At 70.5% G+C, this 115,343-nt stretch carries 100 protein-coding genes, 4 tRNA genes and 1 riboswitch (2 of these 105 cut by a window edge); of the genes, 38 read left to right on the top strand and 66 right to left on the bottom strand.

Annotation, left to right across the window (positions count from 1 at the left end; translation table 11 throughout):
• From ASD48_RS19160 to ASD48_RS19110, 11 genes are all read right to left on the bottom strand, one after another.
• Positions 1–2,700, bottom strand: the 5' portion of a protein-coding gene (locus ASD48_RS19160; RefSeq protein WP_020132668.1) for a DNA-directed RNA polymerase subunit beta'. It extends 1,200 nt beyond the left edge of the window; only the first 2,700 of its 3,900 coding nucleotides appear in the window; its start codon is at positions 2,698–2,700; its stop codon lies beyond the left edge, outside the window.
• Positions 2,701–2,797: 97 nt separating this feature from the next.
• Positions 2,798–6,283, bottom strand: coding sequence for a DNA-directed RNA polymerase subunit beta (gene rpoB / locus ASD48_RS19155; protein WP_020132669.1), 3,486 nt, complete (start codon positions 6,281–6,283; stop codon positions 2,798–2,800).
• A gap of 556 nt (positions 6,284–6,839) precedes the next feature.
• Entirely contained in the window at positions 6,840–7,223 is a 384-nt protein-coding gene (gene rplL / locus ASD48_RS19150; protein WP_057602856.1) for a 50S ribosomal protein L7/L12, read from the bottom strand.
• Positions 7,224–7,334: 111 nt separating this feature from the next.
• On the bottom strand, positions 7,335–7,865 hold the full coding sequence (gene rplJ / locus ASD48_RS19145; RefSeq protein WP_020132671.1) for a 50S ribosomal protein L10: 531 nt from the start codon (positions 7,863–7,865) through the stop codon (positions 7,335–7,337).
• Between the two features lie 295 nt (positions 7,866–8,160).
• The gene (locus tag ASD48_RS19140) at positions 8,161–8,982 is read right to left on the bottom strand and encodes a hypothetical protein (protein WP_057602855.1); all 822 of its coding nucleotides are present in this window, start codon (positions 8,980–8,982) and stop codon (positions 8,161–8,163) included.
• Positions 8,983–9,075: 93 nt separating this feature from the next.
• Positions 9,076–9,999, bottom strand: coding sequence for a hypothetical protein (locus ASD48_RS19135; protein WP_057602854.1), 924 nt, complete (start codon positions 9,997–9,999; stop codon positions 9,076–9,078).
• Between the two features lie 146 nt (positions 10,000–10,145).
• A complete protein-coding gene (gene rplA, locus ASD48_RS19130) occupies positions 10,146–10,871 on the bottom strand; it encodes a 50S ribosomal protein L1 (RefSeq protein ID WP_020132674.1) in 726 nt (241 codons plus the stop codon).
• Positions 10,872–10,956: 85 nt separating this feature from the next.
• Entirely contained in the window at positions 10,957–11,391 is a 435-nt protein-coding gene (rplK, locus tag ASD48_RS19125; protein WP_020132675.1) for a 50S ribosomal protein L11, read from the bottom strand.
• A gap of 194 nt (positions 11,392–11,585) precedes the next feature.
• Positions 11,586–12,431 (bottom strand): transcription termination/antitermination protein NusG, encoded by an 846-nt coding sequence (gene nusG / locus ASD48_RS19120; RefSeq protein ID WP_020132676.1) that lies wholly within the window; start codon positions 12,429–12,431, stop codon positions 11,586–11,588.
• Between the two features lie 80 nt (positions 12,432–12,511).
• Entirely contained in the window at positions 12,512–12,799 is a 288-nt protein-coding gene (gene secE / locus ASD48_RS19115) for a preprotein translocase subunit SecE (RefSeq protein ID WP_020132677.1), read from the bottom strand.
• Between the two features lie 113 nt (positions 12,800–12,912).
• Positions 12,913–12,985, bottom strand: a tRNA-Trp gene (locus ASD48_RS19110).
• 215 nt (positions 12,986–13,200) lie between these two features.
• Between ASD48_RS19110 and ASD48_RS19105 the strand changes: the two genes are divergently transcribed.
• Positions 13,201–14,427, top strand: a complete 1,227-nt coding sequence (locus ASD48_RS19105; RefSeq protein ID WP_057603526.1) for a pyridoxal phosphate-dependent aminotransferase — start codon at positions 13,201–13,203, stop codon at positions 14,425–14,427.
• 130 nt (positions 14,428–14,557) lie between these two features.
• The gene (locus tag ASD48_RS19100) at positions 14,558–15,586 is read left to right on the top strand and encodes an adenosine deaminase (protein ID WP_057602853.1); all 1,029 of its coding nucleotides are present in this window, start codon (positions 14,558–14,560) and stop codon (positions 15,584–15,586) included.
• Positions 15,587–15,636: 50 nt separating this feature from the next.
• Here the strand turns inward: ASD48_RS19100 and ASD48_RS19095 are convergent, their stop codons facing one another.
• The 8 genes from ASD48_RS19095 to ASD48_RS19060 all read right to left on the bottom strand — a co-directional run bounded on the left by ASD48_RS19095 (position 15,637) and on the right by ASD48_RS19060 (position 20,694).
• Positions 15,637–16,692 (bottom strand): UDP-N-acetylmuramate dehydrogenase, encoded by a 1,056-nt coding sequence (locus ASD48_RS19095; RefSeq protein ID WP_057602852.1) that lies wholly within the window; start codon positions 16,690–16,692, stop codon positions 15,637–15,639.
• A 198-nt stretch (positions 16,693–16,890) separates the two neighbouring features.
• Positions 16,891–18,363, bottom strand: a complete 1,473-nt coding sequence (locus tag ASD48_RS19090) for a DHA2 family efflux MFS transporter permease subunit (RefSeq protein WP_057602851.1) — start codon at positions 18,361–18,363, stop codon at positions 16,891–16,893.
• Between the two features lie 103 nt (positions 18,364–18,466).
• Positions 18,467–19,036, bottom strand: coding sequence for a TetR/AcrR family transcriptional regulator (locus tag ASD48_RS19085; RefSeq protein WP_020132682.1), 570 nt, complete (start codon positions 19,034–19,036; stop codon positions 18,467–18,469).
• 125 nt (positions 19,037–19,161) lie between these two features.
• The gene (locus tag ASD48_RS19080) at positions 19,162–19,590 is read right to left on the bottom strand and encodes a MaoC family dehydratase (RefSeq protein ID WP_057602850.1); all 429 of its coding nucleotides are present in this window, start codon (positions 19,588–19,590) and stop codon (positions 19,162–19,164) included.
• A gap of 7 nt (positions 19,591–19,597) precedes the next feature.
• Positions 19,598–20,089, bottom strand: a complete 492-nt coding sequence (locus tag ASD48_RS19075; protein WP_057602849.1) for a MaoC family dehydratase N-terminal domain-containing protein — start codon at positions 20,087–20,089, stop codon at positions 19,598–19,600.
• Positions 20,090–20,249: 160 nt separating this feature from the next.
• Positions 20,250–20,414: a 50S ribosomal protein L33 gene (gene rpmG, locus ASD48_RS19070; protein ID WP_003948671.1), complete on the bottom strand. Its 165-nt coding sequence runs from the start codon at positions 20,412–20,414 to the stop codon at positions 20,250–20,252.
• An 88-nt stretch (positions 20,415–20,502) separates the two neighbouring features.
• Positions 20,503–20,575: transfer RNA gene (locus ASD48_RS19065), tRNA-Met, on the bottom strand.
• Positions 20,576–20,621: 46 nt separating this feature from the next.
• Positions 20,622–20,694, bottom strand: a tRNA-Thr gene (locus ASD48_RS19060).
• Positions 20,695–20,965: 271 nt separating this feature from the next.
• On the opposite strand from ASD48_RS19060, the gene ASD48_RS19055 reads away from it, so the two are divergent.
• Both ASD48_RS19055 and ASD48_RS19050 read left to right on the top strand, forming a co-directional pair.
• Entirely contained in the window at positions 20,966–22,234 is a 1,269-nt protein-coding gene (locus ASD48_RS19055; protein WP_057602848.1) for a hydrolase, read from the top strand.
• 87 nt (positions 22,235–22,321) lie between these two features.
• Positions 22,322–22,978, top strand: coding sequence for an SDR family oxidoreductase (locus tag ASD48_RS19050; protein ID WP_057602847.1), 657 nt, complete (start codon positions 22,322–22,324; stop codon positions 22,976–22,978).
• 79 nt (positions 22,979–23,057) lie between these two features.
• On the opposite strand, the gene ASD48_RS45325 is transcribed toward ASD48_RS19050, so the two are convergent.
• Positions 23,058–23,279: a hypothetical protein gene (locus tag ASD48_RS45325; protein WP_079073915.1), complete on the bottom strand. Its 222-nt coding sequence runs from the start codon at positions 23,277–23,279 to the stop codon at positions 23,058–23,060.
• 98 nt (positions 23,280–23,377) lie between these two features.
• Here ASD48_RS45325 and ASD48_RS19045 point away from each other — a divergent pair, with 98 nt between their 5' ends.
• Positions 23,378–23,689 (top strand): hypothetical protein, encoded by a 312-nt coding sequence (locus tag ASD48_RS19045; RefSeq protein ID WP_057602846.1) that lies wholly within the window; start codon positions 23,378–23,380, stop codon positions 23,687–23,689.
• A 600-nt stretch (positions 23,690–24,289) separates the two neighbouring features.
• Here ASD48_RS19045 and ASD48_RS19040 read toward each other — a convergent pair.
• Positions 24,290–24,371 (bottom strand) — tRNA-Tyr (locus tag ASD48_RS19040).
• Between the two features lie 225 nt (positions 24,372–24,596).
• On the opposite strand from ASD48_RS19040, the gene ASD48_RS19035 reads away from it, so the two are divergent.
• The gene (locus tag ASD48_RS19035; protein WP_020132689.1) at positions 24,597–25,085 is read left to right on the top strand and encodes a YajQ family cyclic di-GMP-binding protein; all 489 of its coding nucleotides are present in this window, start codon (positions 24,597–24,599) and stop codon (positions 25,083–25,085) included.
• A 149-nt stretch (positions 25,086–25,234) separates the two neighbouring features.
• On the opposite strand, the gene ASD48_RS19030 is transcribed toward ASD48_RS19035, so the two are convergent.
• A complete protein-coding gene (locus ASD48_RS19030) occupies positions 25,235–25,501 on the bottom strand; it encodes a GlsB/YeaQ/YmgE family stress response membrane protein (RefSeq protein ID WP_020132690.1) in 267 nt (88 codons plus the stop codon).
• Between the two features lie 188 nt (positions 25,502–25,689).
• On the opposite strand from ASD48_RS19030, the gene ASD48_RS19025 reads away from it, so the two are divergent.
• Complete coding sequence (locus ASD48_RS19025; protein WP_057602845.1) at positions 25,690–26,943, top strand: APC family permease; 1,254 nt, start codon at positions 25,690–25,692, stop codon at positions 26,941–26,943.
• Between the two features lie 141 nt (positions 26,944–27,084).
• Here the strand turns inward: ASD48_RS19025 and ASD48_RS19020 are convergent, their stop codons facing one another.
• The 13 genes from ASD48_RS19020 to ASD48_RS18960 form a co-directional block, all read right to left on the bottom strand.
• Positions 27,085–27,657, bottom strand: a complete 573-nt coding sequence (locus tag ASD48_RS19020; protein WP_057602844.1) for an SMI1/KNR4 family protein — start codon at positions 27,655–27,657, stop codon at positions 27,085–27,087.
• Between the two features lie 126 nt (positions 27,658–27,783).
• Entirely contained in the window at positions 27,784–28,176 is a 393-nt protein-coding gene (locus ASD48_RS19015) for a YccF domain-containing protein (protein ID WP_057602843.1), read from the bottom strand.
• Positions 28,173–29,036: a zinc metalloprotease HtpX gene (gene htpX / locus ASD48_RS19010; RefSeq protein WP_020130197.1), complete on the bottom strand. Its 864-nt coding sequence runs from the start codon at positions 29,034–29,036 to the stop codon at positions 28,173–28,175. Before htpX ends, ASD48_RS19015 begins: the two co-directional genes overlap by 4 nt.
• A 203-nt stretch (positions 29,037–29,239) precedes the next feature.
• Positions 29,240–30,775 carry an NADH-quinone oxidoreductase subunit N gene (locus ASD48_RS19005; RefSeq protein ID WP_199875869.1) on the bottom strand — a complete coding sequence of 512 codons (1,536 nt, stop codon included), beginning with the start codon at positions 30,773–30,775 and terminating at the stop codon, positions 29,240–29,242.
• The gene (locus tag ASD48_RS19000) at positions 30,772–32,370 is read right to left on the bottom strand and encodes an NADH-quinone oxidoreductase subunit M (protein ID WP_057602842.1); all 1,599 of its coding nucleotides are present in this window, start codon (positions 32,368–32,370) and stop codon (positions 30,772–30,774) included. The genes ASD48_RS19005 and ASD48_RS19000 overlap by 4 nt, the downstream gene beginning before the upstream one ends.
• 6 nt (positions 32,371–32,376) lie before the next feature.
• Positions 32,377–34,371, bottom strand: a complete 1,995-nt coding sequence (locus tag ASD48_RS18995) for an NADH-quinone oxidoreductase subunit L (protein ID WP_057602841.1) — start codon at positions 34,369–34,371, stop codon at positions 32,377–32,379.
• Complete coding sequence (gene nuoK, locus ASD48_RS18990) at positions 34,368–34,769, bottom strand: NADH-quinone oxidoreductase subunit NuoK (RefSeq protein ID WP_057602840.1); 402 nt, start codon at positions 34,767–34,769, stop codon at positions 34,368–34,370. The genes ASD48_RS18995 and nuoK (ASD48_RS18990) overlap by 4 nt, the downstream gene beginning before the upstream one ends.
• Positions 34,769–35,428 (bottom strand): NADH-quinone oxidoreductase subunit J, encoded by a 660-nt coding sequence (locus ASD48_RS18985; RefSeq protein WP_057602839.1) that lies wholly within the window; start codon positions 35,426–35,428, stop codon positions 34,769–34,771. Before ASD48_RS18985 ends, nuoK (ASD48_RS18990) begins: the two co-directional genes overlap by 1 nt.
• Positions 35,425–36,009 (bottom strand): NADH-quinone oxidoreductase subunit I, encoded by a 585-nt coding sequence (locus tag ASD48_RS18980; RefSeq protein ID WP_057602838.1) that lies wholly within the window; start codon positions 36,007–36,009, stop codon positions 35,425–35,427. The genes ASD48_RS18985 and ASD48_RS18980 overlap by 4 nt, the downstream gene beginning before the upstream one ends.
• The gene (locus ASD48_RS18975) at positions 36,009–36,977 is read right to left on the bottom strand and encodes a complex I subunit 1 family protein (protein ID WP_057602837.1); all 969 of its coding nucleotides are present in this window, start codon (positions 36,975–36,977) and stop codon (positions 36,009–36,011) included. The genes ASD48_RS18980 and ASD48_RS18975 overlap by 1 nt, the downstream gene beginning before the upstream one ends.
• On the bottom strand, positions 36,974–38,554 hold the full coding sequence (locus ASD48_RS18970) for an NADH-quinone oxidoreductase subunit C (protein WP_057602836.1): 1,581 nt from the start codon (positions 38,552–38,554) through the stop codon (positions 36,974–36,976). Before ASD48_RS18970 ends, ASD48_RS18975 begins: the two co-directional genes overlap by 4 nt.
• On the bottom strand, positions 38,551–39,300 hold the full coding sequence (locus ASD48_RS18965; protein ID WP_242432655.1) for an NADH-quinone oxidoreductase subunit B: 750 nt from the start codon (positions 39,298–39,300) through the stop codon (positions 38,551–38,553). The genes ASD48_RS18970 and ASD48_RS18965 overlap by 4 nt, the downstream gene beginning before the upstream one ends.
• A complete protein-coding gene (locus ASD48_RS18960) occupies positions 39,291–39,698 on the bottom strand; it encodes an NADH-quinone oxidoreductase subunit A (protein WP_020130187.1) in 408 nt (135 codons plus the stop codon). Before ASD48_RS18960 ends, ASD48_RS18965 begins: the two co-directional genes overlap by 10 nt.
• A gap of 325 nt (positions 39,699–40,023) precedes the next feature.
• Between ASD48_RS18960 and ASD48_RS18955 the strand changes: the two genes are divergently transcribed.
• The 5 genes from ASD48_RS18955 to ASD48_RS18935 all read left to right on the top strand — a co-directional run bounded on the left by ASD48_RS18955 (position 40,024) and on the right by ASD48_RS18935 (position 47,241).
• Positions 40,024–41,202 (top strand): sensor domain-containing protein, encoded by a 1,179-nt coding sequence (locus ASD48_RS18955; RefSeq protein ID WP_057602835.1) that lies wholly within the window; start codon positions 40,024–40,026, stop codon positions 41,200–41,202.
• Between the two features lie 236 nt (positions 41,203–41,438).
• Positions 41,439–42,842 (top strand): sensor histidine kinase, encoded by a 1,404-nt coding sequence (locus tag ASD48_RS18950; protein WP_057602834.1) that lies wholly within the window; start codon positions 41,439–41,441, stop codon positions 42,840–42,842.
• 442 nt (positions 42,843–43,284) lie between these two features.
• The gene (locus tag ASD48_RS18945; RefSeq protein WP_028806907.1) at positions 43,285–43,956 is read left to right on the top strand and encodes a response regulator transcription factor; all 672 of its coding nucleotides are present in this window, start codon (positions 43,285–43,287) and stop codon (positions 43,954–43,956) included.
• Positions 43,957–44,222: 266 nt separating this feature from the next.
• Positions 44,223–46,169: a 2-oxoacid:acceptor oxidoreductase subunit alpha gene (locus ASD48_RS18940; RefSeq protein WP_057602833.1), complete on the top strand. Its 1,947-nt coding sequence runs from the start codon at positions 44,223–44,225 to the stop codon at positions 46,167–46,169.
• Positions 46,162–47,241 carry a 2-oxoacid:ferredoxin oxidoreductase subunit beta gene (locus ASD48_RS18935; protein WP_057602832.1) on the top strand — a complete coding sequence of 360 codons (1,080 nt, stop codon included), beginning with the start codon at positions 46,162–46,164 and terminating at the stop codon, positions 47,239–47,241. The genes ASD48_RS18940 and ASD48_RS18935 overlap by 8 nt, the downstream gene beginning before the upstream one ends.
• A gap of 19 nt (positions 47,242–47,260) precedes the next feature.
• Here the strand turns inward: ASD48_RS18935 and ASD48_RS18930 are convergent, their stop codons facing one another.
• On the bottom strand, positions 47,261–47,668 hold the full coding sequence (locus ASD48_RS18930) for a helix-turn-helix domain-containing protein (RefSeq protein WP_242432654.1): 408 nt from the start codon (positions 47,666–47,668) through the stop codon (positions 47,261–47,263).
• A 95-nt stretch (positions 47,669–47,763) separates the two neighbouring features.
• On the opposite strand from ASD48_RS18930, the gene ASD48_RS18925 reads away from it, so the two are divergent.
• From ASD48_RS18925 to ASD48_RS18910, 4 genes are all read left to right on the top strand, one after another.
• Positions 47,764–48,618 carry an SDR family oxidoreductase gene (locus ASD48_RS18925; protein ID WP_057602830.1) on the top strand — a complete coding sequence of 285 codons (855 nt, stop codon included), beginning with the start codon at positions 47,764–47,766 and terminating at the stop codon, positions 48,616–48,618.
• A gap of 152 nt (positions 48,619–48,770) precedes the next feature.
• Positions 48,771–49,889, top strand: coding sequence for an EamA family transporter RarD (gene rarD, locus ASD48_RS18920; RefSeq protein ID WP_242432653.1), 1,119 nt, complete (start codon positions 48,771–48,773; stop codon positions 49,887–49,889).
• 110 nt (positions 49,890–49,999) lie between these two features.
• Complete coding sequence (locus ASD48_RS18915) at positions 50,000–50,485, top strand: VOC family protein (RefSeq protein WP_057602829.1); 486 nt, start codon at positions 50,000–50,002, stop codon at positions 50,483–50,485.
• Between the two features lie 170 nt (positions 50,486–50,655).
• The gene (locus ASD48_RS18910) at positions 50,656–51,609 is read left to right on the top strand and encodes a M28 family metallopeptidase (RefSeq protein ID WP_057602828.1); all 954 of its coding nucleotides are present in this window, start codon (positions 50,656–50,658) and stop codon (positions 51,607–51,609) included.
• 15 nt (positions 51,610–51,624) lie between these two features.
• Here the strand turns inward: ASD48_RS18910 and ASD48_RS43430 are convergent, their stop codons facing one another.
• Positions 51,625–53,325: a tetratricopeptide repeat protein gene (locus ASD48_RS43430; protein ID WP_063887481.1), complete on the bottom strand. Its 1,701-nt coding sequence runs from the start codon at positions 53,323–53,325 to the stop codon at positions 51,625–51,627.
• 215 nt (positions 53,326–53,540) lie between these two features.
• On the opposite strand from ASD48_RS43430, the gene ASD48_RS18900 reads away from it, so the two are divergent.
• The 3 genes from ASD48_RS18900 (at position 53,541) to ASD48_RS18890 (ending at position 56,023) form a co-directional block, all read left to right on the top strand.
• On the top strand, positions 53,541–54,044 hold the full coding sequence (locus ASD48_RS18900; RefSeq protein WP_057602826.1) for a hypothetical protein: 504 nt from the start codon (positions 53,541–53,543) through the stop codon (positions 54,042–54,044).
• 20 nt (positions 54,045–54,064) lie between these two features.
• On the top strand, positions 54,065–55,291 hold the full coding sequence (locus tag ASD48_RS18895) for an amidase (protein ID WP_079073845.1): 1,227 nt from the start codon (positions 54,065–54,067) through the stop codon (positions 55,289–55,291).
• A 144-nt stretch (positions 55,292–55,435) separates the two neighbouring features.
• On the top strand, positions 55,436–56,023 hold the full coding sequence (locus tag ASD48_RS18890; protein ID WP_057602824.1) for an NAD(P)H-dependent oxidoreductase: 588 nt from the start codon (positions 55,436–55,438) through the stop codon (positions 56,021–56,023).
• A gap of 17 nt (positions 56,024–56,040) precedes the next feature.
• Here ASD48_RS18890 and ASD48_RS18885 read toward each other — a convergent pair whose 3' ends face one another.
• The 4 genes from ASD48_RS18885 to ASD48_RS18870 all read right to left on the bottom strand — a co-directional run bounded on the left by ASD48_RS18885 (position 56,041) and on the right by ASD48_RS18870 (position 60,712).
• Positions 56,041–57,015: an ABC transporter permease gene (locus ASD48_RS18885; protein ID WP_079073844.1), complete on the bottom strand. Its 975-nt coding sequence runs from the start codon at positions 57,013–57,015 to the stop codon at positions 56,041–56,043.
• Complete coding sequence (locus tag ASD48_RS18880; protein WP_242432652.1) at positions 57,002–58,066, bottom strand: ABC transporter ATP-binding protein; 1,065 nt, start codon at positions 58,064–58,066, stop codon at positions 57,002–57,004. Before ASD48_RS18880 ends, ASD48_RS18885 begins: the two co-directional genes overlap by 14 nt.
• A 128-nt stretch (positions 58,067–58,194) precedes the next feature.
• Positions 58,195–59,475, bottom strand: a complete 1,281-nt coding sequence (locus ASD48_RS18875; protein WP_057602822.1) for a DUF2092 domain-containing protein — start codon at positions 59,473–59,475, stop codon at positions 58,195–58,197.
• Between the two features lie 226 nt (positions 59,476–59,701).
• Positions 59,702–60,712, bottom strand: a complete 1,011-nt coding sequence (locus ASD48_RS18870; RefSeq protein ID WP_057602821.1) for a polyprenyl synthetase family protein — start codon at positions 60,710–60,712, stop codon at positions 59,702–59,704.
• 643 nt (positions 60,713–61,355) lie between these two features.
• A riboswitch (cyclic di-AMP (ydaO/yuaA leader) is annotated at positions 61,356–61,582 on the top strand.
• Positions 61,583–61,585: 3 nt separating this feature from the next.
• Here ASD48_RS18870 and ASD48_RS18865 point away from each other — a divergent pair.
• A complete protein-coding gene (locus ASD48_RS18865) occupies positions 61,586–62,059 on the top strand; it encodes a transglycosylase SLT domain-containing protein (RefSeq protein ID WP_057602820.1) in 474 nt (157 codons plus the stop codon).
• A gap of 184 nt (positions 62,060–62,243) precedes the next feature.
• On the opposite strand, the gene ASD48_RS18860 is transcribed toward ASD48_RS18865, so the two are convergent.
• Positions 62,244–63,068, bottom strand: coding sequence for an HAD family hydrolase (locus tag ASD48_RS18860; protein ID WP_057602819.1), 825 nt, complete (start codon positions 63,066–63,068; stop codon positions 62,244–62,246).
• Between the two features lie 291 nt (positions 63,069–63,359).
• On the opposite strand from ASD48_RS18860, the gene ASD48_RS18855 reads away from it, so the two are divergent.
• The 6 genes from ASD48_RS18855 (at position 63,360) to ASD48_RS18830 (ending at position 71,127) form a co-directional block, all read left to right on the top strand.
• Complete coding sequence (locus ASD48_RS18855) at positions 63,360–64,424, top strand: GNAT family N-acetyltransferase (protein ID WP_242432651.1); 1,065 nt, start codon at positions 63,360–63,362, stop codon at positions 64,422–64,424.
• Positions 64,425–64,472: 48 nt separating this feature from the next.
• On the top strand, positions 64,473–65,978 hold the full coding sequence (locus ASD48_RS18850) for a glycosyltransferase (protein ID WP_057602817.1): 1,506 nt from the start codon (positions 64,473–64,475) through the stop codon (positions 65,976–65,978).
• A gap of 104 nt (positions 65,979–66,082) precedes the next feature.
• Positions 66,083–66,838, top strand: coding sequence for a polysaccharide deacetylase family protein (locus ASD48_RS18845; RefSeq protein ID WP_199875907.1), 756 nt, complete (start codon positions 66,083–66,085; stop codon positions 66,836–66,838).
• A 73-nt stretch (positions 66,839–66,911) separates the two neighbouring features.
• On the top strand, positions 66,912–68,915 hold the full coding sequence (locus ASD48_RS18840) for a hypothetical protein (RefSeq protein WP_242432650.1): 2,004 nt from the start codon (positions 66,912–66,914) through the stop codon (positions 68,913–68,915).
• Positions 68,916–69,274: 359 nt separating this feature from the next.
• Positions 69,275–69,748, top strand: coding sequence for a DUF1616 domain-containing protein (locus ASD48_RS18835; protein ID WP_242432649.1), 474 nt, complete (start codon positions 69,275–69,277; stop codon positions 69,746–69,748).
• A gap of 284 nt (positions 69,749–70,032) precedes the next feature.
• Complete coding sequence (locus ASD48_RS18830; RefSeq protein WP_242432648.1) at positions 70,033–71,127, top strand: glycosyl hydrolase; 1,095 nt, start codon at positions 70,033–70,035, stop codon at positions 71,125–71,127.
• On the opposite strand, the gene ASD48_RS18825 is transcribed toward ASD48_RS18830, so the two are convergent.
• Both ASD48_RS18825 and ASD48_RS18820 read right to left on the bottom strand, forming a co-directional pair.
• Positions 71,097–73,238: a lipopolysaccharide biosynthesis protein gene (locus ASD48_RS18825; RefSeq protein ID WP_242432685.1), complete on the bottom strand. Its 2,142-nt coding sequence runs from the start codon at positions 73,236–73,238 to the stop codon at positions 71,097–71,099. The two genes, ASD48_RS18830 and ASD48_RS18825, sit on opposite strands and share 31 nt — an antisense overlap.
• 124 nt (positions 73,239–73,362) lie before the next feature.
• The gene (locus ASD48_RS18820; RefSeq protein ID WP_079073843.1) at positions 73,363–74,598 is read right to left on the bottom strand and encodes a DegT/DnrJ/EryC1/StrS family aminotransferase; all 1,236 of its coding nucleotides are present in this window, start codon (positions 74,596–74,598) and stop codon (positions 73,363–73,365) included.
• A 301-nt stretch (positions 74,599–74,899) separates the two neighbouring features.
• Here ASD48_RS18820 and fahA point away from each other — a divergent pair, with 301 nt between their 5' ends.
• The 8 genes from fahA to ASD48_RS18780 all read left to right on the top strand — a co-directional run bounded on the left by fahA (position 74,900) and on the right by ASD48_RS18780 (position 84,951).
• Positions 74,900–76,111: a fumarylacetoacetase gene (fahA, locus tag ASD48_RS18815; RefSeq protein ID WP_057603519.1), complete on the top strand. Its 1,212-nt coding sequence runs from the start codon at positions 74,900–74,902 to the stop codon at positions 76,109–76,111.
• A gap of 448 nt (positions 76,112–76,559) precedes the next feature.
• Positions 76,560–77,498 carry a M56 family metallopeptidase gene (locus tag ASD48_RS18810; RefSeq protein WP_057602813.1) on the top strand — a complete coding sequence of 313 codons (939 nt, stop codon included), beginning with the start codon at positions 76,560–76,562 and terminating at the stop codon, positions 77,496–77,498.
• Positions 77,499–77,743: 245 nt separating this feature from the next.
• Positions 77,744–78,532: a GntR family transcriptional regulator gene (locus tag ASD48_RS18805; protein ID WP_057602812.1), complete on the top strand. Its 789-nt coding sequence runs from the start codon at positions 77,744–77,746 to the stop codon at positions 78,530–78,532.
• A 210-nt stretch (positions 78,533–78,742) separates the two neighbouring features.
• The gene (locus ASD48_RS18800) at positions 78,743–78,970 is read left to right on the top strand and encodes a ferredoxin family protein (protein WP_020130156.1); all 228 of its coding nucleotides are present in this window, start codon (positions 78,743–78,745) and stop codon (positions 78,968–78,970) included.
• Positions 78,971–78,985: 15 nt separating this feature from the next.
• Positions 78,986–80,341 carry an ABC transporter substrate-binding protein gene (locus ASD48_RS18795; protein ID WP_057602811.1) on the top strand — a complete coding sequence of 452 codons (1,356 nt, stop codon included), beginning with the start codon at positions 78,986–78,988 and terminating at the stop codon, positions 80,339–80,341.
• A complete protein-coding gene (locus ASD48_RS18790; RefSeq protein WP_057602810.1) occupies positions 80,338–81,219 on the top strand; it encodes an ABC transporter permease in 882 nt (293 codons plus the stop codon). The genes ASD48_RS18795 and ASD48_RS18790 overlap by 4 nt, the downstream gene beginning before the upstream one ends.
• A complete protein-coding gene (locus tag ASD48_RS18785) occupies positions 81,203–82,030 on the top strand; it encodes an ATP-binding cassette domain-containing protein (protein ID WP_107104350.1) in 828 nt (275 codons plus the stop codon). Before ASD48_RS18790 ends, ASD48_RS18785 begins: the two co-directional genes overlap by 17 nt.
• A gap of 29 nt (positions 82,031–82,059) precedes the next feature.
• Positions 82,060–84,951, top strand: a complete 2,892-nt coding sequence (locus ASD48_RS18780) for a fumarate reductase/succinate dehydrogenase flavoprotein subunit (RefSeq protein ID WP_282438257.1) — start codon at positions 82,060–82,062, stop codon at positions 84,949–84,951.
• Between the two features lie 124 nt (positions 84,952–85,075).
• On the opposite strand, the gene recQ is transcribed toward ASD48_RS18780, so the two are convergent.
• From recQ to ASD48_RS18705, 15 genes are all read right to left on the bottom strand, one after another.
• Positions 85,076–87,082, bottom strand: a complete 2,007-nt coding sequence (gene recQ, locus ASD48_RS18775; protein WP_242432647.1) for a DNA helicase RecQ — start codon at positions 87,080–87,082, stop codon at positions 85,076–85,078.
• Between the two features lie 273 nt (positions 87,083–87,355).
• Positions 87,356–89,014, bottom strand: a complete 1,659-nt coding sequence (gene nuoN / locus ASD48_RS18770) for an NADH-quinone oxidoreductase subunit NuoN (protein WP_057602807.1) — start codon at positions 89,012–89,014, stop codon at positions 87,356–87,358.
• Positions 89,011–90,606, bottom strand: coding sequence for an NADH-quinone oxidoreductase subunit M (locus ASD48_RS18765; protein ID WP_057602806.1), 1,596 nt, complete (start codon positions 90,604–90,606; stop codon positions 89,011–89,013). Before ASD48_RS18765 ends, nuoN begins: the two co-directional genes overlap by 4 nt.
• A gap of 5 nt (positions 90,607–90,611) precedes the next feature.
• Complete coding sequence (gene nuoL / locus ASD48_RS18760) at positions 90,612–92,525, bottom strand: NADH-quinone oxidoreductase subunit L (protein WP_057602805.1); 1,914 nt, start codon at positions 92,523–92,525, stop codon at positions 90,612–90,614.
• 15 nt (positions 92,526–92,540) lie between these two features.
• Positions 92,541–92,840 carry an NADH-quinone oxidoreductase subunit NuoK gene (nuoK, locus tag ASD48_RS18755; protein WP_020130147.1) on the bottom strand — a complete coding sequence of 100 codons (300 nt, stop codon included), beginning with the start codon at positions 92,838–92,840 and terminating at the stop codon, positions 92,541–92,543.
• The gene (locus ASD48_RS18750; RefSeq protein ID WP_057602804.1) at positions 92,837–93,679 is read right to left on the bottom strand and encodes an NADH-quinone oxidoreductase subunit J; all 843 of its coding nucleotides are present in this window, start codon (positions 93,677–93,679) and stop codon (positions 92,837–92,839) included. The genes nuoK (ASD48_RS18755) and ASD48_RS18750 overlap by 4 nt, the downstream gene beginning before the upstream one ends.
• Complete coding sequence (nuoI, locus tag ASD48_RS18745; protein ID WP_057602803.1) at positions 93,676–94,326, bottom strand: NADH-quinone oxidoreductase subunit NuoI; 651 nt, start codon at positions 94,324–94,326, stop codon at positions 93,676–93,678. Before nuoI ends, ASD48_RS18750 begins: the two co-directional genes overlap by 4 nt.
• Positions 94,319–95,680 (bottom strand): NADH-quinone oxidoreductase subunit NuoH, encoded by a 1,362-nt coding sequence (gene nuoH / locus ASD48_RS18740; protein WP_057602802.1) that lies wholly within the window; start codon positions 95,678–95,680, stop codon positions 94,319–94,321. Before nuoH ends, nuoI begins: the two co-directional genes overlap by 8 nt.
• The gene (locus ASD48_RS18735; RefSeq protein WP_057602801.1) at positions 95,677–98,181 is read right to left on the bottom strand and encodes an NADH-quinone oxidoreductase subunit G; all 2,505 of its coding nucleotides are present in this window, start codon (positions 98,179–98,181) and stop codon (positions 95,677–95,679) included. The genes nuoH and ASD48_RS18735 overlap by 4 nt, the downstream gene beginning before the upstream one ends.
• Positions 98,178–99,530 carry an NADH-quinone oxidoreductase subunit NuoF gene (gene nuoF / locus ASD48_RS18730; RefSeq protein WP_199875867.1) on the bottom strand — a complete coding sequence of 451 codons (1,353 nt, stop codon included), beginning with the start codon at positions 99,528–99,530 and terminating at the stop codon, positions 98,178–98,180. The genes ASD48_RS18735 and nuoF overlap by 4 nt, the downstream gene beginning before the upstream one ends.
• On the bottom strand, positions 99,527–100,399 hold the full coding sequence (nuoE, locus tag ASD48_RS18725) for an NADH-quinone oxidoreductase subunit NuoE (RefSeq protein ID WP_057602799.1): 873 nt from the start codon (positions 100,397–100,399) through the stop codon (positions 99,527–99,529). The genes nuoF and nuoE overlap by 4 nt, the downstream gene beginning before the upstream one ends.
• Positions 100,396–101,718, bottom strand: coding sequence for an NADH-quinone oxidoreductase subunit D (locus ASD48_RS18720; RefSeq protein WP_057602798.1), 1,323 nt, complete (start codon positions 101,716–101,718; stop codon positions 100,396–100,398). Before ASD48_RS18720 ends, nuoE begins: the two co-directional genes overlap by 4 nt.
• The gene (locus tag ASD48_RS18715) at positions 101,715–102,497 is read right to left on the bottom strand and encodes an NADH-quinone oxidoreductase subunit C (protein WP_057602797.1); all 783 of its coding nucleotides are present in this window, start codon (positions 102,495–102,497) and stop codon (positions 101,715–101,717) included. The genes ASD48_RS18720 and ASD48_RS18715 overlap by 4 nt, the downstream gene beginning before the upstream one ends.
• Positions 102,494–103,048 (bottom strand): NADH-quinone oxidoreductase subunit B, encoded by a 555-nt coding sequence (locus ASD48_RS18710; protein ID WP_057602796.1) that lies wholly within the window; start codon positions 103,046–103,048, stop codon positions 102,494–102,496. The genes ASD48_RS18715 and ASD48_RS18710 overlap by 4 nt, the downstream gene beginning before the upstream one ends.
• A gap of 13 nt (positions 103,049–103,061) precedes the next feature.
• A complete protein-coding gene (locus ASD48_RS18705; RefSeq protein WP_007383963.1) occupies positions 103,062–103,421 on the bottom strand; it encodes an NADH-quinone oxidoreductase subunit A in 360 nt (119 codons plus the stop codon).
• Positions 103,422–104,158: 737 nt separating this feature from the next.
• On the opposite strand from ASD48_RS18705, the gene ASD48_RS18700 reads away from it, so the two are divergent.
• Positions 104,159–104,959 carry a C40 family peptidase gene (locus ASD48_RS18700; protein ID WP_057602795.1) on the top strand — a complete coding sequence of 267 codons (801 nt, stop codon included), beginning with the start codon at positions 104,159–104,161 and terminating at the stop codon, positions 104,957–104,959.
• 614 nt (positions 104,960–105,573) lie between these two features.
• Here ASD48_RS18700 and ASD48_RS18695 read toward each other — a convergent pair.
• Positions 105,574–106,860, bottom strand: coding sequence for a geranylgeranyl reductase family protein (locus tag ASD48_RS18695; protein WP_057603517.1), 1,287 nt, complete (start codon positions 106,858–106,860; stop codon positions 105,574–105,576).
• A 106-nt stretch (positions 106,861–106,966) separates the two neighbouring features.
• On the opposite strand from ASD48_RS18695, the gene ASD48_RS18690 reads away from it, so the two are divergent.
• Both ASD48_RS18690 and ASD48_RS18685 read left to right on the top strand, forming a co-directional pair.
• A complete protein-coding gene (locus ASD48_RS18690) occupies positions 106,967–107,473 on the top strand; it encodes a GNAT family N-acetyltransferase (RefSeq protein WP_054238885.1) in 507 nt (168 codons plus the stop codon).
• Between the two features lie 118 nt (positions 107,474–107,591).
• Positions 107,592–107,933 carry a PASTA domain-containing protein gene (locus tag ASD48_RS18685; RefSeq protein WP_057602794.1) on the top strand — a complete coding sequence of 114 codons (342 nt, stop codon included), beginning with the start codon at positions 107,592–107,594 and terminating at the stop codon, positions 107,931–107,933.
• A gap of 206 nt (positions 107,934–108,139) precedes the next feature.
• Here ASD48_RS18685 and ASD48_RS18680 read toward each other — a convergent pair whose 3' ends face one another.
• Genes ASD48_RS18680 through ASD48_RS18665 form a run of 4 tightly spaced genes read right to left on the bottom strand, consistent with a single transcriptional unit; the run spans position 108,140 to position 113,169 of the window.
• Complete coding sequence (locus tag ASD48_RS18680) at positions 108,140–108,835, bottom strand: demethylmenaquinone methyltransferase (RefSeq protein WP_057602793.1); 696 nt, start codon at positions 108,833–108,835, stop codon at positions 108,140–108,142.
• Between the two features lie 32 nt (positions 108,836–108,867).
• Positions 108,868–110,325, bottom strand: a complete 1,458-nt coding sequence (locus tag ASD48_RS18675; protein WP_057602792.1) for an acyltransferase — start codon at positions 110,323–110,325, stop codon at positions 108,868–108,870.
• Positions 110,325–112,739 (bottom strand): bifunctional polysaccharide deacetylase/glycosyltransferase family 2 protein, encoded by a 2,415-nt coding sequence (locus ASD48_RS42075; protein ID WP_057602791.1) that lies wholly within the window; start codon positions 112,737–112,739, stop codon positions 110,325–110,327. The genes ASD48_RS18675 and ASD48_RS42075 overlap by 1 nt, the downstream gene beginning before the upstream one ends.
• A gap of 19 nt (positions 112,740–112,758) precedes the next feature.
• Positions 112,759–113,169 (bottom strand): hypothetical protein, encoded by a 411-nt coding sequence (locus tag ASD48_RS18665; protein ID WP_079073842.1) that lies wholly within the window; start codon positions 113,167–113,169, stop codon positions 112,759–112,761.
• Positions 113,170–113,476: 307 nt separating this feature from the next.
• Here ASD48_RS18665 and ASD48_RS18660 point away from each other — a divergent pair, with 307 nt between their 5' ends.
• On the top strand, positions 113,477–114,517 hold the full coding sequence (locus ASD48_RS18660; protein WP_199875865.1) for a chitinase: 1,041 nt from the start codon (positions 113,477–113,479) through the stop codon (positions 114,515–114,517).
• 44 nt (positions 114,518–114,561) lie between these two features.
• Here ASD48_RS18660 and ASD48_RS18655 read toward each other — a convergent pair whose 3' ends face one another.
• Positions 114,562–115,170 carry a hypothetical protein gene (locus tag ASD48_RS18655; protein WP_057602789.1) on the bottom strand — a complete coding sequence of 203 codons (609 nt, stop codon included), beginning with the start codon at positions 115,168–115,170 and terminating at the stop codon, positions 114,562–114,564.
• A gap of 7 nt (positions 115,171–115,177) precedes the next feature.
• Positions 115,178–115,343, bottom strand: the final stretch of a protein-coding gene (gene mqnC / locus ASD48_RS18650) for a cyclic dehypoxanthinyl futalosine synthase (RefSeq protein ID WP_020130127.1). The gene runs 1,034 nt beyond the window's last position; only the last 166 of its 1,200 coding nucleotides appear in the window; its start codon lies off the right edge, out of view; it ends in the stop codon at positions 115,178–115,180.

Raw genomic sequence — 115,343 nt, 5'->3', positions numbered from 1 at the left:
GTCGTGCGAGGCGATCCGCAGCTTCAGACCGCGCTCGGTGCCACAGTCCTCCTCGCGGATGATGACGTCCTGCGAGACGTCCACCAGACGACGGGTGAGGTAACCCGAGTCGGCGGTACGCAGGGCGGTGTCGGCCAGACCCTTACGGGCACCGTGCGTCGAGATGAAGTACTCGAGGACGGACAGGCCCTCACGGAACGAGGCCTTGATCGGACGCGGGATGGTCTCGTTCTTCGCGTTCGACACCAGACCACGCATACCGGCGATCTGCCGCATCTGCATCATGTTTCCTCGGGCACCCGAGTCAACCATCATGAAGATGGGGTTCGTCTTGGGGAAGTTCGCGTTCATCGCCTCGGCGACCTCGTTGGTCGCCTTGGTCCAGATCGCGATGAGCTCCTGCGTGCGCTCTTCCTTGGTGATCAGACCGCGCTCGTACTGCTTCTGGACCTTCTCGTCCAGCGCCTCGTAGCCCGCGACGATGGCCTTCTTCGCCTCGGGGACGACGACGTCGGAGATGGCCACGGTGACACCGGAGCGGGTGCCCCAGTAGAAGCCGGCCGCCTTCAGGTTGTCGAGCGTCGCCGCCACGATGACCTTGGGGTAGCGCTCCGCGAGGTCGTTGACGATCTCGCCGAGCTGCTTCTTGCCCACCGAGTAGTCGACGAACGGGTAGTCCTCGGGCAGCAGCTCGTTGAAGAGCGCGCGGCCCAGGGTCGTCCGCAGGCGGAAGGTGTCACCCTGCTGCCACTCCGGCTCGCCCTCTTCGCGGGCCGGCGGGGTCCAGCCGCGCGGCGGGATGGTGCCCACCGGGAAGCGGATGTCGATCGCCGACTGCAGCGCGAGCTCACCGGCGTCGAACGCCATGATCGCCTCGGCCGTGGAGCCGAACGCGCGGCCCTCACCCTTGGTGTCCCGCAGCTCGCCGTCGGTGGTGAGGAAGAACAGACCGAGGACCATGTCCTGGGTCGGCATCGTCACCGGACGGCCGTCGGCGGGCTTCAGGATGTTGTTCGAGGACAGCATCAGGATGCGGGCCTCGGCCTGCGCCTCCGCGGAGAGCGGCAGGTGGACGGCCATCTGGTCACCGTCGAAGTCCGCGTTGAACGCGGTGCAGACGAGCGGGTGGATCTGGATGGCCTTGCCCTCGACCAGCTGCGGCTCGAAGGCCTGGATGCCGAGGCGGTGCAGGGTGGGCGCACGGTTCAGCAGAACGGGGTGCTCGGCGATGACCTCTTCGAGGACGTCGTACACGACCGTGCGGCCGCGCTCCACCATGCGCTTGGCGCTCTTGATGTTCTGCGCGTGGTTCAGGTCGACCAGGCGCTTCATCACGAACGGCTTGAAGAGCTCCAGCGCCATCGCCTTCGGCAGACCGCACTGGTGCAGCTTCAGCTGCGGACCGACGACGATCACGGAACGCGCGGAGTAGTCCACACGCTTGCCGAGCAGGTTCTGACGGAATCGACCCTGCTTGCCCTTCAGCATGTCGCTGAGGGACTTCAGCGGGCGGTTACCGGGACCGGTGACCGGGCGACCACGACGACCGTTGTCGAAGAGGGCGTCGACGGCCTCCTGGAGCATGCGCTTCTCGTTGTTCACGATGATCTCGGGCGCACCGAGGTCGAGAAGGCGCTTCAGGCGGTTGTTCCGGTTGATCACACGGCGGTACAGGTCGTTCAGGTCGGAGGTCGCGAAGCGGCCACCGTCCAGCTGCACCATCGGGCGAAGGTCCGGCGGGATGACCGGCACGCAGTCCAGCACCATGCCCTTGGGGCTGTTGCTGGTCTGCAGGAACGCGGAGACGACCTTCAGGCGCTTGAGCGCACGGGTCTTCTTCTGGCCCTTGCCGGTACGGATGATCTCGCGGAGGCGCTCGGCCTCCTCGTCGAGGTCGAAGGACTCCAGGCGCTTCTGCAGCGCCGCGGCACCCATCGAACCGTCGAAGTACGTGCCGAAGCGGTCACGCAGCTCGCGGTAGAGCAGCTCGTCGCCCTCGAGGTCCTGGACCTTGAGGTTCTTGAAGCGGGCCCACACCTCGTCGAGACGGTCGATCTCGCGCTGGGCGCGGTCGCGCAGCTGCTTCATCTCCCGCTCGGCGCCTTCGCGCACCTTGCGGCGCACGTCGGCCTTGGCACCCTCGGCCTCGAGCTCGGCCAGGTCGGTCTCGAGCTTCTTGGCGCGGGCCTCGAGGTCGGCGTCGCGACGGTTCTCGATCTGCTGACGCTCGACGGAGACGTGCGCCTCCAGCGAGGGCAGGTCACGCGTACGGCGCTCGTCGTCGACGTACGTGATCATGTACGCCGCGAAGTAGATGACCTTCTCGAGGTCCTTGGGAGCCAGGTCGAGCAGGTAGCCCAGACGGCTCGGGACACCCTTGAAGTACCAGATGTGCGTCACGGGAGCGGCGAGCTCGATGTGGCCCATCCGCTCACGACGCACCTTGGCGCGGGTCACCTCGACGCCGCAGCGCTCACAGATGATGCCCTTGAAGCGGACACGCTTGTACTTGCCGCAGTAGCACTCCCAGTCCCGGGTCGGACCGAAGATCTTCTCGCAGAAGAGTCCGTCCTTTTCGGGCTTGAGCGTGCGGTAGTTGATGGTCTCGGGCTTCTTGACCTCGCCGTGGCTCCACTGACGGATGTCGTCAGCGGTAGCCAGACCGATCCGGAGCTCGTCGAAGAAGTTGACGTCGAGCACTATGCGTCAATCCCTCTCAGGGTTGTAAGTCTTAGGGTCTGATACGGGGGTCCCGGGGCCGGCAGGGCTCAACGTCGTGAGCCCTGCCGAACTCCCGTCAGACCTCTTCGACGCTGCTCGGCTCACGCCGGGACAGGTCGATGCCGAGCTCCTCCGCAGCGCGGAAGACATCCTCGTCGGTGTCGCGCATCTCGATGGACATACCGTCACTGGACAGCACCTCCACGTTCAGGCAGAGAGACTGCATCTCCTTGATGAGCACCTTGAAGGACTCGGGGATGCCAGGCTCGGGGATGTTCTCGCCCTTGACGATGGCCTCGTAGACCTTCACGCGGCCGGTGACGTCGTCGGACTTGATCGTCAGCAGCTCCTGGAGGGCGTACGCGGCGCCATAAGCCTCCAGCGCCCACACCTCCATCTCACCGAAGCGCTGACCGCCGAACTGCGCCTTACCACCCAGCGGCTGCTGGGTGATCATCGAGTACGGACCGGTCGAGCGGGCGTGCAGCTTGTCGTCGACCAGGTGGTGCAGCTTCAGGATGTACATGTAGCCGACCGAGATCGGGTCCGGGAACGGCTCACCGCTACGGCCGTCGAACATCCGCGCCTTACCGGTCGGGAGCACCATGCGCTCGCCGTCGCGGTTCGGAATGGTGTGGTTCAGCAGACCCGCGAGCTCGTCCTCACGCGCACCGTCGAAGACCGGGGTGGCCACGTTGGTACCCGGGGCGACCTGGTCCGCGCCGATGCCCTGAAGGCGCTGCGCCCAGTCCTCGCCGAGACCGGAGACGTCCCAGCCGCGGCTGGCGAGCCAGCCGAGGTGGATCTCCAGCACCTGTCCCGGGTTCATTCGGGACGGCACACCCAGCGGGTTGAGGATGATGTCGACCGGGGTCCCGTCCTCGAGGAACGGCATGTCCTCGATGGGCAGGATCTTGGAGATGACACCCTTGTTGCCGTGACGGCCGGCGAGCTTGTCACCGTCCGTGATCTTGCGCTTCTGCGCCACGTAGACCCGAACCAGCTGGTTCACGCCCGGCGGCAGCTCGTCGCCCTCTTCACGGTCGAAGACGCGGACGCCGATGACCTTGCCGATCTCGCCGTGCGGCACCTTCAGCGAGGTGTCACGGACCTCACGGGCCTTCTCACCGAAGATGGCGCGCAGCAGGCGCTCCTCCGGGGTCAGCTCGGTCTCACCCTTGGGCGTGACCTTGCCGACGAGGATGTCACCGGCGACGACCTCGGCACCGATACGGATGATGCCGCGCTCGTCGAGGTCGGCGAGGACCTCCTCGGAGACGTTCGGGATGTCCCGGGTGATCTCCTCCGGGCCGAGCTTGGTGTCACGGGCGTCGACCTCGTGCTCCTCGATGTGGATCGAGGAGAGGACGTCGTCCTGCACGAGGCGCTGCGACAGGATGATCGCGTCCTCGTAGTTGTGACCCTCCCACGGCATGAACGCCACGAGCAGGTTCTTGCCCAGGGCCATCTCGCCGTTCTCGGTGGCCGGGCCGTCGGCGAGGACCTGACCGGTGATGATCCGGTCGCCCTCGTTGACGATGACCTTCTGGTTGACCGAGGTGCCCTGGTTGGACCGGGAGAACTTGGCCAGGCGGTACGTGATGTACGTGCCGTCGTCGTTGGTCGTGGTGATGTAGTCCGCGGAGACCTCCTGGACCACACCGTCCTTCTCGGCCTTGACCACGTCACCGGCGTCGACGGCGGAGCGGTACTCCATGCCGGTGCCGACGAGCGGGGCCTCGCTCTTGATGAGCGGCACGGCCTGACGCATCATGTTCGCGCCCATGAGGGCACGGTTGGCGTCGTCGTGCTCGAGGAACGGGATCATGGCGGTCGCGACCGACACCATCTGGCGCGGCGAGACGTCCATGTAGTCCACGTCGTCACCGGGGACGTAGTCGACCTCACCGCCACGGCGGCGGACCAGGACGCGGTTCTCGGTGAAGCGCAGGTCGTCGTCGAGCGTGGCGTTGGCCTGCGCGATGACGAACCGGTCCTCTTCGTCGGCCGTCAGGTAGTCGACCTCGTCGGTGACGACACCGTCGGTGACCCGGCGGTACGGCGTCTCCACGAAACCGAACGCGTTGACGCGGCCGTAGGAGGCGAGCGAACCGATCAGACCGATGTTCGGGCCTTCGGGGGTCTCGATCGGGCACATGCGTCCGTAGTGGGACGGGTGCACGTCACGGACCTCGAAGCCGGCCCGCTCACGGGACAGACCACCCGGGCCGAGGGCGTTGAGACGACGCTTGTGCGTCAGGCCCGACAGCGGGTTGTTCTGGTCCATGAACTGCGACAGCTGGCTGGTGCCGAAGAACTCCTTGATGGAGGCGACGACCGGCCGGATGTTGATCAGGGTCTGCGGCGTGATCGCCTCGACGTCCTGGGTCGTCATGCGCTCGCGCACGACGCGCTCCATACGAGCCAGACCCGTGCGGACCTGGTTCTGGATGAGCTCGCCGACGCTGCGGATACGACGGTTGCCGAAGTGGTCGATGTCGTCGGTCTCGACCATGATCGAGCGACCGGACTCGCCGACCGTCTCGGTCTCCCCGGCGTGCAGCTTCACCAGGTACTTGATCGTCGCGATGACGTCCTCGACGGTCAGGACACCCGCGTTGAGCGGGGCCTCGCCACCGAGCTTCTTGTTGACCTTGTAGCGGCCGACCTTGGCCAGGTCGTAGCGCTTGGGGTTGAAGTAGAGGTTCTCGAGCAGCGTCTGCGCGGCCTCACGCGTGGGCGGCTCGCCCGGACGCAGCTTGCGGTAGATGTCCAGCAGCGCGTCGTCCTGGCCCTGGGTGTGGTCCTTCTCCAGGGTGGCGCGCATGGACTCGTACTCGCCGAACTCCTCGAGGATCTGCTCGGTGGTCCAGCCGAGAGCCTTCAGAAGGACGGTGACGGACTGCTTGCGCTTGCGGTCGATGCGGACACCGACCATGTCGCGCTTGTCGATCTCGAGCTCCAGCCAGGCACCCCGGGACGGGATGACCTTGGCGGAGAAGATGTCCTTGTCGGACGTCTTGTCGATCGAGGAGTCGAAGTAGACGCCCGGCGAACGGACCAGCTGCGACACCACGACACGCTCGGTGCCGTTGATGACGAAGGTGCCCTTGTTGGTCATGAGCGGGAAGTCGCCCATGAAGACCGTCTGGGACTTGATCTCGCCGGTCTCGTTGTTGGTGAACTCGGCCGTCACGAAGAGCGGGGCCGCGTACGTGAAGTCGCGGTCCTTGCACTCGTCGATGCTGTTCTTCGGAGGCTCGAAACGGTGGTCGCGGAAGGTCAGCGACATCGACCCGGAGAAGTCCTCGATCGGAGAGATCTCCTCGAAGATCTCCTCCAGACCGGACTTGGTGGGGACGTCCTGACCGGACTCCAGGGCGGCCTCGACGCGACCCTTCCAGGCGTCGTTGCCGAGCAGCCAGTCAAAGCTCTCGGTTTGCAGCGCGAGAAGGTTCGGAACCTCGAGGGGCTCCCTGATCTTTGCAAAGGAGATGCGCAGCGGGGCGGTGCTGGCGGCGTTGTTCGTATTCGCGATCGAGGCGTTGCGCGAGGCGGCCAAGAGGGGGTCCTTCCGAGGGCTCGGACTCACTACGCGCGTACCGGCTCCTCTCCTGCGCACAGAGACAGAAATCCCAGGTGGGGGATTGTCTGGTCGTCCGGCTCAAGTGAGGGCATGCCCCTGGTGACGGGCAGGGAACAGCTAACAGGCAGCGCAAAGGGTCAGTGTAGCCACTTGGCACACTGATGTCCAGTGCGGGTTTCTGGAGACCCTCGTAGTTCTCAACGCCCTCGGTCTGCTAGCCCTCAACGCACGGTGATACTGCCCTCTTCGCCGTCGATCCATGCCTCGGATTCGGATCCTTGTGACGACGCGTCCTGAGAATTGCGCGCTGCGTGCGGTTCGTCAAGGCCCCCCTGCGCGAACTCGGGCGCTGGAGACACGATGAAGATCACCATACCCCCCGGTCAAGCAGGTGCAAGGCAACCGTGGCCACGCTCCCAGGAACGCCGAAGAGCGACCACCCAGATGGATGATCGCTCTTCGGTGCGTCAGCGTTACAGCCCCGGAGGGACTGATTCAGCCTTCGCGTCCGGTCGTCGCCGACCGGGAGGTGTTACTTGACCTCGACCGAGGCGCCGGCGGCCTTGAGGGACTCGGCGGCCTTCTCAGCGGCCTCCTTGGCGACCTTCTCGAGGACGGGCTTCGGAGCGCCGTCGACGAGGTCCTTGGCCTCCTTCAGACCCAGGGAGGTCAGCTCACGCACGACCTTGATGACCTGGATCTTCTTCTCGCCGGCACCGGTGAGGATGACGTCGAACTCGTCCTGCTCCTCGGCGACCTCAGCGGCGGCGGCGGGGCCGGCCGGGGCAGCGGCGACCGCGGCGGCGGCGGTGACGTCGAACTTCTCCTCGAACGCCTTCACGAACTCGGAGAGCTCGATGAGGGTGAGGGACTCGAACTGCGCGAGCAGCTCTTCCTGGGACAGCTTCGTCGCCATGGTGGGCGATCCTTCCATTCAATTCGGCAGGTGCCGGATGTACATGTCGGCGGGCGTACGTTCGGCCCGCGTCGACCGCCACGTCATGCGGCGGTCAGAGTGCGAGCCGAGTTACTCGGCACCGCCCTGCTCGGCCAGCTTGACGCGAAGCGCCTCCGCGGTGCGGACGAACTTCGACGGAAGCGCCTGGAAGAGCGAGGCAGCCTGGGACTGCTTGCCCTTCATGGCGCCCGCCAGCTTGGCGAGCAGAACCTCGCGGGACTCGAGGTCCGCAAGCTTCTTGATCTCGTCGGCGGACAGCGCCTTACCGTCAAGGACACCGCCCTTGATGACGAGGTTCGGGTTGTCCTTGGCGAAGTCACGAAGACCCTTCGCCGACGTCACCGGGTCACCAGTGATGAAGGCAACCGCCGTCGGACCGTTGAACAGGTCGTCGAGCGTCGAGATCCCGGCCTCGTTGGCCGCGATCTTGGTCAGCGTGTTCTTCACCACGGCGTACTGGGCGTCTTCACCGAGCGAACGACGCAGCGTCTTGAGCTGCGCCACGGTGAGACCCCGGTACTCGGTCAGCACAGCGGCGTTCGAGCTGCGGAACTGGTCCGCGAGCTCGGCTACCGCGGCAGCCTTGTCGGGCCTTGCCATAGAGCGTCGGCCTCCTTCCGGGTGATGAGGACCGCTCAGAAGGGGCTGGGACAAACGAAACGCCCCGGCGCAGGCGCACGGGGCGTAGCTCGACCGAACGAATTCCGTGGAAGGATTTCGATCCGGGAGCGTATCCACTGACACCTGCGCGGGTCGTCCGCATTGCAGCGGATCCTTCGGCCACCGCCCCCTCTTGCGAGAGCACGGCAACGACCAGCGGTCTTTGGCTTCTCGAGGAGAGTACGTGAACGGGGCGCCGTCAAGCAAATCCGCCCGTACGGGTCCGGTACGGACCTCAGTCGCGGCCCTTCTTCAGCTCCTCGGCCATGTCCAGCGTGTCCGAGGCGGGCGGCGCCTTCACGGTCACGGGCTTGCCGAAGTCGAGGAACGTGAGGGTGAGGTCGAGCTCGCCGTGCCGCCCGAAGCCCTGCACCCGCAGCCGGCGCGTCCGGTCCTCGGCGTCGACCCACAGGTCCATGGTGAGTTCGTCCACGCCCTGCTTCTCGTACTGGGCGAGGCTCTTCTCGGTCCGCTGCCGGACGCCCTTGTCCTCGTCCCGGTAGGAGGCGCGGATGTCGTCGACGGTGGCCGTGCCCGTGTAGTGGGTGGTGCGGACGCCGTCGACGGTCTCGGATCCGGCCTTCCTCAGGTCGTCGGCCGCCGCGAGGAAGCCGCCCTCGTGGGAGGGGTTGTCCCGGACCCGGTCCACCATCGTGCCGGTGTCGACCTTGATGCCGCTGGGGGTGTCGGAGCTGCCGGGCGCCCCGAACCTGATCCAGTGCTTGCCGTTCTCGCCGACTTCGTCGGTGCCGACGTACAGCACCCCGCCGACCAGCCGGAACTCCCCCGTGCCCTGGTCGGGCCCGCTGAGCACGGTGGACTTCAGGCTCATGGCCGGCGGCTCGACGCCGATCGCCGCCTCGGCCTTGATCCGGCCCTCCTCCGGCGTCCGGCCGGTCATGCGGTAGCGCAGGGACACGGTCTCCTCCGCCTTCTCCGCGGCCCGGGCGACGGCGGCCGCGGCGGCGGAGTCGCCCCCGCTCTCCGTGCCGCCCGCCGCCGCACACCCCGCGACGAGCAGCGCGGACAGCCCGAGGACACCCACGGAAGACCTCATCCAACTTCCCCCAGAAGCAGATACAGCGAACGCACGGTCGATTCACAGCAAGACCGTGAACGTATCCCAGGGGATCGGGAGAGGTCCCGTGAATTACGAGCCGGAACCCGCCCCCTGCTGCTTCACCAGCTCCGAGAAGTCCGCGGTGTCGCTCGCCGGGGGCACCTCGGCGGAGACCTCGGTGCCGTAGTCGGTGTAGTACGCGGTCTGGGCGTAGGCGCCCGCGGTGGTCTCGCCCTTCTCGACCTTCTTGACCAGCAGATCCCGGTCGTCGACCCAGATGTCGACCGTCTCGGTGGTGACGCCCGCCTGCTCCAGCGTCTTCCTCAGGTCGTCGAGCTGGCTCTGGCTGAGGTTGGAGTTCTTCTCGGCGAGGTCCGCCACCTCGACCGTCCCCGAGTAGTGCGTGGTCCGCTGCCCCCGCACCTTCTCCTCGCCGACCTCCCGCACGTCCCCGGAGGCCAGCAGCAGCTTCACCGACTGGTTGGGGGTGGTGTTCTGCATCTGGTCCTTCAGATACGCGCCGGAGCTGCCGCCGAGGCTCTCCAGGTCGTCGTACGCGTATCTGATCCAGTGCCTGCCGCCCGCCTGCTCCGCGAAGGTGTCGCCCATCCTCGCGTAGTAGGCGTCGGGCAGATAGCGGGCCTCCATCGACGTGGTGCCCATCTGCCGCATGGTGTCGGCCATGGTGCCGCCGGTGTACGTGATGGTGAGCGTGCCGGTGAGGCCGTCCCCCCAGCCGAGCGCGCCGTCCGCGGTCATCGACATCACGGAGCCCATGGTCGTGGTCGACTCGACCTTCGCGGAGTCGGCGCCGTCGGTGGACTTCTCGGCGGTGAGCAGGGCCGCGACGGGGCTGAGCCGGGGGCTGCCGTCCCCGCCCTTCCCGGAGCCGCCGGAGCCGCCCGAACCGTCGGAGTCACCGGAGCCACCGGAGCCGCCGCAGGCCGTCACCCCCGTCAGCAGAGCCGCCGCGACGATCGAGAGGCCCGCGCGGCGCAGGTTCGTGCGCTTCATTCGTCCCACCCCCATGGATTCCTGTCACTGAACGCTAACGCACAGCACTGACAGTCGTACGAAAAAGATACGTACGGCAAAAGGGACGAGCCCCGCACCTCGAAAGGTTGCGGGGCTCGTCACCGACTGAGGGTGAGCTGTCAGGCTCAGACCGCGGCCGGGTCCTCCTCGACGAGAAGGTTGCGGGTGCGGTTCGGGTCGACCAGGATGCCGGGGCCGATCGTGGTGCTGATCGCGGCCTTCTTGATGTAACGACCCTTGGCGGCGGACGGCTTCAGACGGAGGATCTCCTCCAGGGCCGCGCCGTAGTTCTCCACCAGCTGGGTGTCGTCGAAGGACGACTTGCCGATGATGAAGTGCAGGTTCGAGTGCTTGTCGACGCGGAACTCGATCTTGCCGCCCTTGATCTCCGTGACGGCCTTGGCCACGTCGGGGGTGACGGTGCCGGTCTTCGGGTTCGGCATCAGACCACGCGGACCGAGCACGCGGCCGAGGCGGCCGACCTTGCCCATGAGGTCCGGGGTGGCGACGACGGCGTCGAAGTCCAGACGACCCTTCGCGACCTCGTCGATCAGTTCGTCGGAGCCGACGATGTCGGCGCCCGCGGCCTCCGCGGCCGCAGCACGGTCACCGGTCGCGAAGACCAGGACCCGGGCGGTCTTGCCGGTGCCGTGCGGCAGGTTCACGGTGCCACGGACCATCTGGTCGGCCTTGCGCGGGTCGACACCCAGGCGGAAGGCGACCTCGACGGTGCCGTCGAACTTGCTCGTGGAGGTCTCCTTGGCGAGACGGACGGCCTCGAGCGGGGCGTAGAGCTTCTCCCGGTCGATCTTGGCGTCCGCAGCGCGGAGGGACTTGCTGCGCTTGCTCACTACTGCTCCTGTGTGTCTTGAGGAGTCGTGGTATGGGCCGAGCAGGCCCTGCCACGGTGCTACGAAGGTGCTACGGGGCTGGGGATCAGCCTTCGACCGTGATGCCCATGGAGCGGGCGGTGCCGGCGATGATCTTCGACGCGGCGTCCAGGTCGTTGGCGTTCAGGTCGGGAAGCTTGGTCGTGGCGATCTCGCGGACCTGCGCCTCGGTGATCTTGGCGACCTTGGTCTTGTGCGGCTCGCCAGAGCCCTTCTCGACACCCGCGGCCTTGAGGATCATCTTCGCGGCCGGCGGCGTCTTGGTGATGAAGGTGAAGGAGCGGTCCTCGTAGACCGTGATCTCCACCGGGATCACCCAGCCACGCTGCGACTCGGTCGCGGCGTTGTAGGCCTTGCAGAACTCCATGATGTTGACGCCGTGCTGGCCGAGCGCGGGGCCGACCGGCGGGGCCGGGTTGGCCGCACCAGCGTTGATCTGGAGCTTGATGAGCCCCGTGACCTTCTTCTTCTTGGGAGGCATTGCTCTCTCCGGGTCCTAGTGAGAGTTTTCAGCCGTCCGGTCCGGATGATCCGGATGGAGGCATACCGCACAACGATAACGGGTATCCATGCGCGGCCAAAAACCGAGCAGGTCAGACCGTCCCCCGCAAGCGGGAGCTGCCCTCAGCGAGAGCGTGGTCTGACCTGATCGGAGGCTTGTGCTCCAGAGGAGGATCAGTTCTTCTGGATCTGGTCGAAGCTGAGCTCGACCGGGGTCTCGCGACCGAAGATCTCGACGAGGCCCTTGACCTTCTTCGAGTCGGCGTTGATCTCGTTGATCGTGGCCTGGAGCGTCGCGAACGGGCCGTCGGTGACGGTGACCGAGTCGCCCACCTCGAAGTCCAGCACCTGGACCTCGACCTTGCGGGACGGAGCCGGCTTGCCCTCGGCCTCGGCGGCCTCACGCGCGGCCTTCTCCTCGGCCTCCGGGGCGAGCATCTTGACGATCTCGTCCAGGGTCAGCGGGTACGGGTCGTACGCGTTGCCCACGAAGCCGGTGACGCCGGGAGTGTTGCGGACGACGCCCCAGGACTCGTTCGTCAGGTCCATGCGCACCAGCACGTAGCCGGGGAGCTTGTTCTGACGGATGGTCTTGCGGTCGCCGTTCTTGATCTGGACGACCTCTTCCTGCGGCACCTCGGCCGCGAAGATGTAGTCCTCGACGTTGAGCGAGACGGCGCGCTGCTCCAGGTTGGTCTTCACGCGGTTCTCGTAGCCGGCGTACGTGTGGATGACGTACCACTCGCCGGGGAGGGTGCGCAGCTCCTCGCGCAGGGCGACAACGGGGTCGACGGGCTCGGCCGGCTCTTCTTCCTCGGCCTCGTCGACGACGTCCTCGGTCTCGACGTCCTCGTCGGCTTCCTCGTCCTCGACGTGGAGTGCGGCTTCCTCCGCGGGTTCGCCCGCTTCGGCCTCGGCAGCCTCGAACTCGTCCACCTCGTCCGCGCCCTCGACGATGTCGAGCTCGTCGTCCACGGACTCTTCCGGCTCGATGGCGTCGTTCAGGTTCTGGTCAGACACGGTGGCTGCTTCTTCCTGGATACATAGGGGTGGAACATGCGAAAGGGGCGCCGGATACCTCGGCGCCCTTCGCTCTAGGCTCAGCCAAAAACGTACTTGGCGGCGTGGCTGAGTCCATAGTCAATCACGGTCACCAGGCCGATCATGATGACGACAAAGACAATCACCACGGTCGTGTAGGTCGTCAGCTGGTTCCGCGTGGGCCATACGACCTTGCGGAGCTCTGCGACGATCTGCCGATAGAAGAGCGCGAGACGCTTCAGCGGGCCCTTCTTGGCGCGCTTGCCGCCCTTGCGGGTCTTCTTCTGCGCCTCAGGCACCTCGTCCTGGGCATCAGGCGTGTCGATGGAGCCCACGGCATCCGCCATTCGTCCTCACCTGTTCCCGGGTCGTGGCCGTGCCGCGCCCGGTCTGAGCCGCACGGCGATGCATTGCTGGACGTTCATGCGCTGCGCACACATCCTGGTGACGGAGTGTGTAGCAGGGCCGGAGGGACTTGAACCCCCAACCGCTGGTTTTGGAGACCAGTGCTCTACCAATTGAGCTACGACCCTTTGTGTGTTCCCCAACGTACCGCATCCGACCGGGTGCTCGGTGTGCACCTGTTGGGGCGGGCTGTCGAAGGCCAACGACGTGTGAGTGTACGTGGTCTTGAGCGCCTCGTCGAACGGAAAGCGGCCTTGATCGTAATCACTCTGATGTTCAGTCGGCTGACCAGTCCGTGAAACCCGTGTACCGGGGCGGTTTCCGGTCTGAAACCATGGGTGCCATGAGCGCTGCAATCCCTCCCACCGAGCGCCGGGTCTCCGCCCGCGTCGGCGCGATCTCCGAGTCCGCCACCCTTGCCGTGGACGCCAAGGCCAAGGCCCTGAAGGCCGCCGGACGTCCGGTGATCGGCTTCGGCGCGGGCGAGCCCGACTTCCCGACCCCGGACTATGTCGTCGAGGCGGCCGTCGAGGCCTGCAAGAACCCCAAGTACCACCGCTACACGCCGGCCGGTGGTCTCCCCGAACTGAAGGCCGCGATCGCCGCGAAGACGCTGCGTGATTCGGGCTACGAGGTGGACGCCTCGCAGATCCTGGTCACCAACGGCGGCAAGCAGGCGATCTACAACGCCTTCGCCGCGATCCTCGACCCGGGCGACGAGGTCATCGTCCCGGCTCCGTACTGGACGACCTACCCCGAGTCCATCCGGCTGGCCGGCGGTGTCCCGGTGGAGGTCGTGGCCGACGAGACGACCGGCTACCGGGTCTCGGTCGAGCAGCTGGAGGCGGCCCGTACGGAGAACACGAAGGTCGTCCTCTTCGTCTCCCCGTCCAACCCGACCGGCGCCGTCTACAACGCCGAGGACGCCGAGGCGATCGGCCGCTGGGCCGTCGAGCACGGCCTGTGGGTGATGACGGACGAGATCTACGAGCACCTCGTCTACGGCGACGCGAAGTTCACCTCGCTGCCGGGGATCCTCCCCGAGCTGCGCGACAAGTGCATCGTGGTCAACGGCGTGGCGAAGACGTACGCGATGACCGGCTGGCGGGTGGGCTGGATCATCGGTCCGAAGGATGTCGTCAAGGCCGCCACGAACCTCCAGTCGCACGCCACCTCGAACGTCTCCAACGTGGCGCAGATCGCCGCGCTGGCCGCCGTCTCCGGCGACCTGTCGGCGGTCGAGAAGATGCGCGAGGCCTTCGACCGGCGCCGCAAGACGATCGTGCGGATGCTGAACGAGATCGACGGCGTCCTGTGCCCGGAGCCCGAGGGCGCGTTCTACGCGTACCCCTCGGTGAAGGCGCTGCTCGGCAAGGAGATCCGCGGCAAGCGTCCGCAGGACTCCGTCGAGCTGGCCGCGCTCATCCTGGAGGAGGCCGAGGTCGCGGTGGTCCCGGGTGAGGCCTTCGGCACGCCGGGCTACCTGCGGCTGTCGTACGCGCTGGGCGACGAGGACCTCGTCGAGGGCGTGAGCCGCATCCAGAAGCTCCTGGCGGAGGCCAGGGACTGAGTTCGGACCACTCACGTGAGCAGTCTGCGGGCCGTCTCCCCCCGGGAGGCGGCCCGTTGCTTTGTGCGAGCAAGACCACGATCGGGGAAAGCGCTACCGGGACGACCGGAAGGTACGGCAGGATCCTGGAATGGAGCGTGTACGTGATGTCTCTGAGCTGCCGAAAGCCCATCTGCACCTGCACTTCACCGGGTCGATGCGGGCCACCACCGTGCTGGAACTGGCCGACAAGTACGGCGTGCACCTGCCGGACGCGCTGAACGAGGCGCTGACCAGCGGGGAGCCACCCAGGCTGCGGGCCACGGACGAACGGGGCTGGTTCCGCTTCCAGCGTCTGTACGACGCGGCGCGCAGTTGCGTCCGCGAGCCGGAGGACATCCAGCGGCTGGTGCGGGAAGCCGCGGAGGAGGACCTGAAGGACGGCTCGGGCTGGCTGGAGATCCAGGTGGACCCGACGTCGTACGCGCCCCGGCTGGGCGGGCTGATCCCGGCGCTGGAGATCATCCTGGACGCGGTGGAGACGGCCTCGCGTGACACCGGGCTCGGCATGCGGGTGCTGGTCGCGGCGAACCGGATGAAGCACCCGCTGGACGCCCGCACCCTGGCCCGGCTGGCCGTGCGGTACGCGGACCGGGGCGTGGTCGGTTTCGGGCTGTCGAACGACGAACGCCGGGGCATGGCCAGGGACTTCGACCGGGCCTTCGCGATCGCCCGGGAGGGCGGGCTGCTGTCCGCCCCGCACGGCGGCGAGTTGACCGGCCCCTCGTCCGTCCGCGACTGCCTGGACGACCTGGACGCGAACCGGCTGGGGCACGGGGTGCGGGCGGCCGAGGATCCGCGGCTGCTGAAGAGGCTCGCCGACCGGGGCGTGACCTGCGAGGTGTGCCCGGCGTCGAACGTGGCGCTGGGCGTGTACGAGAAGCCGGAGGACGTTCCGCTGCGGACGCTCTTCGAGGCCGGGGTGCCGATGGCCCTGGGCGCCGACGACCCGCTGCTGTTCGGCTCACGTCTGGCGGCGCAGTACGACATCGCCCGCCGGCACCACGCCTTCACGGACGAGGAGTTGGCGGAACTGGCCCGCCAGTCCGTACGAGCCTCGGCGGCGCCGGAGGACGTCAGGGCGAAGCTGCTGGCGGGCGTGGACGACTGGCTGGCATAGCGCGGCGCACGGGCGCGCGGCGCGCAGGGGGTGTGGCGAGCGGGGGCGCGCTAGAGCCCGGCGCCCACCATCACCGGCTCGTTGACCAGCGTGACCCCGAAGGCCTCGCGCACCCCGGCCACGACCTCACGGGCCAGCGCCAGCAGGTCCTCCGTGGTGGCCGCGCCGCGGTTGGTGAGGGCGAGGGTGTGCTTGGTGGAGATCCGGGCGGGCCCGCTGCCGTACCCCTTGGTGAAGCCCGCCTTGTCGATCAGCCAGGCCGCGGAGGTCTTGGTGTGTCCCGCCCCCGCCGGGTAGGCGGGCGGCTCCGCGCCGTCGCCCAGCCGCTCCTTCACGCGCGCGTGGAACGCGGCGAAGTCGGCGTCGGTGAGGATCGGGTTGGTGAAGAAGGAGCCGGCCGACCAGGTGTCGTGATCCTCCGGGTCGAGGACCATGCCCTTCCCGGCGCGCAGCTTCAGCACGGTCTCGCGGGCCTCGGCGAGCGGCACCCGGTCGCCGGGCTCGACGCCCAGCGCGCGTGCCGTCTCGGCGTATTTCAGGGGCGCCGACAGCCCGTCCGCGTCCTCGAGCGCGAAGCGGACGCGCAGGACGACATACCGCTCGGGATCGGCCTTGAAGCGGCTGTGCCGGTAGGAGAAGGCGCACTCCTCGTTGGTGAGCGTCACCGTCCCGCCCGCCCGGCGGTCGTACGCGATCACCTCGGTGATCGTCGTGGAGACCTCCTGGCCGTACGCCCCGACGTTCTGGATGGGGGTCGCGCCCGCCGAGCCGGGGATGCCGGCCAGGCACTCGACGCCGGCCAGCCCGGCCTCCACCGTGCGGGCGACCGCGTCGGTCCAGATCTCGCCCGCGGCCAGCTCCAGTCGTGTCCCGACGAGTTCGCAGCCGCGCGTGGCGATGCGCAGGGCGGTGCCCTCGAAGCCCTTGTCGCCGATGACGAGGTTCGAGCCACCGCCGACGATCAGCAGCGGCGTACCGTCGGCGTCGGCCTCGCGGACGGCCGCGATCACCTCGGCGTCGGTCGTCGCGGTCACCAGCCTGGTGGCGGGACCGCCCAGCCGGAAGGTGGTCAGCGGGGCGAGCGGGGCATCGTGGAGTTCCAGCACGCGCCCCAGCCTACGAGACACCACCGACAGCCCCGCCTGCCCCGGCCCCCGGCAGCCCGATCCGGCCGACAGCCCTCGCGGGTCACGGCACGCGCGCGTACGGCCCCGCCGAGGTGGACGGGGCCGTACGCACGCGTGCCGGACGTGTCCGGGCACTCATGTGCCGTGTGTCTCTGCCGTGTGTCTCCGCCGTGTGTCTCAGCGGGCGGCGGGCTCCGGCACGGGCGCCGCCTCGGAGGCCGCCTCGGGACCCGCCGCAGGACCCGCCTGGGAGTCCGTCACCGCGAGGTCCGCTCGCCGCCGGGCCGGTATCAGCAGGGCGGCGAACCCGGCGAGGGCCACCACCGCGGAGCCCGTGACCAGCGCGGGCCGCAGCCCGTCGACGAAGGCCGAGCCGGACTCGTAGCCGCCCTGCGCCGCGAAGATCGACGACATGATCGCGATGCCGAGGGCCCCGCCGACCTCCCGCAGCGCGTTGTTGGCGCCGGAGGCCATCCCCTGCTCCTGCGGTCGGACGCTGGACATGACCAGGGCGGAGGCGGGGGCGAAGAACAGCGCCATGCCGATGCCGCTGACGATCAGACCGGGCAGCTGGACGGCGTAGGAGGCGTCGACGGTCGCCACGGCGGCCATCCAGCCGAGCCCGGCGGCCTGGAGGAAGAGCCCGGTGGCGACGACCGGCCGGCCGCCGACGCGGTCGGAGAGGATGCCGGCGATCGGCGCGACGAGCATCGGCATGCCGGTCCACGGCAGCATCCTGAGGCCGGCCTCGGTGGGCGAGTAGCCGAGGACGCCCTGCATGTACTGGCTGAGCAGGAAGATCGAGCCGAACATCCCGAGGAACATCAGCAGGCTCGCGGCGTTGATCCCGGCGAAGGCGCGGGACCGGAAGAGACGCATCGGCAGCATGGGGTTCTTGGCCCGCAGCCCGTGCAGGACGAACCCGACGAGCAGGACGCCGCCCGCGAACAGGCCGGTCAGCACGAGCGGGCTGGTCCAGCCGTCGGCCGGCCCGCGCACCAGGCCGTAGACGAGGCCGAAGAGGCCGCCGCTGGCGAGCAGGGTGCCGGGGAAGTCGAGCGGGGCACCGGTGCCGTAGGACTCGGCGAGGCGCAGCCGGGCGAGCGGCAGCAGGGCGAGGCCCAGCGGAACGTTCAGCCAGAAGATCCAGTGCCAGGACACGTGTTCGGTGAGGCTGCCGCCGATGAGCGGCCCGGAGGCGACCGCGAGTCCGTTGACCGCGCCCCAGATGCCGTAGGCCATTCCGCGCTTGGCGGCGGGCACGGCGGCCGTGAGGAGGGTGAGCGTCAGCGGCATCATGACGGCCGCGCCGACACCCTGGACCGCGCGGGCGGCGATGAGGGAGTCGATGCCGGGGGCCATGGCCGCGGCGGCGGAGGCGGCGGTGAAGACGGTGAGTCCGGCGAGGAACATCCGCCGGCGGCCGAAGCGGTCGCCGAGCGCCGCGCCGAACATCAGCAGCACGGCGAAGGTGAGCGTGTAGGCGCTCACGGTCCATTCGAGGTCGCCGAGCCCGCCGCCGAGATCCTCGCGGATGGACGGCAGGGCGGTGGTGACGACGAGGTTGTCGAGGGCCGCCATGAACCCGGCGACACTGGTGATGACGAGGGCCCAGACGGCTCCCCCGCGACGTGCGGTCTGCTCTGACATCGCTCCCCCAGCGGGTGATCGAACTCCGGTTAGTAATTGATGACTAACTTTTGCGCCCAAAAAAAGGCGCCCTTCGCGGCGGCGACCAACCCCGCCGCCCGCGCTACTTCTCCAGTCGGCCCTTGATCCGGGCCGAGGGGTACATCCCTTCCCAGACCCGGTCCCCGGGCGCGAACCCCATGGCCACCAGGCAGTTGACGAGCATGCCGTACGCCATGAAGGTCGTCGTCTCGTTCACGTCGGCGCCGAGGGGCACATGGACGGTGTCCCAGAGCCGCATCCACCCGGCACGCACGGCCTCCCCGAAGCCGTGGTCGCCCTCCGCCTCCGCGGCGGCCACCGCGACATACGTCTGCATCTGCATCATCAGCCGTTCGGGCTGCTCCGCGATGACCCTGGTGTACGCGTTCGCCATGGCGTGCAGGGCCTCTTCGCCCTCCAGCCCCCTGGCGGCCTCCTCGAACGTGCGGACGGTGTCGTCCATGCAGCGCTCGGACGCCGCGAGGAAGATCGCCTTCTTGCCTGCGAAGAGCCGGAAGAGATACGGCTGCGAGACACCCACCCGCCGGGCGATCGCCTCGGTGGAGGTGCCGTGATAGCCACCCCGGGCGAACTCGCTCGTCGCCGCGCGGATGACGCTCTCGCGCCTCTCGTCTGCGCTCATCCTGACCATGCGGCTAAGTTAGTGCTCAATCACTAACCAAGTCAAGGCCTGCCCCGCGCAAGGTGCGCCTCCTCTCACGTGTAAGGGGCGCCCCTTCAGGAGAGCGCCCCTTATGTCGTGTGTGCCGCCCGGGATCAGGCCAGCCGTACGACCGCCCGGGACATCCCGAGGACCTTCTGCCCGCCGCTGGTCACCGTCAGATCGACCCGCACGGTGTTGTCGTCGAGCTTGGCGCCCACCTTGCCGGTGACCTCGATCACGGCGCCCTGGTCGTCGTTCGGGACGACGACGGGCTTGATGAAGCGAACGCCGTAGTCGACGACCGCGCCCGGGTCGCCGATCCAGTCGGTGACGACGCGGACCGCCTCGGCCATGGTGAACATGCCGTGCGCGATGACGTCCGGCAGACCCACCTCCTTGGCGAACTTCTCGTTCCAGTGGATGGGGTTGAAGTCCCCGGAGGCACCCGCGTACTGCACCAGCGTCGCGCGGTTCACGGGGAAGGACCGGGCCGGCAGCTCGGTGCCGACCTCGACATCGTCGTAAGCGATCTTCGCCGTCATCGGTTCCTCACGCCTTCCCGTCCGTGGCGTCCACGGATCCCGCGGATTCCGCCGGCTCCGCCGCGCGGGCGACGAGCTTGGTCCAGGCGGTCACGACGTGCTCGCCGCTCTCGTCGTGGACCTCGCCACGGATGTCCAGGATGTCGTTGCCGGCCATGGACTTGACCGCCTCGATGGTCGAGGTGACCGTGAGCCGGTCACCGGCGCGCACCGGGCGCCGGTAGGCGAACTTCTGGTCACCGTGCACCACCCGGCTGTAGTCGAGACCCAGCCGAGGGTCCTGGACGACCTGCCCCGCCGCCTTGAAGGTGATCGAGAACACGAAGGTCGGCGGCGCGATCACATCGGCGTACCCGAGCGCCTTGGCGGCCTCCGGGTCGATGTACGCCGGGTTGGCATCGCCCACGGCCTCGGCGAACTCGCGGATCTTCTCCCGACCGACCTCGTAGGGATCGGTGGGCGGGTAGCTCCGCCCGACGAAGGACTGGTCGAGCGCCATGGCCTCGGCACCTCCTGGTTGCTCTGCTGCTCCGCTGCTCTGTAGCTCTGTAGCTCTGGTGCTTGTACCGCTCAGCCTTGCTCTACCGACCGGTACGGGTCGCTCAACGACACGAGGCCGCCCCCGATCACTCGGGGACGGCCTCGCATACGAGCCTGATTTATCGCGTTTCGCGGTGCGCGGTGTGCGCATTGCAACGCGGGCAGTGCTTCTTCATCTCCAGTCGGTCCGGGTTGTTACGCCGGTTCTTCTTGGTGATGTAGTTCCGCTCCTTGCACTCCACGCAGGCCAGCGTGATCTTCGGGCGGACGTCGGTGGCAGCCACAGGAGTGCTCCTTGACGAACGGATGGGACATATAACGCATGAAAGAGTAGCCGATCGAAGGACCGACCCCAAAATCGGCTACTGTCAGTAGCGGTGACCGGACTTGAACCGGTGACACAGCGATTATGAGCCGCTTGCTCTACCGACTGAGCTACACCGCTTTGATGGGATCAGGTCCCGCCTTACGACGGGAACCTCACCCACCAGAGCCCCAATACGGAATCGAACCGTAGACCTTCTCCTTACCATGGAGACGCTCTACCGACTGAGCTATTGGGGCGAGCGATGAAGACATTACACGGTCCGCAGCCGTTCACCCAAATCCGTTTCGCGAGGCCCTCCGGGACCGCCCGGAGGGCCGTTTCCGCAGGGTCCCGGCGGCCTCCCGGGCCCCTCCCGCACGTCGGACCACACCGGTACGACTATTGCGCTCCTCCCCGCCGGCGCCGAAACGCCGTCCTAGGCTCGACTCACTCTGCGTGATCTTGCGTCCACGCGACCGCGCGTCACCCGCGTCCCCGCGCAGCCCCGAGCCGAGCCCCTGGAGCGCGATGCCCGACAGCCAGCCGCAACCGCCCCCTTGGCCGTCGTCCTCGTCCGGCGCCTTCGGAGGTTCACCGGACCCGGCCGCCCTCCTGCTGAGCGGGGCGCGCCTGACGGACGGCCGGACCGTGGACGTACGGCTGGGCCGCGGCCGTATCGAGGCGGTCGGCACGGCGGGCAGCCTGACGGCCGGCCCCGCCCGCGGCGGCACGCGCGTGGACCTCGGCGGCTACCTCCTGCTCCCCGCCCCCGCCGAGCCGCACGCGCACGCCGACACCGCGCTCACGGCCGACGCCGACGGCCCGGTCTCGTACACCGCCGAGGACGTCCAGCGCCGTGCCACGGAGGCCGCGTTGCTGCAACTGGGCCACGGCGCGACGGCGCTGCGCGCCCATGTGCACGTGGGCGACGTCCAGGGCCTCGGCGCGCTGGCCGCCGTACTGCGGGCCCGGCGTTCGCTGCGCGGACTCGCCGAACTGACGACGGTGGCGATGCCGCGCGTACTGACCGGGGCCGCCGGGGCGGACGGGCTCGCGATGCTGCGGGACGCGGTGAAGATGGGCGCCTCGGTGGTGGGCGGCTGCCCGGACCTGGACCCCGATCCGACGGGCTACGTGGAGACCGTCCTGGAGGTCGCCTCCGAGCACGGCTGCCCCGTCGACCTGCACACCGACGCCGCCGACCCGGCCCGCCTCGCCCGCCTCGCCGCGATGGCCGGCGGTCTGCGCCCCGGCGTCACCCTGAGCCCCTGCGGCGGCCTCGACGACCTCCCCGCCGAAACCGCCACCCGCACCGCCGACCAACTCGCCGCCGCCGGCGTGACGGTGGTCTGCCTCCCCCAGGGCGGCTGCGGCACCGTCGACCACCGGGACGCTGCGCCCGTACGGCTGTTGCGCGCGGCCGGCGTCCGGATCGCGGCGGGCAGCGGGGCGTTGCGCGACGTCTCCAACCCGGTCGGCCGCGGCGACCCCCTGGAGGCGGCCTACCTCCTCGCCTCCCGTCACGGCCTGCGCGCCGAGGACGCCTACGACGCCGTGAGCACGTCCGCGCGGGCCGCGCTGGGCCTCCCCGAGGTCCGCGTGGAGGCGGGCTTCCCGGCCGACCTCCTGGCCGTTCGCGGCGACCGGCTGGCGGGCGCCCTGTCCCTGGCGTACAGCAGGATCGTGATCCACCAGGGCCGCGTGGTGGCCCGCACCAGCGCCGTCCGCGAGTACCGCAGCTCGACGGCCGCCCCGGAGTGGGGCCTGCCGAGGCAGGGGCGTGGACAGCTGTCGTAGGACGGCTGGGGCGGGCCGGGGAGTTGAGCCGCCGCCCCGGGTGAGGTCATGCGGCGGATGCGGTTGTCCGGGCGTACGGTCGGAACCATGCGCATTGTCATCGCTGGTGGTCATGGTCAGATCGCGCTGCGGCTGGAGCGTCTGCTCGCCGCGCGCGGGGACGAGGTCGCGGGGATCATCCGCAAGGCGGAACAGGGCGACGACCTCCGGGCGGCCGGCGCCGAACCGGTCGTCCTGGACCTGGAGTCGGCGTCCGTCGAAGCGGTCGCGGAGCGGCTGCGGGGCGCGGACGCGGCGGTGTTCGCGGCGGGCGCCGGTCCGGGTAGCGGGGTGAACCGCAAGGACACCGTGGACAAGGGCGCGGCGGTGCTGTTCGCGGACGCGGCGGTCCGGGCGGGCGTACGGCGCTTCCTGGTCGTGTCGTCCATGGGCGCGGACCCCGGCCACCGGGGTGACGAGGTCTTCGACGTCTACCTGCGCGCCAAGGGCGAGGCGGACGCGCACGTGCAGGGCCTCGACTCCCTCGACTGGACGATCCTGCGCCCCGGCGCGCTCACGAACGATCCCGGAACCGGCCTGGTCCGCCTGGAGGCCCGCACGGGCCGCGGCTCCGTCCCGCGCGACGACGTGGCCGCCGTACTGGCCGAACTGCTGGACACCCCGGCGACGTCCGGCCTCACCCTGGAGCTCATCAGCGGCTCGGCACCGGTTCCGGTGGCGGTCAAGGCGGTGGCGGGGAACTGAGAATCGCCGGGCACCGCAGGACGCCCGGGGACGCGCACACGCGAACACCACAACGCTGGGCCGCAGGACCGCAGGACCGCTAGAAGAGGGGCAGCTGTCCCGGAAACTCCGGGACCGCATATCCGTCCAACGACGGCTGTGCCGCGCCCAGTTGTGCCGTACTGCGCGAGCCGGGGCAGGAGACGAGGTCCCCGGTCCCGCGTGCCCCCGGAGGGTCGTGCCGGGCGAACCGTCCGGCGACGACGGCGATCTCACGACGGCAAACGGGGCAGGTTCTACGACGGCTGGACGCGCTGGACATGTCGTCAGTCTGCCCCAGTGGGCCACGCGGGTACCCCACGGCGGGACGCGCCCCGCTCGCCGCGCGGAAGTGCGATCCCCTCCCTAGCATCCGTACACGTGGCACATACCTTCGAGGAACTCGTGGAGAAGCAACGCGCGGCCGACGAGGCACACGCGAGGGTCGAAGCGCTGCGGGACACGTACGGCGCACCCACGGCCACCCCCTGGCCGGAGATCCAGACCGACACCTACGAAACCGCCTGGCGCGCCTGGCGCGACCTCGCCCGCGACGTACAGGCCGCGGTGACCGAGCACGCCAAGGACGTGAACAGACCACGCAACGACATCGAGGCAGAGGTGAAGCGAGCGGCGAAGACGCCTTCACCGGAGGTCTCCGGACCCCCGGAAGACCCCACCGAAGGGAAGTGAAGCGGGCCGCCGCACAGCGGCACAGCATGTTCCGGCCCGCACGGATTGCCACGGCATGCCGCACGGGTTCGGTGACGCAGCGAATGAGAGCACCCTCATCGCGCCGACGCGCCAGGCGGGTGGACGGGCCAGGCGAGTGGACGGGCCACCAACCGTTCACGTCTGCCCGCTTGGGCCCCAGGGCGACAGCGAGCGCGCACTCCGCCACTCGCATGGACGTCGGCCGAGCATCCGTATGATCTTCGCCACGCCACGGCATCCGCCCGCCGGGTCCAGGAGTGGAACGGCGGCTCCTTGCGGATGCGGCGCGCACCGGCCACGGGCCCGCCGTGGCCGCCGCGCTCTTCCGGGTGCAAGCCCACTTCCTCGCGACGACGGTGACGACTGTGACGACGCAGCCGACGCAAGCGACGCCGAATCCCGCACGACTGGAGCAACGCCGCTGACGTGCCGGAAATCCCGTCCACGCCCGGTCCGCACACGTGAGGACAGGACGTTCGCATGCGAGACGGCGTAAGACGGTGCGCCCACCACCAGCGAGCATGACGAAGGGCCCGTGACCTGCTGTGCAAGCAGGTCACGGGCCCTTCGTTCTCAGCGTGGCGGCGCCAGGATTCGAACCTGGGAAGGCTGAGCCGGCAGATTTACAGTCTGCTCCCTTTGGCCGCTCGGGCACACCGCCGGGTTTGCCGCCTGTTCGAACCGCTTTTCGGCGGTGCTCCCTGGCAACGACGTAAACGATACCCGATGCCCAGGGGTGCTTCGCCACCTGATTCCTCGCCGCCCGGAGCGAGCGGGATGACTAGGCTTGTGCGGATGCGGCCCGGGATCACGCCGGGCTCGGCGGTCGCCCCCACGCACGCCGATACGCACCCGACAAGCACCCCGATACAAGGAGCCACAGGACATGGCCGACTCCAGTTTCGACATCGTCTCGAAGGTCGAGCGGCAGGAGGTCGACAACGCCCTCAACCAGGCCGGCAAGGAAATCTCGCAGCGCTACGACTTCAAAGGCGTCGGCGCCTCGATCTCGTGGTCCGGTGACAAGATCCTGATGGAGGCGAACTCCGAGGACCGGGTCAACGCCGTCCTCGACGTCTTCCAGTCCAAGCTGATCAAGCGCGGGATCTCACTCAAGGCGCTGGAGGCGGGCGAGCCCCAGCTCTCCGGCAAGGAGTACAAGCTCTTCGCGGAGATCAAGGAGGGCATCTCCCAGGACAACGCGAAGAAGGTCGCCAAGCTCATCCGCGACGAGGGCCCCAAGGGCGTGAAGGCCCAGGTGCAGGGCGAGGAACTGCGCGTCAGCTCCAAGAGCCGCGACGACTTGCAGACCGTCATCACCCTGCTCAAGGGCCAGGACTTCGACTTCGCTCTGCAGTTCGTGAACTACCGGTAGCCGACCGGACGGACACCAGCCGGACAGCCGCCGGCCGGACCGCTGCGAGGCGGACAGCCGCCAAGCGGACCGCTGCGCGGCGGACGGCTACGAGCAGGGTGGGCGCCCATGGGGTGACCACCCTGCTCGTTCGGTCGCCGCGGAGGCGGTCAGTCGCGTGAGTTGCCGAACAGCAGGCGGTAGACGATCAGCAGCACCAGCGAACCGCCGATCGCCGCGGCCCAGGTCGCGCCGTCGTAGAAGTCCTTGGTGATGGGGTGGTCCAGCCAGCGGGCCGATATCCAGCCGCCGATGAACGCGCCCGCGACGCCGATGAGGGTCGTGCCGATGAAGCCGCCCGGGTCGCGGCCCGGCAGCAGGACCTTGGCAATGACTCCGGCCAACAACCCCAGGATGATCCAGCTGATGATGCTCATGTCCTGAACCTGCCCTTCCGTGCTGTGCCCGCGCTGTCCCGACACTGTGATGTCGCTCGCTCCGGACGGGCCGTGCTCGTTGTTCCGTCCCGCCCCGCGTCCTGCGTCGCACGCGGGTTCGGGTCGTGTCGATGAGGACGACGTCACCACGGCACACGGCGGTTCCGTCGATCAGTAGGGTGCGGCCCATGACACAGTCCGGATCGCGCGCCGAACTGCGGCGAACGCTCGGCCTCGGTGACGCCGTGGTCATCGGGCTCGGCTCGATGATCGGTGCCGGCGTCTTCGCGGCGCTCGCTCCCGCCGCGCAGGCCGCGGGCTCCGGGCTGCTGCTCGGACTCGGGATCGCCGCACTGGTCGCCTACTGCAACGCCATGTCGTCGGCGCGACTCGCCGCCCTGTATCCGGCCTCGGGCGGCACGTACGTCTACGGGCGCGAGCGGCTCGGCGCGTTCTGGGGGTATCTGGCGGGCTGGTCGTTCGTGGTCGGCAAGACGGCCTCCTGTGCGGCGATGGCTCTGACGGTCGGTGCGTACGTCTGGCCGGCGCAGGCGCACGCGGTGGCGGTCGCGGCCGTGGTGGCGCTGACCGCGGTGAACTACGGCGGCATCCAGAAGTCGGCGTGGCTGACGCGGGCGATCGTGGCGGTGGTCCTGGCGGTCCTCGCTTCCGTGGTGGTCGTGTGCCTGGGGTCCGGCGCGTCCGACGTCGGGCGGCTGGACGCCGGGGTCTCCGGGGGTGTCGGCGGGGTGCTGACGGCCGCCGGGCTGCTGTTCTTCGCCTTCGCCGGGTACGCCCGCATCGCGACCCTGGGCGAGGAGGTGCGTGACCCGGCACGCACCATCCCCCGCGCGATCCCCCTGGCCCTGGGGATCACTCTGGTCGTCTACGCGTGCGTGACGGTCGCTGTCCTCTCCGTGCTGGGGCCGGACGGTCTCGGACGGGCGGGGGCCCCGCTGGCCGACGCGGTGCGGGCGGCGGGGGTGCCCGCTCTGGTGCCGGTGGTACGGGTCGGGGCGGCGGTGGCGGCGCTGGGCTCGCTCCTAGCCCTCATCCTGGGCGTCTCGCGCACGACGCTGGCCATGGCCAGGGACCGGCATCTGCCGGGCGCCCTGGCCGCCGTCCACCCTCGCTTCCGGGTACCGCACCGGGCCGAGCTCGTCGTGGGCGCGGTGGTCGCGGTCCTGGCCGCCACGGTGGACGTCCGGGGCGCGATCGGGTTCTCCTCCTTCGGTGTGCTGACGTACTACGCGGTGGCCAACGCATCGGCCTGGACGCTCGATCCGGCCCCGGCGAAGCGGCTGCTGCCCGCGGTGGGGCTCCTGGGCTGTGTGGTGCTCGCGTTCGCGCTGCCGAGGACCTCGGTGGTCGTGGGGGCGGGGGTGCTGGCGCTGGGCGGGCTCGCTTACGGGGTACGGCGGCGCTGGGCGGGCGCGCGATAGCCGGACGACGGCGACGACGGGCGGCAGGAGACGGCGGGCAGGCGACGACGGGCCGGGGAACGAGAGCGGGTCCCTGGGGGAGAGAGACGGCTGGCCCGGGGCGGGCGGCTGCTCGGGGAACGGGTGCGCGGCAGTGCACCGCTAAGGCGTCGTCACCCCGGTCGCCGCCGTGCGTATGCGGAACTCGCTCCAGGGGGTCGGGTCCAGGTCGTCGTTCATGGTGTCGTACCAGCCCGTGCCGTCGAGCCAGGCGTGCAGCCAGGCGGTGAGACTGGGGGCGTCGACGAACCAGGCGTGGTCGGGGTCGCCGGCGTTCGGTTCGAAGAGCAGGACCGTCGCCTGCGGGGAGCGGCAGTCCACGCACGCGTACATCGCGCAGCCCCAGTGGGATATGGGCAGGACACCCTCGGGCCAGGGCCAGTCGGGGTCTTCGCGACCGCTTGCGCGGTTCGCGAGGTACTGGGCGACGGCGGCGGGTTCACCGGCCGGAGAGCTGTCGAGCAGGGGCAGCAGGCCGTACTCCGGGCCGAATCCGCCGTCGCCTATACGCAGGTAGAGGTCGGCGAGCAGGGGTGGCAGGCGAAAGCCGAGCGCGGCCTCGGCACGGGCCACGGTGGCCGCGTCCACGGGGTCGGGGAGCGAAGGCCAACCCCAGGGGCGGGTGGTGGCCGCTCCGGCCGCCACCCTTGCCCACAACTGCTCGTTCTCGGTCATGCGTTCATGATGCAGCCCGCCACCGACAACCGGGCCGGCCTGTGGACAACCCACCGCCTGTGGACAACCGGCGGGCGGCGTGCGCCGCTGACGGGCTGTGGACACAAGCCGCTGGGGCCCGGACCGTCAGCGCGACGCGAACGGCTGGTCCGAGGGCACGATTTCGCGGCCCAGCGGGAACAGCGAGACCGGAATCAGTTTGAAGTTCGCGATGCCGAACGGGATGCCGATGATGGTCAGGCACAGGAGCAGGCCGGTGACGATGTGCCCGATGGCCAGCCACCAGCCGGCGAGGACCAGCCAGAGCACGTTGCCGACACAGGAGGGCGCTCCCGCGTCACGGCGCTCGATCGTCGTGTAGCCGAAGGGCCAGAGGGCGTAGACGCCGATGCGGAAGGCGGCGATGCCGAAGGGAATGCCGATGATCGTGATGCAGAGCAGTGCTCCAGCGGCCAGGTAGGCGAGGAACAGCCAGAATCCGCTCAGGATCAGCCAGATGACGTTCAGGATGGTCTTCACTGGTGGCGACCTGCCATTTTCTCGAGCCGGGCGATACGGTCCGCCATCGGCGGGTGCGTCGAGAACATCTTGGAGAGTCCCTGGCCCGGGCGGAAGGGATTCGCGATCATCATGTGGCTCGCGGTCTCGATGCGGGGCTCCGGAGGCAGTGGAAGCTGCTTGGTGCCCGTCTCCAGTTTGCGCAGCGCGCTCGCGAGGGCCAGCGGGTCGCCGGTGAGCTGCGCACCCGAGGCGTCCGCCTCGTACTCACGGGAGCGGCTGATGGCGAGTTGGATGACGCTGGCGGCGAGCGGGCCGAGAATCATGATCAGGAGCATGCCGAGGATGCCGGGCCCGTCGTCGTCGTCCGAGCGGCCGATCGGGATCAGCCAGGCGAAGTTGACCAGGAACATGATCACGGAGGCGAGCGCGCCGGCGACCGAGGAGATGAGGATGTCCCGGTTGTAGACGTGGCTGAGCTCGTGGCCGATGACGCCGCGCAGTTCGCGCTCGTCGAGGAGGCGCAGGATGCCGTCCGTGCAGCACACGGCGGCGTTGCGCGGGTTGCGGCCGGTGGCGAAGGCGTTGGGTGCCTCGGTCGGGGAGATGTACAGGCGGGGCATGGGCTGACGGGCCTGGGTGGAGAGCTCGCGGACCATCCGGTACAGCGCCGGAGCCTCGAACTCGCTCACCGGGCGGGCACGCATCGCGCGTAGCGCCAGTTTGTCGCTGTTCCAGTACGCGTACGCGTTGGTGCCGAGCGCGATCAGGACCGCGATGACCAGCCCCATGCGGCCGAAGAAGCTGCCGATGACGATGATGAGTGCGGACAGTCCCCCGAGGAGTACTGCGGTCCTGAGCCCGTTGTGCCGGCGGTGCACGGTACGCCCTCCAAGTCGTGCAGCAGGGGAACCCTTTGCTTGCGAATCTTGCTCGTGTTCGGTGGCACTGTGCCGTGGTGTCACATCCAGTGCACCTTCCCGTACTGGTCAACGCCAGGCGGGAGGCACTAGTTCCCTTGCGCCTGCGGGCAGGGGTGTGGGCCGTCCGGGTGAGGACGGGGGGCACGCGCGTGCGTGCGGGCTCAGAAGAGGCCGGTGTCGGTGAAGCGCAGCACCAGCTGGGGTGCTCCGGAGAGAGCGATGCCGAGGGCCGCTGTGAGGGTGATCGCGACGGTGAGCGGGGCGGGGACGCGGTGCTTCTCGGGCTCGCCTTCGGGGGCGCGGAAGAGCAGCGCCGTCCACTGGAGGTAGTAGTACAGGGCGATCACCACGTTGACGGCCATCACGACCGCGAGCCAGCCGAGGCCCGCGTCGACTGCTGCCGAGAAGACGGTGACCTTCGCGAAGAGACCGATGATGCCCGGCGGCAGTCCGGCGAGGCAGAGCAGGAAGAAGGCGAGGAGGAGGGCCGCCGCCGGATTCTTCGCGTAGAGGCCCCGGTAGTCCGTGATCCGGTTCGTCTCGCTGGTACGGCCCACCAGGGCGGCCACGGCGAAGGCGCCCAGGTTCACGGCGGCGTACATGAGGGCGTAGGCGACGGTGGAGCCGATGGCGTGCTCGGCGTCGTCGGAGTACGCGGCGGCGGCGATCGGCACGAGGAGGTAGCCGGCCTGGCCCACGGAGGACCAGGCGAGCAGGCGTACGGCGCTGTACGCGCGCGTGGCCTGCTGGCGGAGGGCGCCGACGTTGCCGACGGTCATGGTGAGGGCGGCCAGCACGGCCAGTGCGGGGCCCCAGACGTCGGCGTACGAGGGGAAGCCGATGACGGTGACGAGGATGAGGCCGGAGAAGCCGACCGCCTTGCCGACGACCGACAGATAGGCGGCGATGGGCAGCGGGGCGCCGACGTAGGTGTCGGGGACCCAGAAGTGGAAGGGGACGGCGGCCGTCTTGAAGGCGAAGCCGATCAGGGTGAGGACCACGCCGGTCTGGGCCAGGGTGTCCAGCCGGCCGTCGACGTGCTGGATGCGGTCGGCGACCTGGGTGAGGTAGAGGGTTCCGGTCGTCGCGTAGACGAAGCTGATGCCCAGGAGGCTGACGGTGGTCGCGGTGACGGACGACAGGAAGAACTTCAGGGCCGCCTCGGAGGACCTGCGGTCGCCGTGCCGGATACCGACCAGGGCGAAGGCGGGCAGGGAGGCGACCTCCAGGGCGACGACGAGGGTGGCGAGGTCGCGGGAGGCGGGCAGCAGGGCGGCACCGGCGGCGGAGGACAGCAGCAGGAACCAGAACTCGCCTTCGGGCAGTCGCCCGCGCGCGTCCTTCAGGGCGGTGACCGACAGCAGGGCCGCCAGCAGCGCTCCCCCGAGCACCAGGAACTGGATGACGAGGGTGAAGCGGTCTGCGGTGTAGCTGCACACGCGTGTGTCGCCGGTCAGGCAGAAGGTGGAGCGGTCGCCGTCCAGGAGGGGCAGGAGGAGGGCCGTGGCGGCGGCGAGTCCCGCGACCGACAGCCAGCCGAGGAGCGGCTTGCGGGCGTCGCCGACGAAGAGGTCGGCGACGAGGACGACGAGGGCGACGACGGCCGCGAGGGTGGGCGGCGCGATGGCCAACCAGTCGACGGACTGAACCACCGACTCGGCCAGGGGCTGGAACACAGGCTGGGCCAGGGCGCTCATCGGGTGCCTCCTGCGAGGAGCTGTTGCACGGCCGGGTCGGTCAGCCCGAGGAGGGCCTTCGGCCACAGGCCGGCGACGACGGTGAGGGCGACGAGCGGGGCCCAGGCCGCGAACTCGTAGGTCTGTACGTCGGCGAGGCGCGGAGCGTCCTGCGGGACGACGCCCATGCAGACGCGGCGGACCACGACGAGCAGGTACGCGGCCGTCAGCAGGGTGCCGAACGCGGCGATCGCCATGAAGGTGAGGAAAGCGGGCCGGCTGAGGTCGTCGGCCGGGTCGAAGGCGCCGAACAGGGCCAGCATCTCGCCCCAGAATCCGGCGAGGCCCGGCAGGCCGAGGGAGGCGACGGCGGCGAAGGCGAGGAGGCCGCCGAGACGGGGCGTCCTGCCGTACAGCGCGGCGCCGGTCTGCTCGGCGAGGGTGTCCAGATCGGTCGTGCCGGTGCGGTCCTTCAGCGCTCCGACCAGGAAGAAGAGGAGGCCGGTGATGAGTCCGTGGGCGATGTTGGCGAACAGGGCGCCGTTCACGCCGGTGGGGGTCATGCTCGCGATGCCGAGCAGGACGAAACCCATGTGGCCGACGGAGGAGTAGGCGATGAGACGCTTGAGGTCGCCCTTCGCGCCCCGCTTGGCGAGGGCCAGGCAGGCCAGGGATCCGTAGATGATCCCGACGACGGCGAAGGCCGCGAGGTAGGGCGCGAAGGTGCGGAAGCCGTCCGGTGCGACGGGCAGCAGGATCCGGACGAACCCGTACGTGCCCATTTTCAGCAGCACTCCGGCCAGCAGGACCGAGCCGACGGTCGGGGCGGCGGTGTGGGCGTCGGGCAGCCAGCTGTGCAGCGGCCACATCGGGGTCTTGACGGCGAGCCCGATCCCGATCGCGAGAACGGCGATGACCTGTACGGATGTGGTGAGCGACCGGCCGTTGTCAGTGGCGAGTGCCACCATGTCGAAGGTGCCCGCCTTGATTCCGATCAGGAGCAGGCCGAGCAGCATGACCACGGATCCGAGCAGCGTGAACAGGATGAACTTCCAGGCGGCCTGGGTCCGGCCCGCGCCGCCCCAGCGGGCGATGAGGAAGTACATCGGGACCAGGACCATCTCGAAGGCGAGGAAGAACAGCAGCAGGTCGAGGACGGCGAAGGCCGCGAGGGTGCCGGACTCCAGGACGAGCACGAGTGCGACGAAGGCTTTCGGGGACGGGTCCGCGGTCTGCTGCGCCGGCGACTGCTGCTGCCGCTTGAAGTAGGAGTACACCGCGCACAGGAAGGTCAGCAGCGCGGTCAGGACCAGCAGGGGGAGGGAGATGCCGTCGATGCCGAGGTGGATGCGCACGTCGAGTGCGGGGATCCAGCTGATGTCCGTGGTGGCCTGCATCTTCGACGGATGGTCGTGGTCGAAGCCGAGCGCGAGGACGATCGCGGCGATGAGGATCGCGCCGGTCACGGTCATGCCGTGGCGCAGCACGGCCTGCTCGGGTGACTTCCCCTTCAGCCCGGGCGGAGCCGGCAGAAGAGCGGCGGCGGCACCGAGGAGCGGGCCGGCCACGATGAATGCCAGAAGGAACTGCATCACGGACTCGTTGATATCGATCACGCCCGCTCACGCTCCCGAAGCGACGAGAAGGGCGGCGACCGCCAGGACGACGGTGCCGGCGAGCAGCGCGCTCACATAAGCCTGGACGTTGCCGGTCTGGGCGCGTCGTACGGCGGCCCCCAGCCAGCGGGGCAGGGCGCCCGCGCCGCGCACGTAGGTGTCGACGACCTCACGGTCGAGGAACCGGACGAGACTGGCGCCGCCCTGGACCGGGCGGACGAACAGCGCCCGGTACACGGCGTCGAGGTGGAAGCCGACGGCCGCGTGGCGGTGCAGCGGGCCGAGCAGGAGCCGCCCGGGGTCTGCCGGGTCGGGGGCGGAGGCCACGTCTCCGTAGGCCGGCGCGTGCGTCGCGATCGCCTCGGCCTCGACGAGTCCCGCGTCGCCCTCGGGGTGGGCGGCGACCGCGCCCAGCGGTACGCGGGCGGCGAGCCCCGCGAGATGGCGCCAGGCGGCGTAGGTGACGAGCCCGCCGGCGAGGGCCACGCCCGTGCCCAGGACGGACGTGGTGAGGGTCGGGGCGAGGTCGTTGCCGTCGAACCAGTCGGGGAGGGTGCGGTAGACGAGCCCGCCGAGGGCGAGGGACGGGACGGCCAGGACCCACAGCACCGCGGTCATGGTCAGTGGCTGGCGGCCGTGGTCGGGGGCCTCGGCGCCCCGGCCGTGGAAGGTCAGCAGCCACAGGCGGGTCGCGTAGGCCGCCGTGAGGAGGGCGGTGAGCAGGCCGGCGACCAGGACGATCCAGCCCGCGCCGCCGGGCGCGTGCTCGGTGTGACCCGCGGTGATGTGCTCGGCGGCGCCGAGCACCGACTCCTTGGAGAAGAAGCCGCTGAACGGCGGGATCGCGGCGAGCGCGAGAAGCGCCACGGTCATCGTCCAGTAGGCGTCGGGGACGCGGTCGCGCAGGTGGCTCATGCGGGACATGGCGGCCAGCGAGTTGGTGCCGGCGGCGTGGATGATCACGCCTGCCGCGAGGAAGAGCAGCGCCTTGAACGCGCCGTGCGAGAGGAGGTGGAAGACGGCGGCGCCGCGGTCGCCGACGGCGAGGGCCCCGGTCATGTAGCCGAGCTGGCCGATCGTCGAATAGGCGAGGACGCGCTTGATGTCGTCCTGGGCGAGGGCGGCCAGGCCCGAGCCGACCATCGTGATGGCGGCCATCACGGCGAGGGTCACCATCGCGGCCGAGGACGCCTCGAAGACCGGGAGGAGACGGGCGATGAAGTAGACGCCGGCGGCGACCATCGTCGCGGCGTGGATCAGCGCGGAGACGGGGGTGGGGCCCGCCATCGCGTCCGGGAGCCAGGTGTGCAGGGGGAACTGGGCGGACTTGCCGGCCACGCCCGCGAGGAGCAGCAGGGCGACGAGCGTCGGGTGGTCGAGGCCGCCGTGGGCGACGGTGGCGAGGACCTTCGTGATCCGGAAGGACCCGGCGTCGGTGGCGAGGGCGAACAGGCCGATGAGGAAGGGGACGTCGCCGAGTTTGGTGACGAGGAACGCCTTGATGGAGGCGGCGCGGGCTTCCGGGGTCTCCCAGTAGTGGCCGACCAGGAAGTAGGAGCAGATGCCCATGACCTCCCAGCCGACCAGCAGCACGATCAGGTCGCCGGAGTAGACGACCAGGAACATCGCGGAGGTGAAGAGGGAGACGAGCGCGGCGTACGAGGGGTAGCGCGGGTCCTCGCGCAGGTAGCCGGTCGAGTAGATCTGCACGCAGGTGGCGACGAGGCCGACCACGAGGGCGACGAGGGCGGCGAAGCCGTCGATGTACAGCGCCAGTTCGATCGGGATCGAGCCGGTGGGGGTCAGTTCGGTCGCCGCGGTGACGGGGGTGTCTCCGCCCTGGCGTACGGCGACGATCGCGGCCAGTACGAGCGCGGCGAGGGTCGGCAGGACGGCGAGGGGGCGCACGAAGCCGGGAGCGGTGCGGCCCAGGAGCAGTCCGGCGGCCGCGCCCAGGAACGGGAGGAGGGGGACGAGGACGGCGAGGGTGGTCGTGGTCACGCGGTGGCCTCAGCCTTCTCGGCGGCCGTTCCGGTCGCGGGCGTGTCGCTGTCGGGTCCGTCGGTCGCCGGGCTCTCGTGGCCTTCGGCGGTGTCGCGGAGACGGTCGATGTCCGCGGTGCCCCGGTTGCGGTGGACGGCGAGGACGATCGCCAGGCCGATGCCGATCTCGGCGGCGGCGATGGCGATGGTGAACAGGGTGAGGGCCTGACCTGAGTGCAGGGTCTCCTCGGTGGTCCTGCTGAGCCAGACGTCGAAGGCGACCAGGTTGAGGTTGACGGCGTTGAGCATGAGCTCGACGGACATCAGGACGAGGATCGCGTTGCGGCGGGCGAGGACGCCGTACAGGCCGGTGCAGAAGAGAAGGGCCGACAGGACGGCGGGATAGGCGAGGTGCATCAGCGGGTGCCTTCCTGCTCGGCCGGGTTTTCCCGGGCGTCCGGCACGGAAGGAGAACTCTCCGTGACGGATCGGGAACTCTTGGTGACGGCTCGGGAGTTCATAGGGGGAGAGCTCGAATCCGCCTTCGCCCTGCGGGACAGGACGATCGCGCCGACCAGTGCCGCGAGGAGAAGGACGGAGAGGGCCTCGAAAGGCAGAACCCAGTTCTGGAACAGGCTCGCGCCGGTGACCTCGGTGGAGCCGGCGGCCGGACCGTCCAGATCGATCCAGGTGGCGCGGAAGGCGTCGACGACCACCCAGACGAGCGCGGCGGCCGCGGCGACGGCCACCGTGAGAGCGGCCCAGCGGTTGCCGGAGTCGGCGTCCGGGGAGCGGCCGATGGGGGCCTTGGTGAGCATCAGACCGAAGAGGAGGAGCACGACGACGGAACCGACGTAGATGAGGACCTGCACCCAGGCGATGAACTCGGCGGTGAGCAGGAGGTACTCGACGGCGAGGCCGCCGAGGGCGACCACGAGCCACAGGGCGGCGTGCACCAGTTGCCTGGTGGTCACGGTGACGAGGGCGGCGCCGAAGGTGACCAGCCCGACGAGCAGGAAGGCGATCTCGACACCGGTCGGGGAGAGAAAGCCGTGGTGTGCCTGAGCGAGGGTCACGATTCTCCTCCCTGGGGTGCGTTCGGCTCGGGTGGCTGGGGGGCGTTCGACGCGGCCTGGGCCGCCGCCAGCTTCTCGGCCGCCTTGCGGGCGGCCGCGATCTCCTTCGGCTCCTCGGCGGCGGGGTCGAGGGCGGGTGGGGCCGGGACGGTCCACATCCACTCGCGGAGCTTGTCGCGTTCGTGGGTGAGTTCGTGGATGTCCGTCTCGGCGTATTCGAACTCCGGAGACCAGAACAGGGCGTCGAAAGGACAGACCTCGATGCAGATACCGCAGTACATGCACAGGGAGAAGTCGATGGCGAAGCGGTCGAGGACGTTGCGGCTGCGCTCGCGGCCACCCGGGGCGGCGGGCGGGACCGTCTCCTTGTGGGAGTCGATGTAGATGCACCAGTCGGGGCACTCACGGGCGCAGAGCATGCAGACCGTGCAGTTCTCCTCGAACAGGCCGATGACACCACGGGTGCGGGGCGGGAGTTCGGGCTGGGCGTCCGGGTACTGCTCGGTGACGGTCTTCCGCGTCATCGTGCGGAGGGTGACGGCCAGGCCCTTGGCGAGGCCGCTGCCGGGGATGGGGGCCATTACCGGATCACCACCTTGACGATGCCGGTGAGGGCGATCTGGGCGAGGGAGAGAGGGACGAGGAGGGTCCAGGAGAGCTTCTGGAGCTGGTCCTCGCGCAGGCGGGGGTAGGTGACGCGGAGCCAGATCACGACGAACGCGAGGACTGCGGCCTTGAGGAGGGTCCAGACCCAGCCGAGGCCGTCGGCGCCCCAGGGTCCGTGCCAGCCTCCCAGGAAGAGGACGGTGGTCAGACCGCACAGGACGACGATTCCGGCGTACTCGGCGAGGAGGAAGAGGGCGAAGCGCAGGCCGGTGTACTCGGTGTACGCACCGAAGATGATCTCCGAGTCGGCGACGGGCATGTCGAAGGGGGGCCGCTGCAGTTCGGCGAGACCGGCGACGAAGAAGACGATCGCGCCGGTGATCTGCCAGGGCAGCCACCACCACTCGAAGGCGTCGACGATGCCGGGCAGGGACACCGTGCCGGCCGCCATCGCCACCGAGGCGGCGGTGAGCAGCATCGGGAGTTCGTAGGCGAGGAGCTGGGCGGCGGTGCGCAGGCCGCCGAGGAGGGAGAACTTGTTGGCACTGGCCCAGCCGGCCATGAGGGAGCCGAGCACGCCGACGCCCATCACCGCGAGCACGAAGAAGATGCCCGCGTCCACGACCTGGCCGACGGCGCCTTCGCCCGGGCCGATGGGGATGGCGAGGAGGACCAGGAGATACGGGAGGAGGGCCACGGCCGGCGCGAGCTGGAAGATACGGCGGTCCGCGCCCGCGGGGACGATGTCCTCCTTCTGCACGAACTTGACGCCGTCCGCGACGAGCTGGGCCCAGCCGTGGAAGCCGCCCGCGTACATCGGCCCCAGGCGGCCCTGCATATGGGCCATCACCTTGTGCTCGGTCTGACCGACGATCAAGGGGAAGGTGAGGAAGACGACGAAGACGACCAGGAGTCGCAGGGCGACGTCGAGAGCGTCGTTCACTGCGGGCCTCCTGTGGGGTCCTCGGGGGCGGGGGGTTCCGTGCCGTCGGGACGGGCGGGCGTGCCGCGGGCTGGGGTAGCGCGGGTGGACGAGGGCTTCTCCTCGACGTGATCCGGCTGCTTGGGCGTGGCCGTCCCAGGGGCTGCCTGCTCAGGGTCGGCCGACTCCGAGTCCACGGCTTCCGGGTCCGGGACTGCTTCCGGGTCCGGGACTGCTTCCGGGTCCTGAGCCGGCTCCGGCTGCTGATCGGGCTCCGGGTCCGGCGTCGGGTCTGGTTCCCGCTCATGGCCAGACCCCGACTCACGGCCTGCCTTCGGCTCCTGGCCCACCTCCGGCGCGCGGCCCGACTCGGGCTCAAGCGCCCGGTCCGGTGCCGGCGTCTGGTCCGATGCCTGGTCCAGGTCGGGGGCCTGCTCGTCCTTCGGGTTCTGTTGCTCGCTCGGCTCCGGTGCCTGCTGGGGCTCGTCGAACGCCGGGCGGGCGTGGTGCCAGGGGGCGTCGGAGCTGCGGGGGGCCGTGGAGGGGCGGGCGGGGGCGTCGGAGGGCGCCGTCGGGGGCTGCGTGTGCTGGGAGGCCGAGCCTTGGGAGGCGCTGCGTGTGCGGCGCGGTCCTGCCGGGGGTCGCGGGGGCGACTCGGGGGCCGTCGGTGCCGTCGGCGCGGCGGGCTCGGTTCCTGCGGCGCCCGGGGACTCCGGGGACTCCGGGGCACCTGCCCTTTGTGACGCCGAGCCCGCGCTCGCGCTTCGGGCGCGGCGAGGTCCGGAAGGCGTCGCCGGAGCCACCGGGCCCGCGGAAGTCGCCGGGCCCGCGGGAGCCGCGGGAGTCGGGGAAGCCGGGGAAGCCGGAGAGGCTGGTGGGGTATCTGGGGTTGGAGGGGTCGTGGGGGTCGGCTGGGTCGCCGAGCCCTCCGATGCCGTGCGGGCGCGGCGGACCGGGCGGTCGCCTGCCGCTCGTCCCGCTGCCGCACGCCCCGTCGCCGCTCGGGCCGGGCGGGCTGGGGCGGGCGGGAGCTGGCCCTTCAGCGGGCCCCACTCGTTGGGGTCGGGGACGCCCGGGGGGAGCATCTGGCGCCGCTTGGGGCCGCCGTGCTCGGACTCGCCGGGCTCCTTCGCGCCGGGCCAGGCCTTGGCGACGCGGGCGGCGAGGACGAAGTCCTTGCGCAGGGGGTGGCCTTCGAAGGTCTCCGGGAGGAGGAGGTGGTTCAGGGCGGGGTGGCCCGCGAAGGTGACGCCGAACATCTCGTGCGTCTCGCGTTCGTGCCAGGCCGCGCCGGCGTAGACGTCGACGGCGGAGGCGAGGGTCGGGGACTCGTGCGGGATCGTCGTGCGCAGCAGCAGGCGGCGCACCGGGGACAGGGCCACCACGTGCGCCGAGACGCGGAAGCCCGTGCCCGGTTCGTCGACCGCGCTCAGCCAGTCGAAGTAGGTGCAGTTCAGGCGGTCGCGGGCCACGCGCAGGGCGTCGGTCCAGGACGTCGGCGGGACGTCGACCGTCAGGACGTCGTACGACTCCTCGGCCGTGGCCTGCGGGCCGAAGAGCTCGTCGGCGGGTGCGGGGAGCCAGCCGATCGTGGTCATCGGTCCTCCCCCGACGGCGCGGCGGGGGACTCGGCGGCCGGGGGCCGCACCAAGCCGCTCTGCAGGGCGGCCGGCGAGGGGCGGGAGACGGCCGGGCCGGAGGGGCCGGCCGGGCTCGGGCCGTAGCGCTCGTGCAGGGACTCCCGGGCGATCTTCTCCTGGAGCTTGAGGATGCCCTGGAGAAGCGCCTCCGGGCGCGGCGGGCAGCCCGGCACGTACACGTCCACCGGGATGATCTGGTCGACGCCCTTCGTCACCGAGTACGAGTCCCAGTAGGGGCCACCGCAGTTGCTGCACGCGCCGAAGGAGATGACGTACTTCGGCTCGGGCATCTGCTCGTAGAGACGCTTCACGGCCGGGGCCATCTTGTCCGTGACCGTGCCGGAGACGACCATCAGGTCGGCCTGGCGGGGGCCCGGCGCGAAGGGGATGACGCCGAGGCGGATGAAGTCGTGGCGGGCCATCGACGCGGCGATGAACTCGATGGCGCAGCAGGCCAGGCCGAAGTTGAAGACCCAGAGCGAGTAGCGGCGGCCCCAGTTCAGGATCACCTTCATCGGCTCCGGGGCCAGGCGGGCCAGGGTGCCCAGGCGCTTCGGTTCCGGCAGCGGAACGGGTTCCGAGAGCACCTGTTCCGACTGCCCTGACAGCTTCGACTGCCCTGACAGCTTCGACTGCTCTGACAGTTCCGGATGCTCCGGCTGGTCCGGATGCTCCGGCGCATTTGCTTTCGGCGTCACGTCCATGTCAGGACGCCCTTCTTGTAGGCGTACAGCAGGCCCACGGCCAGGAAGCCGAGGAAGATGAACATCTCCACGAGCGTGGCCGCGCCGTAGCCGGGGGCGGCGAAGACCGTCGCCCAGGGGAAGAGGAAGATCGAGTCGACCGCGAAGATCACGTACAGGAAGGCGTAGACGTAGTAGCGGACCTGGGTGTGGGCCCAGCCCTCGCCCACGGGGTCGACGCCGCACTCGTACGTCAGAAGCTTCTCCGGGGTGGGGACCACCGGACGCAACAGGCGCCCGGCGCCGAAGGCCACGGCGACGAACAGCACGCCGACGACGGCGAGCAGCCCGACGACGGAATAGGACTGGAAGTAGTCCGCCGCGAATTCCGCCGCGACATCGACGGTCCGTTCCCGCACGCCCGTCCCTCGCTCCCTGACCTCAGTCTCTTCGACGACAGGCCCGTTCGACGATCTGTACGCACGGGAGTCTAGGCCCTGATAAAGGGACGGTAAGCAGCCCGTCACACCTCGTCTTGCGGGGCGGGGGTTTTCCCCCGGTCGAGGAAGGCAGCAGACCTCATGGCGCGGCGCCGTGCGGCGCGGCAGGCTAGCCCATATGACCGCTTCCGCCAGCCGATCCGCCTCCGACCCGAACAACCCGAACAACTTTGACGAGGAGGGTTGTCCGGGCGGCTCTCCGCCGGGCGACTCCCACCCGAGAGCCGCTCCCCTCACGACCGCTGTGCCGGGCACGGCGGGGCGGGACGAGGACCGTCTTCCTCCGGCACGTCTCGCCTACGACTCGCAGACGTGGAAGGAGATCGCGCACCTTCTGACGAACCTGCCGATGTCGTTGATCGGGTTCACCTATGTGATGACGGTGATCGTGACCGGCGCCGCGATGACGGTCACGGTGATCGGGTTCCCGCTGCTCGCGCTCGGGCTGGCCGGTGCGCGGCTGCTGGGCCGGTTCGAACGGGGTCGCGCGCGTCTGCTGCTCGGGGTGCGCATCGACGAGCCGAGTCCGCTGCCGCTGCGCAGGGCGGGCGGGCTCTTCCAGCAGTTGTGGCTGATGCTGAAGGACCCGGTGGCCTGGCGCACGGTGCTGTACGACCTCATCCGGCTGCCCTGGGGAGTCCTGACGTTCAGCGTGGTCGTTCCCTCGCTGTTCGTGCTGTGGCCGGTGCTGCCGTTCCTGGCGCGCGGGCTGACCAACGCGGACCGGGCGATGGTGCGGGCCCTGCTGTCCCCCTCCGACGAGCTGGAGCGGCGGATCGCGGAGCTGGAGTCGGACCGGGGGGTCGTGGTCGACACGGCGGCCGCCGATCTGCGGCGCATCGAGCGCGATCTGCACGACGGGGCGCAGGCCCGGCTGGTCAATCTGGCGATGGGGCTGGGCCTGGCGAAGGAGAAGCTGCTGGAGGGGCAGGCCGACGACGTCGTTGCGGCGATGGTGGAGGAGGCACACGGCGAGGTGAAGCTCGCGCTCCAGGAGCTGCGCGACCTGGCACGCGGGATCCATCCGGCCGTCCTCACCGACCGGGGGCTGGACGCGGCGCTGTCCTCCGTGGCCTCGCGCTGCACGGTGCCGGTGAAGGTGACCGCCGACCTGCCGTCCCGACCGGCACAGGCCATCGAGGGCATCGCCTACTTCACCGTCTCCGAGCTGCTCCAGAACGTCAGCAAGCACAGCGCGGCCCGGTCGGCCTCGGTCGACGTGTGGCGGACCGACGACCGGCTGCTCATCCAGGTGTGGGACGACGGCCGGGGCGGGGCACGGCTCGACGGCGGTTCGGGGATGCGCGGACTGGCGGAGCGGCTGGACGCCGTCGACGGACTGTTCGTCGTGGAGTCGCCGGTGGGAGGTCCCACGACGGTGACCGCGGAGTTGCCCTGGCGGAATCGCGGACAGAGCGGGTAGCGGGGCGGGTGCAGTCGGCGGCGGCCGCGGGGAGATGGCGGACCTGAGAAACGGCGGACATGAGGGACCGCGGACATGAGAGGCGGACATGGGGGACGGCGGCCATGGGAGGTAGGGAAAACCCCCCTTCCAAGACGCCGACGGACTCCATGGTCCACGCCCTCGCCACCGAGCAGGGTGGGAGGTACGGATCGACAGCTGCGCGACGAGCAGGACGAGTAGAACGGACGACGCCGATGGCCACGCAGTACGGGCAGTACGGGGAGCCTGACCAGTACGGGCAGTACGGGCAGTACGGGCGCCACGACCGGTACGACCCGGGGTACGGGCGTCGCGACGGCGAGCGCCGTCACCTGTTGCCGACCTGGCTGCGTGAGCCGCTCACGGCGCGCCACTGGCAGGAACTCCTCTATGTCCTGCTCGGCCTGCCGATCGGCATCGTGCTGTTCACCTTCACGATCACGATGCTGTCGCTGGGGGCCGGCCTGCTGGTGACGTTCCTCGGCATTCCGGTGCTGGCGGCGGGACTGGCCGCGGGCCGGGGCTTCGGAGCGCTGGAGCGGGCCCGGGCGCGGGGGCTGCTCGGCCTGGAGGTCGCCGATCCCGAGCCGCTGCGGCCACGGGGCAAGGGCGCGCTGGCCTGGATGGCCGCCGTTCTCAAGAGCGGAACGTCGTGGCGGCAGGCGCTGTACGCGGTGGTGCAGTTTCCGTGGGCGGTGTTCTCCTTCTCCGTCGCACTGACCGTGTGGTCGTTCGGCTGGACCATGCTGACGTATCCGCTGTGGTTCTGGGTCTTCCCGATGTACGGCGGTCAGGGCGGGCTGCAGCTGTACGGCGACGAGCAGCACAGCGTCTACCTCGACAACCCCTTCGAGATCACCGTGACCGCGCTGGTGGGGCTGTTGATCACGTTGGCCGCTCCGTGGATCGTGCGGGCGCTGACGACGGTGGACCGGCTGATGGTGCACGGGCTGCTCGGACCGTCGTCGCTGGGGGCGCGGGTGGTGGAGCTGGAGTCCGACCGGGGGGTCGTCGTGGACACGGCGTCCGCCGATCTGCGGCGCATCGAGCGCGATCTGCACGACGGGGCGCAGGCCCGGCTGGTGGCGCTGGCGATGGACCTGGGGCTGGCGAAGGAGAAGCTGCGGGAGGATCCGCGGGAGGCGGCGCGGATGGTGGACGAGGCGCACGGCGAGGTGAAGACGGCCTTGCAGGAACTGCGGGACCTGGCGCGCGGGATCCATCCGGCGGTGCTGACGGACCGGGGGCTGGACGCGGCGCTGTCGGCGGTGGCGTCGCGGTGCACGGTGCCGGTGCGGGTGGATGTGGACCTGGCGGAGCGGCCGGCGCCGGCGATCGAGGGGATCGCGTACTTCACCGTCTCGGAGTTGCTGCAGAACATCAGCAAGCACAGTGGGGCGCGGTCGGCCTCGGTCGATGTGTGGCGGGTGGAGGATCGGTTGATGCTGCAGGTGGTGGACGACGGGGTGGGCGGAGCGGATGCCTCCGGCGGGGGGTCGGGGCTGGCCGGGCTCGCGGGACGGCTGGACGCGGTGGACGGGATCCTGGTGGTCGACTCTCCGACGGGCGGGCCCACCCGGGTGACCGCGGAGTTGCCCTGGCGCGGGAACGGGGTCTGAGCGGCGACTCTCCTCGCCCCCGCCCCTACCCGTCCCACCCCCTGGGGGCTACCGCCCCCAGGCCCCCGACGGCCCCGCGGCCCCCGGCCTCACGCCCGCGGATCCTCCCGGCCGCTCCGGCCCCGGCCCCGTCTCCCGCCCGCGCGGGCTTCCGGCCCCCGGCGGGTCTACGACCGCGCCGGATCACGGGCCGCCCCGGGCTCCCGGGGGCGGCCCGTGAGGCCTCCTCTTCGCGCTCGCCCGGCCGGGGGCTGTCCGGGCGGGCTGGTTGTCGTCGCGCTGTTTCGCCCGTGGCTGCTTCCGAGGCCGAAACCGGGTGGGTCAAGGCCTGATTCGCGCCGTCCTCGCGGTGGTCGGGCTCCTCGGCGGGTACAGACGGGCCCGTTGCTGGAATGCTTGACTGGTTCTACCAACGGGGTGGACGGCTGGGGGGCCGAGGATCGTGGAGGACAGGGTGCGGGTGGTCATCGCCGAGGATTCGGTGCTGTTGAGGGAGGGGCTGACCCGGTTGCTGACCGACCGGGGGCACGAGGTGGTGGCCGGGGTCGGGGATGCGGACGCTCTGGTCAAGACCATTACGGAGCTCGGCGACGAGGGCGCGCTGCCCGACGTCGTCGTCGCGGACGTGCGGATGCCGCCGACCCACACGGACGAGGGGGTGCGGGCCGCCGTACAGCTGCGCAAGGCGCATCCGGGGCTCGGGGTGCTGGTGCTGTCGCAGTACGTGGAGGAGAGGTACGCCACCGAACTGTTGGCCGGTTCCAGTCGCGGGGTCGGGTATCTGCTCAAGGATCGCGTGGCCGAGGTGCGGGAGTTCGTGGACGCCGTGGTGCGGGTCGCGCAGGGCGGTACCGCCCTCGATCCGGAGGTCGTCGCCCAGCTGCTCGGGCGGAGCCGGAAGCAGGATGTGCTGGCCGGGCTCACCCCGCGGGAGCGGGAGGTCCTGGGGCTGATGGCCGAGGGGCGGACGAACTCCGCGATCGCCCGGCAGCTGGTCGTCAGCGACGGGGCCGTGGAGAAGCATGTCAGCAACATCTTCCTGAAGCTCGGCCTGTCGCCGAGTGACGGGGATCACCGCCGCGTACTGGCGGTTCTCACCTATCTCAATTCGTAGCGAGATGGCACTGTGCCTTTCGTCGAGCGGGGAACTCGGTGGAGGTGGCGCACAGGCGGTGGAGAACCCTGGTGTGATCCGGAGCGTCTACCGGATTCGCGCCGGGCGGCGGGAAATCATGAAAAGCGGGGGTGCCGGGCCGTCTCGGGACAACGACCGTCATACGAATGGCCGAGGTAAGGCGACCCTTACAGACGTAGGGTTGATCCGTGGACGGCCTTTGGGAAGGCCTTCCGGGACAGCCACCTCGAGGGAGGTCCAGTTCAGTGACCAGTCAGGTCAGCAGTCCAGCGGAACAGGACGACGGAACCGACGGAGCCGACGGGACCGTCGTGGGAGAGCAGCGCAAACCGGGTGGGACGAAGGACGTCCGTCGTCTCGACCGGGTGATCATCAGGTTCGCGGGCGACTCGGGTGACGGTATGCAGCTCACCGGGGACCGCTTCACCTCGGAGACCGCGTCGTTCGGCAACGACCTCTCCACCCTGCCGAACTTCCCCGCCGAGATCCGCGCGCCCGCCGGCACCCTCCCCGGCGTCTCCTCGTTCCAGCTGCACTTCGCCGACCACGACATCCTCACTCCGGGTGATGCGCCCAATGTGCTGGTCGCCATGAACCCGGCGGCGCTGAAGGCCAACATCGGCGATGTGCCGCGCGGTGCGGAGATCATCGTCAACACGGACGAGTTCACCAAGCGGGCGATGCAGAAGGTGGGGTACGCGGCCTCGCCGCTGGAGGATGGCTCCCTCGACGGTTACCAGCTCCACCCGGTCCCGCTGACCACCCTGACCGTCGAGGCACTCAAGGAATTCGACCTCACCCGCAAAGAGGCCGAGCGCAGCAAGAACATGTTCGCGCTCGGCCTCTTGTCGTGGATGTACCACCGGCCCACCGAGGGCACCGAGAAGTTCCTGAAGTCGAAGTTCGCGAAGAAGCCCGACATCGCGGCCGCCAACCTCACCGCCTTCCGTGCGGGGTGGAACTTCGGCGAGACGACCGAGGACTTCGCGGTCAGTTATGAGGTCGCCCCGGCGGCGAAAGCGTTTCCCGTCGGCACCTACCGGAACATCTCCGGGAATCTCGCTCTGTCGTACGGGCTGATCAGCGCCTCCCGGCAGGCCGATCTGCCGTTGTTCCTGGGGTCGTATCCGATCACGCCGGCCTCCGACATCCTGCACGAGCTGAGCAAGCACAAGAACTTCGGTGTGCGGACGTTCCAGGCCGAGGACGAGATCGCGGGGATCGGCGCGGCGCTGGGGGCGGCCTTCGGCGGGTCCCTGGCCGTCACCACCACCTCGGGGCCCGGGGTGGCGCTGAAGAGCGAGACCATCGGGCTCGCGGTCTCGATGGAGCTGCCGCTGCTGATCGTGGACATCCAGCGGGGCGGGCCGTCGACCGGCCTGCCGACCAAGACCGAGCAGGCCGACCTGTTGCAGGCCATGTTCGGGCGCAACGGCGAGGCGCCGGTGCCGATCGTCGCGCCCCGCACCCCCGCCGACTGTTTCGACGCGGCCCTGGAGGCGGCCCGGATCGCGCTCACCTACCGCACGCCGGTGATGCTCCTGTCGGACGGCTACCTGGCCAACGGCTCCGAGCCCTGGCGGATCCCGGAGCTGGACGAGCTCCCGGACCTGGCCGTGCAGTTCGCGCAGGGGCCCAACCACACCCTGGACGACGGCAGCGAGGTCTTCTGGCCGTACAAGCGCGACCCGCAGACCCTGGCGCGGCCGTGGGCGGTCCCCGGCACTCCGGGGCTGGAGCACCGCATCGGCGGGATCGAGAAGGAGGACGGGACCGGGAACATCTCCTACGCCCCGGCCAACCACGAGTTCATGGTCCGCGTCCGGCAGGCCAAGATCGACGGCATCGACGTCCCCGACCTCGAGGTCGACGACCCGCACGGGGCGAGCACCCTGGTGCTGGGCTGGGGGTCCACCTACGGGCCGATCACCGCCGCGGTACGGCGGCTGCGCACCGCGGGTGAGGCCGTCGCGCAGGCTCATCTGCGGCATCTGAACCCGTTCCCGCGCAACCTGGGGGCGGTGCTGGAGCGCTACGACAAGGTCGTCATCCCCGAGATGAACCTCGGCCAGCTCGCCACTCTCGTCAGAGCGAAGTATCTGGTCGACGCCCGTTCGTACAACCAGGTCAACGGCATGCCGTTCAAGGCGGAGCAGCTTGCCGCGACGCTGAAGGAGGCCATCGATGACTGAGACCTCGACGGAAGGCACGGGCACGATCGAGGCGCTCTCGCTCGTCCCCAAGGCCGTGGCCCGGCAGTCCATGAAGGACTTCAAGTCCGATCAGGAAGTGCGCTGGTGCCCCGGCTGCGGTGACTACGCGATCCTGGCGGCCGTCCAGGGCTTCATGCCGGAGCTGGGGCTGGCCAAGGAGAACATCGTCTTCGTGTCGGGCATCGGCTGCTCGTCGCGCTTCCCGTACTACATGAACACGTACGGCATGCACTCCATCCACGGGCGGGCGCCGGCCATCGCGACCGGTCTCGCCGCGTCCCGGCGGGACCTGAGCGTATGGGTGGTCACGGGTGACGGTGACGCGCTGTCCATCGGCGGCAACCATCTGATCCACGCCCTGCGGCGGAACGTGAACCTGAAGATCCTGCTGTTCAACAACCGGATCTACGGGCTCACCAAGGGCCAGTACTCGCCCACCTCGGAGATCGGCAAGATCACCAAGTCGACGCCGATGGGCTCGCTGGACGCGCCCTTCAACCCGGTGTCGCTGGCGCTCGGCGCGGAGGCGTCGTTCGTGGCGCGGACCATCGACTCCGACCGCAAGCATCTGACGGAGGTGCTGCGCCAGGCCGCCGCCCACCCCGGCACGGCGCTGGTCGAGATCTACCAGAACTGCAACATCTTCAACGACGGCGCGTTCGAGGCGTTGAAGGACCGGCAGTCGGCCGAGGAGGCGGTGATCCGGCTCGAGCACGGACAGCCGATCCGGTTCGGGGCGGACCGCGCGCGGGGTGTGGTGCGCGACCCGGCGAGCGGTGATCTGCGGGTGGTCACGGTGACGCCGGAGAACGAGGCGGACGTCCTGGTCCACGACGCGCGCGCCGCGTCCCCGACCACCGCCTTCGCGCTGTCCCGGCTGGCCGACCCGGACACCCTGCACCACACGCCGATCGGCGTGCTGCGCTCGGTCGAACGGCAGGTCTACGACACCCAGCTGGCGGACCAGCTGGACGCGGCGATCGAGCAGCACGGCAAGGGCGACCTGGGGGCGCTGCTGGCGGGCGGCGACACCTGGACGGTCGTCGGCTGAGGCGCGGAGCCCGCGCGGTTCACGAGGCCCGGGAGCGGAGTTCCCGGGCCTCGTCGTATGCCCGGCGGGCCTGCTCCACGTCCGGCATCCGGGTGTGCGTCCACAGGGCGAGCGCGCGCACCTGCTCGGCGGCCTCCCGGCCGAGGTCGGTCAGGGAGTAGTCGACGCGCGGCGGTATGACCGGCTTGGCGTCGCGGTGCACCAGGCCGTCGCGTTCGAGGGTCTGGAGGGTCTGGGTGAGCATCTTCTCGCTGACCGGCCGGCCCACCCCGCCGATCGCCCGGCGCAGCTCGCTGAACCGGTGCGAGCGGTCGAGCAGCTCGATCAGGGCCAGGACACCCCAGCGGCTGGTGACGTGTTCGAGGACGAGTCGGTGCGGACACATGCCCTCCGCTTCGGCGGCTCCCACCTGCATACTTACTGCCATGCCAGTACCTTACTTCAAAGTGGGTACTTTCGCTTGGTTAGTGCTTCTCCTAGGGTCGGTGGCAGACCCGCAGCCCCCACTAGGAGTTCTGAGCCATGAGCATCGTCGTCACCGGAGCCACCGGACACCTCGGCCGTCACGTCGTGGAGCAGTTGCTGGAGAAGGTTCCGGCGGAGCAGATCACGGCCGTCGTGCGCGACGAGGCCAAGGCCGCCGACTTCGCGGCCCGCGGCGTACGCATCGCCGTCGCCGACTACAACGCCCCCGAGACCTTCGGCAGCCTGTTCGCCTCCGGCGACAAGGTGCTGCTGATCTCGGGCAACGAGTTCGACAAGGGCCGCCCGGCACAGCACCAGGTCGTGATCGACGCCGCGAAGGCGGCCGGGGTCGCGCTCCTCGCCTACACCAGCGCGCCGGGCAGCCTGAGCGCGGCACTGGCGGACGACCACCGTGCCACCGAGGAGGCACTGCTCGCCTCCGGCCTGCCGTACACGCTGCTGCGCAACGGCTGGTACCACGAGAACTACACCGAGCAGCTCGCCCCGGTGCTGGAGCACAACGCCGTCGTCGCCGCCGCCGGTGAGGGCCGGGTCTCCTCCGCCTCCCGCGCCGACTACGCGGCCGCCGCCGTCGCCGTGCTGACCGGCGAGGGTCACGAGAACCGGACGTACGAGCTGGGCGGCGACGAGGCGTGGAGCTTCGCCGAGTACGCGGCCGAGCTGAGCCGCCAGACCGGCAAGGAGATCGTCTACAACTCCGTGCCCGGCGAGGTGCTCGCCGGCATCCTGACCGGCGCCGGCCTGCCCGAGGCGTTCGCCACGATCCTGGTCGGCGTGGACGCGTCGATCGACAAGGGTGAGCTGGTCGTCTCCAGCGGCGACCTGTCCCGGCTGGCCGGCCGCCCGACCACTCCGCTCGCCGAGGCGATCACGGCTGCGCTCAAGGGCTGACCTCGCGGGCCGATCTCGCGGGCCGATCTCAAGGGCGGCCCCTCCCCCGAGGGCCCTCCGACCGCCCGGCACCGCGCCACCCCTGCCTGTCATGACCGTATGGCGATACGGGCATGACAGACGGGGGTGCTCGGCGTTACCTTCGTGCACGCATGCCTGTACGTGAGAAGGAGGGCCCCGTGGCCGGGACGTCGAAGAGCGAAGGCCGGACAGGCCTGCTGAACGGCCTCGCGGCGTACGGGATGTGGGGGCTGGTCCCCCTCTTCTGGCCCTTGCTCAAGCCGGCCGGGGCGACCGAGATCCTCGCCCACCGCATGGTGTGGTCCCTCGCCTTCGTCGCCGTCGCACTGCTCGTCGTACGGCGTTGGGCGTGGGCCGGTGAGCTGCTGCGGCAGCCGCGCCGGCTCGGGCTCGTCGTGATCGCCGCGGCGGTCATCACCGTGAACTGGGGCGTCTACATCTGGGCCGTGAACAGCGGCCACGTCGTCGAGGCGTCCCTCGGGTACTTCATCAACCCGCTGGTCACCATCGCCATGGGCGTGCTGATCCTCAAGGAACGGCTGCGCCCCGTGCAGTGGGCGGCGGTCGGTGTCGGCTTCGCGGCGGTGCTGGTCCTGACCATCGGCTACGGCCGCCCGCCGTGGATCTCCCTCACCCTCGCCTTCTCCTTCGCCACCTACGGGCTGGTGAAGAAGAAGGTCAACCTCGGCGGGGTCGAGTCGCTGGCCGCCGAGACCGCCGTCCAGTTCCTGCCCGCGCTGGGCTACCTGCTGTGGCTGTCCGCGCACGGCGGCCTCACCTTCGCGACCGAGGGCCTCGGACACGCGGCCCTGCTCGCCTCCACCGGTCTCGTGACCGCGCTCCCCCTCGTCTGCTTCGGCGCGGCGGCGATCCGCGTGCCGCTGTCCACGCTGGGGCTGCTGCAGTACCTGGCGCCGGTCTTCCAGTTCCTGCTCGGTGTCCTCTACTTCGGCGAGGCCATGCCGCCCGAGCGCTGGGCCGGGTTCGCGCTGGTGTGGCTGGCGCTGGTGCTGCTCACCGGGGACGCGTTGCGCACCTCGCGCCGGGCGGCCCGGGCGCTCGGCCCCGCGATCACCGAGAACAAGGCCGCGGTCAGGGCCGGTGCCGCCACGGTGTCTGACGCGACCGACCCGATCGCCGCCGTCTCTGTTGTCCCTGCTGCCCCTGCCGCCTCTGCCACCCCTGCTGTCCCTGCTGTCCCTGCCGCCTCTGCTCCGGAGGCGGGAGTCTCTCCCCTCGCCAAGCCGTAGACGGCGGCGACGGCAGCGACGGGATCAGAACGCGACGGTCCGGCCGTCCGCCGCGGCGGAGTTCGGCGCGTGGGAGGCCGACCCGGTGCGGGCCTGCTAGAAGTGGCTGCATGACCGAGACATCTGGAGTACCCGAGGCCGGGCCCACGCCCGTGCACTGGAAGCTCGTCGTCGACTCAGCCGACCCGCACGCGCAGGCCGACTTCTGGGCCGGAGCGCTGCACTACGAGGTCGAGGACAACAGCGCGCTCATCGAGCGGCTGCTGGAGCTCGGCGCGCTGCCGGGGGCGGCGACGCTGGAGTTCCACGGCCGCCCGGCCTTCCGGGACCTGATCGCCGTACGCCACCCCGACGACCCGTTCGACGCCGACAGCGGGACCGGGCTCGGACGGCGGCTGCTGTTCCAGCGGGTCCCGGAGGCGAAGACCGTGAAGAACCGGCTCCACCTCGATCTGCATCCCGGTACGGAGCTGCGCGCCGGAGAGGTCGAGCGCCTGACGGCACTGGGGGCGAGCGTGCTGCGGGAGGTGAAGGAGCCGTCCGGGCAGTGGGTGGTCATGGCGGATCCGGAGGGCAACGAGTTCTGCGTGCACTGAGGAACACCAGGGGCTTCGCTATGTGAACCCGTTGTCCGGATAGCGCTCTTGACGGAGTGTTGGCCTCGGCTTCACCATCCAGTCACCCCATTCACTGTGGATTACCTGTGGGCGTCCAGGTGCTCGACGGTCGCCCACGGGTGTCCCGCTGGAATTCGGAGCCCCCCACCATGAAGCTCCCCGTTTCCGGGCGGGCGACGGTCACCGCCGTCGTCGCAGCCGCCACACTGCTCGCCACCGGATCCATAGCCGGGGCGGCACCCGCCCCCGAGTCCGGGACGATAGCCGCCGCGCCCGACATCCCGGTGGCCAACGTCAAGGCCCACCTGACCCAGCTCCAGTCCATCGCCACCGCCAACGGCGGCAACCGTGCGCACGGCCGCACCGGCTACAAGGCGTCGCTCGACTACGTGAAGGCCAAGCTGGACGCCGCCGGATACACCACCACCATCCAGCAGTTCACCTCCTCCGGCCGCACCGGCTACAACCTCGTCGCCGACTGGCCCGGCGGCGACACCGGTCAGGTGCTGATGGCCGGGTCTCATCTGGACTCCGTGACAGCGGGAGCCGGGATCAACGACAACGGCTCCGGCTCGGCGGCCGTCCTGGAGACGGCGCTCGCCGTGTCCAGAGCCGGCTACCACCCCACCAAACACCTGCGGTTCGCCTGGTGGGGCGCGGAGGAGCTGGGCATGGTCGGGTCCCGGTACTACGTCAACAACCTCTCCTCGGCGAACCGGGCCCGCATCAGCGGCTACCTGAACTTCGACATGATCGGCTCGCCGAACCCCGGCTACTTCGTCTACGACGACGACCCGGCCATCGAGAAGACCTTCAAGGACTACTTCACCGGCCTCGGCGTCCCGACGGAGATCGAGACCGAGGGCGACGGCCGCTCCGACCACGCCCCCTTCAAGAACGCGGGCGTGCCGGTGGGCGGCCTGTTCAGCGGCGCCGACTACCTCAAGACGGCGGCGCAGGCGGCCAAGTGGGGCGGCACGGCCGGGCGGGCCTTCGACCGCTGCTACCACTCCTCCTGCGACACCACGGCCAACATCAACGACACGGCCCTGGACCGCAACGCGGACGCGCTGGCGTACGCGGTCTGGACCCTGTCCTCCTGACCGGCCGGATGGCCGCTACGCGCCCGCCTTCCGGGCGCGTTCGGCCAGCCGGAGCATGCGCGCGCGGGCCGACTCCAGTTCCTCGACGTCGTCGGCGGCCGGGCCCTCGTCGGTGGTGAGCTCCGCCCACAGGCCCAGGAGTTCGGTTCCCAGGTTCAGTCCCTGCAAGGGGTCGCGTACGGCACGCCAGGCCGTCGCCGCGCTCTGCACGTTGCCGTACGCGGCCTCCGCGTCCCGGGTCCGGCGGTGGATGCGGGCCAGGTCGAGGGAGGTGTGGAAGGAGCGCAGCGGGTCGCCTGCCAAGTAGGCGATGTACGCGGTGAGTTCGCGCAGCCGGAGCACCTCGGGGTGCTCCGGCCCCAGCGTTGCGGACGCCTCCAGCACGGTCCGCTCGGCGAGTGCGGCCGCGGTGTCCGTGCGGCCCGCCCGCACGGCCTCGTTGATCCGCGCGAGCGGTTCGGCGAGGAGGGCCGGGGGGCCGCCGTCGCCGTGGAGGGTACGGGGGTCGTCCCCGAGCACGGCCTCCGCGACGGCGTCGAAGCCCCTGGCGGGTGTGGGCTTGGGACCCGGGTCAGGTTCGAGCGCCGAGTCGGAGATGAGCCCGTCGGGGAGGAACGGGGTGGGCGTGGAGCCGGACTTGGTGGTGGGCGTGGGGGCGGAGGCGGGCGTCGGGAGCGGCAGCGGGATCGGGGCCGTGGTGGGGACGGGGGTCAGGGTCGAGGTGGGGGTCGAGCCGGGAACCGCGTCCTGGATCGGCCGCTCGTCCATGGTCGGGGGCGGGCCGAACACACCCGTCGGGGCGGTGACCGTACCGGGGGCCGGGGTCTCCCCCGCCGCGTACCCGGGTGCCGGAGCGGGCGCCGTCGCCGACCGGGCCTCCCGCTCCGCTTCCTGCTCGGGCACCGCGCGCAACGGGAAGGTCGGGGCCGCGTCCCGCACCGGCTCGGACACCGGGCGCAGAAGATGCGTGGGCTTGTCGCGTCGCGGCCGAGCGGACGGCGCGTCTCCGACGGACACCGGCGTGTCGGCGGGCTCGCGGCCAACGGCGGACACGGGCGATCCGGCCGGGACCGGCGTGTCCGCGGGCGCGGAGACCGCGGCGGACGCGGGCGAGACAGCCGGGGCCGGCGTGTCGGCGGGCTCGCGACCCACGGCGGACGCGGGCGGGTCGGCCGGGGCAGCGACCGGCGCGGGCATGCCGACTGGGGCAGGCCCGACGGCAGCCGCAGGCGAGACAGCCGGTGCGGGCGAGCCGGTCGGAGCAGGCGAGACAGCCGGCGCGGGCGAGCCGGTCGGCGCGGGCGAGCCGGTCGGCGCGGGCGAGCCGGTCGGTGAGGTGCTCCGCGTGTCCGGTGCTGTCCCTCCCCTCGCGGCCTCTCCCTCTCCCGCCGCCGACGGGGCCGCGGCCGCGGCCGTCCGCAGGGGGTCTGCCGTGAAGTGGCTGGAACCGTCCGGGTCCACGCGCAGGGCGACGACGTAACCGATGCGTTCGTCGTGGACCGTGGCGAGGACCGGGTGTCCGGTGGCGAGGGCGATGCGGTGGAGGTGGCTCAGAACGGCGCGCTGGATCTCCTCGCCGTCGGCCGCCACGACCGGGACACCGCCTATCGTCGCCGTCCCACCCCCGCGGACATGGACATCGAGCGGGGCCACCACGACGGCCGTGGGGCCGGCGTACTTCTGTTCCCGCTTCTTCTCGCGGCTGAGTCGAGACATCGGTTCCTCACTCGGATGCGTCGTCACGATCCGGTCGTCCAGGCACGTGTACGTGGACACGTACTGTTGAGTCTCTCCGAGCGCTCCCGGTCCACGCGTCACCGCGACGTCACAGCCTCGTTCCAGGAACCCACGCCCCGCTCCCGGGGCAGCTCCGGGACCACCTTGATCAGGGGCGCCCCGGGGGACGGCGACGACTGGGAGGAACACGGGTCATGGGGACGACGGACGGGCAGCGGGGGCCGGAGATCTGGATCCGCGGGCCGGTGGCCGCACCGGATCCGGTGCCGATGCCGTACGCCTCCACCGCCGCGCCCCGGCGCTTCTCCTGGGTCTGCACGCACGGCGGGGCCGGCGGCTCCACGCTCGCCGCGGTCTACGGCGGCCACGACTGCGGACGCGCCTGGCCCGGCGCCGGGGATCCCCCGTCCGTGTTACTGGTCGCCCGCACCCACGCGGCCGGGCTGGACTCCGTCCTGCGGACCCTGGAGGTCTTCCGGCGCGGCGAGGCTCCGCGAGGGCTCGACCTGGACGCGGTGGTGCTCGTCGCGGACGCGCCGGGCCGGCTGCCCCGGCCGCTCGTCCAGCGGGTGAAGGTGATCGAATCGGTCGTCGACGTGTACCGCGTCCCGTGGGTGCCGAACTGGCGCCTCGGCGAACTCGGCGGGCCGCCGCCACGCGAGACGCAGCCGCTGTCCCGGCTCACCGGGGCACACTGACCAGCCGAGGGAGGACGGGAGTGGGGTCCGTTCCCCCGGCGTGGCCGCCGGCCGTGGAGATCGCCGCGGCCGTGCGGGCGGGGCGGCTGTCCGCCGTGGACGCCACCGGCGAGGCGCTCGCGAGGATCGCGCGGACCGACCGTTCGCTGTGCGCCTTCGCCGAGGTGTGGGAGGAGCGGGCGCGGGCGTGGGCGCGTGAGGTCGACGCCCGGGTCGCCGCAGGACGGCGGCTGCCGCTGGCCGGGGTGCCGATCGGCGTGAAGGGGCGTCACGGGCTGCGTGCGGCGTGCCCGCTGGTCGCCGCCGGATGCGTGCCGGTGGGGGCCACGGCCGTGCCGGGACCCGGCACCCCCTGGCAGACCTGGGGCCTCGGCACACACGGCCGGACCGTCAACCCCTGGCGCGCCGACCGCACGCCCGGCGGCTCCTCGGCCGGGTCCGCGGCGGCGGTGGCCGCCGGCCTGGTCCCACTGGCGACCGGCAGCGACGGCGCGGGCTCGGTGCGGATCCCGGCCGCCTGGTGCGGCGTGACCGGCCTGAAGACCACGAACCGCCGTCCGCCGCCCGGGGACGGACCGGTATCGGCCCCCCGGGACCGTACGGGACTGGCGGCGCCCGGCGTACTCGTCCACCACGCGGCGGACGCCGAGGCGTACTGGCAGGTCATGGCACCGGGAGCGGGGGCGGGCCCCGCCCCCTTCCCGGGCCGGGTCCCGGCGGTCGCCGTCTTCTCCGCCGACCTAGGCTTCGCCGATCCCGACCCGGAGCCGCTCGCCCTGGCCCGTGCCGCCGCAGGACGCCTCGCCGGGGCGGGTGCCGTACGGCTGCTGCCGTCCTCCGACGCGCCCCTACGGCTGACGGACCCCGCGTCGGCCTGGCTCGCGCTGCGCACCCCGGGCTCGGACCTCCGCGCGGCCGAACGCGTCCGGAACGCCAACGACCGTCTGCTGGCCGACCTCTTCTCCCGCGTCGACCTGCTGCTGACCCCGACGACACCGAACGCCGCGCACGGTCACGAGGGCCCGGGTGACCGGTACTCGACCGCGCTCACCTGGGCGTTCAACCTGAGCGGGCATCCGGCGATCAGCATCCCGGCGGGGGTCGGCGCGGACGGCTGCCCCGTCGGGCTGCAGCTGGTCGCGGCCCACGGCGGGGAGACAACCCTCCTGGCCGTCGCCCGCGCCGCCCACACCGCCCGCGCCGCCCGCGCCGCCCACACCTCGTCGTGCCACCAGGCCTGGCCGTAGCCCTCACCCTCCGCCTCCGCTTTCGCCCTCGCCTCCGTCTCCGTCTCCGTCGCCGGTGCATGAGGGCGAACAACAGAATACTTGCGCGCACATATAATGCAGGTGCAGACTATCTTCGTACGCCGACTACCTGGGGGATGGATCATGACCCGTCGCAGTTTCCTGTTCGTGCTGGGCAGCAGCCGTCCGGACGGCAACACCGAGTTGCTGGCCCGCGCGGCGGCCGAGCAGTTGCCCTCCGATGTCGAGCAGACGTGGATCAGCCTGGTCCGGCACCCGCTGCCCGACTTCGAGGACCAGCGGCACGACAGCGACCGCGTCCGCCCCACCGAGGGCAACACGGCGCTGCTGCTCGACGCCACGCTCGCCGCGACGGACATCGTGATCGCGTCCCCGCTGTACTGGTACTCGGTCTCCGGCCAGACCAAGCGTTACCTGGACCACTGGTCGGGCTGGCTGCGCACCCCCGGCCTCGACTTCAAGGCGACGCTCGCCGGGCGCACCCTCTGGGGTGTCACCGTGCTCGCCGACGACCAGCCCGTGGTCGCCGATCCGCTCGTCGGGACGCTCAACAACTCGGCCGCTTACATGGGGATGTCCTTCGGCGGGGTGCTGCTCGGCAACGGCAGCAAGCCCGGCGACGTCCTCGGGGACACGGATGCGCTGACCCGCGCGAAGACGTTCTTCTCGGGAGAGACGCCGGCGGCGCGCTTCCTCTGGGAAACCCGCTGAGACCTGCGCCCTGACGCCTACGCCGTGACGTCCCTCGTCGTGAAGCGCGCCCAGGCCGCCGAGCCGAAGACGGCCGCGTACAGGGCCTGGAGGCCGAGGTTCTTCTCCAGGTCGTCCCAGTAGACCGGCTCGCGCATCAGGTCGGCGAAGGACAGCCAGTGGTGCGAGAAGAAGTACGGCTGCACGGCGTGCAGTTGGGGGATCTGGTCGAGGATCTGGACCGTGATCAGCAGGCCCACCGTCGTCGCCATCGCCGCGATGCCGCTGCTGGTGAGGGTGGAGACGAACAGTCCGAGCGCCGCCATGCCGGTCAGGGAGGCGGCGACCACCAGGGCGATCAGCAGCGCCCGCAACAGCCCGTCGCCGAATCCGATCCGGGTGCCGGAGATGGTCGTCAGATCGCCCAGCGGGAAGAGCAGCGCCCCGACCGTCAGCGCCGAGACCGCGACCACCAGCGTGGCCACCAGGCAGAAGATCATGACGGTCGCGTACTTGGCGAGCAGCAGGCGGGTGCGTCCGGCCGGGGCGACCAGCAGATAGCGGAGCGTGCCCGCGTTCGCCTCGCCCGCGATCGAGTCGCCCGCGATGACACCGATCGCCATCGGCAGGAAGAACGGCAGGGTCACGGCGAGCGCGGTGAAGACCAGGAACAGCCCGTTGTTGGTCACCTGTGAGATGAAGGCCGGACCCTCGCCACCGCCCCCTCCCCCGCCGCCGCGTCCGCCGGACGAGCCGTCGCTCGTCTCGATCTTCACGGCGATCCCGACCAGCACCGGCACGGCCGCCAGCACGCCCAGCAGCGCGAGGGTGCGCCAGCGCCGGAAGGTGGTCAGCAGTTCGCTGCGGAGCAGCCCGAAGGTCCAGGTCCAGTGCGCCGTCCGCACCGACGTCGAGCCCGGCGTCGGTGCCGGTCCCGGTGACGGCGGCGATGCCGTCGGCGATGCCGTTTCCGGCGTCCGGTTCCGGTCGTCCACCGTGTCAGCCCGCGACATCGAATCCCTCCCCCGTGAGAGCCACGAACGCGTCCTCCAGGGAGGCCCGCTCGACGGCGAAGCCGCGGACGCGGACGCCCGCCGACACCAGCGCGGCGTTCAGATCGGCCGGATCCCGGTCCGGGGGCGGGGCCTCGGCACTCACCCGGTCCTCGCCGAGGACGACATCGTCCGCCCCCTGCTCCTTCAGCACCCGGGCCGCGTCCGCCGGGTCCGGCGTCGTCACGACCAGTCGGCCGCGTGTTCCCGCGGCGAGATCGGCCACCGGGCCCTGGACGAGCAGCCGGCCCTGGGCCATCACCGCCGCGTGCGTGCACACCTGCTCGATCTCGTCGAGCAGGTGTGAGGAGAGGAAGACGGTCGTGCCCTCCGCGGCCAGTTCCCGGATCAGCGAGCGGATCTCCCGCATGCCCTGCGGGTCCAGGCCGTTGGTCGGCTCGTCGAGGACGAGCAGCCGACGGGGCTGGAGCAGGGCGGCGGCGAGGCCCAGACGCTGCTTCATCCCGAGGGAGTACGCCTTCGCCTTCTTGCCGGCGGCGGCCGTCAGACCCACCCGCTCCAGGCTCGCCGACACCCGCGCACGCCGGGTGCGCGGATCGGCGGTCGGGTCGGCGGCGTCGTAGCGGAGCAGGTTGTCGCGGCCGGAGAGGAAGCCGTAGAGAGCGGGACCCTCGATGAGGGTCCCGACGTGGGGCAGTACGGCCCGCGCGGCCCGCGGCATGGGTTGCCCCAGGACGCGGGCCGAGCCGGCCGTGGGCTCGATGAGCCCCATCAGCATGCGGATGGTGGTGGTCTTGCCGGAGCCGTTGGGGCCGAGGAAGCCGAAGACGCTGCCCGCCGGGACGGTCAGGTCGAGGCCGTCCACGGCGAGCTGCCCGCCGCGGTAGCGCTTGGTGAGGCCGCGGGTGCGGATGACGGCGTCGTCGTCCGCAGGCACCTGTACGGACTTCGGCGCTGACTCCGGCAAGGTGCCGGGCGCCGACTCCGCCAAGGTGCCCGGCACGGACTCCGGCTCGGGCTCCCGCACGGACTCCGGCGCTGACTCCCCCATCGGCTTCCTTCCCGGCCTCCCGGCCTCCGGGTGTCCGGAGGCCGGCCGCTGCTCTACGTCACCCGCGCCGCCACTTCGTCACTGCATCACTTCACCGCTCGGCGGTCCCGCATGCTTGGCCGCTCGGCCTACTTCGCCGCGTTCGCCGCCTTCACCAGGGCGTCCTTGGTGACCGCGCCGACGTAGACCTTGCCGTCGTCCGTCATCAGGGCGTTGATCAGGCGGGTGGAGAAGACGGTGCCGGAGCCGAACTTGCCGGTCACCTTGTCGCCGAACGAGCCGAGGAAGCCGCCGAGGTCGCCACCGGCCTCCGTGCCCGAGGGCATTCCTTCGCCACCGGTGTCGAAGACGGCGACGGACGTCCAGCCCTCGCCGAGGACATTGAGGCCGTCGAGTCCGTCCGGGCCTTCGGCGCCTTCGGCGCCTTCGAGGCCTTCGAGGTCCTTCGCGAGGTCGTCGGACCTGCCCGGGTGCCCGGGGGCGCTCTCCCCGGCCTCGTCGCCCTCCGTGACCTTCGCGCCCTTAGGGGCGGTGAAGTCGAAGGTGGACGCGGCGGGCTTGGCGAAGCTGACCTGGGTGAAGCCCGCGTCCACGACGGCTGCGCCGCCGCTCGCCGGGGTCAGCGTGAACTTCAGCGGCAGACCCGTCTTCGCGTCCACGGCCACACTGATCGCGCCCACCGTGGAACCGGACTGCTTCGGCTTGACCAGCAGCTTGTAGGCGTCACGGCCGGCGACCTGGACGGTGCCGTCGACGGTCACGGAGGTCGTGTCGTCGACCGCCTTCAGGGCGTCGTCGGTGAGCTCCTTGGGCGTGGCGGGGACGGGGGTCTCCGCCTTGCCGGAGCCCTTGCCTGCGCCCTCGCCGGAGTTCTCGTCGGCGGTCGAGTGGTAGACCTCGTTGGAGGCGCTGTCGTACCCCCAGACGTCCTTGCCGTTGTGGATGACGCTGTACTCGGCGGCGTCCTCCAGCAGCGAGAGCTTCTGCCGGTCCGGGCCGTCGGCGGCGACGCGCAGGGTGTGCGTGCCGGAGGCGAGCTCGGTGAGCTTGGTGGACGGGTCGGCGGACGAACCGTCACCGCCCTGGGTGGCCCCCGAGAGGAGCCCGCTCTCCAGTCCGCCGAGGTCGGGCAGCCCGAGGTCGGTGCTGATCTTCACCGTCCCGGACAGCTGCTGCACGTCCGAAGCGGCGATCTTGTCGAGGAGCTGCTGTGCGGTGATCTTCGGCAGGTCGGGGTCGCCGGAGTCGGCGAGCGCCGGGACCAGCCCGATCGTCGCCGCCGCCACACCGATCACGGTGACCGGGACGATGTACCGTGCGGCCTTGCGCCGTCCGAGGCGCAGGTCGTCGGCTTCCGCGCCGGTCGACTCCCCGCCGGTCGTGGTGTCGTCGGATGCCTTCGGTGCCATGTGTGCCTTACCTCCGTCGTCGGCGGCGGCTGGTCATCTCGCGCCTGAACGTCCCCACCCCAAGCCGCCATTCTCACCCGAATCGGTGAGGAGTGGTGTTTTCCGTGGTTCCCATCTGACCAAATCGGCCATGGGGAAGCGTCAGCCCGAGGGCTCAACTCCACATACGCCTGCGGTATGACACGGAGGTGACGAGGCGGCATCCGACCCGTAGGGGTCCCCGGGGTCAGCCCGCCCGGTGGACCACCGCGTCGCAGAGTTCCATCAGCGCCGCCTTCGCGTCGCACTCCCGCAGCGGCGCCAACGCGGACCGCGCTTCCTTCGCGTACCGCACGGTGTCCCGGCGGGCTTGCTCCAGCGCCGGGTGGGCCCGGAGCGCCTGCAGTGCCTCGGTGTGCCGGGCGTCGTCGGTCAGGTCGGAGTCCAGCAGCTCGCACAGGGCGATGTCCTCGGGCAGCGACAGCCGCGCCGCCCGCTCCCGCAGCCTCAGCACGGGCAGCGTGGGAACGCCCTCGCGCAGGTCCGTCCCCGGCGTCTTGCCCGACTCGTGCGAGTCCGAGGCGATGTCCAGGACGTCGTCCGCCAGCTGGAAGGCGACGCCGAGCCGCTCGCCGTACTGCGTGAGCACGTCGACGACCGTCTCGTCGGCGCCGGACATCATCGCCCCGAAGCGGCAGGCCACGGCCACCAGCGAGCCCGTCTTGCCGCCGAGCACGTCGAGGTAGTGGTCGACCGGGTCCCGTCCGTCCGTGGGCCCCGCGGTCTCCAGGATCTGCCCGGTGACCAGCCGCTCGAACGCCTCGGCCTGCACCCGCACCGCCTCGGGCCCGAGGTCGGCCAGGATGTGGGAGGCGCGTGCGAAGAGGAAGTCACCCGTGAGGACGGCGACGGAGTTCCCCCAGCGGCTGTTCGCGCTGGACACACCGCGCCGCACGGCCGCCTCGTCCATCACGTCGTCGTGGTACAGCGTGGCCAGGTGGGTCAGCTCCACCACGACGGCCGAGGGCACCACACCCGGCGCGTACGGGTCCCCGAACTGCGACGCGAGCACCACGAGCAGCGGCCGGAACCGCTTCCCGCCCGCGCGTACGAGGTGCTGGGCGGCCTCCGTGATGAACGGGACCGCGCTCTTGGTGGCCTCGAGCAAGCCTTCCTCGACAGCCGCCAATCCGGCCTGGACATCGGCTTCCAGAGCCTGGTCCCGCACGCTCAGCCCGAACGGCCCGACGACGGTCACGAGGGGTCTCCTGTCTGCTGGTGTCTACTGGCGATTACGCGGTTTGTCGATAGGTCTCTGCCATCACTCAAGTCAGCGTATCCGGTCACGTTTCGATCACCGATAGCCCCCACGTCCCGCGGGCTCGAATGGACTCGCCCGGGAGGCCCCCGCAGGCCAGGCGGTATCGGATCACGCCCGATATGTTTTTGATCAGCTCATATGAGCGGACATGGAGAGAGTTACCGGGAACCCGGGATTCATGTCCCGGACCGGGTCTCCCGTCGGGCCGACGGTCCCGCGCGCCCCTCTCCCCACGTGACGACGATCACGCATTCTCCTCACCCTTCCCCCGCGACGCGTCGGGCGCGAGGGGAGGCGATCCCCCTCCGCCCCCTCCACCACTCATCGCCGGTGCTTTAACGATGAGTTGGGACTAATGCCCGATTCGCCACTCTTGTGCAAGCTGGTGAGTTGGCTCACTCCCCACGAAGATCCGGCTCAGGTCCCCCCTTCACCGATTCTCCGCACCCCTCAAGCAAGTTGAAGCTTTGCACCCACAAAGGATCAAGCACCCCATAGGCCACAGACCAAGGTCAATAGGGGTGATCTGTGAATCCGGTACTTGTTTCGGACATGTGCTCTCGCATACGTTCCCGGCCTGTCGGGCGGAACGCCGAATCCTGCCGCCGCCCGCACACCCATCGATAACGCTCGGCAGGAGCGGGGGAACCAGGTAAGTCGCCGAAACGGATTTCCGGATGTCTTGGACACACAAGACGTTTCGGGCAGGCCGTACGGCTTGGGGTAAAGCCGCGACCGTCAGGACGCGACCGGGCAGCTCCCGCCCGAACCCGACAGCTCACCTCGCAGGCGCCGGAGAGGAAATTCGACATGCCCGCTGCCGCTCAGCCGCGCCGCAACCGTTTCATCCGCACGATCGCCGTCGCCGCCACCGGCGCGGCCGTGCTCGCTCTCCCCGTCCTCGGGGCGACCACCGCCTCCGCGGCGACCCCGGCCGTCTCCACGGCCACCAGCCTCGGCTACGCCAACAACCTCGACGGCTGGATCCGCGCCTCCCTCCAGGTCATGGGGCAGCACGGCATCCCGGGGACGTACAACGGCATCTACCGCAACGTCATCCGCGAGTCCTCCGGCAACCCCTACGCCATCAACCTCTGGGACTCCAACGCGGCCGCGGGCATCCCGTCCAAGGGGCTGCTGCAGGTCATCGACCCGACCTTCCGCGCCTACCACGTCAACGGCACGTCGTGGGACTCGTACGACCCGGTCGCGAACATCACCGCCGCCTGCAACTACGCGGCCGCGCGTTACGGCTCGATCGACAACGTGTTCGGCGCGTACTGACCGTCCCGCCGGCCGGTCACCGGCTGGCGGCCGCCGGGGCCCGGGGCTCGGCGGCCGCCGGCCCGGTAGCCAGTAGCCGCCAGCCGGTAGTCGCCAGCCGACAGGCGTTGGCAGGCGACCGGTGGCCGGTAGAGGTCGCCCGTAGCCCGTAGCCGGTAGCCGGTAGCCGGTAGCCGGTAGCCGGTTACGGAAACATTTGTTCGAGGACGACGGCCACGCCGTCGTCCTCGTTCGATGTCGTCACCTCGTCGGCCACCGCCTTGAGCTCGGGATGGGCGTTGGCCATGGCGACCCCCCGGGCCGCCCAGTCGAACATCGGGATGTCGTTGGGCATGTCCCCGAAGGCGACGGTGTCCTCGGGCCGCAGCCCCAGGCGTTCGGCGGCCAGGGCCAGCCCCGTCGCCTTGGTGATCCCGCAGGGCTGGAGTTCGACCGTGCCCGGCCCCGACATGGTGACCGTGGCCAGCGAGCCGACCACCGAGCGGGCCGTCGACGCCAACTCGTCGTCGGACAGCGTGGGATGGCGCAGCAGCACCTTGCTGATCGGCTCGCACCACAGGTCGTCGCGCCGGCCGACACGCAGGGCGGGCAGCGTCGGGTGCGGCATCCGGTAGCCCGGCTCGATGAGCGTCAGTCCGTCGACACCGTCCTGGTCGACAGCCGCGTACAGCTGCCCGACCTCCGCCTCGATCTTGCCGAGCGCGGTCTCGGCCAGCTCCCGGTCCAGCGTGACCGACCACAGCAGACGGTCCGCGCCGGCGTCGTACAACTGCGCGCCCTGCCCGCACACCGCGAGCCCCCTGCTGTGCAGCCGGTCGAGCAGGGGGCGCACCCGGGGCGCGGGCCGTCCCGTCACCACCAGGTGACGTGCGCCGGCGGCCGCCACCCGCGCGAGCGCGTCGAGGGACCGGTCGGAGAAGGTGTCGTCGCCGCGGAGCAGCGTCCCGTCCAGGTCGGTGGCGATGAGGGAGTACGCGGTGCGCGCGGCATATGCGGTGGGTGCGGCCATGATCAGAGAATACGGATCCCGGGCCCCCCGGGTTCGACGCGAACCGGACGACGTCCACGTCCTGTCCGGTTCTGCCAACTCCCCTTGTACGCCTGGCTCACGACTGGTCGCCGACCGTCTCAATGAAACGGCTTTCTGGCACATCGCCGGGTAGCGGACGGTTGAAGGCCTCTGTACCGGTTGGCAACAACATACGACGCTACCTACCGCGACGCCCGGATGGAGCGGTACCGTCCAGGTGTCCAGGGGGGACTTGATCGGGGGGTCAGGTTGAGCAGTGGGCGCATTCGTGTGCTGAGGCCGCAGGACCTCGGCGAGGGGGAGAGGGAGCGGTGGCGCGCGCTGCGTGGCGCGTCGACGCTGCCGCGAAACCCCTTCATGGAACCGGAGTTCACCGACGCCGTGGGCCTGGTACGGCCACGCTCGCGGGTGGCGGTGGTGTACGAGGGGCGTGAGCCGGTCGGCTTCCTGCCCCACGAACGGGGACGGCTCGGACAGGGCCAGGCCCTCGCGTACGGCGTCTCGGACGCGCAGGGCGCGGTGCTGGCCCCGGGTCTCGGGCTGGAGGCCGGCGAACTGATGCGCGCGTGTGGTCTGTCGAGCTTCGCCTTCGACAACCTGGAGGCGGAGCAAGGGCTGTTCGTCCCGCAGGCGGCCGAGGAGTACGCCTCCTATGTCATCGACGTCGAAAAGGGTTACGAGACCTATGAGTCCGTGCTGCGCGCCCAGTCGCCGAAGTTCCTGAAGACGACGCTGGCCAAGGAGCGCAGGCTCGGCCGCCAGGTCGGGGAGGTGCGGTTCGTGTTCGACGAGCGCGATCCGGCCGCACTGCGCACGCTCATGGCGTGGAAGTCCGCGCAGTACCGCAGGACCGGCCGCCGGGACCGGTTCGCACAGGAGTGGATCACCCGGCTCGTACACGTGCTCTCCGAGACCCGCGCGCCGGAGTGCTCCGGCACGCTCTCCGTCCTCTACGCCGGTGACCAACCGATCGCCGCGCACTTCGGACTGCGTTCGTCGACTGTCCTGGCCTGCTGGTTCCCCGCGTACGAACCGGGGTTGGCGAAGTTCTCGCCGGGCCTGGTGCTGCACCTGCGGATGGCCGAGTCGTCCGCCGCCGAGGGCATCGGGCTGCTCGACCTGGGGCGGGGCGCGGCCGAGTACAAGGACTCGCTGAAGACCGGGGAGCTTCCCGTGTACGAGGGGGCGTGGTCGCGTCCGGGGGTGGGCGCCGCGCTCTACTGGCTCGGCCGTGAGCCGTCCCGCCGGGCTCATCACTTCGTGCGCAGCCGGCCGAGGCTCGCCGCCGCGGCCGCACGGACCTTGAAGAGCGCGGGCCGACTGCGCCGGCCGTGACGGGCGGCACCGGCCGGCGGAATGACGGGCGTGAGACAAGGGGGGTTCATGTACCGCGCTGCACGTGCACAGCAGGAGATACAGAGGTTCCTGGACATCGAGCCGGTGCAGGTCGCCGAGCTGGAACTGGACGACGGGGGTGTCCTCAGACCGGGGCCGGGAAGTCCGCCCGTCACGCCCGGCGAGGTGTTCGTCCTGGTCAGAAGGGGCGGACGGCCGATCGGAACGCTGCTCGGGTCGGTACCGCGGGGCGCGGACCCGAAGACCGTCCTCATGGACCTGGCCACGCGCGACCGGGCCACCCCCGGGCCGCCTTCCCCGAAGCGCGGGGAGTCCGGGGAGCGCGCGGAGCCCGGGGAGCGCGCGGAGCCCGGGGAGCGCGCGGAGCCCGGGGAACTCGGGGAAGGGGCCGGCCCGGTCACCACGGCCCCGGCCGTCATGGCCCAGACCGTCATGGCCCAGACCGTCGCGGCCCAAGCCGTCGTGGCCCAGACCGTCGCGGCCCAGACCGTCGCGGCCCAGACCGTCGCGGCTCCGGCCGAGACCGCCTCGGCTGCCGCCGTCCCGTTCACCACGGTCGTCATCGCCACGCGTGAGCGCGCCGAGAAGCTCGCGCACGCCCTCGACTCGCTGCTCGCCCAGGATCATCCGGACTTCGAGATCGTCGTCGTCGACAACGCGCCCGTGACGGACGAGACCCGGGACCTTGTCGAACGCAAGTACGCCGAGCGGGTGCGGTACGTCACCGAACCGGCGCCCGGTCTTGCCGTCGCGCACAACAAGGGTGTCGGGACCGCCCACGGCGAGGTGATCGCCTTCACCGACGACGACGTCGTGGCGGACCCGCGCTGGCTCACGGAACTCACCGCGCCCTTCACCGCCGACCCCGGCCTCGGCTGCGTCACCGGCCTGATCCTGCCGGCCCGGCTGCGTACCCCCGCCCAGGTCCTCCTGGAGAGCCACGGCGGCTTCGCCAAGGGCTTCACGGCCCGTACGTACGACCCGCAGGACCCGCCCGCCGACGAACCGCTGTTCCCGTTCACCGCCGGCCGCTTCGGCTCCGGCGCCAACATGGCCTTCCGTACGGAAGTGCTGCGAGCGGCAGGCGGCTTCGACCCGGCGACCGGGGCGGGGACTCGCGCGCGGGGCGGCGACGACCTCTACGGGTTCGTCCGGGTCCTCGCCGGGGGCCATCGGCTCCACTACACCCCGCTGGCCCTGGTCTGGCACCACCACCGGGAGACCTGGCGGGACCTGGAGACCCAGGCGTACGGCTACGGCGCCGGCCTCACCGCCTACCTCACGGCGATCCTCGTCAACCGGCCCGGCCTGCTGCCCGCGTTCCTGGCCCGGCTGCCCCGGGGACTCGCGCACGCGCGGACGCTGACGGCGAGCCGGGAGGCGGAGCCCGCGTCGGACGGCGCGCCCGGCGGTCACGACGTCCGGACGCACGCCTGGCCGGCCCGGCTCTCCCGGCTCCAGCGGCGCGGCATGCTCTACGGGCCGGTGGGCTATCTGCGGGCCCGGCGCGCACTGCGAGGTGCCGCGCGATGACGGCGTCCCCGGGCAGAGCCGACGCAAGCGGAAGCGGCGACGGCAACAGCAACAGCAACAGCAACAGCAACGGGAGTATCCCGGTGTTTCTGTACCACGCGGTGATGGAGGAACCGCCCGGCTGGATCGCCGAGTTCACCGTCAACCCGCAGCAGTTCGGCGAGCACCTGGACGCCGTCGTGGACAGCGGCCGTACGCCCGTCACGATCAGCGCGCTCGCCGACCACCTCGCGGGGCGGGCTCCGCTGCCGCCCCGCCCGGTGCTGCTCACCTTCGACGACGGCTTCGCCGATCTGCCCGGTGCGACCGCCGAGGCGCTGGCCGGGCGCGGACTGTCCGCGACCGCCTACCTCACCACCGGAGCGATCAGCCCCGGCGGGCGCAGCCTGCTGCCGCCCGCGCCGATGATGACGCTGGATCAGGCGGCACAACTCGAGCGCTACGGCATGGAGATCGGCAGCCACACCGTCACGCACGCCCAGCTGGACACCCTCGCACCGCGGGCGCTGGCGCACGAACTGCGGGTGTCCCGCTCGGTGTTGGAGGACGCCCTCGGCCACCGGGTCCGTCATCTCGCCTACCCGCACGGCTACAACAGCGGGCGGGTACGGCGAACGGCGGCTGCCGCGGGCTACGAGACGGCCACCGCCGTACGGCACGCGCTCAGTTCGGACCACGACGAGCGCTACCGCATCGCCCGGCTCATCGTGCGGCGCGGCCACACCGTCGCCGACGTCCGGGACTGGCTGGCGGGATCCGGCGCCCGTGTCGCCCCGTACCGCGACGGACCGAGAACGGTCGGCTGGCGCTGGTACCGCCGCGCCCGCGCCGCCGTACAGGGGCCGGTGTTCGCAGGGTGAGCCGAGTTCGGCGATTTTGGTGTGAAAAGAAGAGAAAATTCCTATAGTCGACTTGAGGGAGGGGAGCCTCGACGTGCATCAACACGTGCCCGTACCGAGCACCGAGAGCAGCGAGCTGCCCACCCCTGACCTCTCCACCGGACCGGGAAGCCCCGGCGCCCCGGGCGCCCCGGACTCTCCGAGCAGCAAGGGTGATCCGGGCGGTCTCGATGGTCCGGGCGGTTCGGGTCGTTCGGGAGGTCCCGGGGGTCCGGGCCCGGCCACCGGCGGTGACCGCAGACCCTGGCGGATCCCGCGCCGTCCGCCGGACGCGGGCCTGCTGACGCTGCTGCTCGCCGCCGGACTGTGGGTGTACGCGCTGCCCCGCATCGGCTTCCGCGAGATGGGCGACTACGGCCTGCTGGACCGGCTGCCGGTCGCCTACTACCTCTCGTTGCTGGTCCTCACCGCGGGCTTCGTCCTCAGTCTGCGGCGGGCGGGCACCGCGCCCTGGTGGCCGGCCGCGCACTGCGCCGCGCTGCTCCTGGCGCTGAAGGCACCGCCTGCGGTGCTCTACGACGCGGTGCGCTATCCGTGGGCCTCCAAGCACGACGCAATCGTCAACACGCTGCTCGCCAACGGGGAACTGCGACCGGGCGCTGCGCTCTCCGGCAACATGTCCGCGTACGACCAGTGGCCGGGCTTCTTCACCCTCGACGCGGGCCTGGTGCGCGCCTTCGGCGTGGAGAGCGCCGCCGTGTACGCCAACTGGGCGCCGATCGTCTTCGGCCTGCTCATGATGCCGGTGCTGGTCCTGATCTACCGCACCTTCTGCGAGGACTGGCGGCTGATCTGGACCGCCGTGTGGATCTTCCAGCTCGCCAACTGGGTGGGCCAGGACTACTTCGCCCCGCAGGCGCTCGCATTCCTGTTGCACCTGACGGTCCTCGCGGTGGTGCTGCGGCACTTCGTCCGGCCCGGGTCCGCCGGACGGCTGCGCGACCGCACCTTCCTCGACCCGGTTGCCGCGCCCGTCCCGCCGCCGACGGGGAGCAGGCAGCGCGCGGTGTGCGTGGTGATCCTGGCTCCGCTGATCGCCGCCGTCAACGCCACGCACCAGCTCACCCCGGTGATGCTCACCATCTGTCTGGTCGCGCTCAGCCTCACCCGCCGCTACCGCAACTACGGGCTGCTGGTCGTCGCCGCGCTGCTGATGCTCACCTGGGACCTGACCATGGGGCGGCCGCTGTTCGTCGAGACGCTCGCCACCATCAGGAAGTCGATCGGCGAGCTGACGGAGAACTCCCGCGCGGGCTACGCGGGGCAGCTCACCGGGCCCGGGCCGGAGCTCGCGGGTACCGCCAACGTGGCGATGGTGCTCGCGGTCGCCGTCCTCGCCGGGACGGCCGTCGTCCTGCGGCGCCGGCTGACCCGCAGCGCGCTGCCCCTGCTGCTGGTGTCCGTCGCCCCGGTACCCCTGTTCGCCGTCAACGACTACGGCGGCGAAATGCTCTTCCGCGTCTATCTGTTCGCCCTGCCCGGCGCGGCCTTCTTCGCCGCCGCCGCGCTGGTGCCGGCCGTCGCCGGAACCCACCGCAGCAGGGCGAGGGCGCTGCGGCGCAAAACGGCGGCCTTCGCGCTGCCGGCCGTACTGCTGGTGCTGCTGGCCGGCTTCCTGCCGTCGTACTACGGCAAGGAGAAGATGTTCTACACGCCGCCGGACGAGACCGCCCTGGTCACCAGGGCCCTCGACAACGCTCCCGACGGCTCGCTGATTCTCGCCACCAGCGGCTCCTTCCCGCAGGCACTGCACCGCTACGACCGTCTCGAGCACTGGTTCTTCGCCGAACAGGCGCTGCCCGAGAACGAGAAGATGCTGAAGGACCCGGCAGGCTATCTCGCGGACGGCATCCCACCGGGCGCGAAGGCGTACGTCGTCCTCACCCGCACCCAGGACGTCTACACCGCCGGCGAGGGTCTGCTGCCGCCCGGCGGCTTCGAGACCCTGCGTTCGAAACTGTCCGCCTCGCCCCTCTTCCGGACCGTCGAGAGCCATCCGTACGGCGTTGTCCTGGAGTACCGCCCGGCCACCCGATGAATGACCACAAGGTGATCGAAGTGACGACCACAGGCTCCGAGGACACCGACAACGAGAACACCGCCGACAAGGGCCACGGGGAACGGAGTCACGGGGAACGGAGTCACGGGGACCTCGGCCACGGGGACCTCGGTTACCGGGACCTCAGTTACCGGGAACTCGGGTACGGGGGCGCGGGCCACAGGGAACCGGGCCCGGGGGGCGCCGGGCATCGGGGCACCGGGGGCGCGGGGAAGTCGGGCGCGGGAAGCGCGGGCAAAGGAAGCGCGGGCGCAGGCCCGGGGAGCGCGGGCCCGGGGAGCGTAGGCCCGGGGAGCGTAGGCCCGGGGAGCGCGGGCGTAGGCGCAGGGAGCACGGGTGTGGGAAGCGCGGGTGCGGACCTGGGCGCGGGACTCATGGGCGAGGCCGAAGGGGCCGAGGGCAGCAGGTTCACCTCGACGCACCTGAGAGTGCTCGTCGCGGCTTCGGGCTGGTCGGCGTTGGCCGCCACCGCCGTACCCGGTCCCACCCCGCTGCGCTGGATCCCGGTACTGCTGTTCGTCCTGTTCGGTCCCGGCTGCGCGGCGCTGTATCCGCAGCCAGGACGCCTGGCCTCCGGCGCCAGGCTGGAGGCGGTCGCGCTCGCCGCTCCCATCAGCCTCTCGCTCGGTGTGCTCACCGCCACCTCGCTGTTCCTGGTGAAGGCCTTCTCGATGACCGCCTTCCTGGTCTCCCTCGCCTGCTTCACCACGGTCACCGCGGCCCTGCCGGGGCTGCCGCTGCCCGCCGCTCGGCGCGGCGCGGTCGAGCGCGCCAAGGTCAGGCGCAGGCCTTCCGGCGGCAGTGACACATGACGGGGCGGCATCGGCTGCGCGGACCACGCAATCCGGCCGAACCGCACGGGGCGAGGGCCACGGAAAACCACATGGGGGACGGGTTGAGGGACGACTTGGAGGACGGGCCGGGGAATGCCCTGGGCGAGGGCTTGGGCGAGGGCTTGGGCGAGGGCTCGGTCAGCGGGCCGAGCACCGGATCAGGCGACGGCCTGGGCAGCGGGCCGAGCACCGGATCAGGGAACGGCCTGGGCAGCGGGCCGAGCACCGGATCAGGGAACGGCCTGGCCAGCGGCCCGAGAAGCGTGAGGCGCACTTACACCGCTGTCGCGATGGTGGCGGTGGCCGCGCTGCTCGCCGGGCTCGGCATCTGGGCCGGCCGCTCCGGGGACCCGGACTCCGCGACGGACGCCCTGCCCGACAACGCGGCCTCGGGTGAGCTGCCCACCGGCGCCTGCGCCCCCACCGACACGCTGATCCCGCCCTGCGGCGCCTGGTGGGGCGCCGCCGTGCCGTACACCGAGGACGGCTCGCTCAAGGACGCCGTGCACGGCTTCGAGAAGAGGATCGGCCGCAAGCTGGACCTCGTCTACAACTACCACGACATGTCGGGCACCCGGCTCGACGGGGAACTGCTCACCCCCGACGAGCAGGAACTCGGCAAGGACCGGCTGCTCATGCTGGCCTGGGAGTCCACCGTCTGGACCGAGCCGCACCACGAGAACTGGACGGAGACCCAGCTCGGCTGGAAGAACATCGCCTCCGGCAAGCTGGACGAGAAGATCCTCGATCCGCAGATCCGGCGTATCAAGGCCTACGGCAAACGCGTCTTCCTCTCCTTCGACCAGGAGACCGACGCCCGCATCAAGGAAGGCGCGGGCACCCCGCAGGAGTTCGTCGCCGCGTACCGCCATGTCCGCGACCGGTTCCGTGAACTGGGCGCGGACAACGTGGTGTGGGTGTGGACCGTCTCCGGCTACCTCGGCAGCGCGGCCGACATGAAGGCGCTCTACCCCGGGGACGCGTACGTCGACTGGATCGCCATGGACCAGTACAACTACTACCAGTGTCACGGCACCACGGACTGGAAGGACTTCCTGCGCAGCCAGCGGCCCAGCTACGAGTGGCTGCGCGCGAACATCAGCGACGAAAAGCCGGTGATGCTCGCGGAGTTCGCCACCGCACCGGACGCCGCCGCCCCGCAACGCCAGCGCGACTGGTACACCCGGATCCCCGCCGCCGTGAAGAAGCTCCCGGAGGTGAAGGCGCTGGTGCACTGGAACCGGCCGACCTCCGAGAAACCCGCGTGCGACCTGACCGTCAACGAGGGCCCGGGCCTCGAGGGCTACCGGGAGGCGGGCAGGAACGGCTACTTCCACCAGCCCGTGCCGCCCCGCTGACCGCTCGCTCCCGCTCCCCGTGGCTGCCCGGCCCGCACCCGGCCACGGGTGACGAGCGGCAGGAACACCGCGCCGAGGACGAGCAGGACGAACAGGGGCAAAACCGCCGGCGCGAGCTCCTGCCGCCACACCCAGCCGCCCACCGCGACGAGATACAGGACGCCCCAGCGCCCCGGCCACGTCAACCACCGGTCCGCGCGGGCGAGCAGCAGCCACAGAGGTACGAGACCCAGCAGCTGCACGGCCGGCGGTGCCCAGCGCAGCAGCGGTCCGGGCCCGTCGAGGCGCATCCCCTCCGCGAGGAAACCGGCCGCCTTCGCGTACACCGCCCCACCGACCGGTGACGGTTCCCGGCCGAAGGCGAGAGGTACGGCGTACAGGGCGAGCAGCACCGAACCCAGCGCCGCCCCCGGCAGCAGCGCGCCGCGCGCCGCGCGCAGCGTCACCGCGCCGACGAACACCACGAGCAGCAGGCCCCCCGCGACGAGCGCCGTGGGCGGCAGCGCCGCCAGCAGCTGACGTCCGGTCAGTACGTCCTCGGACGGGCCGCCGAGCCACGGCAGCTCGCGCAGCGCCGCCGCCCAGAAGGCCGCGGTGGCCACGCCGAGCAGGCCCCACAGTCCGCCCGCGACCCACCGCTCCCGGCTCCCGGCCTCAACGGACCGGCCGCTCGCGACCTCCCGGGCGGGCTCGTGCGGGGGCCGCTTTATCAGCGCCAGCGTGTCCGCCTGCAGCGCCTCGCGTTCGTACCCGGGACGTCCTATGAACAGGGTGACCGTGTCCTCGTCGATGCCGTCGCGTTCGTAAGCCGCCCGGCGCGCCCAGTTGGTGCCGTATCCGGCGGTGGCGTTCAGCCGTGCCCAGCGGGTGCCGTAGGCCGGTGCGGTGGCGGAACGTCCCACGGGCGGAAGGTCGTTGCGGCGCAGCGCGGACCGCAGGCCGACGGCGGAGACGGCGGCGATCAGCGTCATGCTGATCAGCACCGCCCAGCCCGCGCCGGCGATCCCGGCCGGGGCGAACAGCACGGCGGCACTGCCCAGCACCAGCGTGCACATGGCGCCCTGGAGCGCCGCGAGCACCCCGGTTCGTCCCTGCACCCGCAGCACCCCGATGTACAGCTCGACCACGACCCGGGGCAGCGCCCCGGCGGCCAGCAGCCGCAGCACCGTGGTGCCGTGCTCGGCGTAGTCCTCGTGGAACGGCAGCAGGATCTGCGGGGCGAACACCACCAGGACCAGCACCACCGGCACCAGCAGCAGCGTCATCCGGCGCAGCGCCCCGCGCACACCCTCGGCGAGCTGCCGCGGATCGTGCGAGGCGTGCGCGGTGAGGGAGGAGGCCATGTTGATGGCCATGAACTCCATGGTGCCGCCGACGGTGTACGCCACGTAGAAGTAGCCGTTCTCCGCCGCGCTGAAGCGGACCGCGACCATCACCGGCAGCAGGTTGATCATCGCCAGGCTGAACAGCGCGCCCAGCGAGTCCCCGGCCAGGAAGCGGCCCAGCTCACGCAGTCGGGGAGGCTCCAGGTGACGGTCGGCGGCGGCCTGGCGCGGGATCAGCCGGCGGAAGATCAACCAGCCCAGGGGCAGCGTCGAGAACGCGATGGCGACGGCCCAGGACACGAAGATCCCGAGCGTCGGCAGCGCGGTCGCGCACACGGCCAGCAGGATCAGCTTGCCGACGGAGAACACCGCGTTGCCGACGGGCACCCAGCCCGACCTGCGCAGGCCGGTGAGCACCCCGTCCTGGAGCGTGAGCAGCGCCCACGCCACGCACGCGATGACGAACGCCGTGCCCGCGGCGGCCGTGCCGAGCGGCGCGTACGTCGCCCCCCACAGGTCCAGCGTGAGCAGGAAGGCGAAGGCGGCGACGGCCACGACCACGGAGCTGGCCGCGTACGCACGCCACACCAGCGAGCCCGTGGCCCGTCCGGCGCGCGGCACGAAGCGCACGACGGCCCCGATCATCGTCGTCGCCGTGATGCTGGCGAGCAGCCGCATCGCCGCGATCGCGGCCGAGCCCTGGCCTACGGCCTCCTCCGAGTAGTAGCGCGCGGCCACCAGCCAGAACCCCAGGCCCAGCACGGCGGACACGCCCGTGCTGAGCATCAGGAAGTAGGCGTTCTTGAACAGGGATTCGGAGCCGCGAGTGCCGTCGGCCGGTGTCGTGTCCGCCGTCTCCTTGCCGGCGGGCGGCGCCGAGGGTTCGGGTACCTGGATCTCGGCCTGCGTGTCAGCCACGGGTCGGCTCCAGCCCTCCCGGCGCCTCGGCCGGCCGTACGCCGGACTCCTGGAGCACCTCGACGACCTGCCGGGCGCGCAGCGGATCCACGGGCAACGCGTGCCGGGCGAACCAGCGGGCCCCGGCGGGATCGGGCGACGGGTCGGTGAAGGCGGCACCCGCGTAGTCGTCCAGAGGCGGGTCATAGAGGTACCCGACGACGATGCCCCGCCGCGCGAGCGCCGCCCTCACCGCGTCCCGCTCGGCCACGAACAGGGGTACGCGGAAGAGGGGTTGGACCCCGTCGGCGCGGGCCGCGCCGGGCCGCGCCCACGGTGTGGACAGGAGCAGCTCCGTGCCTGCCCGGCAGGCCGCCAGCACCTCGTCCAGCCGGTCGAGCCTGCGGCCGATGCGGCCGGTTCTCAGCGGTCCCGAACGCAGCCGGTAGTCGTGCATGTCGACGCGGACCCAGGAGTCGTGCGCGGTGAGGTCCGGCGCCGCGGCGACGGCTCCGGCCAACTCGGCCGGCCGCAGCGGCATCCGGATCTCCTCCCGCTCCATCAGCCCGAGCAGCCGCATCGTGGCCCAGGCGGCCCTGCGCAGCCGCAGCCCGCGCACGGTCGCCTCCGCGTACGGCCGGACGGTGTAGGCGAGTTCGGCCGTGAACCGCCCCGGCAGCAGCAGGTCCTCGCAGGTCTTCGCCAGGGCCTCGCGCAGTCCCGGGTCGGCGCAGGCCAGGAAGCCGCCGGCCTTGGCACCGACATGCTTGGAGAGGCTGAAGACGGAGGCGTCCCCCCAGGCCCCGACCGGTCTGCCCCCCACTTCGCTGCCGATGGCGTGCGCCCCGTCCTCGAACAACGGGATGCCCAGCGCGTCGCACTTCTCCCGCAGGCGCGGCGTGTCGTCCGGGTTGCCGTACAGATTCGTCGTGAGGACGCCGGAGAGCGAGCCCCACACCTCGTCGGGCACGGCGTCGACGTCGATCGACGCGTCCAGCGGGTTCAACGGCGCCTGCACGGGACGCAGTCCCGCCGCGAGCAGCACGAAGAAGATCACGTCGTCGTTGACCGGCGACATCAGTACCCGTCCGCCGGGCGGGCACCAGTGACGCAAGGCCACGTACAGCCCGAATCTGCACGACGGTACATACACGCATTCCCGGCCGAGTCTGTCGCGCATGGCCGCTTCCAGCCGTTTCGGCCGTGAGCCACGCCGCGCCGACCCGAGGCCGGCCTCCCCTATGGCCATCCGCCCCCCAGTTGTGCCAGGGGAAGGCCCCCTCCCCGAGGCCTTCCAGCACTCGCCCAGAGTCTCCCGTTTCGCACCGCTCCGTCAAGATTGCGGACCGGTCGGCGGACGACTTCGGGTGAGCAACCGGAAGCGGAGAGCTGCCGGCGGACATGCCTCGCCGGCCCGGCCCCCGTGTCACTTCCACGAAGTCGGCCGTAACGTGTGGCGCGGCTCGGCGCACCCGCGCGACACCCGTTCGAGGTCCGGCGAGCCCTACATGGCGAGCACCAAAGAGCGCACGAAAGAGAGGCAGTACCCGATGCCCCCCTTCGACCTTCCCGAGGGCGACCCCTTCGGTCCGCACAACCTGCCGTACGGCGTCTTCTCCCTCCCGGGCTCCACGGAGCGGACCGTCGGCGTCCGGCTCGGCGACCATGTCCTCGACGCCGGCGCGGCGGCCCGCGCGCTCGGCTCGCCACACGTCGGCCTTCTCGCCTCGCCGACGCTCGACCCGCTGCTGGCGGCGGGTCGCACGACCTGGTCGCAGGTACGCCGCGCCCTGACGGAGTGGGTGACCGACCCCGCCCACCGGCCCACCGTCGAACCGCTCTTCCATCCCCTTTCGGACGTGACCCTGCACCTGCCCTTCCAGGTCGCCGACTACGTCGACTTCTACTCGTCCGAGCACCACGCCCGGAACGCGGGAGCGATCTTCCGCCCGGACGCCGGTGACGTCCTCCTGCCCAACTGGAAGCACCTGCCGATCGGCTACCACGGCCGGGCCGGCACGGTCGTGGTCTCCGGCACGGACGTCGTCCGCCCGTCGGGCCAGCGCAAGGCTCCCGACGAGCCCGCGCCCGTCTTCGGCCCTTCCGTGCGGCTCGACATCGAGGCCGAGGTCGGCTTCGTGGTCGGCGTGCCCTCGCGGCAGGGCAGCCCGGTCGCGCTGGCCGACTTCCGCGAACACGTCTTCGGTCTGTGCCTGCTCAACGACTGGTCCGCCCGCGACCTCCAGGCCTGGGAGTACGTCCCTCTCGGCCCGTTCCTCGCCAAGTCGTTCGCCACCTCGGTGTCGGCGTGGATCACCCCGCTGGAGGCCCTGGAGCACGCGCGGGTGGCACCCCCGGAGCGGACCCACCCCCTCCTCCCCTACCTGGACGACGCGGCCGCCGAGCCCGCCGGCTACGACCTGCGCATCTCCGTCGCCCTCAACGGTCAGGTGATCTCCGATCCGCCCTTCTCCACCATGTACTGGACGGCCGCCCAGCAACTCGCCCACCTGACGGTCAACGGCGCCTCCCTGCGCACGGGCGACCTGTACGGCTCGGGCACGGTGAGCGGCCCCGAGCCGCACGAGCGCGGCTCCCTGCTGGAACTGACCTGGAACGGCCGTGACCCGCTGGAACTCGCCGACGGCAAGCGCACGTTCCTGGAGGACGGCGACGTGGTGACCCTGACCGCCTGGGCTCCCGGCCCCGACGGCACCCGAGTGGGCCTGGGAGAGGTGACCGGACAGGTGACCGCCGGGTGAACCACCCGGCGGCGGACCAGGTGCCTGAACCGAGGACGGTGGTTGCGCCGGTGCCGGCTTTGGTGTCGGCTCAGGTGCCGGTGTCGGCTCAGGTGCCGGTGTCGGCTCCGATGCCGGTGCCGGCTTTGGTGTCGGCTCAGGTGCCGGTGTCGGCTCAGGTGCCGGTGTCGGCTCAGGTGCCGGTGTCGGTGTCGGTGTCGGTGCCAGTGACCAACCCGGGGATGGGGTGGCCGACCGTGGCGAGGCCGCCGGGTCGGGGCGGACGGGGCTGAATCGGAGCGTCGTCGTGGGCTGACTCGCGGACGAACCGCCGTCATACTGGCGGCGGGCACGGTCCTCGTACCGAGCCCGCCGCCCATGGCAGGCCGTACGCATGCGGGTACGCCGTACGCATCCCGCGCGCACGTGGCCCGCGCCCCCTTCCCGACCAGGATCCGGAGCCCATGGCATGACTTTCTGCCTGCTCCTGCTGAGCGTCGTCGCCCTGTCCGCCGCCGTACCGGCTCCGCGCGCGCTCACCCGGTCCGCCTGGCCCGAGCGGGAGCCGGTGATCGGGCTGTGGGTGTGGCAGTGCCTGGTCGCCACGGTCCTGCTGTGCTGCCTGACTGCCCTGACCCTGGGCGCCGCCGCCGTGTTCCACACCGTGCGCGCCCGGGTCTTCGCCCCCGCACCGCCCGGGGTCTGGGAGGCGTACGACCTCTCCGCCTCCCCCTTGTGGGCCGCCGCCCTGACGCTGCTGCTGGCCTGCGGAGCCGCCTGGACCACCGCGATGCTGGCCCGCGAACTCGTCGAGGCGCGCCGGCGCCGCGGCCTGGCCAGGGCCCACCTGCGTGAACGCGCCCCCGACCTGCCTGCGGGCCTGCCGTCCGCACGGGGCCCGCTGCTGGTGCTGGAGGACGAGTACCCGGACGCCTGGTGGATGCCGGGCAACCCACCCCAGTTGATCGTGACGACCGGCGCCCTGCACCGCCTCACCTCCCACCAGCTGGACGCCGTCCTCACCCACGAGCGCGGCCATGCCCGCGCCCACCACGACTGGCTGCTCCACCTGTCGACCGCCCTCGCCACCGGCTTCCCCCGTATTCCGCTCTTCTCCCACTTCTGCGACCAGACCCACCGCCTGGTCGAACTCGCCGCCGACGACACGGCGTCGCGCCGCTGCGGTCACCTGACCACGGCGCTGGCCCTGATCGAGCTGAACCAGCACCGGGGCGTCCTGTCCTGCGCCTCCAGCCACCGCCTCCTGGGCGAGCGGGTCGACCGCCTGCTCGAGCCGCCCCCGCGCCTGCTCCGCAGACAGCGGGCGCTGACGACGACGGTGGCCACGCTGGTGCCCCTGCTGCCCCTGCTGATCACCTTCGCCCCGGGACTGACGGCGCTGGCCTGACGGCGTCAGCACGACGGCGCTGGCCTGACGGCGTCAACGTGTGGCGTCAGCGGCGGCGTCGGCCGGACGGCGCTCGCCCTTCTGCGTCGGCCTGACGGCGTTCGCCCGACGGCGTTGGCACGACCTGGCAGATCTTGTGTAAGTCGGTCCTGTTCTCCCAGGTCAGCCCCTTCTCTGACGCCCCCGCAGGTGGCGCAACACTCCGGCAACACCGCTTTTCCTACTGGCTCGCTATGGTTCGAAACATGCCACCCACCGACCGCATCCGAGACCATGCCGGCCAGGGCGCGACCACCGTCGCCGCCCACCGTGCGCGTCGTCGGCTGCGCGCGGACCAGGCCCGGCAGCTCGCGGACCTCCTGCGCCGCCAGCTGCTCACCGACGGCTTTCCGGACGGCACGCTCCCTCACGAGTCGACCCTCGCGAGCGACTACCGCGCCTCCCGCAACACCGTCCGCCAGGCTCTCGACCTGCTCCGGGCGGAGGGGCTCGTGGAGCGCCTGCCGGGCGTCGGCACGGTCGTCGTGGCGCAGAAGTACCCGCACGGCCTGGACCGTCTGATGGGCCTCGCGGAGACCCTGCACGAGCACGGCCACGTCACCAACGAGGTCCGCACGATGGGCCCCGTCGCCGCGCCCGCCCCGGTGGCCGACCGCCTCCACGTCCCGCCCGGCACCGACGTGCTCTACATCGAACGCCTGCGCCGTCTGGGTGGCCTCCCCCTCTCCCTCGACCTCACCTACATCCCGCTCGACATCGGCACCGCCCTGCTCGGCGCCGACCTGGAGAACACCGACGTCTTCCGGCTCCTGGAGGCTGTCACCGGGCAGCGGCTCGGCCACGCCGAGATCACCCTCGAAGCGGTGACCGCGGACGCCCACTCCGCCGCCGTACTGGAGGCGCCGCGTGGCGCTGCCGTCCTGATGCTCGAACGCCTCACCCACCTCGCAGACGGCCGCCCGGTGGACCTGGAGTTCATCCGCTTCCGCGGAGACCGCATCTCGATGAGCGGCCTGCTGCACCGCTCTCTCTGACCTCCCCCACAGGCCCCTCCCGCCGGCATCGCCGCCACCCCTTCTCCGCCCCCATGCCCGTCCTCTCCTCCGCTCCTGCTCGTCCGCTCCTGCTCGACCGCTTCTCCGCTCTCTTCTCCGCCCTCAACCCTTCATCGCTCGGCACGGCCTCATCGGTTCACCGCCGAGCAGGATTTCTCAGAATTTCTCGGGACTTTTCTGGAGACAGCCATGACCTTGGCACCCCAGCGGGCCGACGTGCCCGTGACCATCGACGAGTCGAAGTGCATCGACGGCTGCACGCTCTGTGTGGACATGTGCCCGCTGGACTCCCTGGCCATCGACGAGAGCAACGGCAAGGCCTACATGCACGTCGACGAGTGCTGGTACTGCGGCCCGTGCGCGGCTCGCTGTCCCACCGGTGCCGTCACGGTCAACATGCCCTACCTGCTCCGGTGAAAGGCCCGAACCTCCATGAATCCCACAGCGACGAAATCCCGGGCGATCGCCGCGTCCGCCGCCCTTCTGCTGCTCCCCCTCACCGGATGCGGCAGCGCCGAGGCCGGTAGCGGCTCCACGGTCACCGTCACCGTCGGCTACCAGTCCAAGACCATCAACACCGTCACGGCGGGCACCCTGCTGCGCTCACTCGGCTACTTCGAGAAGCAGCTGAACGCCCTCGGCGACGGCACGACCTACAAAGTGGACTGGCAGGACTACGCGACCGGCGCCCCCATCACCGCGCAGATGACCGCCGGGAAGATCGACATCGGCTCGATGGGCGACTTCCCGCTCCTCATCAACGCGGCCCGCGGCAAACAGCTCGGCAAGCCCACCCACCTGGTCTCGGTCACCGGCTACAACCCGCGCGGCGGCCTCAACACCATCGTCACGGCACCCGACTCCAAGCTCGCCTCCATCGAGGACCTCAAGGGCAAGAAGGTCTCCACCAGCATCGGTTCCGCCGCCGACGGCACCCTCGTACGGGCCCTGCAGCGCGCCGGCATCGACCCGGTCAAGGGCATCGAGAAGCTCAACCAGCAGCCTGCCGTCGGGGCGTCGGCCCTCTCCGCCGGCAGTGCCGACGCGCTCTCGCAGTTCGTCGCCTGGCCCGGTCTGCTCGCCTACCAGGGCAAGGCGAAGGCCCTGTACGACGGCGCCCAGCTGGACCTGCCGACCTTCCACGGCGTCACCGCCCGCGAGGACTTCGCGAAGAAGCGCCCGGCCGTGCTGGAGGCGTTCCTGAAGGCGCAGTCGGAGGCCACCGGCTACCTCGACGCGCACCCGGTGGCCGCCGCCGAGAAGGTCGCCGAGGCCACCGGCCTGCCCGCCGAGGTCGTCTACCTCTACAACGGCGCCCACGGCATCTCCACCTTCGACCCGGCCGTCAAGCCGCAGCTCGTCGCCGCGCTCAAGGAAGACGTCTCGATCCTCAAGGCGGCCAAGCTGACCGGGGACGTCGACGTGGACTCCTTCGTCGACGACCGGTACGTGAAGAAGGCGCTCGGCTCCTCCTACGCGAAGCAGCTCGCCGCCGCCCCCGCACCGGCCGCGAGCGAGGTCTGGCCCAAGGGCGCCACGGAGACGCGGACCTTCAAGACGCCCGCCGAGCTGCTGGCCTACGTCGCGCAGCACAAGGACGGCATCCGCGCCGCCTACGTCCCTGACGCCACCACGGGCACCCTGTGGTTCGCCGACCAGGCCGTCTGGGTGGCCGACGGCACGACGCTGCTGCCGTTCGTCGCCCCGGCGACCGCGCAGGCGTACGTCGACGCCCACGGCGGCGCCCGCGTCGTCTCGTACGCCGACGCGCTGGGGCGGGCGTCGTGACCCGGTATGCGCTGCGGGTGGCGTCGGTGGCGGCCGCCCTCGGCCTGTGGCAGCTGCTGACCAGCCTGGACGTCGACCTGTGGCTGCGTTTCTCGCAGTTCCCCACGGTCGCCGACGTGGCCCGCGCCTTCGCCGACCGCCTGGCCGGCGACGACTACTGGACCGACCTCACCGACAGCCTCACCCGCATCGTCACCGGGTTCCTGCTGGCCGCCGTCCTGGGTGTGGCCACGGGCGTGCTCGTGGCGCGCTCGCGGCTCGCGGAGGACCTGCTCGGACCGATCCTCGAGGTCGTCCGTCCGATTCCGGCGATCGCCCTGGTGCCCGTCGCGATCCTGCTCTTCCCCTCCAACGAGCAGGGCATCGTCTTCATCACCTTCGCCGCCGCCTTCTTCCCGGTCCTGGTCTCCACCCGGCACGCCGTCCGCGCGCTGCCACCGGGGTGGGAGGAGGCGGTCCGCACCATGGGGGGCGGCCGGTGGCGGATCCTCGGCTCGGTCGTCCTGCCCGGGGCGCTCCCGGGCATCTTCGGCGGCCTGTCCGTCGGCATCGGGGTGTCGTGGATCTGTGTGATCTCCGCCGAGATGATCTCCGGTCAGTACGGCGTCGGCTACCGCACCTGGCAGGACTACACGGTCGTCGACTACCCGGGGGTGTTCGTCGGCATGGTCACGATCGGTGTGCTCGGCTGGGCCACGTCCACGGCCGTGGAACTCCTCGGCCGCCGCCTCACCCGCTGGCTGCCCCGCACGTCGTACGTCCCCACCGGCCGGGCCCGGCCCAAGAGCCCCCGACCGGCCGCACCGGCACCGGCGGTCCCGTCCGCCGTCCCGACCGGACCCGAACCCGAGGAGGCGCGCGATGAGCACCTCGTCTGAGACCCGCGAGACCACCCGTACGGACACCGGCGGCGCTGCCACCACCCCGGCGATCGGCACGCCGACCGGTACGGCCGTACGCGGTACCCGGCTCACCCTCCGCGCGGCCGCCCTCGGCCGCCCCGACGCCGCCGCTCTGGCCGATGTCGACCTGGACGTCCCGCCGGGCGAGATCCTCACCGTCGTCGGACCCTCGGGCTGCGGCAAGTCGACGCTCCTGCGCACGCTGGCCGGGCTGCTGCCCGCGCTGACCGGAGCCGTGGAGCAGGACGGCCGGCCGATCGGCGGGCCGGCGGCGGACCGCGCGCTGGTCTTCCAGGAGGACGCCCTGCTCCCGTGGCGCAGCCTGCAGGCCAACGTCGAACTGCCCCTCGCCATCCAGGGCGCACCGCGCGCGGAGCGCAGGAAGCAGGCCGCGGCCTGGCTCGGGCGGGTCGGACTCGCCGACCGCGCGCGGCAGTTGCCGCACCGGGTCTCCGGGGGACAGCGCCAGCGGGCGCAACTGGCCCGGGCGCTCGCCGCGGGCCCGCGCGCCGTCCTCATGGACGAACCCTTCGGCGCCCTCGATGCCCAGACCCGCGCCGGCATGCAGGACCTGCTGGTGGAGGTGCTGCACGGCACGGGCGCGACCGTCGTCTTCGTCACCCACGACGTGGACGAGGCCCTGTTCCTCGGCGACCGCGTGGCCCTCCTCGGCGCGGGACGCCTCCTCGCCGTACGGGACGTGCCGCGTCCACGCGACCGCGCCGCCCATGACGATCCCGCGCGCGTGGCCCTGCGACGCGACGTCCTGACCTCCCTGAGCATCTGAAAGGCATCCCGGTGGACACCCTCCTCCAGATCCCCGCGCTCGGCGACGCCGAGGAGCTGACCTGCGACGTCCTCGTCATCGGTGGCGGTACCGCCGGAACCATGGCGGCCCTGACCGCCGCCGAGCACGGCGCGGACGTCCTGCTCCTGGAGAAGGCCCATGTCCGCCACTCCGGGGCCCTCGCGATGGGCATGGACGGCGTCAACAACGCGGTCATCCCCGGCCGCGCCGAACCCGACGACTACGTCGCCGAGATCACCCGCGCCAACGACGGCATCGTCGACCAGTCCACCGTCCGCCAGACCGCCACCCGCGGCTTCGCCATGGTGCAGCGCCTGGAGTCCTACGGCGTGAAGTTCGAGAAGGACGAGCACGGCGACTACGCGGTCCGCCAGGTCCACCGTTCCGGCTCCTACGTGCTGCCCATGCCGGAGGGCAAGGACGTCAAGAAGGTGCTGTACCGGCAGCTGCGGCGACGCGAGATGCGGGAGCGGATCCGCATCGAGAACCGGGTGATGCCGGTGCGCGTGCTGACCTCTCCCGAGGACGGGCGCGCCATCGGGGCGGTCGGCTTCAACACCCGCACGGGGCAGTTCGTCACCGTCCGCGCGGGCGGGGTCGTCCTCGCGACCGGCGCCTGCGGCCGCCTCGGCCTGCCCGCCTCCGGCTACCTGTACGGCACCTACGAGAACCCCACCAACGCGGGCGACGGCTACGCCATGGCCTACCACGCGGGCGCCGAGCTGACCGGCATCGAGTGCTTCCAGATCAACCCGCTGATCAAGGACTACAACGGTCCTGCCTGCGCCTATGTCGCCAACCCCTTCGGCGGCTACCAGGTCAACCGGCACGGCGAACGCTTCGTCGACTCCGACTACTGGTCGGGCCAGATGATGGCCGAGTTCGCGGCGGAGGTCGCCAGCGACCGGGGCCCGGTGTACCTGAAGCTGAGCCACCTCCCCGAGGAGTCGATCTCGGCGCTGGAGTCGATCCTGCACTCCACCGAGCGTCCGACCCGCGGCACCTTCCACTCCGGGCGCGGTCACGACTACCGCACGCACGACATCGAGATGCACATCTCGGAAATCGGCCTGTGCGGCGGTCATTCGGCCTCGGGTGTACGGGTGGACGAGCACGCCCGCACGACCGTCCCCCGCCTGTACGCCGCCGGTGACCTGGCCTGCGTCCCGCACAACTACATGATCGGCGCGTTCGTCTTCGGCGACCTGGCCGGCTCGGACGCGGCCCGGTACAAGGCGTACAACGGTGAGCTTCCCGCCGACCAGCTGCGTGCGGCGCACGAACTGATCTACCGCCCGTTGCGCAACCCGGAGGGCCCGCCGCAGCCCCAGGTCGAGTACAAGCTGCGCCGTTTCGTGAACGACTACGTGGCCCCGCCGAAGTCGGGCGCGCGGCTGTCGTTGGCCCTGGAGTCCTTCGAGCGGATGCGCGACGACATCGCCGAGATGGGTGCCCGCACCCCGCACGAGCTGATGCGGTGCGCCGAGGTCTCCTTCATCCGTGACTGCGCTGAGATGGCCGCGCGCGCCTCCCTGGCCCGTACCGAGTCCCGCTGGGGTCTCTACCACGACCGCCTCGACCACCCCCGCCGCGACGACGACTCCTGGTTCCATCACCTCGATCTGCACAAGTCCCCCTCTGGTGCTATGGAGTTCATGGCCCGCCCCGTGGCTCCCTATCTGGTTCCGGTCGACGAGTTCGCCCCCGTCGGCGGCCCCTCCCGGCCGCTCGGCGAAGTCCACCCCGAGGACGTGGCCACGGCCGGTTCACGGGACGTGGCCCCCGTCGCCAACGGGTCCGGGGCAGCCGCCCCGCAGGTCACAGCCGACTCGGCGCTTCCGACGCCCGAACCCGCCCTCGATCGGTCCTCCCCCCGGTCGGCCGTCCGTCTCCTCGAACTCGTCGCCCTCGCCGAGGAGCAGCCCGAACTCGATTCCCTGCTGCCCTACTTGACCGACGCGGTGGCCGCTGTCCGGCGCGAGGCCGTCGCCGTCCTCACCGAGACCGTGCCGTCGGGCACCGGTCCGGCCCTCGCCGAGGCGTTGCGCGACCCCTCCGCGGAGGTGCGTGCCGCCGCCGCTGCCTCGCTGCGCGAACTCGTCGAGACCCTGCCGGCGGAACCGGCCCTGCGCGACGGTCTCGCCGCCGCCCTTGTCGAGCCCGACCCCGTCGTCCGCGCCGCCGCCCTGGACGTGCTGCGCGCCCTGCGCCTCGGTGACGCCGCCCTGTTCGCCGGCTCGCTCACCGACGCCGACATAGCCGTCCGTATCGAGGCCGTCCGCGCCCTGGTCTCCGTCGACGCCGCCGAGGAACTGGCCCGCGCGGCAACCGCCGACCCGTCCCGCGAGGTCCGTGTCACGATCGCCAAGTCCCTGGCCACGGTGGCGGCAGGACGCCTGAGCGAAACCTCAGCGTCCGGCGCCGACCCGAGCACCACGCCCGCCGACGCCGCCGCTGATTCCGCCGCCGATGCTGGTTCCGGCTCCGGCGCTGGTTCCGGTTCCGGTTCCGGCGCAGGTGTCTCCGTCGAGCGCGACGCCGTCCACGCGGCCCTCGTCGGGCTCGTCGACGACCCCGACGCCCTGGTGCGTGCCGCCGCCTACGGGGCGTTGGGCACCACCGGCTGCCCGGTGCCACTGGCCGCGCGGGCCGTGACCGCCCTGGCCGACCCCGCCTGGCAGGTCCGTGCCGGTGCCGCGACCGCGCTGTCGGTGGCCCACCCCGACACCGCGCTCCCCGTTCTCGCCAAGACCCTGGCCGACCCGAACGCCGACGTCCGCAAGGCCGCCGTCCTGGCCCTGACCCGACACCGAGCCTCGGAGGCCGCCCGCGCGGCCCTCGCCACGGCGACGACGGACTCCGACGCGGACGTCAGGGCATACGCGACGCGCGCGCTATGACCAGCTGACTCGCCGCTTCCGCCCCGGCGGCCCTGGCCCCGGCCGCCTTCCAGGGCCCCAGCGCCCCGCTCCCGTCCCTCAGCCCTGTCTCACAGTCCCCCGCTCGCATCCCCCTCCCGCCTCCCTACATCCAGTCCTCGGGCTCCGGCTCCGCGTCCATCTCCGGCCAGTAGTCCGCACCGCCCGGATCCGTTGCGGCACCCCGAGCGGTGTCGGGAGCCGTGCTCTCAGCGGGCGCCGGAGCGGCGGTGCCCGGTGCCTCGCCCAGGGCGGCCAGCACCGCGATCACGCCCTCCCCGTAGGTCACCAGCTTCTTCTCGCCGACCCCGCTGATGCCGCCGAGCTGCTGCACCGAGGTCGGCCAGGCCGTGGCGATCTCCCGGAGCGTGGCGTCGTGGAAGATGACGTACGCCGGGACACCCTGTTCACGGGCCTGCTCGGCACGCCAGGCACGCAGGGCCTCGAAGGCCGGCACCAGTTCCTCGGGCAGCTCGGCCACGGCGGCCTTGGGCTTGCTCCTGCCGGACGAGGAAGAGCCCGACGCCCTCGACGTCGCCGGCTTCTTCGGCTCCTTGCGCAGCGGCACGTCCCGCTCGCGGCGGAGCACCGACCCGCTGGCCTCCGTCAGCACCAGCGTGCCGTACTCGCCCTCGACCGCGAGCAGCCCCTGCGCCAGCAACTGCCTCACGACGCCGCGCCATTCGCCCTCGGAGAGGTCCTCGCCGATGCCGAACACCGACAGCTGGTCGTGGTCGAACTGGATCACCTTGGCCGTGCGCTTGCCCGTCAGGATGTCGACGATCTGCACCGCGCCGAACTTCTGCCCGCGCTCCCGCTGGAGCCGCACCACCGTCGACAGCACCTTCTGGGCCGCGACGGTGCCGTCCCAGGTCTCCGGGGGCGTGAGGCAGGTGTCGCAGTTGCCGCAGCCCGCCGGGTCCGGTTCCTGGCCGAAGTAGGCGAGGAGCTGTCCGCGGCGGCACCGGGCGGTCTCGCACAGTCCCAGCATCGAGTCCAGGTGCGCGGCGGCCCGCCGGCGGAAGGCCTCGTCGCCCTCACCGGACTGGATCAGCTTGCGCTGCTGTATGACGTCGTTGAGGCCGTACGCCATCCATGCCGTGGAGGGCAGTCCGTCGCGGCCGCCCCGTCCCGTCTCCTGGTAGTAGCCCTCGATCGACTTGGGCAGGTCGAGGTGGGCGACGAACCGTACGTCCGGCTTGTCGATGCCCATGCCGAAGGCGATGGTCGCGCACACGACCAGGCCGTCCTCGCGCAGGAACCGGGACTGGTGCGCCGCGCGCGTGCCCGCGTCGAGACCCGCGTGGTAGGGCACCGCCTCGACGCCGTTGCGGGAGAGGAACTCGGCTGTCTTCTCGACCGAGTTGCGCGAGAGGCAGTAGACGATGCCGGCGTCACCCGCGTGCTCCTCACGCAGGAAGCTCAGCAGCTGCTTCTTCGGGTCGGCCTTCGGCACGATCCGGTACTGGATGTTGGGCCGGTCGAAGCTCGCCACGAAGTGCCGGGCCGACGGCATGTTCAGCCGCTGGGTGATCTCCTCGTGCGTCGCGCGGGTGGCCGTCGCCGTGAGGGCGAGCCGCGGGACGTCCGGCCAGCGCTCGCCGAGCAGCGAGAGGGACAGGTAGTCGGGGCGGAAGTCGTGACCCCACTGGGAGACGCAGTGCGCCTCGTCGATCGCGAAGACCGCGATCTTGCCGCGGGACAGGAGGTTCAGGGTGGAGTCCAGACGCAGTCGCTCCGGCGCCAGGTAGAGCAGGTCCAGCTCGCCGGCGAGGAACTCGGCCTCGACCACCCGCCGCTCGTCGAAGTCCTGCGTGGAGTTCATGAATCCGGCGTTCACACCGAGTGCCCTCAGCGCGTCCACCTGGTCCTGCATCAGTGCGATCAGCGGTGAGACGACAATGCCCGTACCCGGCCTGACCAGGGCAGGGATCTGGTAGCACAGCGATTTGCCGCCGCCGGTGGGCATGAGGACGACCGCGTCCCCGCCGGCCACCACGTGCTCGATGACCGCTTCCTGCTCGCCACGGAAGGCGTCGTACCCGAAGACCCGGTGCAGCGTGGCCAGCGCCTCGCTCTCGGTCTGCTCCGGTGTCCCGGTGATCGCTGTCATCGCGCTGATCCCACCCGTCCCGCCCATCGTCTGGTCCCCCGTACGTCGTCCCTCGACCACTGCCTCCACGATAGGGGTCCGGACTGACAGCGCCGGAGTTATCCACAGGCTCGTTCCGGTGACTCCGAGTGACGAGCGGGCAGAAGTCGGGGAAGGACCGGAGAGGAATTCCCGAACCCGGTCACCTGTACGACGTCGGCGGGCCCGGCCCCCATCTGGGGAACCGGGCCCGCCGTACAGGCTCACGCAGGTCGGCGACCTGCTGGGGGCAACTCAGCGAACGAACACTCCCGCCTGGTTCGCCAGGTCCAGGAAGTACTGCGGCGCCACGCCGAGCACCAGCGTGACCGCCACGCCGACCGCGATCGCCGTCATCGTCAGCGGTGACGGAACGGCGACGGTCGGGCCCTCGGGCCGCGGCTCGCTGAAGAACATCAGCACGATCACGCGGATGTAGAAGAACGCCGCGATCGCCGACGAGATCACACCGACCACGACCAGCGGAGCCGCGCCGCCCTCCGCCGCCGCCTTGAACACTGCGAACTTACCGGCGAACCCGGAGGTCAGCGGGATACCCGCGAAGGCGAGCAGGAACACCGCGAACACGGCCGCCACCAGCGGTGACCTGCGCCCGAGCCCGGCCCACTTGGACAGGTGGGTGGCCTCGCCACCGGCGTCGCGCACGAGGGTGACCACCGCGAACGCGCCGATCGTCACGAACGAGTACGCGGCCAGGTAGAAGAGAACCGACGAGACGCCGTCCGGAGTGGTCGCGATGACACCCGCGAGGATGAATCCGGCGTGCGCGATGGACGAGTACGCCAGCAGCCGCTTGATGTCGGTCTGCGTGATCGCGACGATCGCGCCGCCCAGCATGGTGACGATCGCGACGCCCCACATGACCGGTCGCCAGTCCCAGCGCAGGCCGGGCAGGACGACGTAGAGGAGGCGCAGCAGCGCGCCGAAGGCGGCCACCTTGGTCGCCGCGGCCATGAAGCCGGTGACCGGGGTCGGCGCGCCCTGGTAGACGTCGGGTGTCCACATGTGGAACGGCACCGCGCCCACCTTGAACAGCAGCCCCATGACGATCAACGCGGCGCCGACGAGGAGCAGCGCGTCGTTGCCCATGGTGTCGGCGAGTGCCGGGTTCACGTTCTGGACGGTGCCGTCGACGACCTGCGCGATCGTGCCGTACGACATCGAGCCCGCGTACCCGTACAGCAGTGCGATGCCGAACAGGGTGAACGCGGAGGCGAACGCGCCGAGGAGGAAGTACTTGACCGCGGCTTCCTGTGACATGAGCCGCTTGCGGCGGGCCAGTGCGCACAGGAGGTACAGCGGCAGCGAGAAGACCTCCAGGGCGACGAAGAGCGTCAGCAGGTCGTTGGCCGACGGGAAGACCAGCATGCCCGCGACCGCGAACAGCAGCAGCGGGAAGACCTCGGTCGTCGTGAACCCGGCCTTGACCGCGGCCTGTTCACTGTCACTGCCGGGCACGGAGGCCGCCTGGGCGGCGAAGGAGTCGACCCGGTTGCCGTGGACCTCGGGGTCGAGGCGTCGTTCGGCGAAGGTGAACAGGCCGACGAGGGCGGCCAGCAGGATCGTGCCCTGGAGGAAGAGGGCAGGTCCGTCGACCGCGATCGCGCCCATGGCGGCGATGCGCGCCTTCGTGGTGCCGTACCCGCCCTCCGCCAGCGCGACCACCGCGGCGAAGGCGGCGGCCAGCGCCACGACGGATACGAACAACTGTGCGTAATAGCGGTGCTTGCGCGGCACGAACGCCTCGACCAGCACTCCGATGACCGCCGCACCCAGGACGATCAAGGTGGGCGACAATTGCCCGTACTCGATCTTCGGTGTGTCGATCTTCGAGATCGGTTCGGCCGCGGTTGCCGCCGTTGTCCACAGGCTGTGGACGGCTGATGCGCTCACTTGGCCGCCTCCACCTCGGGCTGGGGGTCCTTCTTGTCTACGTCGGACAAGGTCTGCTTGACCGCCGGATTCACGATGTCCGTGACGGGCTTCGGGTAGACGCCCAGGAAGATCAACAGCACGATCAGCGGGGCGACGACCACGAGCTCACGCGCGCGCAGGTCGGGCATCGCCGAGACCTCCGGCTTCACCGGACCCGTCATCGTCCGCTGGTACAGGACGAGCGTGTAGAGCGCGGCGAGGACGATGCCGAAGGTGGCGACGATGCCGATCGCCGGGTAGCGCGCGAACGTGCCGACCAGCACCAGGAACTCGCTCACGAAGGGCGCGAGTCCCGGCAGCGAGAGCGTCGCCAGACCGCCGATCAGGAAGGTGCCGGCGAGCACCGGGGCGACCTTCTGCACCCCGCCGTAGTCGGCGATGAGCCGCGAGCCGCGCCGGGAGATCAGGAAGCCCGCGACCAGCATCAGGGCGGCCGTCGAGATGCCGTGGTTGACCATGTAGAGCGTCGCGCCGGACTGACCCTGGCTGGTCATGGCGAAGATGCCCAGGATGATGAACCCGAAGTGCGAGATCGACGCGTACGCCACCAGCCGCTTGATGTCCCGCTGGCCCACCGCGAGCAGCGCCCCGTAGATGATGCTGATCACCGCGAGGACGAGGATGGCGGGCGTCGCCCACTTGCTCGCCTCCGGGAACAGCTGGAGGCAGAACCGGAGCATCGCGAAGGTGCCCACCTTGTCGACGACCGCCGTGATGAGCACGGCGACCGGGGTGGTCGCCTCACCCATGGCGTTGGGCAGCCAGGTGTGCAGCGGCCACAGGGGCGCCTTCACGGCGAAGGCGAAGAAGAAGCCCAGGAACAGCCAGCGTTCGGTGTTCGTCGCCATGTCGAGCGTTCCGTTGGCGCGGGCCTCGGCGATCTCCGTGAGCGAGAAGTTCCCGGCCACCACGTAGAGGCCGATCACCGCGGCCAGCATGATCAGACCGCCGACCAGGTTGTACAGGAGGAACTTCACGGCCGCGTACGACCGTTGCGTGGACGCCACCTCCTCGCCGTGCTCGTGGGCACGGTCCCCGAAGCCGCCGATGAGGAAGTACATCGGGATCAGCATGGCTTCGAAGAAGATGTAGAAGAGGAAGACGTCGGTCGCCTCGAAGGAGATGATCACCATCGCCTCGACGGCGAGGATCAGGGCGAAGAAGCCCTGTGTCGGCCGCCAGCGCCCCGCAGCGAAGCTGCTGAGAGATGCGTCGCCCGTCTCCAGCGGGTCGGCGTCGTGCCAGCCCGCGAGAATGATGAACGGGATCAGCAGCGCGGTCAGCGCGACGAGCGCGACCCCGATGCCGTCGACGCCCAGCTCGTACCTGACCCCGAAGTCCTTGATCCAGGAGTGGGATTCGGTGAGCTGGTAGCGGCCGCCGTCCGGGTCGAAGCGGACCAGGACGACGATCGCCAGGGCGAGTGTCGCCAGAGAGAACACCAGGGCCAGCGATTTGGCGGCGTTGCGCCGGGCGGCCGGGACGGCCGCCGTGAGGACCGCCCCGATCGCCGGGAGCGCGGCCGTCGCTGTCAGCAGAGGAAAGGACATCGGTATCAGACCGCCCTCATCAGCAGGGTCGCGGCGATGAGGACCGCCGCACCGCCGAACATCGAGACCGCGTACGACCGTGCGAAGCCGTTCTGCAGCCGGCGCAGGCGCCCGGAGAGGCCGCCGACCGAAGCCGCCGTGCCGTTGACGACTCCGTCGACCAGGGTGTGGTCGACGTAGACCAGGGAGCGCGTGAGGTGCTCGCCCCCGCGGACCAGGACGACGTGGTTGAAGTCGTCCTGGTAGAGATCCCGCCGGGCGGCCCGGGTGAGCAGCGACCCGCGCGGGGCGACGACCGGGACCGGGCGGCGGCCGTACTGGGCGTAGGCGATCGCCACGCCGATGACGAGCACCACCATGGTGGCGAGGGTGACCGTCAGGGCGCTGACCGGGGAGTCGCCGTGGCTGTGGCCCGTGACAGGCTCCAGCCAGTGCAGGAAGCGGTCACCGATGCTGAAGAACCCGCCGGCGAAGACCGATCCGAAGGCCAGCACGATCATCGGGATCGTCATGGACCTCGGGGACTCGTGCGGGTGCGGCTCGTGGCCGTCCGCGTCGGGCTGCCAGCGCTTCTCACCGAAGAACGTCATCAGCATCACGCGCGTCATGTAGTACGCGGTGATGGCCGCGCCGAGCAGGGCGCAACCGCCGAGGATCCAGCCCTCGGTGCCGCCCTTGGCGAACGCCGCCTCGATGATCTTGTCCTTGGAGAAAAAGCCCGACAGACCCGGGAAGCCGATGATCGCGAGGTAGCCGAGTCCGAAGGTGACGAAGGTGATCGGCATGTACGTGCGCAGACCGCCGTACTTGCGCATGTCGACCTCGTCGTTCATGCCGTGCATGACCGAGCCCGCGCCGAGGAACAGCCCGGCCTTGAAGAAGCCGTGCGTCACCAGGTGCATGATCGCGAACACATAGCCGATGGGGCCGAGGCCCGCGGCCAGCACCATGTAGCCGATCTGCGACATGGTCGAGCCGGCCAGCGCCTTCTTGATGTCGTCCTTCGCGCAACCGACGATCGCACCGAAGAGCAGGGTGACGGCACCGACGACGGTGACGACGAGCTGTGCGTCGGGTGCGCCGTTGAAGATGGCCGCCGAGCGGACGATCAGGTACACGCCCGCCGTCACCATCGTCGCCGCGTGGATGAGGGCCGAGACCGGGGTCGGGCCCTCCATCGCGTCCCCGAGCCAGGACTGGAGCGGCACCTGGGCGGACTTGCCGCAGGCGGCCAGCAGCAGCATCAGGGCGATGGCGGTCAGCTTGCCCTCGCTCGCGTCACCCGCGATGCCGGGCTCGCCCTCCACCCCCAGCAGCGGGCCGAAGGCGAACGTCCCGAAGGTGGTGAACATCAGCATGATGGCGATCGACAGGCCGATGTCGCCGACGCGGTTGACCAGGAAGGCCTTCTTCGCGGCCGTGGCGGCACTGGGCTTGTGCTGCCAGAAGCCGATGAGCAGGTAGGACGCGAGCCCCACACCCTCCCAGCCGACGTACAGCAGCAGGTAGTTGTCGGCGAGGACGAGCAGCAGCATCGCCGCCAGGAACAGGTTCAGGTAGCCGAAGAAGCGGCGGCGCCGCTCGTCGTGCTCCATGTACCCGACCGAGTACAGGTGGATCAGCGAGCCGACGCCCGTGATCAGCAGCACGAACGTCATCGACAGCTGGTCGAGGCGGAACGCGACGTCCGCCTGGAAGCCCTCGACCGGGATCCAGCTGAACAGGTGCTGCGTCAGCGTCCGGTCCTCGGCGTCCCTGCTCAGCAGGTCGCTGAAGAGGATGACGCCGAACACGAAGGAGACGGACGACAGGAGCGTGCCGATCCAGTGGCCGACGGCGTCGAGCCGGCGGCCGCCGACCAGCAGGACCGCCGCTCCGAGCAGGGGCGCCGCAATCAGCAGCGCAATCAGGTTCTCCACTATTCTTCCGACCCCTTACAGCTTCATCAGGCTGGCGTCGTCGACCGAGGCCGAGTGGCGGGAACGGAACAGCGACACGATGATCGCGAGTCCGACCACGACCTCCGCGGCGGCGACGACCATCGTGAAGAAGGCGATGATCTGGCCGTCGAGATTGCCGTGCATCCGGGAGAAGGTGACGAACGCGAGGTTGCAGGCGTTGAGCATCAGCTCGATACACATGAAGACGACGATCGCGTTGCGCCTGATCAGCACACCCGTCGCACCGATCGTGAACAACAGGGCCGCGAGATAGAGGTAGTTGACGGGGTTCACTTCGACGCCTCCTCGGTCCGCTTCAGGTGTGGCGGCTCGATCGCGGCCCGCTCCAGGCGCTCCTCGGCGCGCTGCTCCAGGGCCTTGAGGTCGTTCAGCGCCTCGGTGGACACGTCCCGGATCTGACCGCGGTCCCGCAGCGTCTTGCTGACCGTGAGCTCCGACGGGGTGCCGTCGGGCAGCAGGCCCTGGACGTCCACGCCGTTGTGCCGCGCGTACACACCGGGCGCGGGCAGCGGCGGTACGTTCTTGCCCTCACGGACACGCGCTTCGGCCAGCTCCCGCTGGGTCTTGGCCCGCTCGGTGCGCTCGCGGTGGGTGAGCACCATCGCGCCGACCGTGGCCGTGATGAGCAGGGCGCCGGTGATCTCGAAGGCGAAGACGTACTTGGTGAAGATGAGGGCGGCGAGGCCCTCGACGTTGCCGTTCGCGTTCGCCTCGGCGAGGCCGTTGAACTCCGTCAGGGTGGCGTTGCCGATGCCGGCGATCAGCAGGATGCCGAAGCCGAGGCCGCTGACGAGGGCCAGCCAGCGCTGGCCCTTGATGGTCTCCTTCAGCGAGTCCGCCGCGGTGACGCCGACGAGCATCACCACGAACAGGAACAGCATCATGATCGCGCCGGTGTAGACGACGATCTGCACGATGCCGAGGAAGTAGGCGCCGTTGGCGAGGTAGAACACCGCCAGGACGATCATGGTGCCGGCCAGGCAGAGCGCGCTGTGCACGGCCTTCTTCATGAAGACGGTGCACAGGGCGCCGATCACCGCGACGGTGCCGAGCACCCAGAACTGGAAGGCCTCGCCGGTCGAGGTGGAGTAGGCGGCGAGTTGCGCGCTCATCGGCCGACCACCTCCTGCGACGTCGGCTCGTCCGTGCCGGACGTGGCGGCGGCCTCCTGCGGGGCCTCGCCCTTGGAGACGGCAGGCTGCTGTTCCGTGCCGGGCGCCGCCTCCGTCACCAGACCCCGGTAGTAGTCCTGCTCGTCCGTACCGGGGTAGATCGCGTGGGGCGAGTCGACCATGCCCTCTTCGAGGCCGGCGAGCAGTTGTTCCTTGGTGTAGATCAGGTTGGCGCGGCTGGAGTCGGCGAGCTCGAACTCGTTGGTCATCGTCAACGCGCGCGTGGGGCATGCCTCGATGCACAGACCGCACAGGATGCAGCGGGCGTAGTTGATCTGATAGACCCGGCCGTACCGCTCGCCCGGCGAGTAACGCTCCTCGTCGGTGTTGTCCGCGCCCTCTACATAGATGGCGTCGGCAGGGCAGGCCCAGGCGCACAGCTCGCAGCCGACGCACTTCTCCAGGCCGTCCGGATGGCGGTTGAGCTGGTGCCGTCCGTGGAACCGGGGAGCTGTGGTCTTCTGCTCCTCCGGGTACTGCTCGGTCAGCCGCTTCTTGAACATGGCCTTGAAGGTCACGGCGAAGCCGGCCACGGGGTTCTGGAAGCCAGGCTTCGTCTGCCCGGCCTCCTTGGGCTCCTCAGCCATCGGACGTCTCCTTTCCATCCAGCGATCCGTCACTCACAGTGTCCACTCCGCCACTGACAATGAGCTCTCGCTCCTGGTGCGGGCGGCGTCGGGGCACCGGCGGCAACTCCTGTCCCGGCAGTGGCGGTACGGGGAATCCGCCCGCCATCGGGTCGAAGTCGGCAGGCTCGGCGGGGACCTGTGCTTCCTTGCCCGCGTTGCGGAACATGTCCGCGATGAAGGACAGCAGCAACAGGACCAGGACGCCGCCGCAGACGTAGAGAGCGATCTCGGCGAAGTCGTAGTTCTCGTTGCGCAGGGTCCGTACGGTCGCGACGAGCATCAGCCACGTCACCGAGACGGGAATCAGGACCTTCCAGCCGAGCTTCATCAGCTGGTCGTAACGGACACGGGGAAGCGTGCCGCGCAGCCAGATGAAGAAGAACAACAGCAGCTGCACCTTGACGACGAACCAGAGCATCGGCCACCAGCCGTGGTTCGCGCCCTCCCAGAAGGTGCTGATCGGCCAGGGAGCCCGCCAGCCGCCGAGGAAGAGCGTGGTCGCCACCGCCGAGACCGTCACCATGTTCACGTACTCGGCGAGCATGAACAGCGCGAACTTGATCGACGAGTACTCGGTGTTGAAGCCGCCGACCAGGTCGCCCTCGGACTCCGGCATGTCGAAGGGGGCGCGGTTGGTCTCGCCGATCATCGTGACGATGTAGAGGATGAAGGAGACCGGCAGCAGCAGGATGTACCAGCGGTCCTGCTGCTGTTCGACGATCGTCGACGTCGACATGGACCCCGAGTAGAGGAACACCGAGGCGAACGCGGCGCCCATCGCGATCTCGTAGGAGATCATCTGCGCACAGGACCGCAGTCCGCCCAGCAGCGGATAGGTGGAGCCGGAGCTCCAGCCCGCCAGGACGATGCCGTAGATGCCGATCGAGGCGACCGCGAGGATGTAGAGCATCGCGATCGGCAGGTCGGTCAGCTGCATCGTGGTGCGCTGGCCGAAGATCGAGACCTCGTTGTCGGCCGGGCCGAAGGGGATCACCGCGATCGCCATGAAGGCCGGGATGGCCGCGATGATCGGCGCGAGGACGTACACCACCGTGTCCGCGCGCTTGACGATGAGGTCTTCCTTCAGCATCAGCTTGACGCCGTCGGCGAGGGACTGGAGCATCCCCCAGGGTCCGTGCCGGTTGGGGCCCACGCGGAGCTGCATCCAGGCGACGACCTTGCGCTCCCAGACGATGGAGAACAGCACCGTCACCATCAGGAAGGCGAAGCAGAAGACGGCCTTGACGACGACCAGCCACCAGGGGTCGTGGCCGAACATCGAGAGGTCTTCAGCGGCGAGGTACGGGCTCATGCCTCCACCTCCTCGGGGGCGTCGGCGACGAGCGTCGCCGGGCCGATGCGGACAAGGGCGCCGGGCGTCGCCCCGGAGTCGGAGGCGACGCCTCCACCCGTGGAGTTCAGCGGAAGCCAGACCACCCGATCGGGCATCTGTGTGATCAGCAGCGGAAGTTCGACCGACCCCGCGGGCCCGGTCACGGCGAGGATGTCGCCGTCCTTCACGCCCACTTCGGCGGCCGTGGCGGGCGACACGCGCGCGCGTGCGGCGTGCCGCGTCCCGGCGAGCGCCTCGTCCCCCTGCTGGAGGACGCCCTGGTCGAGGAGCAGACGGTGTCCGGCGAGGACGGCCTCCCCCGCGGCGGGGCGCGGCAGCTGGGCGGCGGTCTCCAGGGACTCGGAGGCCCGAGGCCCGTCCCAGGCACCGAGCCGGTCGAGTTCCGCGCGCGCGGTGCGCAGGTCCGGCAGGCCGAGGTGAACGTCCATGGCGTCGGCGAGCATCTGGAGCACGCGCGCGTCGGCGGGCGCCGGGCGGCGTGTCATCTGGTCGGGCTTCAGTGCCGCCTCGAAGAAACGGACCCGGCCTTCCCAGTTGAGGAAGGTGCCGGCCTTCTCGGCGACCGCGGCCACCGGGAGGACGACGTCGGCGTGCTCGGTGACCTCGCCGGGCCGCAGCTCCAGCGACACGACGAAGCCGGCCTCGGCCAGCGCCGCACGCGCGCGTGCCGGGTCGGGCAGATCCGCGACCTCGACTCCCGCGACGAGCAGCGCCTGGAGTTCGCCGGACGCGGCGGCCTCGACGATCTGCCCGGTGTCCCGGCCGTAGCGGTGCGGAAGTTCGGCCAGTCCCCAGGCCGCCGCGACCTCCTCGCGCGCGCGGGGGTCGGTGGCCGGACGGCCGCCCGGCAGCAGCGACGGCAGGGCACCCACCTCGATCGCGCCGCGCTCGCCCGCCCGGCGTGGGATCCACACCAGTCGGGCGCCGGTCGCCGCGGCGGTCCGCACGGCGGCGGTGAGACCGCCTGCCACGCCGGCCAGTCGCTCGCCGACGACGATCACCGCGCCTTCGGCCCGCAGCGCCTCGGCGGCCTTGGCGCCCGCGTCCTCCAGGCCGACGCCGCCCGCGAGCGCGTCCAGCCATTCGGTCTCGGTGCCGGGGGCGGCCGACAGCAGCGTGCCGCCCGCCTTCTCCAGGCCCCGGGTGACGTGTGTGGCCAGCGAGAAGACCCGCTGTCCGTGCTTGCGCCAGGCCTTGCGCAACCTCAGGAAGACGCCGGGCGCCTCCTCCTCCGACTCGAACCCGACCAGCAGGACGGCGGGCGCCTTCTCCAGGGAGGTGTACGTGACGCCCGTACCGTCGAGGTCACGGCCGCGGCCGGCGATGTGGGCGGCCAGGAAGTCGGCCTCCTCGCTGCTGTGCACGCGCGCACGGAAGTCGATGTCGTTGGTGTCGAGCGCCACGCGCGTGAACTTGCTGTACGCGTAGGCGTCCTCGATGGTGAGGCGGCCGCCGGTCAGGACGCCGGTCCTGCCGCGCGACGCCAGCAGGCCCTGGGCCGCGATCTGCAACGCCTCCGGCCAGGAAGCCGGTACGAGGTTCCCCTCGGCGTCGCGCACCAGAGGTGTTTCGAGCCGGTCCCGCTGCTGGGGGTACCGGAACGCGAACCGCCCCTTGTCGCAGATCCACTCCTCGTTGACCTCGGGGTCGTTGGCGGCCAGGCGCCGCATGACCTTGCCGCGCCGGTGGTCGGTGCGCGTGGCGCAGCCGCCGGAGCAGTGTTCGCAGACCGACGGCGAGGAGACCAGGTCGAAGGGCCGGGAGCGGAATCGGTACGCCGCCGAGGTCAGCGCGCCGACCGGGCAGATCTGGATGGTGTTTCCGGAGAAGTACGACTCGAAGGGGTCGCCCTCGCCGGTACCCACCTGCTGGAGCGCGCCCCGCTCGATCAGCTCGATCATCGGGTCGCCCGCCACCTGGTTGGAGAACCTGGTGCAGCGGGCGCACAGCACGCACCGCTCACGGTCGAGCAGCACCTGCGTGGAGATCGGCAGGGGCTTCTCGTACGTCCGTTTCCTGCCCTCGAAGCGGGACTCGGCCTGGCCGTGCGACACGGCCTGGTTCTGCAGGGGGCACTCGCCGCCCTTGTCGCAGACCGGGCAGTCCAGCGGGTGGTTGATGAGGAGCAGCTCCATCACACCGTGCTGCGCCTTCTCGGCCACCGGCGAGCTGAGCTGGGTCTTCACCACCATGCCGTCCGTGCACGTGATCGTGCAGGACGCCATCGGCTTGCGCTGGCCCTCGACCTCGACGATGCACTGCCGGCACGCGCCGACCGGATCGAGGAGGGGATGGTCGCAGAAGCGCGGGATCTCGATGCCGAGCTGCTCGGCGGCCCGGATGACCAGGGTGCCCTTGGGCACGCTGATCTCGGCGCCGTCGATCGTCAGCGTCACGAGATCTTCCCGCGGGACCGCAGCCTCGCCGCCTCCGGAGGGAGCGCTGGTGGTCACCGTCATGCGTTCACCTCCGTGTGCTTGTCGGCCCAGAGCGTCGACTTGGCCGGGTCGAAGGGGCAGCCGCGGCCCGTGATGTGCTGCTCGTACTCCTCGCGGAAGTACTTGAGCGAGGAGAAGATCGGCGAGGCGGCGCCGTCGCCGAGGGCGCAGAAGGACTTGCCGTTGATGTTGTCGGCGATGTCGTTGAGCTTGTCGAGGTCGGAGAGGACTCCCTTGCCGGCCTCGATGTCCCGCAGCAACTGCACGAGCCAGTACGTTCCTTCACGGCACGGGGTGCACTTGCCGCAGGACTCGTGGGCGTAGAACTCGGTCCAGCGGGTGACGGCCCGCACGACGCAGGTCGTCTCGTCGAAACACTGCAGAGCTTTGGTGCCGAGCATGGAACCCGCGGCACCCACTCCTTCGTAGTCAAGAGGGACGTCGAGGTGCTCCTCGGTGAACATCGGCGTCGAGGAGCCGCCCGGTGTCCAGAACTTGAGCCGGTGCCCGGGTCGCATGCCGCCGCTCATCTCGAGGAGCTGGCGGAGGGTGATGCCGAGCGGGGCCTCGTACTGGCCGGGGCCGGCGACATGGCCGCTGAGCGAGTAGAGCGTGAAGCCCGGGGACTTCTCGCTTCCCATCGACCTGAACCATTCTTTGCCGTTTTGCAGAATCGCGGGAACTGACGCGATCGATTCGACGTTATTCACCACAGTCGGGCACGCATAGAGGCCCGCGACAGCAGGGAAAGGAGGGCGCAGCCGCGGTTGACCACGGCGGCCTTCGAGCGAGTCGAGCAGCGCGGTCTCCTCACCGCAGATGTACGCGCCGGCGCCGGCGTGCACGGTGAGTTCGAGGTCGAGTCCGCTGCCCAGGATGTTCTCGCCGAGGTAGCCCGCCGCGTAGGCCTCGCGCACGGCTTCGTGCAACCGCCGCAGAACGGGAACGACTTCACCCCGCAGATAGATGAAGGCATGAGACGACCTGATGGCATAACACGCGATCACAATGCCCTCGATGAGGCTGTGCGGGTTCGCGAAGAGGAGCGGGATGTCCTTGCAGGTCCCGGGTTCCGATTCGTCGGCGTTGACAACTAGATAGTGCGGCTTTCCATCACCCTGCGGAATGAACTGCCATTTCATTCCGGTCGGGAATCCCGCGCCGCCCCGCCCTCGCAGACCGGAGTCCTTGACGTACGCGATCAGGTCGTCCGGCGACATGGCGAGCGCCTTGCGGAGGCCCTCGTACCCCTCGTGCCTTCGGTAGACGTCCAGACTCCAGGACCGGTCCTCGTCCCAGAAGGCCGACAGCACGGGTGCGAGCAGCTTCTCCGGGCTGCTGCCTTTCAACTCGGGTGCCAAGGTCATCACTCCCCCTCCTCGGCGGTAGGCCCTGCCGGGTGAGCCGGGTCGGAGGCCGACGTGTCCTGTGGCGCGTCGTGCGAACTCCGGTGCTCCGCGGGCGACGGCTCGTGCACCGCCCGGTCCTGCGGTTCGTCGTGCGGCCCGCCGTCCCGCGGGTGGACCACGCGCGCGGGTGCGGTCTCTCCCTTTGCCAGGCGAAGACCCACCAGCGACGCCGGTCCCGCGCTGCCGCTCGCCTCGACGGCCCCGTCCCGCTCGTCGGGGAAGCCCGCCAGAATCCGGGCGGTCTCCTTGAAGGTGCACAGCGGCGCACCACGCGTCGGCGAGACAGTGTGACCGATCCGCAGGTCGTCCACCAGGCGCTTCGCGCTCTGCACGGTCTGGTTGTCGAAGAACTCCCAGTTGACCATCACGACCGGCGCGAAGTCACAGGCCGCGTTGCACTCGATGTGCTCCAGGGTGATCTTGCCGTCGTCGGTGGTCTCGCCGTTGCCGATGCCCAGGTGCTCCTGGAGCTGTTCGAAGATCGCGTCGCCGCCCATCACCGCGCACAGCGTGTTGGTGCACACGCCGACCTGGTAGTCGCCGCTGGGGCGGCGGCGGTACATGGTGTAGAAGGTGGCGACCGCGGTGACCTCGGCCGTGGTCAGCTTCAGCACGTCCGCGCAGAACTGCATCCCGGTGCGCGTGACGTGGCCCTCCTCCGACTGCACGAGATGCAGCAACGGCAGGAGCGCGGACCGGGAGTCGGGATAGCGGGCGATGATCTCGCGCGCATCCGCCTCCAGCCGGGCCCGGACGTCGTCCGGGTAGGCGGGCGCGGGCAGTTCGGGCATACCCAGGCTGACGCCCCGCTCGGAAGAAGAGGTGGTCACCGGTCGACGCCTCCCATAACGGGGTCGATGGAGGCGACGGCGACGATGACGTCGGCGACCTGGCCGCCCTCGCACATCGCTGCCATGGCCTGAAGGTTGGTGAAGGACGGGTCCCGGAAGTGGACCCGGTAAGGGCGGGTGCCTCCGTCGGAGACGGCGTGCACCCCGAGTTCGCCCTTGGGTGACTCGACAGCCGCGTACGCCTGTCCCGGCGGGACGCGGAAGCCCTCGGTCACCAGCTTGAAGTGGTGGATCAGGGCCTCCATGGAGGTGCCCATGATCTTCTTGATGTGGTCCAGGGAGTTGCCCAGACCGTCGGGGCCCAGAGCGAGCTGCGCGGGCCAGGCGATCTTCCGGTCGGCGACCATGACGGGGCCGGGCTGCAGCCGGTCCAGGCACTGCTCGACGATCCGGAGCGACTGGCGCATCTCCTCCAGGCGGATCAGGAAGCGGCCGTAGGAGTCGCAGGAGTCCGCGGTCGGGACATCGAAGTCGTACGTCTCGTAGTCGCAGTACGGCTGCGCCTTGCGCAGGTCGTGCGGGAGGCCGGTGGACCGCAGGATCGGGCCGGTGGCGCCGAGGGCCATGCAGCCGGCCAGGTCGAGATACCCGACGTTCTGCATGCGGGCCTTGAAGATGGGGTTCCCGGTGGCGAGCTTGTCGTACTCGGGGAGGTTCTTCTTCATCTTCTTCACGAACTCGCGGATCTGGTCCACCGCGCCGGGCGGCAGGTCCTGGGCGAGTCCGCCGGGGCGGATGTACGCGTGGTTCATCCGCAGGCCCGTGATGAGCTCGTAGATGTCGAGAATCATTTCACGATCACGGAATCCGTAGATCATGATCGTGGTGGCACCGAGTTCCATACCGCCGGTGGCGATGCACACCAGGTGGGAGGACAACCGGTTCAGCTCCATCAGGAGCACCCGGATGATCTTGGCTCGCTCGGTGATCTGGTCCTCGATACCGAGGAGCTTCTCGACGGCGAGACAGTAGGCGGTCTCGTTGAAGAAGGACGTCAGGTAGTCCATGCGCGTCACGAACGTGGTGCCCTGCGTCCACGTGCGGTATTCGAGGTTCTTCTCGATGCCGGTGTGGAGGTAGCCGATGCCGCAGCGGGCCTCGGTGACCGTCTCGCCCTCGATCTCCAGGATCAGGCGGAGCACCCCGTGAGTGGAGGGGTGCTGGGGACCCATGTTGACGATGATGCGCTCGTCGTCGGCGCGGGTCGCGGACTGGACGACCTCGTCCCAGTCGCCACCGGTGACCGTATATACAGTGCCCTCGGTGGTCTCACGGGCGGATGCTGACTGCGTGCTCATGAGTACGACCTCCGCTGGTCCGGAGCCGGGATCTGGGCGCCCTTGTACTCGACGGGGATGCCGCCGAGGGGGTAGTCCTTGCGCTGCGGGTGGCCCTGCCAGTCGTCCGGCATCATGATCCGCGTCAGGGCCGGGTGACCGTCGAAGACGATCCCGAAGAAGTCGTAGGTCTCGCGCTCGTGCCAGTCGTTCGTGGGATACACGGAGACCAGGGACGGGATGTGCGGGTCGCCGTCCGGGGCGCTGACCTCCAGGCGGATCAACCGGTTGTGGGTGATCGAGCGCAGGTGGTAGACGGCGTGCAGCTCACGCCCCTTGTCGTTCGGGTAGTGCACGGCGCTGACGCCGGTACAGAGCTCGAAGCGCAGGGCCGGGTCGTCCCGCAGGGTGCGGGCCACTCGGAGCAGGTGCTCGCGCTCGATGTGGAAGGTGAGCTCGTCGCGGTCGACGACCGTCTTCCCGATCGCGTTGCCGGGGAGCAGGCCCTGCTCCTCCAGCGCGCCCTCGAGTTCGTCGGCGACCTCGTCGAACCAGCCGCCGTAGGGCCGGCTCGCCGCTCCCGGGAGCCGGACGGAGCGGACCAGGCCGCCGTATCCGGAGGTGTCGCCGCCGTTGTTGGCGCCGAACATGCCGCGCTGGACGCGGACCTCCTCGCCGCCCTCGCCGCGCTGCCCCGGGAGATTGGAGGCGGAGAGATCCTTCTCGGGGTTCACCCCGTTCGACCCGTTCACCCCGTTCGAGGGGCCGTTCGCGCCGTGGGTGCCGTTTGCGTCGCTCACCGCAGCAGCCCCTTCATCTCGATCATGGGCAGGGCCTTGAGCGCCGCTTCCTCCGCCTCGCGGGCCGCCTCCTCGGCGTTCACGCCGAGCTTGCTGTTCTGGATCTTGTGGTGGAGCTTGAGGATCGCGTCCATCAGCATCTCGGGGCGCGGCGGGCAGCCCGGGAGGTAGATGTCGACGGGCACGATGTGATCGACGCCCTGGACGATCGCGTAGTTGTTGAACATGCCGCCGGAGGAGGCGCACACGCCCATGGAGATGACCCACTTGGGGTTCGGCATCTGGTCGTAGACCTGCCGGAGCACCGGCGCCATCTTCTGGCTCACCCGGCCGGCGACGATCATCAGGTCCGCCTGCCGGGGCGAACCCCGGAAGACCTCCATGCCGAAGCGCGCCAGGTCGTAGCGGCCGGCGCCGGTGGTCATCATCTCGATGGCACAGCAGGCGAGGCCGAACGTGGCGGGGAAGACGGACGCCTTGCGCACCCAGCCCGCGGCCTGCTCGACGGTGGTCAGCAGGAATCCGCTCGGCAGCTTTTCTTCGAGTCCCATGGCTAAAGGCCCCTCAGTCCCATTCCAGGCCGCCGCGCCGCCATACGTACGCGTACGCGACGAAGACGGTGAGCACGAAGAGCAACATCTCCACGAGCCCGAAAACACCCAGGGCGTCGAAGGTGACGGCCCAGGGGTAGAGGAAGACGATCTCGATGTCGAAGACGATGAAGAGCATCGCCGTCAGGTAGTACTTGATGGGGAAGCGCCCGCCGCCGGCCGGCGTGGGGGTCGGCTCGATACCGCACTCGTAGGCCTCGAGCTTGGCGCGGTTGTACCGCTTCGGCCCGATCAGCGTGGCCATGACCACGGAGAAGATCGCAAAGCCTGCCCCGAGGGCTCCCAGTACGAGGATGGGCGCATACGCGTTCACCGCTCCTCGCTCCTCTCAGTCGGCACTGACTGCTGGCGATGACGTCGGACTCTGCGGCCCCAGCACCCGAACCCCGCCCGTCCCGGCGAAGATCGCGAACATGTGAAGCAGGTCACAAGCCCAACTGCTCCGCATCTTATGCCCGCCGCTCTGTGATCTGCGACACGGGGTATTACACAAGCTTTGTGATCTCCACCACCTGACGAAGGATCATGAAGTCATATCGACAGTGATCTTCATACGTGAAGCGTCAGAGTGATCACAAGAAGTAACATTTGCGCTCGTCACCGCCGGAATCGGGGATCGTCTCCATATCAAGAGGCTTCCCTTGCATGCAAATTGGTGATGGACGCGGAGCCCTGATAGTGGCGTGCGTTCACACATCAGAGGGAGGCGGGGCACGGGTGTGGACGTGTGTACGCGTTCACAAACGGAGGTGGACGTGCCGGACGCGCGAGACGCGGCCCCTCCGGTAACCGTTCCGTGACCTCCGCCACATCCGTGAGGGGCGCTTAAGAACCGGGCTTGGCCAACGGTCTCAACCGGTGGTAGGTGACGGGCAATCCGGGCGTAACGACGAAAGTCCATGATCACAGGCTTGATCACCTGCGTCCGCAATGTCCGTTACGGCGTCAATAAAGAACCCGGGGCAGGGAATTTGAGGCACCCGTTGAACAACTGTGGCGCAGCACACGTTTCTTGAAGGTATGGAGGAGCCCCTGATACCGGTTGTACCCATGTCCCACACCGCTCACATACGCAGCCACCGGAAACCCCGCCGCAGCGCGTCGACGATCGCGATGCGGGCCGGAGTCGCCAGTGGTGTCCTCGGCACGCTGGCCGTCGCCACAGCAGCTGGCTCGGCCAACGCCGCCGAGCCGGTGACGCAGACGCTCGAACTGCCCGTCCTCACGGGCGACCTGGCGGCCCAGGTCGCGCAGTCCGCTCAGGCCACGCAGCAGGCCGCGGCGAACTACCAGCTTCAGGCAGAGCGCGACGCGGCCGCCACCGCCGCCGCCAAGGAGGCCAAGAAGGACCTCGCCCACGCCAAGGCGGTGGCGAAGAAGAAGGCCGAGGCCGCCCGCAAGGCCGCCGCCGAGCGCGCCACGCGCGCCGCCGAGCGGACCACGCTCAGCACGACGTCGAGCAGCAGCTCCGACAGCACGAGCAGCTCCACGGCGACGGGTTCGGCCGCGGCCGTCATCGCCTTCGTGAAGGCACAGATCGGCGACGCCTACGTCTCCGGCGGTACCGGCCCGAACTCCTGGGACTGCTCGGGTCTCATGCAGACCGCCTTCAAGCAGGTCGGCGTCGACCTGCCGCGCGTTTCGCAGGACCAGTCGACCTTCGGCACCCAGGTGTCGCTGGACAACCTGCTGCCGGGCGACATCCTCTACTGGGGCAGCGCGGGCAGCGCGTACCACGTGGCGGTGTACGTCGGCGACGGCATGTTCGTCGGCGCGCAGAACCCGTCCACCGGTGTGGCCGAGAAGCCGATGTCGTACGACCCGCCGACCGGCGCGGTGCGGGTGCTCTGACACTCCCGGTGCCCTGGGGGCACCTCATGCACGCAAGGGCCGCAGCCGCTCGGGGGCAGCGGCCCTTCGGGCACGGCCGCGCGGCCGACGCGCGGCCGACGCGCGGCCGACGGCCGATACACGAGCGGCTCCGAGCGCGGCGGCCGCTCTCCCGGCGCCCGCGGGCTCAGTGCGCCGCGGCCGCTATCCCCGCGCGTGGCGGCTCAGCGGCCGCCTCCAGGACACGCGTAGAGGCCTTCAGTCGCCTCCTGGCGCCTCCAAGTGCCCCAGGACGCCTGGGGGCACCACCCCCGTTCCGGGACCGCGCACAGGCGTGCCGGCGGTCTCGCGGGCACGCCTGCCAACCTTCGCGCCACCACACCGTCGGCATCCCCGTCGGCATCCCCGGTCGGCGTGACCGCCGCCGTTCCCGCCGTCGTCGGGCCCCGGGTGGCGCCACATCAAGCGCGATGTCCCGACATGTCGGACACTCCGTCAATCCCGGTGCCAGCACGGCGCGGCCCGCCCCCACCTGCCCGCGCCCATGTCCTTGCCGGCCGGTGGGGGCGGGCCGGCGGGAAGGGGGCTTCGCGCCGGGCCGCCGGTGTTCCGCTTCCGGAGGGGCCCCGCCGTGGTCAGGCCTTCGGGGCCACCTTGCTCAGGCCGTTGATGATGCGGTCCATCGCGTCGCCGCCCGTGGGGTCCGTCAGGTTGGCGAGCATCTTCAGGGTGAACTTCATCAGCAGCGGGTGGGTCAGACCGCGCTGGGTCGCGATCTTCATGACCTTCGGGTTGCCGATGAGCTTCACGAAGGCGCGGCCCAGCGAGTAGTAGCCGCCGTAGGTGTCCGCGAGGACCTGCGGGTAGCGCTGCAGGGCCAGTTCGCGCTGGGCGGGGGTGGCGCGGGCGTGCGCCTGCACGATGACCTCGGCGACGATCTGACCGGACTCCATGGCGTAGGCGATGCCCTCACCGTTGAAGGGGTTCACCAGGCCGCCGGCGTCGCCGACCAGCAGCAGGCCCTTGGTGTAGTGGGGCTTGCGGTTGAAGGCCATGGGGAGGGCGGCGCCGCGGATCGGGCCGGTCATGTTTTCGGGGGTGTAACCCCAGTCCTCCGGCATGGACGCGCACCAGGCCTTGAGCACCTCGCGCCAGTCGAGCTCCTTGAAGGAGTTGGAGGTGTTCAGCACACCCAGGCCGACGTTCGAGGTCCCGTCGCCCATGCCGAAGATCCAGCCGTAGCCGGGCAGCAGACGGTCCTCACCCGGGCCCCGGCGGTCCCACAGCTCCAGCCAGGACTCCAGATAGTCGTCCTCGTGGCGCGGGGAGGTGAAGTAGGTGCGGACCGCGACGCCCATCGGGCGGTCCTCGCGGCGGTGCAGGCCCATCGCCAGCGAGAGGCGGCTGGAGTTGCCGTCGGCGGCCACCACGAGCGGGGCGCGGAAGGTGACTTCCCGCTTCTCCTCGCCCAGCTTGGCGTGCACGCCGATGATGTGACCGGTGCGGTCGTCGACGATCGGGGCGCCGACGTTGCAGCGCTCGTAGAGGCGGGCGCCCGCCTTCTGGGCCTGGCGGGCGAGCTGCTCGTCGAAGTCGTCGCGCTTGCGGACGAGTCCGTAGTCGGGGAAGGAGGCGAGATCCGGCCAGTCCAGCTGGAGGCGGACGCCGCCGCCGATGATGCGCAGGCCCTTGTTGCGCAGCCAGCCGGCCTCCTCGGAGATGTCGATGCCCATGGCCACGAGCTGCTTGGTGGCGCGCGGGGTGAGGCCGTCGCCGCACACCTTCTCGCGCGGGAACTCGGTCTTCTCCAGGAGGAGTACGTCGAGTCCGGCCTTGGCGAGGTAGTACGCGGTCGTGGAGCCGCTCGGCCCCGCGCCGACGACGATCACATCGGCGGTACTTTCGGAGAGGAGCTCGTTCACGGCGGTCACGGCGGGATCTCCCCAAGTTCGGAATCTTCGTGCCGACCGGCACTGGACATGGGCAGTCTATTCAGCAGAATTGATCACCCGGCTGAAGGGCTGCCCCGTGAACCGAGCTCTCCCCGTAGTACGGCTGCGTGTCCCCACGGACGAGGACGCGGTCACCTGGCACCGGGTCTTCGACGACCCGGACGTGATGGAGTTCCACGGCGGCAGGTCCGCGGAGCTGTCCGCCTACGAGGAGCTCACCGCCCGCCAGCGCCGACACGACGCCGAGCACGGCTTCTGTCTCTGGACGATGCTGGACCGGGACGACCGGGTCATCGGGTTCACGGGCGCCCAGCCGTGGCCGCAGGAGTGGGGCCCCAAGGGCGAGATCGAGATCGGGTGGCGGCTCGGCCGGGAGCACTGGGGCCAGGGGTATGTGACAGCGGCCGCGCAGATGACGCTGGAGCGGGTGCGGGCGGCCGGGGTGCCGGGCGTGGTGGCCATGGTCGACGCACGCAACGCGAGGTCCATCGCGGTCACGGAGCGGCTGGGCATGCGGCTCGCGGAGGTCTTCACGACGCCGGAGCCGAAACGGGAGGGGCGCTGCTACCGCCTCGCGTGGTGATCGCCGCCACCCGAACCGCTAGTCACTCTCCGTAGTCGTTGGCTACAGAAAGACACGCGGCCCTTCCGGACGACACCCCCGTGCGGTTACCCTTCCAGTACCGCTGGGGGTGACATTTGTGCTCATACCACCCAAGACACCCGACGTCCGCGTGCCGAGACTCGTCGGCCTGATGGCCGTGGACGCGCGCGAGGCGGCCGCGGCACAAGGCGTGCTGCTGGCCGCACCGGACCGGCCCGAGTTCCACCGCGCGGTCGTGGACTACGTCGTGCGGCAGTACCCGCCACCCGGTGTCGAGGTGCCGCGCGGCGCCGTCGTCACCGTGTGGTTCGAGTTCGGCGAAGGAGAGGGCGGCGGAGGCGCGGGCGTGCGCGAGCCTCGGGTGCCCAGACCGGGCGGCGGCGGGCTGCAGCGCGAGCTGGACCGGTCCGGACATCCCTTCGAGGCGATCACCGGGTAGCGGCGGCGCGGCCGCGCCGGAGACCCGAGCCCCTGAGGCCCGGGCCGCGACCGCCGAGAGCCCGAGGGCCTGAGGTCCCGAGGTCCCGAGGTCTCGAGGGCCTGAGGTCCCGAGGGCCTGAGGTCCCGAGGGCCCGAGGTCCCGAGGTCCCGAGCGCCTGAGCCGCGACCGTCCGAAGGGCCGGGCCCGTGGCTGCGATCCGTGCCTCAGGCTTCCTTGAAGCCCCGGTGCAGGGTCACCACGCCGCCCGTCAGGTTGCGCCAGGCGACCTTCGACCAGCCGGCCTTGCGCAGATGCTCGGCGAGGGCGGGCTGATCGGGCCAGGCGCGGATGGACTCGGCGAGGTAGACGTAGGCGTCCGGGTTGGAGGAGACCGCGCGGGCGACCGGGGGCAGCGCGCGCATCAGGTACTCGGTGTAGACGGTCCGGAACGGCGCCCAGGTCGGGTGCGAGAACTCGCAGATCACGACGCGTCCGCCGGGCCGGGTCACCCGGTACATCTCGCGCAGGGCCGCGTCGAAGTCCTGCACGTTGCGCAGGCCGAAGGAGATGGTGACGGCGTCGAAGACGTCGTCCTTGAAGGGCAGTCGCGTGGCGTCCCCGGCGGTGAACGGCAGCCAGGTGTGGTTCCTCTTCCCGACCTGGAGCATGCCGAGGGAGAAGTCGCACGGGACGACGTAGGCGCCGGTGCGCGCGAAGGGGAGGGAGGAGGTCGCCGTGCCCGCGGCGAGGTCCAGGACCTTCTGGGCGGGGCGGGCGTCGACCGCCTTCGCGACCTCCTTGCGCCACCTCCGGTCCTGGCCGAGCGACAGGACGTCGTTGGTCAGGTCGTACCGTTCCGCCACGCGGTCGAACATCGAGGCGACTTCGTGGGGCTGCTTGTTCAGGGAAGCACGGGTCACCCGCCCATTGTGGCAGCCCCCTCCTCACCGGCTCACGGCAGGAGCCTCGGCTTCTTCCGTGCCGCGACGTCCTCGACCCACCCGCAGAGCAGCACGAACAGGACGATCAGCAGCCAGCCCACGCCGAACATGAACCACTGGCTCTCCAGCGGCAGGTACTTCTCGAAGGCGGGGATGTCCCAGAACCGGTCGATCAGCGGCACGGCCAGGATCAGGGCGATCTCGTGCCAGAGGTAGATCGTCACCGCGCGCGCGTTGAAGACGGTGACGATCCGGTTCGTGCGCCGGAAGCGGGTGAGCCAGGCGAAGTCGATCCCGAAGTACGCCTTCGCCCACATCAGCAGCATGACGAAGCCCGCCGACCAGAACGCCTGCGCGAGGGGGTCCTCGTCGAGGTCGTAGGTGCCGAACTCGGCCTGGTGCGTCAAGGCGTACCAGCCGCCGAACCCGATCGCCGCGAGCGACATCACGACCACCAGGGCCGGCTTCGCGCGCTGGAGGACGCCGTCGCGGTGCGCGAAGCCCAGCATCCAGCAGAAGAGGTACGTCGACAGGTCCCACATCGCGGTGCCGACGCGGTTGTCCGGGCCCGCCCAGACGAAGGTGAGCACCAGGATCGGCGCGAGGGAGAGCGCCAGCACGGGGACCGGCGCCAGCCGGAAGAGCCGCAGCAGCAGCGGGGAGAGCAGCACGAACCAGAGGTACGTCCGCAGGTACCAGAGGATCTCCCAGGCCTGCTCGCCCCAGGCGTTGCCCGGCGGGTCACCCAGCGGCACGACCCAGTAGACGATCTCCCAGCCCGGCAGCCAGTCGTGGATCAGCATCGCCAGGACGACGAAGACACCCCAGAACCAGAAGGGGGGAAGGAGCCGGCGGAATCGGCTCTTCACCACCTTCAGCGCCGGACGCTCCAGGGACTTCGCCATCAGGGTGCCGGCCAGGCCGAACATGATCCCCATGGAGGGGAAGACCATGCCCGCCCAGGCCCAGCCGAAGGTGTGGTACGCGACCACACGGATGAGGGCGAGGGCGCGGAGCGTGTCGAAGTAGCGGTCGCGTGGGGGAGCAGCGGGCTTGGACGGGGACGGGGGGTCCTCCGTCACCTCCTCGGTGACGGTCGTCGTCGCCGGTGCCTCGGACTCCCGACCGGGTCCCGGGTCCGGGTTCGGGTCCGGGTCCGGGTCCGGATACGGGTCCGCGTCCACCGCCGGCAGGGGCGCCGTCTCGTCGACGGCGACGCCCTGCCCGTACTGCGGGTACTCCGCGTACTCCGTGTTCTGCGCGTACTCGGGCGGATACGGCTGCTGCTGATACGGCTGGTGCCCGTCCTGCTGGGGAGGCTGCTGCTGCGGGTACGGCTGCTGCCCGTACCCGTCGTAGCCGTACAGGTACGGCGACGGCTGCCCGTACTCGTGGCCGTAACCCTGCCCCTGCCCCTGCCCCTGGCCGGGGCCGGGGCCGGGGCCGTAGCCCTGCTGCTCCCAGCTCATCAGCTCACCCCGGCGGGGGTGCCGACCTCACCGGTGCGCTTCAGCTTCTGCCAGCGCAGGCGGCCGCCGGTGAGGGCGGTGATGCAGGAGTGGATGAGGACGAGGTACATCATCTGGCGGTAGGCCAGTTGCTGGAGCGGCATCATCAGCAGGTAGCGGTACTTCTCGCGGTCGAGGCGGAACGCGTACGCCGCGCAGCCCAGTTGGACGCCGAGGACCGCCAGCCAGGCCAGCAGGGAGGCCTGGAAGTCGATGAAGATCATCGAGTAGACCGTGAACACGTCGATGAGCGGGGCGAAGACCGGCGTGATGATCTGGAAGAGGACCACGAGCGGCATGCCCACCCGGCCGAAGCGGCCCGAAGGCCCCTTGTCCGTCAGGGACTTGCGGTGCTTCCACAGCGCCTGCATGGTGCCGTAGGACCAGCGGTAGCGCTGGGACCACAGCTGCTTCAGCGAGCCGGGCGCCTCTGTCCAGGCCTTGGCGTGCTCCTGGTAGACGACCTGCCAGCCCGCGCGGTGCATGGCGATGGTGATGTCGGTGTCCTCGGCGAGGGTGTCCTCGCTCATGCCGCCGACCTCGAGCACGGCCTCGCGGCGGAACGCGCCGATCGCGCCGGGGATGGTCGGCATGCACCGCAGCAGGTCGTACATGCGGCGGTCGAGGTTGAAGCCCATCACGTACTCGATGTGCTGCCAGGCGCCGATGATCGTGTCGCGGTTGCCGACCTTGGCGTTGCCGGCGACCGCGCCGACCTTCGGGTCGGCGAAGGGCTGCACGAGGTGGTGCACGGCGTCCGGCTCGAAGACCGTGTCGCCGTCCATCATCACGACGATGTCGTAGCTGGCGCTGCGGACACCGTTGTTGAGGGCGGCCGGCTTGCCCGCGTTCTCCTGCCGGATGACGCGGACGTTCGTCATACCGAGGGCCCTGGCCGCCTCGCGCGAGATCTCGGACGTGTTGTCGTCCGAACCGTCGTCCACGATGATGATCTCGATCGGATGCGTGCTCTTCGCCAGCGACTTCAGGGTGTTGGCGATGCACTCCTTCTCGTTGTACGCCGGGACGATCACGCTGACCGGCCGGGTGACGGTCGGCCCCCAGCTGAAGCGGCGCTTGTTGCGCTTCCTGTAGTGCCGGCGGGCCAGGATCAGCATCATCCCGAACCGGCCCATGACGGCCACGCCGACGACCATCAGCCCCACCGACAGTGTCGGGACGGTCCACTCGGCGAGGGTGACCGCGGCGATGAGGGCCTTGCCCTCGTAGAGCGTCACGCCGGTTGCCTCGCGGTGGGCCGCCTGGAGCCGGTTGATGGTCTGGCCGGTCCCGCCGTTCGCGCCGGTGCCGGTGCCGCCCTCGCCGTTGGGCACGTTGCCGGGCTGCTCGCCGGTGGCCCCCTCTGTTCCCGCGGCCCCCTCGGTTCCGGTCGCTCCGTCGGTCGCCGTCGCCGCGCCGGCCCCGGCCGCGCCCGCGGCCTGCTGCTGACCCGTACCCGTGCCCGTGCCCGTGCCCGAAGCCTGCCGGGCCGCGGCGTTCTGCTCCTGCATCACGCCGCTGATGGTGGTGAAGGTGTAGCCCGCGGCCTTCATCTTCTCGATGTACGTCGGCAGCGCCTTGATCGTCTGCGAGCGCTCGCCACCCGCGTCGTGGAAGAGCACCGACGCGCCCTTGCCGTCCTCCGGCGTGGCCCACTTGATGATCTTCGAGACGCCCGGCTTCTTCCAGTCGTCGCTGTCCGTGTCGACGAAGACACTGGTGTAGCCGTCCTCACCCAGCTTCTTGTAGATGGGCCAGCTGTAGTTGTCGATGGCGTCCGTCTCGGAGGAGTACGGGGCGCGGAAGAGCGTCGTCGTGATGCCGGCCGCGCCCGCCAGCGCGAGCTGGGTCTGCTCCATCTCACGGTCGACGCGTGCGTCGGACTGGTAGGAGAGGTCGACGTGGGTGAAGGTGTGGATACCCACCTCGTTGCCCTCCTCGACCATGTCCTTCACGATGCTCGGGTAGCGCGAGACCATCGAGCCGACCAGGAAGAACGTGCCGGGCACGTCGTACTCCTGGAGGATCTTCAGCACCTGGGGCGTCCAGGTCGGGTTCGGCCCGTCGTCGAAGGTCAGCGCGATCGTCTTGTCCGGCACCGAGACGGTGGTGGCCTGGCCGCCCTGGAAGGTCAGGATCGGGCCGCCGTCGAGGACCTTTTCGGGCACCTTGCCGGCGCTGGCCCCGGTACGCACGCGCTGGTCCCCGCCGACCTCGGCCCGCAGATAGCCGTCGAGGAGCATCACGCTGGTCAGCGCGAGCAGAAGCAGCAGGGCGAGGATGACACGCGGTTTCTGCAGCGCCGCGGCCTTGCCCGCCGCCCGTGACATGCGGGTCGGGGCACGGCGGCGGCCGCGGGAGGAAGTGGTCGTCATGGGGGTGGCTGAACTCCGGTCAGTTGGCGGCCGCGGAAGCGGTCGCGGTCGGGGCGGAGCTCGGCGGCTCGCCGGTGGCGACGCCCGTGGGCGGAGTGCCGGTGGGCCTCGAGGGCGGGGTGCCGATACCGCCCTGCGGCTGGACGCCGCCGGGGCCGGAGTTCTGGGAGCCGCCCGGGCCTCCGTTGCCGAACGGCAGCAGGGAGGACGGGGCCAGGGAGGTGCCCCAGCCCATGAAGGCGGCGCCGAGGACGACGGCGTACACAAGACAGCCGACCCCCATGAGGAGGCCGATCCGGCGCAGCAGCTTGGACCTGCGCCCGGAGTTGTCAACGAACACGGGCCCCTCGGCGGAGGCGTCGTCACGTTTGCGGCTGCGACGGCTGCCGCGAGCAGCGGCACGGCTTTCGATGGCAGGCTCGGATTGCATTCCACGGATATTAGAGAGCCTTTATGTGGCACAAACTCTGTGCCGCTTGTGAGCGACCCATGAGAAACAGGTGAACCTGTCTCTTCGCTGAGAGATCCCCGAATCCCCTGCGCGGCACCTGCCCGCCATGGGAGGGTTGATTATCCCTTTTGGGCGGGCGGATATCACCTTTTGCGCGGTTACCTCCATGAACTGTCTGTGTATCCACTGTTCCCGCGCGATCCGCCCACTTGTGAGACATTTCCATTTGGGAAACACGCTTTGTTTCCATGCTGAGACAGAAATCACGAGAGCGGGTGCATACGCAATGAGGAGTTTCCTGATGCCGATGGCCGGGGTCACCTGCCTGTTTGCCCTGGCCGTTACAGGATGCTCCGCGGGGTCCGACAGCACGTCGGACGCGGCGCCGCCCGCGGAGAGCGAACAGGCGAACAGTCCCTCACCATCACCCAGCGCCACATCGTCGAGTACCGGCACCTCCTACGCGCCCTACGTGAGCGCGGTGGAGGCCAATGACAACGACTCGGCCGGCTCGCCGACGACGTACAACCTGGCGTTCGTCATCGCGAGCGGCAGCTCCTGTACGCCGAAGTGGAACGGTACGAACGCGATCGGCGACTCCGCGGTGAAGTCCCGTATCTCGGCGCTGACCGCGTCGGGCGCCACGGCGCGCGTGTCCTTCGGCGGGGCCTCCGGCAAGGAGTTGGCGGCCACCTGCGACAGCGTCTCCGAGCTCACGGAGGCGTACGGCGAGGCGCTCGACGCGGCCGGCTCCACCCAGGCCGACTTCGACATCGAGGGCGACGAACTGACCGACTCCGACTCGGTCGCCCTGCGTTCGCAGGCGATCGCCGCCCTCCAGGAGGAGCGCCCGGAACTCGAAGTGTCCTTCACCCTCCCGGTGATGCCCTCCGGGCTGGACGCCGACAGCCTGGCGCTGCTGGCGTCGGCGAACAAGTACGACGTCCAGGTCTCCACCGTCAACCTCATGACGATGAACTACGGCGAGTCGTACGCCGGCGACATGGGCGGGTACGCGGTCACCTCGGCGACGGCCGCGCAGGCGCAGCTCAAGAAGGTGTTCGGGACGACGGACGCCGACGCGTGGAAGGGGATGGCGCTCACCTCGATGATCGGCACCAACGACGTCGACAACGAGACGTTCTCGCTGGCGGACGCGGCGGAGGTGCGGACGTTCGCCGAGGAGAAGGGAATCTCCTGGGTGTCCATGTGGTCGACGTTCCGCGACCAGCAGTGCGAGGACGGCTCCGCCACGGACGACGCGTTGACCAATTGCAGTGGGGTCGAACAGAGTGCGGGGGCGTTCGCCGAGGCGTTCTCGAAGTAGGACGCGGCAGGTTCGGTCGTCGGTCCCCTGGTGAGGGGGCGGGCTCACCGCCCCCGGTACACCAGGCGGCCCTCGATCACCGTGGCCACGCAGGTTCCCGCGCCCCGGGTGGACAGGGCCGCCTCGTCGGGCACGTCGAAGACGGCGAAGCGGGCGGCGGAGCCGCGTTCCCTGGGCGGGGCGAACTCCACGGGCAGGCCGCAGGCGTACGGATCCAGCGAGGGCACCCCGCCGATGTGCCGCGCGGTCCGGGCCACGATCACCAGGCCGGAGCGGGCCACGGCGTCCCGCACCGCGCGCCGGCGCAGTTCCTCGCAGGCCACCGCTACCGTGCCGTGGGCCAGCATGCGCTGCACCCCGCGCCGGGCGCTCGCGCCCCAGCGGGCGTCGTCCGGGGCCAGGGCAGTGAGCGCGTCCCCGGTCAGCGGCTCGGTGCCCAGCTCGTCGGCCTCGCGCGGGTCGGGGTGGTAGGCCTCCGCCAGCAACTCCGTGCCGTGCGGGTTGACGAGACCGGGCGTCAGGACGCCGGGCCACCGGCGCAGCCGAGCCGACGGATACGCGGCGACGAGCTGCTCCAGCGGACCGGCCTCGGCGATCAGGGCACCCTCGACGGCGAGCGCCCGGCCCCTGGAGTCGGCGTGGATCGTCAGCAAGAGAGCCCTAGTTGGAGGCGAGGAGCTTCAGTTCGGGATGGGCGGTGCCGCCGGCGATGGCGGTCGACGAGATGTGGGACATGACCCGCTCGTCCACCGGGTCGTTCGCCGGGTCGTCGTGCACCAGGAGGTGCTCGTAGGTCGTCGCGCGCTGGGCCGGGACGCGCCCCGCC

This window comes from Streptomyces sp. Root1310 (assembly GCF_001426425.1).
In the GTDB taxonomy this organism is placed as follows: Bacteria; Actinomycetota; Actinomycetes; order Streptomycetales; family Streptomycetaceae; genus Streptomyces.
The sequence above is the reverse complement of the archived record's forward strand: the minus strand, read 5'-3'. Positions and strand labels throughout refer to the sequence as shown.

Bases quoted from the DNA above. Each gene is read 5' to 3' on its own strand.
- ASD48_RS18665 (WP_079073842.1), bottom strand. From the start codon at position 113,169: ATGCAATCCGAGCCTGCCATCGAAAGCCGTGCCGCTGCTCGCGGCAGC.
- ASD48_RS19085 (WP_020132682.1), bottom strand. From the start codon at position 19,036: ATGGTCAGGATGAGCGCAGACGAGAGGCGCGAGAGCGTCATCCGCGCG.
- ASD48_RS19035 (WP_020132689.1), top strand. From the start codon at position 24,597: ATGGCCGACTCCAGTTTCGACATCGTCTCGAAGGTCGAGCGGCAGGAG.
- rarD (WP_242432653.1), top strand. From the start codon at position 48,771: ATGCCTGTACGTGAGAAGGAGGGCCCCGTGGCCGGGACGTCGAAGAGC.
- ASD48_RS42075 (WP_057602791.1), bottom strand. From the start codon at position 112,739: ATGACGACCACTTCCTCCCGCGGCCGCCGCCGTGCCCCGACCCGCATG.
- ASD48_RS18825 (WP_242432685.1), bottom strand. From the start codon at position 73,238: ATGCTCAGCACGGGCGTGTCCGCCGTGCTGGGCCTGGGGTTCTGGCTG.
- ASD48_RS18865 (WP_057602820.1), top strand. From the start codon at position 61,586: ATGCCCGCTGCCGCTCAGCCGCGCCGCAACCGTTTCATCCGCACGATC.
- ASD48_RS19135 (WP_057602854.1), bottom strand. From the start codon at position 9,999: ATGAAGCGCACGAACCTGCGCCGCGCGGGCCTCTCGATCGTCGCGGCG.
- ASD48_RS18800 (WP_020130156.1), top strand. From the start codon at position 78,743: ATGACCTTGGCACCCCAGCGGGCCGACGTGCCCGTGACCATCGACGAG.
- recQ (WP_242432647.1), bottom strand. From the start codon at position 87,082: ATGACAGCGATCACCGGGACACCGGAGCAGACCGAGAGCGAGGCGCTG.
- ASD48_RS19140 (WP_057602855.1), bottom strand. From the start codon at position 8,982: ATGAGGTCTTCCGTGGGTGTCCTCGGGCTGTCCGCGCTGCTCGTCGCG.
- ASD48_RS45325 (WP_079073915.1), bottom strand. From the start codon at position 23,279: ATGTCCAGCGCGTCCAGCCGTCGTAGAACCTGCCCCGTTTGCCGTCGT.
- nuoH (WP_057602802.1), bottom strand. From the start codon at position 95,680: ATGAGCCCGTACCTCGCCGCTGAAGACCTCTCGATGTTCGGCCACGAC.
- ASD48_RS18710 (WP_057602796.1), bottom strand. From the start codon at position 103,048: ATGGGACTCGAAGAAAAGCTGCCGAGCGGATTCCTGCTGACCACCGTC.
- ASD48_RS43430 (WP_063887481.1), bottom strand. From the start codon at position 53,325: ATGTCTCGACTCAGCCGCGAGAAGAAGCGGGAACAGAAGTACGCCGGC.
- ASD48_RS18795 (WP_057602811.1), top strand. From the start codon at position 78,986: ATGAATCCCACAGCGACGAAATCCCGGGCGATCGCCGCGTCCGCCGCC.
- ASD48_RS18885 (WP_079073844.1), bottom strand. From the start codon at position 57,015: ATGTCGCGGGCTGACACGGTGGACGACCGGAACCGGACGCCGGAAACG.
- ASD48_RS18860 (WP_057602819.1), bottom strand. From the start codon at position 63,068: ATGGCCGCACCCACCGCATATGCCGCGCGCACCGCGTACTCCCTCATC.
- ASD48_RS19075 (WP_057602849.1), bottom strand. From the start codon at position 20,089: ATGGCGCTCGACCAGTCCTTCGTCGGGCGGAGCTACCCGCCCACCGAT.
- ASD48_RS19080 (WP_057602850.1), bottom strand. From the start codon at position 19,590: ATGACGGCGAAGATCGCTTACGACGATGTCGAGGTCGGCACCGAGCTG.
- ASD48_RS18900 (WP_057602826.1), top strand. From the start codon at position 53,541: ATGGGGACGACGGACGGGCAGCGGGGGCCGGAGATCTGGATCCGCGGG.
- fahA (WP_057603519.1), top strand. From the start codon at position 74,900: ATGCCCCCCTTCGACCTTCCCGAGGGCGACCCCTTCGGTCCGCACAAC.
- ASD48_RS19005 (WP_199875869.1), bottom strand. From the start codon at position 30,775: ATGAGCGCCCTGGCCCAGCCTGTGTTCCAGCCCCTGGCCGAGTCGGTG.
- ASD48_RS18980 (WP_057602838.1), bottom strand. From the start codon at position 36,009: ATGGCCCCCATCCCCGGCAGCGGCCTCGCCAAGGGCCTGGCCGTCACC.
- ASD48_RS19105 (WP_057603526.1), top strand. From the start codon at position 13,201: ATGAGCGCTGCAATCCCTCCCACCGAGCGCCGGGTCTCCGCCCGCGTC.
- ASD48_RS19050 (WP_057602847.1), top strand. From the start codon at position 22,322: ATGCGCATTGTCATCGCTGGTGGTCATGGTCAGATCGCGCTGCGGCTG.
- ASD48_RS18935 (WP_057602832.1), top strand. From the start codon at position 46,162: ATGACTGAGACCTCGACGGAAGGCACGGGCACGATCGAGGCGCTCTCG.
- ASD48_RS19030 (WP_020132690.1), bottom strand. From the start codon at position 25,501: ATGAGCATCATCAGCTGGATCATCCTGGGGTTGTTGGCCGGAGTCATT.
- ASD48_RS18910 (WP_057602828.1), top strand. From the start codon at position 50,656: ATGAAGCTCCCCGTTTCCGGGCGGGCGACGGTCACCGCCGTCGTCGCA.
- ASD48_RS18925 (WP_057602830.1), top strand. From the start codon at position 47,764: ATGAGCATCGTCGTCACCGGAGCCACCGGACACCTCGGCCGTCACGTC.
- ASD48_RS18765 (WP_057602806.1), bottom strand. From the start codon at position 90,606: ATGTCCTTTCCTCTGCTGACAGCGACGGCCGCGCTCCCGGCGATCGGG.
- ASD48_RS18805 (WP_057602812.1), top strand. From the start codon at position 77,744: ATGCCACCCACCGACCGCATCCGAGACCATGCCGGCCAGGGCGCGACC.
- ASD48_RS18720 (WP_057602798.1), bottom strand. From the start codon at position 101,718: ATGAGCACGCAGTCAGCATCCGCCCGTGAGACCACCGAGGGCACTGTA.
- ASD48_RS18785 (WP_107104350.1), top strand. From the start codon at position 81,203: ATGAGCACCTCGTCTGAGACCCGCGAGACCACCCGTACGGACACCGGC.
- ASD48_RS19020 (WP_057602844.1), bottom strand. From the start codon at position 27,657: ATGACCGAGAACGAGCAGTTGTGGGCAAGGGTGGCGGCCGGAGCGGCC.
- ASD48_RS18700 (WP_057602795.1), top strand. From the start codon at position 104,159: ATGTCCCACACCGCTCACATACGCAGCCACCGGAAACCCCGCCGCAGC.
- ASD48_RS19055 (WP_057602848.1), top strand. From the start codon at position 20,966: ATGCCCGACAGCCAGCCGCAACCGCCCCCTTGGCCGTCGTCCTCGTCC.
- ASD48_RS18810 (WP_057602813.1), top strand. From the start codon at position 76,560: ATGACTTTCTGCCTGCTCCTGCTGAGCGTCGTCGCCCTGTCCGCCGCC.
- ASD48_RS18970 (WP_057602836.1), bottom strand. From the start codon at position 38,554: ATGACCACGATCGGCTGGCTCCCCGCACCCGCCGACGAGCTCTTCGGC.
- ASD48_RS18735 (WP_057602801.1), bottom strand. From the start codon at position 98,181: ATGACGGTGACCACCAGCGCTCCCTCCGGAGGCGGCGAGGCTGCGGTC.
- ASD48_RS18850 (WP_057602817.1), top strand. From the start codon at position 64,473: ATGTACCGCGCTGCACGTGCACAGCAGGAGATACAGAGGTTCCTGGAC.
- rplL (WP_057602856.1), bottom strand. From the start codon at position 7,223: ATGGCGACGAAGCTGTCCCAGGAAGAGCTGCTCGCGCAGTTCGAGTCC.
- ASD48_RS19100 (WP_057602853.1), top strand. From the start codon at position 14,558: ATGGAGCGTGTACGTGATGTCTCTGAGCTGCCGAAAGCCCATCTGCAC.
- nuoI (WP_057602803.1), bottom strand. From the start codon at position 94,326: ATGGCTGAGGAGCCCAAGGAGGCCGGGCAGACGAAGCCTGGCTTCCAG.
- ASD48_RS18820 (WP_079073843.1), bottom strand. From the start codon at position 74,598: ATGGCCATAGGGGAGGCCGGCCTCGGGTCGGCGCGGCGTGGCTCACGG.
- ASD48_RS18845 (WP_199875907.1), top strand. From the start codon at position 66,083: ATGGAGGAACCGCCCGGCTGGATCGCCGAGTTCACCGTCAACCCGCAG.
- nuoK (WP_057602840.1), bottom strand. From the start codon at position 34,769: ATGCACCTCGCCTATCCCGCCGTCCTGTCGGCCCTTCTCTTCTGCACC.
- rplK (WP_020132675.1), bottom strand. From the start codon at position 11,391: ATGCCTCCCAAGAAGAAGAAGGTCACGGGGCTCATCAAGCTCCAGATC.
- ASD48_RS18750 (WP_057602804.1), bottom strand. From the start codon at position 93,679: ATGAGCGCGCAACTCGCCGCCTACTCCACCTCGACCGGCGAGGCCTTC.
- ASD48_RS18915 (WP_057602829.1), top strand. From the start codon at position 50,000: ATGACCGAGACATCTGGAGTACCCGAGGCCGGGCCCACGCCCGTGCAC.
- ASD48_RS18675 (WP_057602792.1), bottom strand. From the start codon at position 110,325: ATGAGCTGGGAGCAGCAGGGCTACGGCCCCGGCCCCGGCCCCGGCCAG.
- ASD48_RS18880 (WP_242432652.1), bottom strand. From the start codon at position 58,066: ATGGGGGAGTCAGCGCCGGAGTCCGTGCGGGAGCCCGAGCCGGAGTCC.
- ASD48_RS18930 (WP_242432654.1), bottom strand. From the start codon at position 47,668: ATGGCAGTAAGTATGCAGGTGGGAGCCGCCGAAGCGGAGGGCATGTGT.
- ASD48_RS18950 (WP_057602834.1), top strand. From the start codon at position 41,439: ATGGCCACGCAGTACGGGCAGTACGGGGAGCCTGACCAGTACGGGCAG.
- ASD48_RS18875 (WP_057602822.1), bottom strand. From the start codon at position 59,475: ATGGCACCGAAGGCATCCGACGACACCACGACCGGCGGGGAGTCGACC.
- ASD48_RS19090 (WP_057602851.1), bottom strand. From the start codon at position 18,363: ATGTCAGAGCAGACCGCACGTCGCGGGGGAGCCGTCTGGGCCCTCGTC.
- ASD48_RS18890 (WP_057602824.1), top strand. From the start codon at position 55,436: ATGACCCGTCGCAGTTTCCTGTTCGTGCTGGGCAGCAGCCGTCCGGAC.
- ASD48_RS18965 (WP_242432655.1), bottom strand. From the start codon at position 39,300: ATGGACGTGACGCCGAAAGCAAATGCGCCGGAGCATCCGGACCAGCCG.
- ASD48_RS18660 (WP_199875865.1), top strand. From the start codon at position 113,477: ATGAGGAGTTTCCTGATGCCGATGGCCGGGGTCACCTGCCTGTTTGCC.
- secE (WP_020132677.1), bottom strand. From the start codon at position 12,799: ATGGCGGATGCCGTGGGCTCCATCGACACGCCTGATGCCCAGGACGAG.
- ASD48_RS19025 (WP_057602845.1), top strand. From the start codon at position 25,690: ATGACACAGTCCGGATCGCGCGCCGAACTGCGGCGAACGCTCGGCCTC.
- rplJ (WP_020132671.1), bottom strand. From the start codon at position 7,865: ATGGCAAGGCCCGACAAGGCTGCCGCGGTAGCCGAGCTCGCGGACCAG.